Origin of the sequence: Citrobacter sp. U14242, from assembly GCF_046555775.1 — a bacterium.
In the GTDB taxonomy this organism is placed as follows: domain Bacteria; phylum Pseudomonadota; class Gammaproteobacteria; order Enterobacterales; family Enterobacteriaceae; genus Citrobacter.
The window spans coordinates 57,672-161,869 of sequence record NZ_JBKGLW010000012.1 but is presented as its reverse complement, the minus strand read 5'-3'; the positions used below and the strand labels follow the sequence as shown (position 1 = coordinate 161,869).

The window sequence follows — 104,198 nt, the reverse complement described above, 5'->3', positions numbered from 1 at the left end:
CGCTGGCAACAAAGGATAAGGGTTGCGCTCGTTGCGGGACTTAACCCAACATTTCACAACACGAGCTGACGACAGCCATGCAGCACCTGTCTCAGAGTTCCCGAAGGCACCAAAGCATCTCTGCTAAGTTCTCTGGATGTCAAGAGTAGGTAAGGTTCTTCGCGTTGCATCGAATTAAACCACATGCTCCACCGCTTGTGCGGGCCCCCGTCAATTCATTTGAGTTTTAACCTTGCGGCCGTACTCCCCAGGCGGTCGACTTAACGCGTTAGCTCCGGAAGCCACGCCTCAAGGGCACAACCTCCAAGTCGACATCGTTTACGGCGTGGACTACCAGGGTATCTAATCCTGTTTGCTCCCCACGCTTTCGCACCTGAGCGTCAGTCTTTGTCCAGGGGGCCGCCTTCGCCACCGGTATTCCTCCAGATCTCTACGCATTTCACCGCTACACCTGGAATTCTACCCCCCTCTACAAGACTCTAGCCTGCCAGTTTCGGATGCAGTTCCCAGGTTGAGCCCGGGGATTTCACATCCGACTTGACAGACCGCCTGCGTGCGCTTTACGCCCAGTAATTCCGATTAACGCTTGCACCCTCCGTATTACCGCGGCTGCTGGCACGGAGTTAGCCGGTGCTTCTTCTGCGAGTAACGTCAATTGCTGAGGTTATTAACCTCAACACCTTCCTCCTCGCTGAAAGTACTTTACAACCCGAAGGCCTTCTTCATACACGCGGCATGGCTGCATCAGGCTTGCGCCCATTGTGCAATATTCCCCACTGCTGCCTCCCGTAGGAGTCTGGACCGTGTCTCAGTTCCAGTGTGGCTGGTCATCCTCTCAGACCAGCTAGGGATCGTCGCCTAGGTGAGCCGTTACCCCACCTACTAGCTAATCCCATCTGGGCACATCCGATGGCAAGAGGCCCGAAGGTCCCCCTCTTTGGTCTTGCGACGTTATGCGGTATTAGCTACCGTTTCCAGTAGTTATCCCCCTCCATCGGGCAGTTTCCCAGACATTACTCACCCGTCCGCCACTCGTCACCCAAGGAGCAAGCTCCTCTGTGCTACCGTTCGACTTGCATGTGTTAGGCCTGCCGCCAGCGTTCAATCTGAGCCATGATCAAACTCTTCAATTTAAGTTTGATGCTCAATGAATTAAACTTCGTAATGAATTACGTGTTCACTCGTTGAGACTTGGTATTCATTTTTCGTCTTGCGACGTTAAGAATCCGTATCTTCGAGTGCCCACACAGATTGTCTGATAAATTGTTAAAGAGCAGTGCCGCTTCGCTTTTTCTCAGCGGCGCGGGGTGTGCATATTACGCCATCCCGCTACGAAGTCAAGCATTTAATTTCGCTTTTCTTCGTGAGGTTCTCAGTGGAACCCCGCTGACCCGGCGGCATGTAATCCGTTGTTCCGTGTCAGTGGAGGCGCATTATAGGGAGTTATTTCAGGCTGACAAGTTAAATATACGAAAAACCTATCAAGCGATTATTTTTCAGCCGACATAGTCGTTTTCGCCTGGTTTTTAAACAAAAACGAGCCCCACAGGGCCCGTTTATTTTAGGTTTTGTGACTTACTGCACTGCCACAATACGATCGTCATTCACTTCCAGACGAATCGTTTTGCCTGGAATCAGCTCACCAGACAAAATTTGCTGTGCCAGTGGGTTTTCGATCTGCTGCTGGATAGCACGTTTCAATGGACGTGCACCATACACAGGGTCATAGCCATTCACACTCAGCAATTTAAGCGCTTCGTCAGAGATGTGGATTTCATAACCACGCTCTTCCAGACGTTTGTACAGACGCTGCAACTGAATCCTGGCAATAGAGGCAATATGTTTCTCACCCAGCGGGTGGAATACAACAACCTCATCTATACGGTTGATGAATTCCGGGCGGAAGTTCTGACTCACGACGCCCAGCACCATATCTTTCATATGGCTGTAATCCAGCTCACCGAAACGCTCCTGAATCAGATCTGAGCCCAGGTTCGAGGTCATAATGACAACCGTGTTACGGAAATCAACCGTTCTCCCCTGCCCGTCAGTCAAACGACCATCGTCAAGCACCTGCAGCAGAATGTTGAAGACATCCGGATGCGCTTTTTCTACTTCATCCAGCAGAATGACGGAATAAGGACGACGGCGCACCGCTTCCGTCAGGTATCCCCCCTCTTCATAACCGACATATCCCGGAGGCGCACCTACCAGACGAGATACCGAGTGTTTCTCCATAAACTCGGACATATCGATACGGACCATCGCATCGTCACTGTCGAACATAAAGTTCGCCAGTGCTTTGCACAGTTCGGTTTTACCGACACCAGTTGGTCCCAGGAACAAGAATGAGCCAATCGGACGATTCGGATCAGACAATCCTGCCCGGCTACGACGGATGGCGTTAGATACCGCTTCTACCGCTTCGTTCTGGCCGATCACGCGGCTGTGCAGATCCTGTTCCATTCGCAACAATTTTTCCCGCTCGCCTTCCAACATACGAGCCACCGGGATACCGGTCCAGCGCGCCAGCACTTCGGCGATCTCTGCATCCGTCACTTTATTACGCAGCAGACGCATAGTTTTACCTTCAGACTGGGTTGCAGCTTCCAGCTGTTTTTCCAGTTCCGGAATTTTGCCGTACTGCAGTTCAGACATGCGCGCCAGATCACCGACACGACGCGCCTGTTCGATAGCGATTTTTGCCTGTTCCAGCTCAGCCTTGATGGTTTGCGTGCCGGAGAGCGACGCTTTTTCAGCTTTCCACTCTTCTTCTAATTCTGAATACTGGCGCTCTTTGTCGTCCAGTTCTTCATTAAGCATATCAAGGCGTTTTTTACTTGCCTCATCAGACTCTTTCATTAACGCCTGCTGTTCCAGCTTGAGCTGGATAATACGGCGATCGAGTCTGTCGAGTTCTTCCGGCTTAGAGTCAATCTGCATACGGATACTGGACGCAGCTTCATCGATAAGGTCGATAGCTTTATCCGGCAACTGACGGTCAGCAATGTAGCGGTGAGACAACGTGGCAGCCGCAACAATTGCCGGGTCAGTAATCTGTACGTGGTGGTGCAGCTCGTAACGTTCTTTCAGACCACGCAAAATGGCGATGGTGTCTTCTACTGATGGCTCAGCCACAAACACTTTCTGGAAACGACGTTCCAGCGCCGCATCTTTTTCGATGTACTGGCGGTATTCATCAAGCGTGGTGGCCCCTACGCAGTGCAACTCCCCGCGCGCCAGTGCCGGTTTCAGCATGTTACCGGCGTCCATCGCGCCATCGGCTTTACCTGCACCGACCATAGTATGCAACTCATCGATAAACAGAATGACGTTGCCTTCCTGTTTCGAGAGATCGTTCAGCACACCTTTTAAACGTTCTTCAAACTCACCGCGATACTTCGCCCCGGCCACCAGCGCGCCCATATCCAGCGCCAGGACACGACGACCTTTTAACCCTTCAGGTACTTCACCGTTAATGATTCGCTGTGCTAACCCCTCGACGATAGCGGTTTTACCAACACCTGGCTCACCGATCAAAACCGGGTTGTTTTTAGTACGACGTTGCAGCACCTGAATCGTACGGCGAATTTCTTCATCACGACCGATAACCGGATCGAGCTTGCCTTGTTCGGCGCGTTCGGTCAGGTCTACAGTATATTTTTTCAAGGCCTGACGTTGGTCTTCAGCCCCCTGGTCATTCACGCTTTCACCTCCACGCATTTGTTCAATTGCCTGAGTGATATTGGCGGTTGTCGCTCCTGCTGATTTTAATAAATCGGTCAGCGTACCGCGCGACTCAAGCGCCGCCAGAACGAACAGTTCTGACGAAATGAAATTGTCTCCACGTTTTTGCGCCAGCTTGTCGCAAAGATTCAGTGCACGCACCAGATCCTGAGAAGGCTGAACATCACCACCGGTACCTTCTACCTGTGGTAAACGGCTCAATGCCTGATCAATCGCTGTGCGTAACTGGCCAGCATTAATGCCAGCGGACGTTAACAAAGGACGAACCGATCCCCCTTCCTGATTCAGCAAGGCGCTCATTAGATGAAGTGGTTCGATGAATTGGTTGTCGTGCCCCAGTGCGAGTGACTGGGCATCGGCAAGAGCAAGCTGGAATTTATTAGTAAGACGATCCAGACGCATAACTCCTCCCATAACAGGTCAAAATTGCTACTGGAGATTAAATGAGGTCATCCCTCAATTATTCAAGGTGAATGACCTGAATTATGTGAAAAGAAAATTACACGTACCGGATCGTCTTGATTCTTTAGGTTATATCAGCCAAATAAAACTTGCCATACGACCCGTGGTATTGTCGCGACGATAAGAGAAGAACGTCTCACTTTCGCTGAAGGTGCAATGGTCACCACCGTAGACGTTCTCTACCCCCACATTTGCCAGACGTTGACGTGCAAGCTGATAGATATCCGCCAGATATTTTTCACCACGCGGCACAAATGCACTGTCAGCTTGCGGATCTTTTGCCATAAACGCGGTGCGAACTTCTGCACCTACCTCAAATGCGATCGGACCTATCGCCGGCCCTAACCAGGCAATAATGTTTTCCGGTTTGTCGGCAAAGCACGCCACAGTTTCTTCCAGCACACCTTCACATAACCCGCGCCAGCCCGCATGGGCCGCCGCCACTTCTGTTCCAGCACGATTACAAAACAGCACCGGCAGACAGTCCGCCGTCATCACCGCACATACGGTGCCTGGCGTATTACTGTAGGACGCATCTGCACGTTTAGATAAGTATGGCCCGCCGCTTAATTTCAGGACGTCTTTACCGTGTACCTGTTCAAGCCAGACGGGTTTCGAAGGCAGATTGCCCGCAGCAAACAGCCGCTTGCGGTTCTCTTCCACATGCTCCGGGTTATCGCCACAATGGGCACCCAGGTTCAGCGAATCATAAGGCGACATACTGACGCCGCCAATGCGGGTAGAACTACAGGCCGCGACACCCTGAGGTATCGGCCACTGCGGGACAATTAGCTTACTCATAACCAGGCAACATCATCCTTATGCTCTTCGAAATCAGCGCGCATCACTTCGATAAGCTCCACCATATCTTGCGGAATTGGCGCATGCCATTCCATCTCGATACCGGAAATCGGATGATACAAACGCAACATGGTCGCGTGCAGCGCCTGACGGTCAAACTTACGCAGCACGGAGATAAACTCGTCAGAAGCGCCTTTCGGCGGGCGCGGACGACCGCCGTAGACCTGATCGCCCACCAGCGGATGGGTGATATGCGCCATGTGCACGCGGATCTGGTGCGTACGTCCGGTTTCCAGACGCAACCGCAGACGCGTGTGCACACGGAAATGCTCCATAATGCGATAGTGCGTTACCGCAGGTTTCCCCATTGGATGCACTGACATATGCGTACGTTTGGTTGGATGACGGCTGATCGGTTCTTCGACCGTACCGCCCGCTGTCATATGGCCAATCGCCACGGCTTCATACTCACGAGTGATTTCGCGCAGCTGCAATGACTCAACCAGGCGTGTTTGCGCGGGGACTGTTTTTGCCACAACCATAAGCCCGGTTGTGTCTTTATCCAGACGGTGCACAATACCGGCTCGTGGAACATCCGCAATGGGCGGGTAGTAATGCAGCAACGCATTCAAGACCGTACCATCAGGATTGCCCGCACCCGGATGTACCACCAGGTCACGTGGTTTGTTGATGACGAGAATATCGTCATCTTCATAAACGATATCCAGCGGGATATCCTGAGCTTCAAAACGAATCTCTTCATCAATTTCAGCATTGATGGAGACACGCTCTCCACCTAACACCTTTTCTTTTGGCTTATCGCAAAGATTGCCATTTACCAGTACGCGCTGGTCGAGGATCCATTCTTTTATGCGCGATCGCGAATAATCAGGGAACAATTCGGCCAAAGCCTGATCTAAGCGTTGACCAAGCTGATTTTCGGAGACTGTTGCGGTGAGTTCTACTCGTTGTGCCATAAACTGCTTCTTCGTTTAACGTTGGGTTTTACGGCTTTGCCGTTTAATATAGTGTGCTATTGTAGCTGGTCTTAACCGGGAGCAGGAACAGAGAATCTCCCGTATAACATTTTGAGGAAAGTCAAAACGTCATGACGCGCATGAAATATCTGGTGGCAGCAGCCACGTTGAGCCTGTTTTTGGCGGGTTGCTCTGGTTCAAAGGAAGAGGTGCCCGATAATCCGCCAAATGAAATCTACGCGACTGCTCAGCAAAAGCTGCAGGACGGTAACTGGAAACAGGCAATAACGCAATTGGAAGCGTTGGATAACCGTTATCCATTTGGACCGTATTCCCAGCAGGTGCAATTAGATCTCATCTACGCCTACTACAAAAACGCCGATCTGCCACTTGCTCAGGCGGCTATCGATCGTTTTATTCGTCTGAACCCGACTCACCCGAACATTGATTATGTCATGTACATGCGTGGCCTGACCAATATGGCGCTGGACGATAGCGCACTGCAAGGATTCTTTGGCGTCGATCGTAGCGATCGCGATCCACAGCATGCCCGAGCTGCGTTTAATGACTTTTCCAAACTGGTTCGTGGTTATCCGAACAGCCAGTACACAACCGATGCCACTAAGCGTCTGGTGTTCCTGAAAGATCGTCTGGCGAAGTATGAATACTCTGTTGCTGAGTACTATACCGCCCGTGGCGCATGGGTTGCCGTCGTGAACCGTGTGGAAGGTATGCTGCGTGACTATCCGGATACCCAGGCAACACGTGATGCCCTGCCGTTAATGGAAAACGCTTATCGCCAGATGCAGATGAATGCCCAGGCAGAAAAAGTAGCGAAAATCATTGCCGCTAACAGCAGCAACACCTGATTGACCTCATAATGCAAAACGGCAGCCTTTGGGCTGCCGTTTTTTTATCCGTTAAGGCCACAACTGAAGCGGTTTAGCTGCGACGCATCCTATCAAATATGGCCTGCTTTCAGGTATTCCTCAAGTAAAAAATCGCCTGTTCCTGCTGTGCCTCACAAAAAGGTTTTCTTGACAAAAAGCGACAAAATAATGTGATCTAAATCACACATTTTGACATTAGGAACGGTATGCTGGAATCACCAAGACGGGAAAGACAAGAGGTAAAATTTATGACAATGAACATTACCAGTAAACAAATGGAAATTACTCCGGCAATTCGCCAGCATGTCGCAGACCGTCTCTCCAAACTGGATAAATGGCAAACTCATCTGATTAATCCACATATCATTCTGTCTAAGGAGCCACAGGGTTTCATTGCTGATGCCACCATCAATACCCCGAATGGACATCTGGTCGCCAGCGCAAAACACGAGGATATGTACACCGCCATTAACGATTTGATCAACAAGCTGGAACGGCAGCTCAATAAAGTGCAGCACAAAGGCGAAGCCCGTCGTGCAACAACTTCAGTAAAAGACGCCAACTTCGTCGAAGCAGAAGAAGAGTAGTCCCTTACATTGAGTGTATCGCCAACGCGCCTTCGGGCGCGTTTTTTGTTGACAGGGTGAAAACAGTACGGGTACTTTACTGATGTAGCCAAAGGAAAATAACATGAAACTTGTCCCGTTCTTCTTCGCATTCTTTTTTACCTTCCCCTGAATGGGAGGCGTTTCGTCGTGTGATAAAGAATGCGAAGACGAACAATAAGGCCTCCCAAACCGGGGGGCCTTTTTTATTGATAACAAGAAAGGCAACACTATGACATCGGAAAACCCGTTACTGGCGCTGCGAGAAAAGATCAGCTCGCTGGATGAAAAATTACTGGCCCTGCTGGCAGAACGACGTGGTCTGGCGGTAGAAGTCGGCAAAGCAAAGCTGCTTTCTCATCGTCCGGTGCGCGATATTGATCGGGAACGCGACCTGCTGGACCGTTTAATTCAGCTTGGTAAAGCACATCACCTCGATGCCCACTACATCACGCGCTTGTTCCAACTTATTATCGAAGACTCCGTCCTGACCCAGCAGGCACTCCTTCAGCAGCATCTGAATAAGATCAACCCGCATTCTGCTCGTGTTGCCTTCCTGGGACCAAAAGGTTCTTACTCACACCTTGCAGCACGTCAGTACGCCGCACGTCATTTTGAGCAGTTTATTGAAAGCGGCTGCGCGAAATTTGCCGATATTTTTAATCAGGTTGAAACCGGACAGGCAGACTACGCGGTAGTGCCTATTGAAAACACCAGTTCCGGTGCAATTAATGACGTTTACGATCTGCTGCAGCACACCAGCCTCTCTATCGTCGGAGAGATGACGATTACTATCGACCATTGCGTACTGGTGTCGGGAACAACCGATCTGGAGAGCATCGACACGGTATACAGCCACCCGCAACCGTTCCAGCAGTGCAGCAAGTTCCTGAACCGCTACCCGCACTGGAAGATTGAATACACTGAAAGCACTTCAGCTGCGATGGAAAAAGTCGCCCAGGCTAACTCGCCACGCGTGGCAGCCCTGGGGAGCGAAGCCGGTGGTGTACTGCATGGTCTGCAGGTACTTGAGCATATTGAAGCTAATCAGACGCAAAACATTACCCGCTTCGTGGTACTGGCACGCAAAGCAATCAATGTTTCCGATCAGGTTCCAGCGAAAACAACGTTGCTGATGGCGACAGGACAACAGGCAGGTGCGCTGGTTGAAGCGCTGCTGGTACTGCGTAACCATAATCTGATTATGACCAAGCTGGAATCACGCCCGATTCACGGCAACCCGTGGGAAGAGATGTTTTATCTCGATATCCAGGCCAACCTGGAGTCGCCGGAGATACAGAAAGCGCTGAAAGAGTTGGGCGAAATAACCCGTTCGATGAAAGTACTTGGCTGTTATCCCAGTGAGAATGTCGTGCCGGTCGATCCGAGCTAAAATGTGAGGATGCCGGATAGCGCTGCCATCCGGCATTTTACTTACTGGCGACTGTCGTTAGCCTGGCGCAACAGAGTACGGCTTTCACTCTGAAAACGTTTAGCATAATCGCCAAACCAGTGCTCTACCTTACGGAAACTGTCGATAAAAGCCTGCTTATCACCCTGCTCCAGCAAACCAATCGCTTCACCAAAACGTTTATAATAACGTTTGATGAGCGCAAGATTACTCTCTGACGACATAATAATATCGGCATATAGCTGAGGATCCTGGGCAAACAGACGGCCAACCATCGCCAGTTCAAGACGATATATTGGCGAAGAGAGCGCCAGCAACTGCTCAAGCTGGACATTCTCTTCCGCTAAGTGCAACCCGTAAGCAAAGGTTGCGAAGTGGCGCAACGCCTGAATAAACGCCATATTCTGATCGTGTTCGACGGCGCTGATCCGATGCAATCGCGCGCCCCAGACCTGAATCTGTTCCAGGAACCATTGATAGGCTTCCGGCTGGCGTCCATCGCACCAGACAACCACCTGCTTTGCCAGACTTCCACTGTCCGGACCAAACATCGGGTGTAAACCCACAACCGGACCGTCGTGTGCCGCCAGCATCGCCTGCAGAGGACCATTTTTCACCGAGGCCAGATCGACCAGAATACAATCAGACGGCAGACGCGGTAATTTCGCGATTACCTGTTCGGTAACGTGGATCGGCACACTGATGATCACCATGCCGGCATCGGCGACGATCTCAGTAGCGCGATCCCAGTCCTGCTGTTCCAGGATCCGCACCTGATAGCCTGACAGAGTCAGCATCTTCTCAAACAGCCGCCCCATCTGTCCGCCACCACCGACGATCACCACCGGACGCAAAGAAGGGCAAAGCGTCTTAAAGCCTTTGTCATTCTCACTGGAATAAGACTCGCGCATAACCCGACGCAATACATCTTCGATCAGGTCTGGCGGCACCCCCAGTGCTTCAGCTTCTGCGCGGCGGGATGCCAACATCGTGGCTTCGCGCTCTGGTACGTAGATCGGCAGCCCAAAGCGGCTTTTGACTTCACCGACTTCGGCAACCAGCTCCAGACGGCGTGCCAGTAAGTCCAGCAACGCCTTATCAACTTCATCAATTTGATCGCGCAATGCGGTCAATTCAGCAACCATACCAACCTCTTATGCGACACGCGCCGTCAGCTGGCCGTTTAAATCTTGACTAATTTCACGCAGTAGCGCATCCGTCATTTCCCAGCTAATGCAGGCATCAGTTACAGAGACACCGTATTTCATTTCGCTGCGCGGCTGTTCGGAGGACTGGTTGCCTTCGTGAATATTACTTTCAATCATCAAGCCGATGATCGAGCGATTGCCATCTTTGATTTGTGCAATCACAGATTCAGCCACGGCTGGCTGGCGACGGTAATCTTTATTAGAATTACCATGACTGCAATCTACCATCAGAGAAGGTCGTAGTCCTGCCTGCTCCATCTCTTTTTCGCACTGGGCGACATCAGCCGGGCTGTAGTTCGGCGCTTTACCACCGCGCAGGATCACGTGCCCATCTGGGTTACCCTGCGTTTGCAGCAGTGCAACCTGCCCCGCCTGGTTAATACCCACAAAGCGGTGTGATTGTGCTGCGGCGCGCATGGCGTTAATTGCCGTCGCCAGGCTCCCATCGGTACCATTCTTAAAACCAACCGGCATGGAAAGACCAGAAGCCATTTCACGATGCGTCTGTGATTCAGTGGTACGCGCACCGATAGCTGACCAGCTAAACAGATCGCCCAGGTATTGCGGGCTGTTTGGATCTAACGCTTCTGTTGCCAGCGGTAGCCCCATATTCACCAATTCAAGCAGCAATTGACGCGCAATTTTCAGACCTGCTTCAACATCAAAAGAGCCATCCATATGAGGATCGTTAATCAACCCTTTCCAGCCGACGGTAGTACGGGGTTTTTCAAAATAGACGCGCATCACCAGGTAGAGGCTATCGCTGACCTCTGCGGCAAGGGCTTTAAATCGACGAGCGTACTCAATAGCCGCTTCAGGATCGTGAATCGAGCATGGACCACACACCACCAGCAGCCGCGGGTCGCGGCCAGAGATAATGTCTGAAATGGTTTTACGCGACTGAGCGATTTGCGCCTCCTGTACGAGGCTCAGCGGAAATTCCGCTTTAAGCTGCTCTGGGGTCATCAGAACCTGTTCGTCGGTAATGTGTACGTTGTTCAGCGCGTCTTTTTGCATGATGGTGATCCTGTTTAGCTCGTTTGCGATAGTTTTCCTCAGCGAGGAGGTAATCACGATAACACAACAGGTAAAGATTTCAATCCACATTCCGTAAATTTTTATTTACATCCAGCTGTTTTATCGCAAAAATACCGCAATACACCGTACATATAAATTTACACCCATCTATATATGAATCCGCTATGCTTTAAAAAAAGGGGAGAACAGGCAATGAAGCAACTCATCTGTACCTTATTTGTATTATTTCTCAGCGGATGTCAGATAGATCCCTATACTTTTTCCCCCACCTGGACAGGTACCGACTGGTTTGATGCCGGGATACAGGATGCCATTTCAGGCTATGTCGTTAAAGATAACGAGACACTTGCCGACAACTACAATGACCCAGAGGTCGATCGCGCCCAATATCTGAAGGGGTACGCCGAAGGACAAAAGAAAACCTGTCAGCAGAACTTTGTTTACGCGAGAGGATTAACCGGCAAAACCTTCCCTGCCAGTTGCGACACGGTAGACAATGTCAGCCAGTTACATGATGCCTGGCAAAAAGGAGCAAACGAAGGTGCGGCCTCAACAAGGTTAAACTAAACAAGAGCTTAAATTTTATAAATTAATAAGATTTAGCTTAAATACCCAATACACTCATTCCAGGAATAATGACGACCTGGGAAAATAATGTTATTTTGTTGCAAACAATCTTGAATGTATATCGACGCATTACGGCAAACGCTGGTAGGTACCTATTCATGAGCTTTTCTTACCGACTCATACTTCTACTGGCACTGCTTCTGACCGGATTACCTCTGTACGCTCACAGCGTTACGGAAGAGGCAAAATCTGTGCGCTCTATGGTTTCCGGTATCGTCAGTTATACACGCTGGCCCGCACTTTCAGGGCCGCCAAAACTGTGCATATTCTCTTCTTCGCGCTTTTCCAGCGTGCTGGAAGATACCCGTGCAGGAGCACTACCCTATCTTCCTGTCATCATTCATACGGAACAAGAAGTTTTAGTTGCGCAGTGTGATGGCTTTTATTTTGGAAAAGAAAGCCCTACATATCAGGCGGAATTAAAGAATAAATATCCTACTAAGGCATTGTTATTAATTGCCGAACAGAATCCCGAATGCGTTATTGGCAGCGCTTTTTGCCTCATAATTAAAGATGAAGACGTGAGATTTTCCGTAAATATGGATTCCCTGTCACGCAGCGGTGTAAGGGTGAGTCCGGACGTATTGATGCTTGCGCGGAATAAAAAGCATGAATAAGGGTCCTTCTCCCATAAAACGCCCAACGTTTAAGCGGACACTGCGGCGTATCAGCATCGTCAGCGTACTGGTAACCATGACGCTGATTTGGCTGCTGCTTAGCATTTCGTCGGTGCTGGCTTTGAAGCAATATGCACAAAAGAATCTGGATCTAACGGCAGCAACCATGACCCGCACGCTCGAAGCAGCATTAGTCTTTTCGGATAGCGTAGCAGCATCGGAAACGCTGGCTGCACTGGGACAGCAAGGGCAATTTTCAGTTGCAGAGGTCCGCAATCAACAGCAGAAAGTGATCGCCACCTGGCACTATGACGCGCAGGATACCACTGACAAAATCAGCAGCATCATCAGCCACTGGCTGTTCCCGCAACCGGTAACTCAGCCCATTTTACACAATGGCAACGTTATTGGTGAGGTGCGCTTGATTGCCCGCGATAGCGTTATTAGCCATTTCATTTATTTGTCGCTGGCCGTTCTTACCGGATGCATTTTACTGGCATCGGGTATTGCATTAATGCTTACTCGTTATTTACACAATGGCGTCGTGGACGCCCTGCAAAATATTACTGAAGTGGTACATGATGTTCGTACCAATCGGAATTTCTCGCGGCGCGTATCTGAAGAGCGGATTGAAGAATTTCATCTGTTTGCGCAGGACTTTAATAGCCTGCTGGATGAGATGGAAGAGTGGCAACTACGTCTCCAGGCAAAGAATGCGCAACTGTTGCGTACCGCGCTACATGACCCTTTGACCGGTCTTGCAAACCGTGCCGCATTTCGTAGCAGTATTAACGCACTGATGAACGACGACGCGGCCCACAGCAGCTCAGCGTTGTTATTCCTTGATGGCGATAATTTTAAATTTATTAATGATACCTGGGGACACGCTGCAGGCGATCGGGTCCTGATTGAAGTTGCCAAGAGGTTGGCCGAATTTGGTGGTAATCGGCATCACCCATACCGACTTGGCGGCGATGAATTTGCCATGGTGCTTTACAGCGTCCATTCTGAAGACGAAGTTCAACGTATCTGTGCGGCGTTGTCGCAAGAGTTTAATCGACCTTTTGACCTGCATAACGGTCACCTGGCAAGCATGACACTCAGTATTGGTTTTGCACTGACGTGGGAACATGCCTCTGCCGAGAAATTACAAGAACTTGCCGATCACAATATGTATCAGGCTAAAAATTTGCGCGCTGAGCGCATTATTAAAAAATAAGGAATTACACACATGCTAAAACGTTTATTATCCCCGTTTATTCTCATCATGCTAATTCTGGCAGGCTGTCAGGCACCTCAGGGGAAATTTACCCCAGAGCAAATTGCAGCCATGAAATCGTACGGATTCACTGAAGCTTCAGGAGACTGGTCTCTGGGTTTATCTGACACCATCCTGTTTGACAAAAACGACTATAAACTCCGCCCTGAAAGTGAAAAGCAAATCCAGGAAATGGCGTCCAAACTGGCTGCTACCGGGTTAAACCATGCTCGTCTGGATGGTCATACCGATAACTATGGTGAGGATAGCTACAACGAAGCTCTGTCGCTCAAACGAGCCAATGTGGTTGCAGATGCCTGGGCTCAGGGTGCCAACATTCCACGCACAAACCTGACAACCCAAGGGCTCGGGAAGAAATACCCGATTGCCAGTAACCAGACTTCAAAAGGGCGTGCCGAAAACCGCCGCGTTGCGGTAGTTATCAGTACACCTTAGTCATTACCAGGCTGGCTGCGCTAACAGCGAATACGACGTACTGAACTCGCGCAGTCAGTCGATTGCAATAACGAACGAAACACCCGCCTCACACGAACCTCACTGGTAGCATAACAATCGCCTTCCCGTTAAGCCTTAAACGCCCCAAAATCAATTACCGGCTAACCGCTGGCCAGGTGTTCTGTCGATATAAAAAAAGGGGCCAGCCAAATGGCCAGCCCCTTCTGTCAGGATGTCGCCTGAGCGATATCTTAGTTAAGACGCTCTTTGATACGAGCAGACTTACCAGTACGCTCACGCAGGTAGTACAGTTTAGCTTTACGAACAGCACCACGACGTTTAACAGCAATGCTGTCAACTACCGGAGAGTGAGTCTGGAAGACACGCTCAACGCCTTCGCCGTTGGAAATTTTACGAACAGTGAATGCAGAGTGCAGACCGCGGTTACGAATAGCGATAACCACGCCCTCGAATGCCTGCAGACGTTTTTTGGAACCTTCAACAACCCATACTTTCACTTCCACGGTATCACCCGGACGGAAGGAAGGTACGTCCTGCTTCATCTGTTCTTGTTCAAGTTGCTTAATAATGTTGCTCATAATTTAATCTCTTATCCTGGGTAAACTGATATTGGGGGGTCTCAGACCAGCCCATCATGTTTATGTTGCTGTTGTGCGTGTTCCTTTTTGAACTCCGCCAGCAACCTTGCTTGCTCTTCAGTCAGAGCCAGGTTTTCCAGAAGTTCAGGTCTTCTAAGCCAGGTCCGGCCCAGCGACTGCTTCAAACGCCAGCGACGTATTTCAGCGTGGTTTCCCGACAGTAATACCGCCGGTACCTCCATCTGTTCTAACACTTCAGGTCGGGTATAGTGTGGACAGTCCAGCAACCCGTCAGCAAACGAATCTTCGATTGCTGATGCTTCATGACCCAGAACGCCCGGAATAAACCGGGAAACGGAGTCAATCAGCGTCATTGCCGGTAACTCACCACCGCTGAGAACGTAATCGCCGATTGACCATTCTTCATCAATTTCGGTTTGAATCACGCGCTCATCTATTCCTTCATAGCGACCGCACACCAGAATCAACTTTTGATTCGTTGCCAGTTCGCTAACGCCCGCTTGATCAAGCTTGCGTCCCTGAGGTGACAGATAAATCACCTTTGCGCCTTCACCAGCCGCAGCTTTTGCTGCATGAATAGCATCCCGTAAAGGTTGCACCATCATTAACATCCCCGGTCCGCCGCCGTAAGGACGATCGTCCACGGTACGGTGCCGGTCATGCGTAAAGTCACGAGGACTCCAGCTCTGGATGTTCAGCAGGCCATTTTTTACTGCCCGGCCAGTTACCCCGTAATCGGTAATTGCGCGGAACATTTCTGGAAACAGGCTAACGATACCTATAAACACAAGCCAATCCCCATAACGCCGACTTTTACCGTTTATCCGGTGGTTTAAAAACCAGGATCCCAATCTACTTCGATAGTACGAGTAGCGAGATCGACTTTCTTGATAACCTGCCCATCGAGGAACGGTACTAAACGTTCCTTGATACCAAACGCATCTTTCAGGTTTGCCTTAATGACGATCACGTCATTCGATCCGGTTTCCATCATATCGACGACTTTTCCGAGATCGTAGCCTTCAGTGGTCACTACCTGGCAGCCCATAAGGTCTTTCCAGTAGTAGGAACCATCTTCCAGCGCAGGCAACTGCGAGGAATCCACGACAATTTCACAATTAGTCAGTAGATTCGCCGAATCACGATCGTCAACGCCTTTCAGCTTGATGATCAGATCCTGATTGTGGTGCTTCCAGCTTTCCAGCTGTACTTGCTGCCACTGACCCGCCTTCTGGATAAACCAGGGCTGATAGTCAAAAATGCTTTCGGCGTCTTCAGTGGAAGAAAACACTCTGAGCCAACCACGGATACCGTAAGAAGACCCCATTTTCCCCAAAACGATGGGTTCCACGGGTGCCTGTGCGGCGAGTTGCTTGCTCATCATGACCACCGTGACAGATTAAGCTGCTTTGTTTGCTGCTTTGATCAGCGTAGCTACGCGATCAGAAATAGTCGCGCCCTGGCCAACCCAGTGAGCGATGCGATCCAGATCCAGGCGAGTGCCTTCTTCTTTTTCGCTAGCGATCGGGTTAAAGAAGCCAACGCGCTCGATGAAGCGACCGTTGCGTGCATTACGGCTGTCGGTGACAACAACCTGGTAGAACGGACGCTTTTTAGCGCCGTGACGAGCTAAACGAATAGTTACCATAACATCCTCTTGTGTGAATAAAACACCGGGCCCCATCGAGGGAAGGGACCCGGTGTCATATTAAAAGCCCGAAAATTTTACTGATTTCTGAGAAAAAAGCAATCAGCATATGCTTCACATATGCCAAACAAGGGATATAAGGCGTATATCGGTGCAGCCAGTTTAGTTCCGGCGTGCGCGCAAAAAGCGGAGCGTACACGTAGTACGTGAGCATTTTGAGCACACCCCGGGGCTAAAATGGCAAACAAGATAGCCTTATGCCCTTGTTTTTAGCGACCAGGGAATCCAGGAGGCATCATCCCCTTCATATTCCGCATCATCTTCGCCATTCCGCCCTTCTTCATTTTCTTCATCATGCGCTGCATGTCGTCGAACTGTTTCAGAAGACGGTTAACGTCCTGTACCTGCATCCCGCAGCCCAGTGCGATACGGCGTTTGCGGGAACCTTTGATGATTTCCGGCTTAGCACGTTCTTTCATCGTCATCGAGTTGATGATGGCTTCCATACGCACCAGCACTTTATCGTCCATCTGCGATTTCACGTTGTCAGGGATCTGACCCATTCCCGGCAGTTTGCCCATCAGGCTGGCCATGCCGCCCATGTTTTTCATCTGCTTAAGCTGTTCAAGGAAATCGTTCAGATCGAAGCCGTCGCCTTTTTTCAGCTTGCTGGCTAATTTCTCTGCCTGTGCGCGGTCAACTTTGCTTTCGATATCTTCGATCAGCGACAGCACATCACCCATGCCGAGAATACGTGAGGCAATCCTGTCCGGGTGGAACGGCTCCAGCGCTTCCGTTTTCTCACCGACACCGAGGAATTTAATCGGCTTACCGGTGATATGACGAATAGACAGTGCCGCACCGCCACGGGCGTCACCGTCGACTTTAGTCAGTACCACACCGGTCAGCGGCAGTGCTTCGTTAAATGCTTTCGCAGTATTCGCAGCATCCTGACCCGTCATGGCATCGACAACAAACAGCGTTTCTACCGGATTGATAGACGCGTGGACCTGTTTGATTTCGTCCATCATCGCTTCATCAACGTGCAGACGACCAGCGGTATCCACCAGTAGCACGTCGTAGAATTTGAGTTTAGCCTCTTTCAGCGCGGCATTAACGATATCAATCGGCTTCTGACCGACATCAGAAGGGAAGAAGTCCACCCCGACCTGTTCGGCCAACGTTTCCAGCTGTTTGATCGCCGCCGGGCGATAGACGTCCGCGGAGACCACCAGGACTTTCTTCTTGTGCTTCTCGCGCAGGAATTTACCCAGCTTACCCACGCTGGTCGTTTTACCCGCCCCCTGCAGACCCGCCATCAACACTACTGCCGGTGGTTGGGCTGCCAGGTTCAGCGTCTGGTTCTCTTCGCCCATCGCCGCGACGAGTTCGTTACGAACAATCTTGACGAACTCCTGTCCCGGCGTCAGGCTTTTATTCACTTCATGACCAACCGCTTTCTCTTTTACGCGATTGATAAACTCACGCACTACCGGCAGCGCAACGTCAGCCTCCAGCAGCGCCATGCGCACTTCGCGCAGCGTCTCTTTAACGTTGTCTTCAGTAAGGCGCCCACGGCCACTGATATTGCGCAGCGTGCGCGACAAACGATCGGTTAAATTATCAAACATTGTCTCTCGCCTGGGGTGGAAACGGTCGGTCGCAACAGCGACACATCAACAGAAATTTGCCGCAGTATAACATGAAGCCGCCTTTGTTGTTATGCAACGGTTGGAGCAGAGGTCACGTAACGCTATACTGCTTTTCTTTATTCCTGGCCAACTGTCGACACCCATATGCCCGTTTTTGCTCTGTTAGCCCTTGTCGCCTATTCCGTCAGCCTTGCGCTGATCGTTCCCGCCCTGCTGCAAAAAAACAGCGGCTGGCGGCGTATGGCTATTCTTTCTGCGGTTATCGCGCTGGTCTGTCACGCGTTTGCCCTGGAAGCACGTATTCTGCCAGGTGGTGAAAGCGGACAAAACCTGAGCCTGCTGAACGTCGGTTCTCTGGTTAGCCTGATGATCTGTACGGTAATGACCATTGTGGCCTCGCGCAACCGCGGCTGGCTATTGCTACCGATCGTGTATGCATTTGCATTAATCAATCTGGCCTGCGCCACATTTATGCCCAACGAATACATCACCCACCTTGAAGCCACGCCGGGTATGATGGTCCACATCGGGCTATCGCTCTTATCCTATGCCACGCTGATTATTGCCGCACTGTATGCACTGCAGCTGGCGTGGATCGATTATCAGCTCAAAAATAAAAGGCTGGCGTTCAACAATGAAATGCCGCCATTGATGAGCATTGAGCGCAAAATGTTTCATATCACCCAGATAGGCGTGGTGCTGCTGACGCTGACACTGTGTACTGGCCTGTTTTATATGCACAACCTGTTCAGCACAGAAAATATTGATAAAGCCGTTCTGTCTATCGTGGCATGGTTTGTCTATATCGTTCTGTTGTGGGGGCATTACCATGAAGGCTGGCGCGGACGTCGTGTCGTCTGGTTTAACGTCGCAGGTGCAGGCATTCTGACGCTGGCCTATTTCGGCAGCCGCATCTTGCAGCAGTTTGTGAGTTAAGTTTTTTAAGGAACCTACGTGGAACACATCTCCACCACCACGCTTATTGTTACACTTCTCATCATGGTGGTTATTTCCGCCTATTTTTCCGGTTCCGAAACCGGAATGATGACCCTGAACCGCTACCGCCTGCGTCACCGGGCCAAGCAGGGTAATCGCCAGGCGAAGCGCGTTGAAAAATTACTCCGCAAGCCGGACCGCCTGATAAGCCTGGTGCTCATTGGCAATAATCTGGTCAACATCCTGGCCTCCGCGCTCGGCACTATCGTCGGTATGCGCCTGTATGGCGATGCGGGCGTGGCAATCGCCACCGGGGTACTGACCTTTGTGGTGCTGGTTTTTGCTGAAGTGCTGCCAAAAACCATCGCTGCGCTATATCCCGAAAAAGTCGCCTACCCCAGCAGTTTTTTACTGGCGCCATTGCAGATTCTGATGATGCCGCTGGTTTGGTTACTGAATACCATCACACGTCTGCTGATGCGGATGATGGGTATCAAAACAGATATCGTGGTAAGCGGTTCGCTGAGTAAAGATGAACTACGAACGCTGGTGAATGAATCGCGCTCGCAAATCTCTCGCCGTAACCAGGATATGCTACTGTCCGTGCTGGATCTGGAAAAAGTCAGCGTCGATGACATTATGATCCCGCGTAACGAAATCATCGGTATCGATATTAACGATGACTGGAAATCAATCGTCCGCCAACTTTCGCACTCCCCCCACGGGCGTATCGTGTTGTACCGCGACTCACTGGATGATGCCATTAGTATGTTGCGCGTCCGTGAAGCCTGGCGACTCATGGCCGAGAAAAAGGAGTTCACCAAAGAGACCATGCTACGCGCCGCCGACGAGATCTATTTTGTCCCGGAAGGTACCCCACTCAGCACTCAGTTGATCAAATTTCAGCGTAATAAGAAGAAGGTCGGCCTGGTGGTCAACGAATATGGCGATATTCAGGGGTTGGTCACAGTTGAAGATATTCTGGAGGAGATTGTCGGTGACTTCACCACGTCAATGTCCCCGACGCTTGCCGAAGAAGTCACGCCACAGAATGACGGCTCAGTGATTATTGATGGCAGCGCTAACGTTCGTGAAATCAATAAGGCTTTTAACTGGCATTTGCCGGAAGATGACGCGCGAACGGTAAACGGTATTATCCTTGAAGCACTGGAAGAAATCCCCGTTGCCGGCACGCGAGTGCGCATTGGTCAGTACGATATCGATATTCTCGATGTACAGGACAATATGATTAAGCAGGTGCAGGTATTGCCGGTCAAACCACTTCGCGAGAGCGTATCTGACCAGTGAGGATAATCCAGACCGGGTAACGCATCAGCACTACCCGGTCTGAAGCTGATTAGCTTTTTGCTTTCGCCACAGACACCATTGCAGCGCGAATGGTACGTCCGTTAAGGGTATAGCCTTTCTGCATTACCATCAGCACGTTACCGGCAGCAACGTCATCAGACTCGACCATTGCAATAGCCTGGTGTACGTTCGGGTCCATCGGCACATCGATATCCGCAACCACCTGCACGCCAAACTTCGCCACGACATCCAGCATCGACTTGCGGGTCAGTTCAATACCTTCAACCATCGCCGCCATCGCATCATTATCTTTGTTCGCCACTTCCAGCGCACGGTCCAGGCTATCCAGCACCGGCAGCAGTTCGTTGACGAATTTTTCCAGCGCGAACTTATGCGCTTTTTCTACGTCCAGTTCGGTACGACGGCGCAGGTTTTCCATTTCCGCTTTGATACGCAACACGCTGTCACGCTCGCGCGTTTCAGCTTCTGCAAGCTGAGCCTCCAGATTCGCAATCTTTTCATCGCGCGGATCCACCTGCTCAGCAGAAGCGTCTGACTCAACCGCCTCAACTTCTTCGTGCTGATCCATGATAATTTCTTCCGGGGCTTGCCCCTCAGGCGTTTTCTGTTCTTTACTACTCATGAATTTCTCCGCGTTTTTTCGCATTCATCTCGCTAACTTGGCTTATTATGGGGATCAGATTCAGGGATTCAAGGGAAGTACTCACATTGTCACTCATCTTCGTTACAAGGACCTCGAGAAAATGAACAAACATTTCAAGTGTATTGGCATTGTGGGGCATCCACGTCACCCCACTGCACTGACAACACATGAAATGCTCTACCGCTGGTTATGCACGAAAGGTTATGAGGTTATCGTGGAGCAACAAATCGCCCATGAGCTCCAACTGAAAAATGTGCAGACCGGTACGCTGGCAGAGATTGGTCAACAGGCGGACCTCGCGGTGGTTGTCGGTGGTGACGGCAATATGCTTGGGGCCGCACGCACGCTTGCGCGTTACGACATCAAGGTCATCGGGATTAACCGCGGTAACCTCGGTTTTCTGACCGATCTTGACCCGGACAATGCCCAACAGCAATTAGCCGATGTACTGGAAGGTCATTATATCAGCGAAAAACGTTTTTTACTTGAAGCACAGGTCTGCCAGCAGGACTGCCAGAAGCGCATCAGTACCGCAATCAATGAAGTGGTGTTGCATCCAGGCAAAGTTGCACACATGATTGAATTTGAAGTCTATATAGATGAAATTTTTGCCTTCTCTCAGCGTTCAGACGGATTGATTATCTCCACACCAACTGGGTCTACCGCCTACTCGCTGTCTGCCGGAGGTCCCATTCTCACACCTTCCCTGGATGCCATTACGCTGGTACCGATGTTCCCACATACGCTCTCCGCGCGCCCGCTGGTGATTAACAGCAACAGCACGATTCGCCTGCGCTTCTCGCACCGCCGTAATGACCTGGAGATCAGCTGCGACAGCCAGATTGCCTTACCTATACAGGAAGGCGAAGACGTATTGATTCGTCGCTGTGATTATCACCTGAATCTGATTCATCCAAAAGATTACAGCTATTTCAACACATTAAGCACTAAGTTAGGCTGGTCAAAAAAATTATTCTAATTTAACGCCAACCTCTTTACTGTATAAAAAACCAGTTTATACTGTATGTAATTACAGTTATGGTTTTTCATACAGGAAAACAACTATGTTGGCACAACTGACCATCAGCAATTTTGCTATCGTTCGTGAACTGGAGATCGATTTCCAAAGCGGAATGACCGTCATCACTGGTGAGACCGGCGCGGGTAAATCCATTGCCATTGATGCTCTCGGGTTGTGTCTGGGCGGGCGGGCAGATGCCGACATGGTGCGTACAGATGCCACTCGCGCCGATCTGTGTGCGCGTTTCTCTTTAAAAGACACTCCTGCGGCGCTACGCTGGCTGGAAGAAAACCAGCTTGAAGAAGGTCGTGAGTGTTTGTTACGCCGCGTCATCAGCAGCGACGGACGCTCCCGCGGCTTTATCAATGGCACAGCCGTTCCCCTGTCACAGCTTCGCGAACTGGGTCAGTTGCTGATTCAAATCCATGGCCAGCACGCGCATCAGCTCCTGACAAAATCGGAACACCAAAAGTCCCTGCTTGATGGTTACGCTAATGAAGCCTCGCTGATTCAGGAAATGTCCGCACGCTACCAGCTATGGCATCAGAGCTGCCGCGACCTGGCCCATCATCAGCAACAAAGCCAGGAACGCGCTGCCCGGGCAGAACTGTTGCAATATCAGTTAAAAGAGTTGAACGAATTTAACCCGCAGGTGGGCGAGTTTGAGCAAATTGATGAAGAGTACAAGCGTCTGGCTAACAGCGGGCAGTTGCTCACCACCAGCCAGCAAGCGCTGGCTATCATGGCCGATGGCGAAGACATTAACCTGCAAAGCCAGTTACACACAGCCAAACAGCTGGTCAGTGAACTGGTGGGCATGGACGGCAAGCTCTCCGGTATTCTGGACATGCTGGAAGAGGCGACTATTCAGCTCAGCGAAGCCAGCGACGAACTGCGACACTATTGTGATCGCCTGGATTTGGACCCTAATCGTTTGTTTGAGCTTGAACAGCGTATTTCTAAGCAAATCTCTCTGGCGCGTAAGCATCACGTCGCCCCTGAAGCATTGCCACAGTTTTACCAGTCCCTGCTTGATGAACAACAGCAGCTTGACGATCAGGCTGACTCGCTCGAAACCTTAACCCTGGCGGTAAACACGCACCACCAGCAGGCGCTGGAAACGGCAAAAATATTGCACCGCCAACGCCAGCATTACGCTCAGGAATTGGGGAAACTCATCACAGAAAGCATGCATGCTCTCTCAATGCCGCACGGACTCTTTTGCATCGATGTGAGGTTTGATGAACACCATCTGAGCATAGACGGAGCCGATCGCGTTGAATTTAAGGTCACCACGAACCCGGGCCAACCGCTGCAGCCGATTGCGAAAGTCGCTTCTGGTGGAGAACTGTCGCGTATCGCACTGGCCATTCAGGTGATTACTGCGCGTAAAATGGAAACCCCTGCACTGATTTTTGATGAAGTTGACGTTGGTATCAGTGGTCCGACGGCAGCGGTTGTGGGTAAGCTACTGCGCCAGTTGGGTGAATCAACTCAGGTGATGTGTGTCACCCACTTGCCACAGGTTGCGGGTTGCGGTCATCAGCATTTCTATGTCAGCAAAGAAACGGACGGCGCAATGACTGAAACACATATGCAGGCGCTGGATAAACGCGCACGTCTGCAGGAGCTCGCTCGCTTACTTGGCGGTAGCGAAGTCACGCGTAATACCCTCGCGAATGCAAAAGAACTGCTGGCAGCATAAACTTTTTTACCTTGCTAAGGTCTGAGTTCAACATAAAATCGCCGACTGACCTGACAGCAAAAGGTTTTAAAGTGGTGAAAGGTCTATTATCATCGGCATATTACATATGAGCCGCGTACTGCTCGGGCCCGAAAAGGAATCAAATCACTATGCGCTGTAAAACGCTGACTGCTGCTGCAGCAGTACTACTGATGTTGACCGCAGGCTGTTCCACTCTGGAGCGAGTGGTTTACCGCCCTGACATCAACCAGGGAAACTATCTGACACCTACTGATGTTGCTAAAGTACGTACGGGTATGACGCAACAACAGGTTGCTTATGCTCTGGGTACACCAATGATGTCCGATCCTTTTGGCACCAATACCTGGTTTTATGTGTTCCGTCAGCAGCCGGGACATGAAGGTGTGACGCAGCAAACGCTGACGCTGACCTTTAACAGCAGTGGTGTATTGACCAACATTGATAACAAACCTGCCCTGACCGACAACAAGTAGGTTTGAGAGAAAAAAAGGTGCTCAATGAGCACCTTTTTTATTAGCAAACGCGGTCCATACTATGTTGGATAGCAGCGTAAGCGCCTTACCAGACCTAAAAACTGCAATCTTTAAACGTATAGTGCAGTCCCTGCAGTCCTGATAAGCAAAGCGATATCAGGCATTACTTGGTTTGTTTGCCGATTTCTCTGCCCGCTGCCTGCGCAGTTCTTTCGGATCAGCAATCAACGGTCGATAGATTTCCACCCGATCGCCATCATGTACGACATCAGCAAGCTTTACCGGTCGGCTGTAGATGCCCACCTTATTTTTGCTGAGATCGATATCAGTACGTAGTTCCAGCAATCCAGAGGCGCGAATCGCTTCTTCGACGGTGGCGCCCTGCTGCAACGTCACGCGCTGTAGATACTGTTTCTCCGGCAGCGCGTACGCGACTTCAACGACAATCTTAGCCGACACTGACACTGTAAACCTCTTTTGCGCGAACCGTGAAGGCCTGCACCATGTTCGACGCCAGCTCTTTAAAGATACGGCCAAATGCCAGTTCGATCAGTTTATTCGTGAACTCAAAATCAAGATGAAATTCAATGCGACAGGCTTCCTGGCTCAGCGGCGTAAACTTCCAGCCCCCAATGAGTTTTTTGAACGGCCCATCGACCAGATGCATAAGGATGCTCTGGTTACTGGTCAGTTGATTACGCGTGGTGAACGTTTTGCTAATCCCTGCTTTAGAAACATCCACAGCCGCTGTCATCTGCCCCGGAGTCGACTCCAGGACACGGCTTCCGGTGCAACCCGGTAAAAACTGAGGATAGGATTTAACATCATTCACTAACTGATACATCTGTTCCGCACTGTAAGGTACTAAAGCGGTCCGGCTAATCTGAGGCATAACAATTTCCATCAATATCAATCGTGCAAATAATACCATTTATCATCCGCTAAAAAAAACGCTATAGCCCAACTCGTGCTAAGATAGCGCCTTGCGCCCCGCTGGATGAAATGGGGTGTTTTTCAATTCCAGATTACCTATACTGAGCGGCATTATGACGAAGAAAAAAGCACACAAACCTGGCTCAGCCACAATCGCGCTCAACAAGCGCGCACGACACGAATACTTTATCGAAGAAGAGTTCGAGGCTGGACTCGCACTGCAAGGCTGGGAAGTCAAATCCCTGCGCGCAGGAAAGGCCAATATTGGCGATAGCTATGTCATTCTCAAAGACGGCGAAGCGTTCCTGTTTGGCGCCAACTTCACGCCGATGGCCGTTGCCTCAACCCACGTCGTGTGTGACCCTACTCGCACCCGTAAGCTTCTGTTAAACCAACGCGAACTCGACTCCTTATATGGGCGCATGAATCGTGACGGTTACACCGTTGTGGCACTCTCTCTGTACTGGAAGAATGCCTGGTGCAAAGTCAAAATTGGTGTCGCAAAAGGGAAGAAACAGCACGACAAGCGTTCCGATGTAAAAGAACGTGAGTGGCAGCTGGACAAAGCTCGTATTATGAAAAATGCAGGTCGATAAATCCTTTCTCAGCAGCCAGTCTCTCATCACGAGGCTGGCCCTTATTGTTTAGTTATTGAACCCATCCATTATATTCACCAAAATTATAGTTTTTACACCGCTGAATCGTTAAAACCTAAAATAGCCCCCCATTATTTTATCGGGCCCATAGCTTAATAAAATAAAAGTTCAAGAGTGTATTGTTTATATTTTACACCTTATCAATAACACTATTATTACTGGTGTTTATTGACTTTATAAAGAACACCACAGAAGAAAAACAACCATACATACAGTGAGTTGCATTTCAACAGCAACCCAAACATGTACTGGAAAGTATCCTTTTCAATTACCTCAATGTATTTTTAATATAGATAATTTGCGTAATACATCCTTTCTGACTATATCATCTAATACGAAAGAACTATTCAGACTCAAGGGCCCTGACGTATTCGATAAACAAACTGATATCTGCGTGACTTAATCAATGAAATCACACGTGCAAACTCATCCATATGATGAACGGGCATCTGTCAGCTCATTTTCCCAACACGCTATTGTGGATTAATACTCTCGGCCTCTCATCAGGAGTGAATATATGCGTCTACTCGCCGTTGTATCAAAATTGACTGGTGTTTCCACAAATATTGAAGCTTCTGAAGTCACGCTCAATTCACCTTCCATCGTGAAGCTGTCTGTTTCTCGTGAAGAAATCAGTCAGCTTACCCGCATAAATCAGGATCTGATTGTCACACTCCGCTCCGGTGAAACCATCACAATTAAAAACTTTTACGTTGGAAAAGGTGATGAACAAAGCCAGCTCGTACTTGAAGATAGCAACGGTGCGCTATGGTGGGTTCAGGATACGGATGGCGCATTCCACTACCAGCATCTGGACGATCTCACCCCATTGATGGCGAGTGACGCCAGTCATGAAGGCGGCGCAGTTTGGCCCTGGGTTCTTGGCGGGGTCGCCGTGGCTGGGGGAATCGGCCTCGCCGCAGGCGGCGGTGGCGGTGGCGGTGGCGGTGGCGGTGACGGTGACGGTGACGGTGACGGTGACAATAATGCTGGCAATGGCAATAATGCTGGCAACGGCAATAATGCTGGCAACGGCAATAATGCTGGCAACGGCAACGAAGGAAATGGTGATGGCGGCTCCCCCCCCACAACAACACCCACGATACCCACTGTGCCGATGATTACCAGCGTCACTGACAATCAGGCTCCCATTACTGGTCTCGTCAATCAACAGACGTCTACTAATGATAATACGCCAGAACTGCAGGGCACTGGCCCCGCGAACGCAACCTTACATATTTTCGATAACGGTACCGAAATAGGCCAGGTCACTATCGATGCCAACGGAAACTGGACGTTTACGCCATCTTCCCCGCTCGCGGAAGGTACTCACCAGTTTACGGTCAGCGCATCAAACAATGCGGGCAGCAGCGCAATGTCGGACAGTTGGGTCATTACCATCGATATCACCCCACCTGCCGCTGCAATAATTTCTTCAGTGAATCAGGAAGGCACCACGGTAACGGGTAGTGCAGAGCCAGGAAGCACTGTCACTATCATTGGCAGTAACAACCAGGTTCTGGGCTCAGCACTCGTCGGTTCAGGCGGCACCTTCACTATTGGCATATCGCCCTCGCAAACACATGGTGAAACGCTGACAGCAAAGATTCAGGATGAAGCAGGCAATATCGGGCCAGATACCGCATTCAGTGCCTCAAATTCCGGTTATCCAGGCGTACCTGTGATTGTCAGCGTTATGGATGATGTCGCCCCCTCCGTTGGGCCATTGACCAACAATCAGTCCACTAATGATGCGACCCCAACGCTTTCCGGGACAGCTGACGCTAACAGTACGGTTAAAATTTACAATAACGGAGCATATGTCGACAGCGTCGTCGCCGACAGCAACGGTCGTTGGGACTGGACCTCCAGCACAAACTTGCGGGATGGCCCATATGCCTTCACCGTTACGGCAACCAACCACCTGGGTACGGGGGGAATGTCGACGGCATTCAATATCACTATCGATACTCAGCCGCCGTTATCACCAGACGATCTGAACGTGTCCGCCGATGGTGCTTTCGTCACGGGTACGGCTGAACCCGGCAGTACCGTGACGATAACCGACAATAACAATCAGTTAATCGGCAGTGGTGTTACCGGGCCAGATGGCTCGTTTACTATCACCCTAAACCCACCGCAAACCAATGGCGAAACCATAACCGCTATCGCTACCGATCCGGCAGGAAACCCGAGTTTGCCTGAAACGGCGATCGCTCCCGATATCACCGCCCCGCTACCGCCCACAAACCTGACAATCAATAACGCGGGCGATCAGGTTTCCGGCACGGCAGAGCCCAACAGTACCGTACATATTCTCAATCCTGGTGGCACTATCATTGGCACAACCACCGCTGATGCTGACGGAGATTTCACCGCCACACTGGTTCCGCCACAAACTAACGGCGAACATCTTATCGCCAATGCAACGGATGCAGCAGGCAATACCAGTGGTAACACTGCAGTCACAGCACCAGACAGCACCGCACCGGAAGCACCGACAGGGGTGATCGTCGCCGGGGATGGTGGTTCAGTGAGTGGACATGCTGAAATCGGCAGCACCATCACCGTAAAAAACAGCAACGGGAATACGATTGGCGTGGGTCAGGCAGACAGCGGTGGTCACTTTGTTGTGTCAATCACCCCGTCACAAATCAATGGTGAAACGGTAAAAGTGACCGCAACGGACAGTGCTGGCAACGAAAGTCTGCCCACTTCCGCGCTGGCTCCGGATATTACCACGCCAGACCAACCGATTATTATTGCCGTCTTAGACGATGTTCCCGATGTCATCGGAAAAATTGATAACAACACGCTGACAAACGACGATAAACCGGAAATTAAGGGCACTGCCGAAGCGGGCTCGCAGGTAAAAATTTACGATAATGGCACCCTGCTAACCACCATTACCGCCGATATTAATGGTAACTGGGACTACACGCCGACCACTGCGCTGAGCCAGGGCGCACACGTGTTTACGGTTACGGCAACCGATGCCGCCAACAACACCAGTAGCGCCGCCAGTTGGAAAATTATTGTCGATAGCGTCGCGCCGACCGTCCCGGTCATTACTCTGATTAACGATGACGTCGGAACCATCACCGGTAACATCGCGAATAACAACGGGATAACCAACGACAACACGCCGACCCTCTCAGGGACCGGCGAGCCAGGCTCGCTGGTGAACCTGTATGATAACGGTTTGCTGATGACGGTGATGCTCATCGACAAGTCAGGTACCTGGAGCTATACCGTCCCGGACAACAAGCAGCTTGCCGAACGCGACCATCGTTTTACGGTATCCGCAACGGATGCCGCCGGTAACGTCGTCACCTCCCCCGTTGCTGTCACCATTACCGTTGACACCCAGCTTCCAGGGGTACCCGCCATTTCAGCCGCCACCGATAACGTCGGAAATGCACCCGTTGACTTGCCTTCTGGTAGCCGCTCAAACGATAACCTGCCGTCACTGAAGGGGACCGGAGAAGTTGGATCCACCATCACTATCTACGATGGTGCCACCCCTATTGGAACGACCACAGTTGTGGCCGGAGGAACCTGGAGTTTTCCGGTCACCCAACCACTTAGTGAAGGCTCGCACACATTGTCAGCTATCGCGACAGATGCGGCAGGTAACGCCAGTACCGCCGGAAGTTTCATGCTGACTGTCGATACAACGCCACCCGCGGCCCCGATCATCACCTCAGCGGAAGGGCTTATTGGCCTTGAAACTAAAGTACTGAGTAATGGCGGCAGTACGAAAAGCGACAACCCCAAACTGTCCGGAACAGGTGAACCGGGCGCGACAATTACGATTTATGATAATGGCAGCCTCGCTGGCGTCGCTACCGTACAGCCAGACGGCACATGGACATTTACCCCAACCTCACTTGCAGATGGGCCGCATAAATTCACCGCCACGGCGACCGACGCCGCGGGCAACACAGGGATCCCATCGGCGGGCTTTACGCTGACGGTGGATAACCTACCACCAGCGAAACCCGAACCACCAACCATCACTGATGATGCCAATCCGATAACAGGAATTATCACCAACGGCATCACCAACGATACCACGCCAACCTTCAGCGGTACGGGAAGCGCCGGGGATCTGATTACCATTTATCTTAGCGGTACTCCGCCATTGCAAGGTACGGCAACGGTTGGCGCAGACGGTACCTGGAGCTTTACGCCACCCGTCCCTGTAGCCCCAGGCAGTTACCAGATAACCATCACCGCAACCGATCCTGCAGGCAACGTCAGCCTGCCATCAGTAGCGACTAACCTGGAAATCGACACCACACCATCTGCTCCTCCGGTGATTATCGCCGCCAATGATAACGTCGGCGGCTTCCAGGGCGATCTCGCCCCCAACGCGATAACCGATGACACAACCCCGACCATTCGCGGAACTGGCATCAGCGGTGACATCATCACCCTGTACAACGGCAGTACGGTGATCGGCACCACTACGGTGGTTGGCGGCGTCTGGAGTATCACTCCCGGAACTGCGCTGGCAAACGGAAGCTACACGCTGACCGCCACCGCCACCGATGCAGCAGGTAACGCCAGTGGCAGCTCAAACAGCGTCTCGTTTACGGTTAACACAACAACGCTGACCCAGCCGCAGGTAACGGATATTCAGGATAATGTCGGCGTCATTACTGGCTCACTGACCAGCGGTGGTGTGACGGACGATACCACCCCGACGATCAGTGGGACCGGCACGCCGGGCAGTACCGTATTCATTTATGAGGGTAGCAATCCTGTTGCTACTGCCACCGTTGCCGCAAATGGCACCTGGAGTGTGGATGTTCCCCTCACACCCAATACCACCCACACGCTAACTTTCGGTGCCGAAGATGCTGCTGGCAACGTGCTGTCGGCAGGCAATCCGGTGACGTTGAAAATTGATACGCTGCCCCCCGGCGACCCAATCGTGACTAGCATTAACCCTGATGGTACACAGGTAAGCGGTACAGCCGAAATTGGCAGCACCGTCATTATTCGCAACGGAACGACGGTTCTCGGTCAGGGAGTCGCAGACGGTTCAGGAAATTACGCCATCACGATTTCACCGGCGCAAACGGCAGGTCAGGCACTGAATGCCATCGCCCAGGATCCTGCGGGTAACCAGAGCAATCCCACACTGTTTACCGCTGCCACATCCAGCGTGCCACACCCGCCGACACTTGACATCGTGGACGACGTTGCCCCCGGCATAGGCTTAATCGGCAACGGTAACACCACCAACGACACCTTACCGCTGTTGCAAGGAACCGCCACGGCGGGAGCAACGGTCAGCATTTTCCAGAACGGCGCACTCCTCACCACGGTAACTGCCGATGCCGTTTCTGGCGCGTGGAGTTATCAACTGCCTACGGCACTGACAAATGGCACAACTTATAATTTCAGCGTGTCACAAACCGTCAACTCAATATCCAGCGGTCAGTCGCCCAATTATGCCATTACCATCGACACCACCGCGCCACTGGCACCAACCATCACCCACATTGTCGATGATGTTTCACCCGGCACCGGGTCGCTGGATAAAGGGCAAATTACCAATGACTCACGCCCAACCTTAAATGGAACCGGCGAAGCGGGCGCAACCATCACCCTCTACGATAACGGTATCGCTTATGCCACAACCACGGTAAACAACAACGGATTCTGGAGTTTTACTCCGGCAGAAGGATTGGAAGAAGGCACGCATGACTTCACCGTGCGCGCCACCGACGCGGCGGGTAATCAGGGAGTCGCATCCGACGATTTTCGGATCATTGTCGATAGCTTAGTCCCGGACGCGCCGTCCATTGTCACGGTAACGGACAACGTTGGCACGACCCAGACGCTCACCTCCGGGCAGTCAACCAACGACAACACGCCAACGCTTGCTGGCGTCACTGAAGCAGACTCTGTGGTCACTGTTCGCGATAATGGCGCGGTAATTGGCACCACCACCAGCGATGAAAACGGCAACTGGAGCTTTACACCGGCTCCAGCACTTAGTGAAGGCAATCATTCGTTAACCGCAACCGTCACGGATGGTGCTGGTAATATCAGCCCGGCAAGCCCACCTTTCGTTCTGGTCGTCGACACACTCCCGCCCGCCGCACCGATCATCACCTCAGTCATTGACGATCAACCTGGCAATACATCGCTGGCTAACGGGCAACTGACCAACGACGCCCAGCCTACGCTAAACGGCAAAGGGGAAGCCGGTGCGACTATCACGATAAAAGATAAAGGCATCGAAATAGGTACCGCACGGGTAGACGAATCGGGCAACTGGACTTTTACACCGGAAAACGCGCTAAGTCAGGGGCAGCACGTCTTCACCGCAACGGCCACCGATTTAGCCGGTAATACCGGGGGAGCTTCTTCATCCTTTACCCTCGAACTGGATTCTATTGCGCCCGTAGCGCCGGTCATCAGTACGGTGCAAGACAACACGGCCCCCTCCACCGGGCCTATCAGTAACGGTCAAACGACGAACGAAACCCGTCCGGGACTGAGCGGCACTGGCGAAGTGGGGGCGACCATTACCGTTCTGAGCGATGGCCAACCCATTGGCACCACCACCGTGGGCGCAGGCGGTATCTGGAACTTTACCCCAACGGATGCGCTGAGCAACGGACCGCATACATTGACCGTCACCGCCACCGACAGCGCGGGCAATACCAGTTCTGCCTCCACCGGCTTTACGCTCACGATTGATACCGTATCGCCGGGTATCCCCGTCATTTCTCAGGTAGCAGATGATGTCGGCCCGCTGACGGGTAATCTGAATAACGGTCAGGTGACAAACGATGCGCGCCCTACCCTCAGCGGCACGGCGGAGGCCAATTCAACGGTCAAAATTTACGACAACGGTACGCTGATCGGCACTGTTTTGGCAGACGGGGGCGGAGCATGGATTTTCACGCCGGGAACAGCGCTGAGCAACGGTAACCACACGCTGACGGTGACATCTACGGACGCGGCCAGCAACGTCAGTGCTTCGTCTGCCGGGTTTGCCCTGATTGTAGACACTGTCGTCCCGCTGGCACCGACAATCATTCAGGCATTTGATGACGTGCTTCCGGGCACCGGGACACTGTCGAGCGGCGCCTGGACCAACGACACCCGCCCCGTACTGAGCGGTTCGGCGGAGGCCAACGCCCGGATTGCCATTTACGATAACGGCACGCTGCTGGGGACGGTAACAGCCACAATAGATGGAACATGGGAATATCTGCCACCCACACTGAGCAACGGGCAACATACATTCACTGCTATCGCCACAGACGCTGCAGGCAATATCGGTGCCACCTCAAGCGGATTTATTATTAATGTCGATACGAACCCACCGCCGATCCCACAACTGATTTCGGTCATAGATGACATCGCAGGCGGTGTTTTCAATGCAGCGCTGAGCAATGGGCAGCTAACCAACGATGCCCGCCCAACGCTCAACGGTACCGCCGAAGCCGGTAGCACTGTCAGTATCTATGACGGGAACACTCTGCTTGGTACTGCGCTGGTGCAAAGCAATAATAGCTGGACATTTACCCCAACCACGCCGCTCGCGACCGGGTCCCATACCTTCACCGTGACCACTACCGATGCGGCAGGTAATACCAGCGGCGCAACAACAGGTTTTACCGTGGTGGTGGACACCGCAGCTCCTGCGCAGCCTTCAATAAGTAGCATTATTGATGATGTTGGCCCCAACACCGGTGCGATTGGCAGCAACCAGCCCACCAATGACTCACGCCCAACCCTGAACGGCTCCACAGAGGCCAACGCGCGAGTCGATATTTATGATAATGGCAGTTTTGTCATCAGCGTAACGGCTGACAGCACCGGCAACTGGAATTACACGCCGTCCACGGCTCTGGCTCAAGGGGCACATTCTTTTACCATCACAGCGACAGATGCTGCGGGGAATACCAGTGGATTATCGTCTGCGGCAGCCATTGTGGTCGATACCATCGCACCCGGAGTTCCAACCGGGCTGGCGGTCAATGCCAATGGTACGATGTTAACCGGCGTGGCCGAAGCGAACAGTACGGTCATTATCACCTCCAGCAGCGGAACGGTACTCGGCACCACAACAGCGAATGCTTCCGGTAACTTCACCTTTACCCTGAATCCACCGCAAATTAGCGGACAAACGCTGCTGGTTAGCGCTCAGGATACCGCCGGTAACATCGGTACCCCAGGCAACGTACTGGCCCCGTTTACCGGTGTTCCGCCAGCGCCGATTATTTCCAGCGTATTCGATGATGTCGGCACCATCACGGGCCTGGTCACCGCCGGGAAAACAACGAATGATACCCGCCCGACACTGAACGGAACTGCGCAGGCAAACGCCGTTATCAACCTGTATAACAACGGCACGTTGATGGGTAGCACAACCGCAGACGGGAATGGGATCTGGAGTTTTACGCCAGGCAGCGCCCTCAGTGAAGGCAACCACGCGTTTACCGCCAACGCCACAAATGCCAACGGCTCGAGCGTGTTGTCTGGCTCGTTCAGCGTCATTGTGGATACCACGCCACCGCCCCCTCCTACGATGCTGATCAGCGCCGATGGCGGAACGGTGAGCGGTATCGCCGAAGCCGGCAGTACGGTTACGATATCCCTGCCCGGTGGCACCAGCGTGACAGCGGTCGCCAACAACAGTGGGGTCTACAGCGCCACCTTGCCTGTACGCCAGATTGAAGGTCAGTCGTTATCTGCAACGGCAACCGACGCGGCGGGCAACATGTCATCGCCTGCCAGCATCATCGCGCCGGTGCTCCCCCTGCTGGCTGAAGATAATGTCACCCGTTTGCCGCTACAGACTGACGTGACAGTCAGCACTGAGCATCAAAGCGATTACGGTTTCCTGCTGGTGAACGCACTGGGTAGTGTCGCCAATGTGCTGGGTAACGACACGGCAAGTGTTAATTTCAGCATCCAGTCTGGCGGTAGTGGCGCCATCACCATCAACGCCGCGGCGACCGGCATTGTGCTGTCACTATTGAGCTCAATGGAGATAGTTATCCAGCGCTATGACACCTTGCTCAACACCTGGATAACCGTGGTCGATACCTCAAAACCCGATTTTGCCAGTTTGCTGACCATCGGAGCCTCTGGAGTGACGCTCAATTATGATGGGCTGACAGGCGGGGATTATCGCGTGGTCAGCTTCAACACTAACCTGCTGGCGACCGGCGCTTACACCAGCCTGGACGTTGCCGTGGTGAAAACCAGCGGCGGAACAATCACCGGGGGGACCACAAAATCCGGTAACATCATCACCGATACCGATCCAACAAACGGTCAAGATAACGCTCCTTCCGGTACGCTGGTCACCGCCATTACCGATGGTAACGGCAACGTGGTAAACGTCACGGCCGGCGGCGTGGATGTACAGGGTAAATACGGCATCCTGCATATTAACCAGGACGGCAGTTATACCTATACCCTAACCAATACAGCAATATCGGTGTATGGCCGCTCCGAAAGCTTCACCTATACGTTGACGCATGGCACAGACCATTCCTCAGCCAAACTGGTTGTCACGCTGGGCCAGGCCCCAACCACCAGCACGGTAACAGCAGCTGACGATATGGCGTCACTGACGTACGGAACCCAGGTGATCGCGGTCGACCACGGGACATCAAAACAAACGGGCTTCACGCTGGCAAATGTCGGGCTGGGTGATGTCCTCGACGTCAGCCTGGTCAACGGGTTGACCAACCCGATCAAATTCAACGTTGATGACGGAGCCACCCGTACGCTAACCGTCCAGGCTAATGTCCTCGGCGTGACGCTTGGCGGTTTTGATCTCTATGTCTACCGCTTCAATGAGGCTATTCAGCAGTATGAACAATATCGGGTGCAGCCAAACTGGGTTACGGCACTACTGGGCGGCAACTCTTCGGCGTATACCATTACGCTGCCGGGTGGTGACTACCTTTTCCTGCTTAACGCCTCCGGCGGTCTGACGTTACTGACCAGCTACACCCTGAATATTCAGGCGGATCATACCTACGCGGTGGACAGTCTCAGCGCGGTAACCAACGGTAATATTCTGGTCAATGACTCAGCCCCGATAAACAGCGTCATCACCGAAGTGAATGGTGTGGCGATTAACGGGACGGGCACCACCAGTATTAACGGACAATACGGCACCCTGTCTATCGACGCGAAGGGGAACTATACCTATACCCTGAAAAGTGGGCTGGGTGCCGATAGCATCAGCACACCGGACAGTTTCGTCTATACGGTCAAAGCCCCCAATGGCGATACAGGAAGCGCCTCGCTGAACATTACGGCGACCCCGCAGGCGCTGGACGCAGTCAATGACGTCAGCAGCATGATGGCGGTGAGTACCGTTCAGGACTCTGCGGCATACGGAAGCGGCGCGCTGGGCACAGCGACAATTCCGACGCTGGGGAGCAAAGCAACCGGTTCAGGTTCGTTTGACATCGCAACAAATGACGTGCTGAAAGGCGCCACACTCAACTTCAGCATCGGCACACTTATCACCGTCGGTACACTGGGCATAACCTGGACCATAACCGGTCCTGACGGATTCTCGCTTTCAGGCTCTGTACCCGCCAGTTCCATCAGCCTGTTAGGCAGTTCAATTTCCGTCTCGCTGGGTAATGCCGAGCTAGCCGCGGGTCATTACAGCATCAGCTTCACAGGGACGATGGGAGGGCTGGCCGTTGGCAACGTCAGCATTACGCCGAACGTCACGGGCACGACATGGCACCTCAATACCTGGGACGTTAACACCACGACGGTGAATGGCAATATTTTTGATGGCAGTGATGCCGCTGGCGCGCACGATCAGCTCTCAACCGTCCATACCCAGCTCACTATCACCGGCTTTAACGGCAGTACCGCCACACTCAATCCGACCAGCAGCATCAGTAGCACAACAATTCAGGGTCATTATGGCTCACTGACCATGAATCTGGATGGTTCATACATCTATACGCTGAAGCCGGGTACAACCGTGGCGTCGATGACCAGCAAGGAGACCTTTACCTATACGCTTAACGACCAAAACGGGCATACGGACACCGCGACGCTGACCATCAATATGAATCCACAGATGGCAAGCACCGCGCAGCATGACGTGATCATCGGCTCGGCCTACGGCGATACGCTGATTTATCACCTGCTTAATGCCAGCAATGCAACGGGCGGTAACGGAACGGCAGACACCTGGACCAACTTCTCACTGGCTCAGGGCGACAAAATAGACATCGGCGACCTGTTGGTAGGCTGGAATGGGCAGAACGCCACGCTCGGCAACTATCTCACTGTTTCCACCAATGGTAACAACACCGTGGTGTCTATCGACCGGGATGGTACGGGCACCACTTATCAATCAACTAATCTCGTGACATTGGAGAACGTGCACACCACGCTCGATGAGCTGATCCAACAAAATCATATTGTGACCTGACGTTAGCACCAAAACGCTAAAACTCTATAACTACAGCCCCGGATGCCATGACGTCCGGGGCAATAACAGTCGTCACTGCCCTATTTTACAAGGGATAAACCATGAGAAATGTCGCCCCTGTCGCTGTACTGCTGGCATTAACGCTCTGTTCCGTTCGTGCGAATGCCGAAGATGAACCGCAAATTATTACGCCGGAAGGGCTGGCAACCCGTCAGATGCTTCCCTCTCTGGATGGCTCTGTGGCCGATCTACCGCTAAGCGTTGCCGCTCCCGGAAGTCTGACACTTAACAACGCGGTGAGCCGCGCCGTGAGCTGGCATCCTTCTATTCGTGAATCCATTGGCAAACTGCTCTCGCAAAATGAGCAGATAGACGTGGCGAAAGCGAAATATTATCCGCAAGTTACAGCCGGAATGAACAACGGCTACAGCAATACCTACACCGACCATGGCTTCAGCCCTGCACTGGTCATTTCGGTGTCACAAATGCTGTATGACTTCGGCAAAGTCGCAAGCCAGGTGCGCGCCGAAACCGCCGGTTCGGCACAACAACAGGCAAACGTGTTACTCAGCATTGATACTGTCGCCCACGCCACCGCCAATGCTCTCGTCCAGGTTCAGACATGGCAACAGATGGTGGATGCCGCCGAAGAGCAACTGATCGCGCTAAACGGTATTGGTCGGCTGACCAGAGAACGTAATGATGAAGGGGCGACCTCGCTGTCTGACGTGGTACAAACCGATGCGCGTATTGAGTCTGCTCGTTCACAGCTGGCGCAATATCAGGCCAATCTCGACAGTAGCAAAGCGACATTGATGAGCTATCTCGGCTGGCGCTCACTTAACGGCATCAGCAATGAGTTTCCGGTAAAACTGGACAGCAGTTGCGATGTCGTAAAACCGGAGGATAAGTTAGTTCCTGCAGTGCTGGCGGCCTGGGCGCAGGCGAACGTCGCACAGGCCAATCTGGATTACGCCAACGCACAGATGACGCCAACCATTTCCCTGGAGCCATCTGTTCAACACTATCTCAACGACAAATACCCCAGCCATGAGGTGCTCGACAAAACGCAGTACTCCGCGTGGGTCAAAGTCGAAATGCCGCTGTATCAGGGCGGCGGTCTCACCGCCCGGCGCAACGCCGCCAGCCACGCGGTAGAGTCCGCACAGTACTCTATTCAGCGCACCCGACTTGAAGTACGGCAGAAATTACTGGAATCCCGCAGCCAGGCAATGAGTCTCGCTACTGCATTGCAGATCCTGCGCCGCCAGCAGCGGCTGAGCGAACGCACTCGTGAACTGTATCAACAGCAGTATCTGGATCTCGGCTCACGCCCATTACTTGATGTTCTTAACGCCGAACAGGAAGTGTACCAGGCCCGTTTTGCCGAACTCCAGACCCAAAGCCAGCTTCGCCAGCTACAACTGAACTGCCTCTACAACACCGGATCGTTGCGCCAGGCGTTCGCCTTAAATAACCGCAGCATTCAATCGGTGGAGATCCAGCTATGAGCGACGTCGAAACGGTTGTTGAAGATGCGATTGGCGAACCCGCCCTGAGCCAGTGGGCGCAGGCCGTTACCCACATTGCCAGACACTATCGCCTTACTTGCTCGCCTGGCGCTATCCAGGCCAACGCCCCATGGTTCGAGGGGAAAAGCAAAACCCTTGCTTTGACGCAATTAGCGCGCCAGGCGGGACTGTCCTTTCATGTACTGGACACCGCAAAGCAGGTACTTAACCAATGGCGTTTGCCAGTGGTGGCAGAACTGCACGACGGCCAAATCATGGTGATAGAACATTTCAACGGTGAAGACACACTGGATGTCTTTATCATTGCCGGCGAGGGACAACGCAACCGGCTGGCGGTGGCAGAGCTTCTGCCAGAAATCCATGCTATCACCGCACTGCGCCCGTTATCGGCGTTAAAAGACAGTCGGGTTGATCGCTATATTTCGCGCTTTAAACCCGACTGGATACGCGAGCTGGTTTTGCAGGATATCCGCCCTTACCTGCCCGTTATGATTGCTGCGTTTCTGATTAACGTCCTGTCGCTCTCCGGAATAATTTTTTCAATGCAGGTTTACGACCGGGTGATCCCCGCCCAGTCGTATCCGACTCTCTATGTTCTCTCGACCGGCGTCCTGGTCGCGGTATTGTTTGGCTTTTTGCTTCGCGAAGCACGTACCCACATTATGGATCGACTCGGTAAACGCGCAGACATGCGTATTTCCGATCGCGTGTTCAGCCACGCCCTGCGGTTGCGTAACAGCGCCGTCCCCCGCTCCACCGGAAGCTTTATATCCCAGCTCCGCGAGCTGGAGCAGATCCGGGAGATGATCACCTCCTCAACCCTGTCGACCATCGTCGACCTGCCGTTTTTCCTGCTGTTTATTGTTGTCCTGGCGTGTATTGCTCCGCCGCTGGCGTGGATAGCCCCAGTCGCTGCCATTCTGATGATTCTGCCGGGGCTGTTATTACAGAAAAAACTGGCGGTGCTTGCTAACCAGGCCGCACATGAATCCACTCTGCGCAACGCGGTGCTGGTCGAAAGCGTTCAGGGGCTGGAAGATATCAAGCTAATGCAGGCGGAGAACCGCTTTTTACAGCAATGGAACAGCTATATCCGCATTACTGGCGAGTCCGGACTACGCACACGCAAGCTTACCCAGGGGCTGATCGGCTGGGGGATGTCGGTACAAAGCCTGGTTTACGCCGCCATCATTATGTTCGGTGCGCCCATGGTGATTGAAGGCACGATGACCACCGGGGCAGTGGTGGCCGCCTCGATGCTCGGATCAAGGATGATCGCCCCGATGGCTAACCTGTGTGGTGTGCTGGCACGCTGGCAGCAGGTCAAAGCCGCCAAAATGGGGCTGGACAGCATTATGCAACTTCCCACCGAGACGCAGCACGATGAAGACCGGGTACACCAGGAAATCTTCCGTGGCCACTATCTGTTTGAAAATGCGCACTTTCGCTATCACAGTGACGACCAGCGCGTACCGTTACGCATCTCGCGTCTGGAAGTGATGCCCGGGGAGCGGATTGCTATTCTCGGGCGTAACGGCGCGGGTAAATCAACCCTGTTACAGGCTATGGCGGGCGGCGTAGAGATTATTCAGGGTGATGTCCGACTCGATAACCTAAGCCTGGCACAAATTGATATGGCTGATTTACGCCGTAATATCGGCTTTCTCAGCCAGAACGCTCGGCTTTTTTTCGGTACATTACGCGAGAATCTGACACTCGGCGCACCCCATGCCAGCGACACGCAGATATTCGAAGCGCTGGAAGTCAGTGGCGCGTCTGCATTCGTCAAACAGCTCGCCAAAGGGCTGGCGCATCCCATTATGGAGGGCGGTAATGGGCTTTCCGGCGGGCAGCGCCAGTCGATTCTGCTCGCAAGAATGTTACTGCGTTCGCCCAATATCGTCCTGCTCGACGAACCCAGTGCCTCGCTGGATGAACACACCGAACGGGAATTTATACAACGGTTAAACCAGTGGCTGGGCAACCGCACACTGATTGTCGCCACACATCGCGTTCCGGTTCTGGAGCTGGTCGAGCGCGTGGTGGTGCTCAAAGAAGGTCAGCTGGTCATGGATGCCCCAAAAGCGCAGGCGCTAAATGCAAATCGGGCACCTGCACAGACTCACGCTCGGGAGTGGAAAAATGAAAACCAATCCGCATGACGCCGCCATGGACGATCTCGATATCCGCCAGGAATACCGTTTTTCCGGCGCCAGTCGCATTATTCTGCTCAGCACACTGCTTTTTGTCATCCTGGGGGGATGGGCGTATTTCGGTAAGCTGGATGAAGTCTCTACTGGCAGTGGGAAAGTCATCCCCAGCTCTCGCGAACAGGTATTGCAGTCACTTGACGGTGGGATCCTCGCCGAACTCAGCGTGCACGAAGGTGATAAAGTTCAGGCCAACCAGATTGTCGCCCGCCTCGACCCAACGCGTTCTGAATCCAACGTGGGTGAAAGTGCCGCCCGATACCGTGCATCTTTAGCATCAAGCGCCAGACTGAATGCCGAAGTCAACGATTTGCAGCTAACGTTCCCCAGCTTGCTGCAGGCCTGGCCGGAACTTATCGCCTCTGAAACCCGGTTATATAAAAGTCGCCGGGCACAGCTTGCCGATTCGATGGTGGAACTACAGGATGCGCTGGTATCCGTGAACAAAGAACTGGCGATCACCCAACGGCTGGAGAAAAGCGGTGCCGCCAGCCATGTGGAAGTGCTGCGCCTGCAACGACAAAAAAGCGATCTTGGACTCAAAATAACCGACCTGCGCTCGCAATATTACGTGCAGGCGCGAGAAGCGCTGTCGAAGGCCAACGCCGAAGTAGATATGCTGGCGGCCATCTTAAAAGGTCGAGAAGATTCCGTCACCCGCCTGACCGTTCGCGCCCCGATGCGCGGTATCGTAAAAAATATTCAGGTCACCACGATTGGCGGCGTTATCCCCCCTAACGGCGAAATGATGGAGATTGTCCCGGTAGACGATCATTTGCTGATTGAAACCCGCCTGTCACCGCGCGATATCGCGTTTATCCACCCTGGACAGCGGGCACTGGTAAAGATTACTGCCTATGACTACGCCATTTACGGAGGGCTGGAGGGCGTGGTCGAAACCATCTCCCCAGATACCATTCAGGACAAAGTGAAGCCGGAGATCTTCTACTACCGTGTTTTTATACGTACCCATCAGGACTTTTTGCAGAACAAGCTGGGACGCCATTTTTCTATCGTACCGGGCATGATTGCCACTGTGGATATAAAAACAGGTGAAAAAACCATCGTCGACTATTTAATCAAACCATTTAATCGTGCAAAAGAAGCACTGCGCGAGCGGTAAATCCTTGCGGTTAAAGGGTTGTGGGGGCTGGTCACGTGTGTCACAAGTCTGATATACTTACTACAACACATTGGGGCTGATTCTGGATTCGACGGGATTCGCGAAACCCAAGGTGCATGCCGAGGGGCGGTTGGCCTCGTAAAAAGCCGCAAAAAAATAGTCGCAAACGACGAAAACTACGCTTTAGCAGCTTAATAACCTGCTCTGAGCCCTCTCTCCCTAGCTTCCGCTCTTAAGACGGGGATCAAAGAGAGGTCAAACCCAAAAGAGATCGCGTGGATGCCCTGCCTGGGGTTGAAGCGTTAAAACTAATCAGGCTAGTCTGGTAGTGGCGTGTCTGTCCGCAGGTGCCAGGCGAATGTAAAGACTGACTAAGCATGTAGTACCGAGGATGTAGGAATTTCGGACGCGGGTTCAACTCCCGCCAGCTCCACCAATCATGATTGGACAGTGCCAGGACAGCACTAGCAAAAACAGGAAGTTAGCAGTCTCAGCAGGACACCGACCAGACGGTGATGGGACAAAAAAGGATACGCAAAGGAGCCGCGGCTCTTTAGTGACATGAAAGCCCGCTTATGCGGGCTTTTTTATGTAAAGGATATAAGGAGAAGGCAATGTCATTAAGTTATGCTTGGGAAAAATTCCATACCGCAGTTTTAACTTTGGCTGGCGATGGCAACATTAAGGAGCGATTGTCCAACGCTTTTATCTTTAGTATCGATCACATTAAAGCTTCTGAAGATATCCCCGAGGATCTTCGTGAACAATTCGAAAGCCTTTGTGATAATTTGACCCGAATCGATCCAGTTGGAAACGAAGGAAAAGTCCAGGCTACAGTATCCCAAATTGATTCCTTTGAACTTTCCAAAACCGCAGAAGATATAGTCAGCTTTTACGACACCATCTGCCGCCGTTTAGCTCTAGAGGATGGCTATCTCTAACATGGGGTGTCGGGGGTCGGAGGTTAAAATCCTCTCGTGCCGACCAAAAACTCCTTTAAGAACCAGCCTTTACGGCTGGTTTTTTTATGCCTATTTTCTGAACGGGGAAGCAACGGGGAATTACGGGGGAATAATCCCGTCAAATGTTGCCTCGGATCGCTACCACACAATGATTAAGTAACCTTTTCACTTTCGGAATTCATCAATTCACAAAACCATCATTCCGATTTACCTTACAAGCTCCTTTTAAATCTTTAACGGTGCGCACCACTTTTTCTTACTGCCCTATACTTTCAGTCTGACATATGGCTGGAGGTTTCTATGTGTGGACGCTTTGCACAGTCAATGACGCGTGAAGATTATCTTATCCTGCTCGCTAATGAATTAGAACGCGACATTCCATACGATCCAGAACCCATCGGAAGATTCAACGTAGCGCCAGGAACAAAAGTTCTGCTTCTGAGCGAACGTGATGAGCAGTTGCATCTTGATCCAGTTATCTGGGGATACGCCCCCGGTTGGTGGGATAAACCGCCGCTCATTAACGCACGGTATGAAACTGCGGCCACCAGCAGAATGTTTAAACCACTCTGGCAGCATGGCCGCGCAATTTGCTTTGCTGATGGATGGTTTGAGTGGAAAAAGGAAGGCTATCAGAAACAACCCTACTTTATTCACCGGGCAGACGGTCAGCCGATTTTTATGGCGGCGATCGGCAGCACACCATTCGAACGTGGAGATGAAGCTGAAGGATTCCTGATAGTAACAGCTGCTGCCGATAAAGGACTGGTAGATATTCACGACAGGCGGCCTCTGGTACTGTCACCAGAAGCTGCTCGCGAATGGATGAGACAGGACATTGGAGGGAAAGAAGCGGCGGAAATTGCAGCCGACGGTTCCGTGCCAGCTGATAAATTTATATGGCATGCCGTAACGCGTGCCGTAGGGAATGTGAATAATCAGGGAGCAGATTTAATTAAGCCTGTTACTTAACCTGAATCAGATCCTCATAGCGAGTCGTATATCGTGGTGACAACAACTCTCTCTTCATCGCCCACTGTTGCTGGATCCCTTGTCCGGCGAAATAAAGCGCCCCCCTTCCTTCCTTTGCATTCAGATGATCCAGAACTTCCATCAACTTCTCACTACCCCGGCGAGGCGCATTATCATCGAACAGATTCAACTGGGCGATGCCCTGACTGAAGAAGTCCCCCAGCATTACCCCGGCTTTCTGATATCTGTGCCCGTCTTTCCATATCGCATCCAAGCTTCGCGTCGCTGCTGTAATGATGTCCCGGCTGTCCTGTGTTGGCGTGAGCAGTTTCACTGATGCGCTGTTACTGTAGTACGGTTCGTTCAGCGCAAAGGGTGACGTTTTGACAAAAGTAGATATGAAGCGGCAATACTGATGCTCTCCACGTAACTTTTCTGCGGCGCGCGACGCATAGCTACAGATGGCCTGCCGCATAGCGTCATAATCCGTAATACGTTCCCCGAATGATCTGGAACAGACAATTTCCTGCTTTACAGGTGCAAATTCCTCCAGTTCAAGACAGGGTTCGCCGCGCAGTTCGCGTACCGTTCTCTCAAGGACAACATTGAAGTGCTTCCGGATAAAACGAATATCAGTATCAGCCAGATCCAGAACCGTCTTAATCCCCATTGCCTCCAGCTTTTTGCTGATGCGGCGTCCTACTCCCCATACTTCATCAACCGGAAGTGCAGCCATCAGTCTGCGCTGGCGATCCAGGTTAGATAAATCCACCACCCCACCCGTCTTTTTCTGCCATTTTTTTGCGGCGTGATTTGCCAGCTTGGCCAGCGTTTTTGTCTGAGCAATGCCAACACCAACCGCCAGGCCAGTATTTTGATAAACCGCATCTTTTAACTCACGCCCAAAATCCTCCAGAATGCGGCAATTCCTTACGCCGGAAAGATCACAGAAAGCCTCGTCTATCGAATAAATTTCGCATCGTGGTGACAATGCCTCCAGTGTGGCCATTACCCTACTGGACATATCCGCATACAGTTCATAATTGCTGCTGAAGCAAACAACACCACATCGGCGGAATAAGTCCTTTTGCCTGAAATATGGGTCTCCCATTTTCACACCAATCGTTTTGGCCTCAGCGTTACGGGCAATAACACAGCCATCGTTGTTTGAGAGAACCACAACCGGCCGTCCCTTCAGGTCTGGCCGAAATGCAGTCTCACAACTGGCATAAAACGAGTTCACATCAACCAGAGCAAACATGTTTAGCTTGCCGCTTTCACGATAAACGTCACAACGCCAAAGATATCCAGCGTATCTTCGCTGTTTATCCTGATGGGAGCATAAGCACTGTTTTCAGGAATAAGCATAACTACCGGCTTTAACTGCAGACGTTTAACAGTAAACTCGCCATCAATGGCAGCAATCACAATATCTCCATGCACAGGCTTTCTTGATCGATCGACGACCAGCAAATCGCCATTACCGATACCCGCACCGATCATGGAATCGCCAGATGATTTTACGAAATAGGTCGCGCTAGGGTGTTGCACTAACAACTCATTGAGATCAATGCGTTTCTCAACATAATCCTGCGCTGGAGAAGGAAATCCGCATGGAACCAAATCGCCGAATAAAGGAAGCGCAACTATCTGACGTAACTCGACTGGTGAATAAAACTTCATAATAAACTCACTCGCATTGATACTGTTCATACATACAGTATATACTGTCATTATATACAGTAAAGAGGAGCTAAAGCATGTTTGTGGAACTCGTTTATGACAAAAGGAATTTTGATGGGCTGCCTGGTGCAAAAGACATCATTCTGGGCGAATTGACTAAGAGGGTTCACCGGATTTTCCCGGATGCTGATGTCCGGGTAAAACCGATGATGACACTGCCGGCGATCAACACTGACGCCAGCAAGCATGAGAAAGAACAGATAAGCCGTACTGTTCAGGAAATGTTTGAGGAAGCTGAGTTCTGGTTAGTGAGTGAATGAAGTTCTTAAATATCCGATACAACTTTGTTTTGATTAAGTTGCAGCGGATGAATTCTCAATCAAGCCCCTGTTGATCTGGTTTGTCCGGCCAGACAATTTCCAGGGGCTTACTGGTATTAATCCTGCTCAGAAGTACGGAATATCTTTCCCATTCAGTGAGCAGTGATGTCTCCTGAGCGGTTGACATCCCCAGTTTTACGGATCGGGAAAGCGGTGCAATAGCGGCTTCTGCTTCGGCATTAAGTGTTTTTTTCTTTTCTTCTGCCTGCCGTTTTAGTTCTTCATCAGTGTACTTCCGGGGAATAACTTTTCCCCCGTCAAATACCCATCCGCCGAAAATGTCACAACCATCAGGAATGCTGTCAACATCAACAACCGTCAAACCGCCGGGATAAAGCCGGGATGCATCTTCGCTAATGCTGCGAATAACGCCCGTATCATTTTCGATAGCCAGGCTGTATTTCTTTGTGAATTTTGGCAGTGATTTATACCAGTCCTTTCCCGTGGAATCGATAAAATACTGAATATCATCACCCAAAAAAAATTCGTCAGGAATATAGCGTTGTAAATTAATTAATTTCATTTTTAATCACCAATCGTTACCCAGCCACCATTTCGCCAAACTTGCAGAGGACGATATAAAGCGATACCGACCTGATTGCTCTCGTTTCCATTCCCGCCAGTCAGGACGCAGCCGGAAGGTGCTTCCACCAGTCCGCCATCCATAACCATACTGCTCTGCGCACCACGTTTCACACCAGTAACAAAGTTTTGGTTAACCCAGTTTTTTGCATCATTAATGCGATTAGTTATCCAAATATTTATCCAGCCAGGATTACCGTTCTCTCCCCATGCGGTTCCGTAAATATTTGCATCGGCCTGGATTGTACCTGAACCAAATTTTATATTAGCCTGTGGAATACTTAACTCGCCAGATTCCAGATTGAACATAAATTGCTTAACAGGACCACCACCCCACGGAACACCAAAAATACGGAACCTTCTGTCAATAAGATCCATACTCACAGATGCCCCCGTTGTGGTGTTAATAATTGTGTACTGCGGGCTGTCTGAACTTGATGTTTTAAGGACGATATCGCTTTCGACCAGCGTCAAGCCTCCGGTCATCGTGTCGCCGTTTTTATCAACGGCATTAGCTGCTTTATCAACCGTGGGCTTTAAACCGATATTCTGGACAAATAAAGCCGGATTAGGGATATCAGCGCCGTTCCTGTCTTTTTCCAGTCGCGCATTCGCATTATCCATCGCGATTTTGACAGCCAGCGGAGTCGCCGACTGTGTTTCACTGGTGCTGTTCACCGCACTGTTAAGCTGGAGCAGTCCCTTTTGTTGTGTAGAACCATCAACGACACCAATTGACTCCCGCGATGTTTTTTGTGCTTCCGCGCCACGCGCTTTTATCTCTTTCAGGTTCTGGTCTATACGCAGAAATAACCCATCTCCTGTGGAAACATTCAGCGTGATGCTTGAGGTATCTGATACAGCCAGGCGAAACTGCATATTTACGCTGACACCACCAACAGGTTTATCGATCGATGGGCAGTTTGCCACCGCGTAAAGTTCTCCGGTATCCGTCATTAAACCAACTTCACGAACGGTAAATCCACCAATCCCGGTCGGCAGAACGATTTTCGCCATTAACTGCGTGGACTGTTCCGGTGACACAACCAGATCAGCGATATATCCCCGGTAAGTTTCATTAATCAACCGGACTTGCGCCGGATCGGGCTTGACCTGTTTGCCATTACTGTCACCCACCACAAAGTGAGTCAGTGCAATCAGACGACCACTGGTAAGCGCCTCTGCCTCCAGTTCTTTACCCCGGTTAGTGATAATTGAGTAGTAATCAGCCATGAGATTCCCCGGCAAAAATGTCCACATCGATATGCGCTGTTGTCGCACCCGAAATATAAAAAACCCCGTCCATACCCACATTCGCCATCACATCAATTTTGCTCAGATAGCTGCGCAGGTTCTTGGCACGGTCAGTAAGCTGGCGGATCTGATGATAGAGAGCGTCACTGACCCCTTCACTGCTCTGTACTTCAATCCGGAAGGTGTAAGGTGCAGCGCGTGGGGTGTCTTCCCACCACTCAACCACGGTCGTGGGCAGGTTCACTGACCCGAGAGAACGGCGGACCGCCCCGGCCGTTCCCCTGTGCTGATGAACATAAGCGGCATCTTTTATCACCTGCCGCTTTTGCGCCTCTGTCCAGCTGTCATCCCAGAAATCAACAGCATGCTCCCAGGCCAGCCAGGGGAGAAGATGCGCCGGGCAGGTATCAGGGTTTTTGGACTTGCGCACCATATTGGTATCGAGAGTGGCGATTTGCTCCGCGCTGGCCTGCTCCTGCGCCCGCTCTTCATGAAATGCGCCAGGAGGCAGCAGGGATCGAAACTTAGCCGTCATTGCTGCTTACCTCCCTGCGGGTAACATTAATGGCGGTACACCACGGCGCTTTACCCGCTTCCGCTTCCAGATCTGCCACCGGAGAAATCAGCCTTACCCTGACCACACCGGATTGCTGCAGAGATGCATAAATGGCGGACAACGGGACGACGGTTTTAATCCGATGGGAAAGCGTGGTGTATGACCGCAAAACATCAATGGCATTATTCAGCACCGTACTGGCGTCCGGTCCTTCCGGAATTTCCAGTTCCGCCGTAACAGCATAGTTTGCAATCGTGGCACTTTTTACTGTCACATAGTCCGTTAACGGGCGGATTTCATCCGCATTCATCGTGCTGTTAACCTTATCGAGTAGGCGCTGCTCCGCCGTCCCATCCCCGGTACGGGACAGGACATAGACATCAACATATCCGGGCCGGTTATGGGTTTCCGGCCCATAGGCATCGGCATCCAGCACATCCGTGTCGGCAGACTTTGCATGAAAGCGGTAAGCGTTACGTGCGCCTGCTGTATTCAGCTGTGCCCATGAAAGCTGGATACGTTCGCGAAATGCTGCATCACCTTCCAGTTCAGGCTCCACAGGCGGAACGGCAAACGGATCGCCGGGCTTAATCACCTGCCGTTTAACGTTGAATGCGGCACCTATCTGGTCAAGGTCAGCCTCTTTTGCACTCGCGAGAAATACTGCCCGCACGGCATCATTAACCCGCTGAAAAGCCAGCGTCAGCTGATAGGCATTCACCTCCCCCTGCTTAAACGTCGGATCGGATTCCACCAGCGCATCAAACTGCTCATCAAGTTCCCGCAGGCGCGCCAGCCACCGGGTGAAGATTTCAGTCGCATCCGGTACCACAATGGCATCCGGTACGTCCAGTTCGGACAGGTTGATCACGTCATAGCTGCTTGCCATAAATCGTTATGTCTCCCGTTCTGACAGGTAAATTGGTTTCCTTGTTGATCCCCTCGATATCCAGTACACAGCCGGGCTCCCCTTCGGGAAAGGAGACAAGCACACGGGTTACCTTCAGCCGCGTCTCCCACCGGGCCAGAGCGGTCGCAGACGCGGCGATTATTTGTAGACGGGTCAAATCATCCCGTGGGTTATCCACCAGCGAAAACAGATCACTGCCATAGTCACGGACAAGAACCCGGCTCCCGATGGGCGTGGTCAGTATGTCGCTGACGGACTGGCGCAAATGGGAGACGCCGGACAGGCGCTTTCCGGTCCGGTTGTTTACACCGTTCATGATTAAATTCCTTTGCCGAGTCGCCGGATGGCGGCGGGTTAACCGAAGTAGGACGGGCCTGTTTTGTCCTGCTTTTCTGATTTTTTCGAAGCCGCTGCGGGTTTACGAATGTCCACGACAAGGTTGTAGGTGTAGCTGAATCCTGCTGACGTCAGAGAAAAGACCAGAGACTCAACCACCCAGGCCCGATCCTCACGGGAGCCAAAACCGGAAGTCGTCACACCTGCCTCTGCTGTCAGCGGAACATGTTTGGGGCGACATGGCCCCGTGAGCGTCATTTTCTGCTCGTTACGTTTTGCCTGAGTTTTCCTGGAGTTTGCCTGTTGCTCGGCAGTGGTTTTCTCCGACTGGGTATAGGGATTGATCATCGCCGGGCCATCATGTTCAACCGAGGAGGTTTTTGTCGTACCATCCTCCTCGTCGTAATAACGCACGCCGATTTTCTCTTTGGCTTTTCCTCCGCTCCCCGTGGCTTTCCCCGTCGAACTCCCCCGCTCACCTTCATTGTAGGACCAGTTTGATACTTCATCCGGTGTGATGGTTATCCCGCCAGTCTGTTTCCCTGAAGCCGTGACCGTGGCTCCCTGCTGCAAAAAAAGCCAGTAACCGCCTGATGGTTTGCTCACTGCGTTGTAGTCACGCGCAAGCCTTGCAAGAAGGTTGGCATCAGATTCAGCCACCTGATCGATGTGGCTGATATGAATATCTTTCAGCGCGTCGGCCACGCGGGGAATAAGCCCGTTATCGGTGGCCACTGTTTTGACAACATCGGCAAGGCGAAGGTTATCCCAGCTCCGGGTCTTCTGGCTGGTCACGTCTCCGGGGTGTTTCTGGGCATTCATCGGTGCGGCGGTCGCATACAGCTCGATACGCCTTGGCGGACCGCCGCTCGAGACGCCACTGACAACAAACCAGCCTTTATCGATCAGTTGATCATTGAATCCCAGAGCGACCCGAAGCCGGGCACCTTTGGTGGGAAGCGCCAGCGTTTCAGAGATGAGACTGATTTTCAGTTCATCTGCTTTTGCTGTTGCCCCACCATAATCCGTCAGGGTCAGTTCACTCAGGCACTCTTGCAGCACCCGGGTTATATCTTTCCCTTCGGCCTGTATGCTGAATGCCGGCGCATATTCCGGCCTTGCTGTCTGATCTGCCATATTAATCCCATAAACTGAATGGCGATTCCGCAACAGGTGTCACCAGATCCGGCAGTGTGATGTACAAGCCGGAAGGATACACTGCCCCCTGCTCCGCCAGCCCCTGATTGGCCTCAAGAACCTGAGTCACTGAGTCTGAAATGTTTTCAGTACCGTAATGCACGGCGCAAATCGCATCCAGTACGTCCCCGTCACGGGTTTGATAGATCGTCGGCATAGTGTTTTAGCGTCATCGTCCAGTTTTTATTTCGGTGACCACCACCCGGTAAAAACTTATTCGTCGTGTCTGAAAAGTCGGTCACCACCCACCACCCCAGCACATCACCTTCTCCGCTGACAAGCTGCTGAGGTTTAGCCTGATCGGCAAGATCAAACAACTCATTCACCGCTCCCACCCCTTTACGGAAAAAGGCGTGAGACTGCCCTTCAAGCCTGACAGTACGCCCGGGCTTTCCGGTATACTGAAGAAGGTCCTGTTTGCCGATGCGTTCCTGTTCGCTCCAGCGCCAGCTGGCCTCACGGGAGAGCTGATGATAAGCCGTTGTATCAATCGAAAAGGCAAAATTCCCCAGCATCATCATGACGCGGGCTTCCTGCCCACCCCGTAATGCGCCTGTACTGCGCTGACCGGAATCTTCAAATATCGGGATAATTTCACTCACCAGAGAAGCCCCCCATCCAGAAGGCTGTTATCACCATTAAAGGCAGAATTGTTTTTCGTCACCGTTGTGACTTCATCGGCAATGGCTTTCTCATCCTGTCCCGGCGCGGCATTAATTTCGAATCGGTATTCGAATTTTCGGTTGTCTGTAACCTGCCTGGATGGCGGCTGTTTATCCAGGTTGTCCATACGCTGAAGCAAGTTATCCCAGTACCCGACATCTCCACCCGACGAATCTGAAGGTGGTTGCACTGAGCGCCCGTTGTTCCTTTGCAACGCTGCATTCCAGTTTAAAAGCGTGTCGCCGCCTTCCGGTGACAGGTATTTATCAAGCGATTTATTAAATGCCTCTTCATCATCACTAAAAAAACCCCGCGTTGAGGTGTAAGACTTTTTAACATCGTCAGCGAGGTCTGGATTGTCCTTCAGTTGCTGCTCGAACCATTCTCCCTGCCCTTTGCGCCCCGCAGTCATTCTGGCGATATCCACCGACCCAGTCATAGCCAGTGACTTCAGCACATCCTTTTGATCGTTCCTGTCATCTGGCAACAGCCAGGACAGTTTTTTAGCCAGGGCATAAATAATTTTGCCGACAAAAACCACCCCCTGTCCGAAAGACAGAACGCCGGGATACAGGTCGTTTCGCAGGAAAGTCACAATTCGCCTGACCCCACCACCTTTGAACCAGTCGGCAAGATCATCCGTCAGGCGCCTGATATCAGGCGCCAGTTCATTTCCCAGTTGGCCGGAAATTTCTGCGACCGCAGAAGAGAAAACCGTGCGGAGATTATTGATAGCCTGATTACCCGCAACCGCACCATCAGCCCCCTCTTTGGTCACGAGGTTGTAGCGCCGCTGTTCATCCATCAGGTCGCGGTAGCTCCGGCCAGACTGCTTGATAAGCATCAGAAGTTTGCTCGCTTCCCCGCCAAAAAGAGAATCCAGGGCGAAGGAGGCTTTTGACTCGTCCTGAAGGCTGAGCGCCCGTTCAACAATTTTGTCGAACTGCGCCATATCGCTGAGCCCTGCAAAATCACCCGCTTTGAACCCGAGCGTTTCAAACGCATCCTGCAGCGAGCTCTGCTTACCGTTCTGTTTGTACTCCCCGGATTTGTGCAGATACTCTTCAAAGAGATCGCCAATGTTTTCCGCATTCATGTCGTACTGCTTCGCCAGAGAATCCCAGGCATTAAACGTGGCCACATCCACGCCGTAGCTTTTTGCCACATTAGTACGGGTTGCCGTTTCAGCATTGGTGGCGGCTGGCGCTATCAGTGTGCCAAGTGCTGAAGCCACCACACCGCCACCGCCAATAGCCAGCCCGGATCCAAACATCCCGCCCACCTGCCCGGCGATCCCCAGACCGCGCCGGAACAGGCCTTTACCGGCACCTTTGAACGCCTGAATGCGCTGTGCTTTTTGCATCTGTACATTCAGTTTCTGCTGCTCCGCCTCCGTTTTGCGAATTTCCCTGGAAACATCGGTATAGCGGCGCTTCAAATCCACCAGGCTTTCACCGGCCAGTTTGGCGCGTTTGATTTCTGCTGCCAGTCTGGTCTGGTCTTTTGTCAGTCGCTCAGACTGCTTTCCGACTTCTTTCAGGCTTTTTTGCAAGCCATCTGCAGATCGTTTCCATGAATTATCCAGGTTTCCGCCAAAGGTAATGACGGCTTTAAGGTTCTGACTTATTGCGCCCACGGTTCATCGTCTCCAGTTCGTCGGTCAAAAAAACAGAGAAAGTGCTGAACGGCATATCAAGGTATTCCGCCATCGGGAAATGCAGCCGCCGCCCCAGAAACCTTATTGCCCGGAGGAGCCCACCTTCGGTCGCTTCGCGGGCGGGAGCATAAAAACGTTAAAGGCATCCGTGAGCTGTGAATAATCTGCTGCCGTCATCAGCCAGAGATCCTGTTCACTGAGATTGCACAGCAACGCAATCATGCGGGCTTCTTTCTCTTCTTCGTTGCCGCGGTCTTTGGCATGAGTGATGCGATCACGAACCAGCGGTTCACGCATAGTGACTTCATCGATCACGACCCCGTTATCAAGTGATACGGGGGTGTACAGTTTTATAACGCGGTTTTCACCAGGAAAGCTCATAGGGTGCTCCATAAAAAACGGCGCGCAGGCCGTTACAGTGGTGGGATAACAGTAAAATCAGAGACGCACTTTGGCAGCAAGGCCTGAAAGCACATCAACGCCATTCACCCGGCGGGCGAAACGCTCTGTATCAATGGCAAACAGTTCGCGCCCGTCCAGTGACTGACGGTAGTAGCTGACAGCAATATCAACCGTCACGGCATTTTCGGAAAGCGTGTCCTTACCTCGCGCATCCGGCGTGACGGTCTGTACAAAGCCCTCAATTTCCTCAACCGTACCGCGCGCAGTGCCGTTACCGAGATAGCCCTGATAAGCCGTAAAGCGTGAACGGCTGCCACTGACAAAACCGAAGCTGGCCAGCATGTCCGTATCTATCCCATAAAATTTAACCTGACAGGTCAGTGCTTCCATGCCGTCATCAACCGGGGTGGGTGCATCCTGTGCGCCGGTACGCAAATCCGTTTTAACAATTGCCAGTGACGGTGGCGTAAATTCATGCGCCCCCTGAATACGGATCCCCTGCCGGAAGAAGGTCCAGACGCGTAGTGTGTTTTTATCGCTCATGCTGCAAGCATCTCCTCAAGCGCATAGTTATTGTTCACCCGGACGCGCAGGCTGATAAGTTCAGTCGGCGATTTCGGACCAAAGTCATAGTTGATGTACAGGACACCCGACGCCATGGTTTCCGCTGTGTTCAGTTCTTCATCCAGCCAGGCCCGCCCACCGAATATGGCGCCAAGCCCGACCAGTTGCCGCATATAGGCATTGATGGTGCCGATAATGTCATCCGCATTTTCCCGGTCCAGTGGGCGGTCAACATACTCCAGCATGGTTTCCTGAATGCTGTCCTCAATAACATCAGCAGTACGGCGGACAGATTCAAAACGCCACTGAGGATTGGTTGCACACAGGCGGTTCCCCCAGTGTTTAAAACCCGCCCGGCGGATAATGGTGGACACGTTCTGCATGTTGAGCAGGTTTGCATCGCAGTTCTCATCCCCGAGGATAAATTCATCGATCTGCTCAACACCGAGGATGTTGTTGATGTCCTGGTTCGACTTGCTCCACCACCAGCCTTTTTCAAAGTCGATGCGGGCGCGTAACCCGGCAGCAAACGCAGAGTAAGGGCGATAAACCAGCTGGCCATCAGCATCACTCGCCTGGACCCGCGGGCGCAACAGTTCAGTTCGTGCGCCATAGGACTGGCGGCGCTGTACCACTTCCTGCAGCGTCGCACCGGAGGCGCAGTCAACATATGCGACGGCGCGCAATTTCCCGGCCACGGTTTCCAGCCCCTTACCAACTGCATCGTCCTCACTGAAACCCGGTGCAATCACAATACGCGGCTGGTACGTGGTTACAGATTTCGCGGATGACAGGGTGCCGATCCCCTTCAGTACCGCCGCGCGTTGTTTTGCCACATCGTTTTCATCTGCAACACGCACCACCACCGTCAGCGCATTACGCTGATCGTTAATGTCTGTCAGTGCCTGTTTCAGCGTACCTTTTTCACCCAGGCGGGATAACAGCGTGGTGCCGACGACCGCCACCGGCGTATTGAGTGGAAAGGGTTCATCTTCACCCCCAGCTAATTGCAGGCCGAAGGGCTGGACAATCCCATCACCGCGCCCGCTCGCACTGACTTTTGCGCCATCAACACCACCGACAGCCTCAGCAACATCCCCGGGTTTAGCCGTGATAACACCGTGCTCATCACAACCCAGCGTGATTTTCAGTGTCAGCGATTCAGGATCCCAGCTTGCTGACGTCACAACCGCAGCAGGATTTTCGGCTGCCGGCTGTCCGGCCAGCGCAGCGACATTGATGACATTGCCTTCCCGCCCCTTAATGGTTGCCGTGAAGTCGATAACGTTATCGAGAATGGGTGTACCGGATGATCCCGATGCGGCTGTTCCCCCCGACGCATCAGGTGCAGTTCCCACCAGGCCGATAATGGCGGTCTGAATCGTGGTAACCGCCACCGTACCCGAGGTGAGTTCAATAGTTTCAACGCCATGTAACTGAGACATGTTTTTTCTCCAGGCATAAAAAAACCTGCCGCAGCAGGTCACATTTTCTGATTAGGTTTATCGGTGAGCCCGCCGCTGTCGCCGCGGTGATCGTGGTTGTTAAATACTTCACGTATCTTGCTCATGCTGCCGGATTTATCCGTTATCTCCTTAGACGCCCCGATATTCCCTGCAACCGACGTGTCAGCATTAATCTGAGTTTTGCCCTGAACTGTCAGGGTATCCGTAATTTCAACCGGACCATCCAGCGTGCCTTTACCGACAATTTTGTAAGTTCCACCATCAGCCAGCGTAATCGTCAGGGCATGCGCGTTCCTGTCATAACGGATCTCGGTCCCGTCGCTGTAACGCGTAATGTGCTCGCTGTCACTTCCTTCCGGCACCGGCAGCTTTCCCGTGTTCCAGCCGGGAAACACCCGTCCATTGTTGAGTTCTCCGGCTTCGGACAGGACCGTAACCGCATCCCCCACGGCATAAGGATTTGAATCAGCACGGTTAGTTCCTGAAAACCCCTGGCACAACGGCAGCCAGGTCGTGATGATATCCCCCAAATCCACCCGGCATTTTGGGATGCGATCGTGCCTGACGGAGTGGATAACACCGCGCCGGACAAGGTTCGCCAGTCTGCGCTGCAGGTCGCCTGCGATATCACTCATCGGGCTGAGCCTCCCAGATAAGCTGATAGTCATCCACGTGATTACGGCCCGTATCAGGTGCAACACCCAGCCAGGCCTGCTGCAGAGGCATGCCATTGTTTGCAAAGGGGTCAGTACCAAATGCAGCCGCCTGGGTGAATGAAATACGCCAGACCAGATAATCATCCATTCGCGGATCAAACTCATCACGTTCAGCCGTGGTGAATACCGCAGGCTCAATATGGCCCAGACCAAACTGCTGCCCGTCAATCCACTGGGTAATATCAGCCGCAGCGGTTCTGACAAAAATCTCAGGCTGACTCACACCCGATCCAGCGGCATCCACCACCACGAAGAGATCACAGGTTAAATTAACGCTCAGTTGCCCCTCATTTCCTCCGCCCTGTTCCCAGCTGTTAATCGAGAAATACACCGCGGGCGTGGTCAGGCCCGAAAAGCGGGGAACATTTCTTTCCGGATACGCACCGGCATCACGCACCCATCCGATTTTTTTTAATGCGTCAGTCACAGCATCGTGATACCGCCCCAGCAACAGTGGCTCGGCCATCGTTCGTTACCTCAGACAGAAATACGGGCTTTTACGCGCCCGCGAATGTCGGTTTCAAAGTGATGCATAAAAATCTCCATCGCTTCCGCAAATGCGTTGTCCTCGATGTAGTTCAGCATCGGTTCGTAGATATCCATTTCTGCTTCGCGTGTCCGGCGGGTCAGGGGATCACGAATAACCACCGTCCTGCGATTATCCCGTTTTGAACGGGACACCTCCCCGTTTTCAAACGACCGTTCGCTCAGCAGATTACCTTTCGGGGAAAATCCGGCGTTTTCTGCCTGGCGGCGCGCTTTAGTAAAACGCCCCGTGTTGCGGTCACGCCGGGTATGGTGCGGTCGCAGCCGCCCGTTGATTCGTCCTTTAAGGTCTTTCACCTTAATGGCATTCAGCCCGAACCAGAGCCGGAAGTTATCCAGTTGCGATCCCCTGTCCAGACGAAAAGACAGCAGACGGCGCCGGACCAGATCCATACTGCGTGGGGCCAGCCCGTCTTTCAGATCCGCCATCGCTTTCTTTCGCAGCGTGGCGGCAGTACGCCTGAGTGCGCGCGAGTATGCTGCACGGAACTGTTTTTGCGTCGCACCGATACTGTCCGCAATTCGCCAGATTACATCCACATCAATATCGACGGGTAAATCCCGTCGCAGTCGAGACTCCCGCGCCATATCAGCTCCACTTATCGATCTGAGGCTGTGTTTTGCCGGGTTCCCCATATACCAGCGTGACGCGGGTCCGCCCTTCTTCATCCGCGCCGATATGTGTCACCCGGTAAGGGATGGTGTTGATCACCACACCGTCATGTTTTTCGAGACCGGAAATATCCGCAGTCATTGCACTGAACGCCGGGGAATGGTTCTGAATTTCCCCGCCGCCCGGTACACCCGACAGCGCATCCGGTGATTCAAAAATCACGGTCACCAGACGCGGGCCTTCACCCGTTTGCAGGCATGCAGGGACTTCTTCGGCAAACGCCCGGTTAATCCGGGCATCTGCTTTAGCCAAACGCTCCCGGAACCGGCTCATCAGAACCCCAGGCGGACGGCAACATCAGCAGCATCCGCCTCAGCTGCTCCCCAGGCGGAACCAACAACCGGGTTTGGCGTTGCATCATCGCCTTTTGCCACCGTCAGCTTGCCGCCAGCCAGATACAGCTTCTGGCCTGCCGCAATTTCTTCTGCCGCTTTAGGCAGCACAAAAACACCGGCCATATGCAGTGTTCCCCACTCGCCTGCTGGAATATCGCTGTGTGCCACCCCGGCAATTCCGCCGACCGCCACCAGCGCACCGGATGAAACGGCATCAACACCCGCATTGTGATAATCCAGTGTGGTACCGTCCTGCTGATAGTTATTCGCCATGTTTTTTCTCCATAAAAGGAAAAGGCGACCAGCGCCGCCTTCAGGGATAAAAAAAACCGCCAGGCGGCGGTCGTTATTTTTTGGTGACTTTAACCAGCCCGCGCCAGTCAAGCGGGGCCACACCCGCATCAATGCGCACCTTGAAAGCGGCACCGTCAACAGTGAAGCCCTGCTGCTGTTCCAGATATGGCGTGTCGATACCGTCCAGATAGGCCACTTCAATGGTGTCGCGCCCCTGCGCAGCAGTCAGGTAATAATCCGTCGGGCTGCTGTCATCCAGGCGGGCCTCAGAAGCCACTGTCACAAAGTTCTGGATCGGGTTAACGATCCCGCTGTTCACGTCTGCGCCCGGTACGCTGGCGGATTTAATCAGCTGGTTTGCCCGTGACTCAATTGCGACTGGCGTCAGCATGTAGGCCGGACGAATATTCAGACGACGATCGCCGGATTTTTGCAGCAGCATTGCCTTACGTGCAATATCCAGCCCTTCAATACTTAGATCGGCTGCAACAAGGTTGCCATGATCGGCGTGGAACAACGGCTTACCGTCCGACATTTTCGGATTGCTGGTCAGTACAGCCCAGACCAGATCGCCGACGGTGGCTCGCGCAGCAAGCCCCATTGCCTGCGGGATACGCGTCAGCATATCCAGGTCGTCGTTGATGATAGTCTGGCGGTCAATGCTGAAAAGCTCACCATAGGTGGCCAGTGCAATCGGCTCACCGCGATCTTTAATGGTGACATATTTATATTCCGCCCCGGCGCGAACCTTACGCAGCGATGCCAGTGATTCCAGGCCAACGCGGTGCGCGGTTTTGAAATCGGTCAGTGTGCCTTTACGGGTCCACTGTTCGAATGTTTCGCTGGCCTCATCCCAGCCAAGCAATGCCGCCTTATGCGCCACATCCATCAGGATATTGCCGAAATCGCTGCTGCTGTGGGTGAACGCCAGCCCAACCATCGCCTGTGCGGTACCGACACCAGAAATACCGATACCACGATCCACCAGCGAGGCGCGGGCCAGTTCGCGCAGGGTATACCCGTTGTAGGCGTTATCTTTTTCTGCCTGCGCATAGCCCGCACGGTTCATCACCGCCGCACGAATGGAATCACCAACAATATTCCCGTTACCCGCATGGATGTGAACTGCACCCGGTCCGGCACTCGGGGTCGTCCCTGCCGCCAGCGCATTGAGCAATTTGGTGCGGGCCTGTTCCGCTGAGCAGGAAATATCCGTGATGCATTCTGCTTTCAGCGAGCCGAAAGCAGGAAACGCATCAAACACAGCGGAAACTGCGCTGACTCGTTCAGTATTCGCCGCCTGCATCTGCTGCTGGAGCTGGGCGGCCAGCGCGGTAATGTCGATATTTCCCGCCAGCGGTTGCTGGGCTGGCTGCGGTGTTGTTGGGTTATTTGCGACCTGCGGAGCCGGATTTTGTGCGGGTTGCGGCTGACTGACAGGAGCTTCGGCGCGCGGCCCAAAAAGGTTGTTAATCTGTTCTGGCATATTCTGGTAATCCTTCAGTTTATTTTGATTCACACAGGCCGCGGCCTGCAGTTCTGGTTCAAGCGTGTCAGCAAAACCTTTTTCCACCGCCTCCGCGCCATTAAGCCAGGTTTCAGCTTTCAGCATCGCCTCCAGTTCTTCCTGCCCCAGCCCGGTCTTGTTCATGTAGGCACTGAGCATCAGCGCTTCATTACGATCAAGCCAGGCAGCGTAGTCACGCATATCATCGGAATCCCCGGCGATCCCACCCCACGGCTTGTGTACCATCAGCCAGGCATTTTCCGGCATATGCACCGTGGCACCGGGCAGGCAGACAATCATTGAAGCCATACTGGCAGCCACGCCGTCCACCCAGATATCCAGCTTCGCCTTCAGACGGGACAAGGTGTTAAAGATGGCAAATCCCTGCATCACATCGCCGCCCGGGCTGTGGATATGCAGATCGACGGCGCTGGCCTCAAACACCCCGGCTTCCTTACAGTCGGAGACGAACTGCTGAGCGGTAATCCCCCAGCCGCCGATCACGTCATAGAGAAATATTTCCACACGCCCTGCAGCCAGGGCGCGTATCTCATACCAGCACTGACCGTTTGCGGCATCGATACCAGCCACACTGGCGCGGGGATTAATCATCGTCCCGCGACGGGGCGGGCTTATCATTTGCTGCATCAGGGAGCACTCCTTTATCGTTGGCGGCGTCTGAGTCGAACACCAGCCCGTTTTCTCGGTTGAATTCGGTTTCACGCATACGCTGTCGCTTCACCTCCTGGGGGGATTGCCCACGGGCGCGGATCCACTCCGCTTCAGTTCCCGCACCACCGCGCACAATTCCCCGCCAGGCCATTGCCTCTTTTACAGGGTCAATCCACGGCATAACCGGGCCAAGATAGGTCGCATTAAAGAGGGTTGTTCGATCCACATCCGGTGGGATATCTGTCGTTAACAGCGCCATCGCCAGCCAGGCGCGGTATACCGGGCGACTGTGTTGGCCAACAAACCATTGCTGCAGTACGTTATAGCCTTCGTAGCTTTCCACCAGTTCCTGGCGCTGGGCGCTGTATGTGCCATTGTAGTCACGGGCAATACTGGAATAGCTTCCCCGGCTTCCGGCGGCAACAGCACGTAATTGCCCGTTGCGAAACTCATGAAGATGGACATTCGGACGATTGGACTCGACCATGCCCAGATCTTCGCCCGGTGCCAGATCGTCAAAAATCATCCCGGGCGCGATATCAAAATAGCGGTATTTATTTTCTGACGGCTTCCAGTCATCTTCTTGCGGGAAAGTAGCGGCATCACCTCTCTTGATATAAAAGCCCAGCGCGGCAGCGATTCTTGCGGCCACGCGTTCACTCTCTTCGTAATCCTTAATGTCGCCAAGGCGGCGGATCACGCCGTGTAACAGACTCACCCCGCGTAACTGATGGAGACGTTTTCGCTGCGCGAGATGCAGCATATTCTCAGCAGCAACAGTTTTCAGTTCTGCGCTAAAACGCGTCATGTTGGCCGGATGGAATTTATAAACACGGTAGCCTGTCGGACGGCCCCAGTTATTCACAATAATACCCTGACGGATCTGCTGCCCCGAGGTGCTGTTCAGGTTCATCGGCACAAAGTCGGCCTCGAGCAACTCCAGAGAAAACGGCACACTGGTCGAGTGAGTCAGACCAGCAACTGGCCCTCTCACAAGCTGGGTAAAAATTTCACCATCACGCAGTGCGGAACGCAGCGCCAGCCGTTCCGCTTCCGGGCGGGTAAACATCCCGGTCACTTCCGGGCGAACTGACCATTCGGACCAGAGCGCGGAAATCTTTGCCGCAAATTCTTCATGCAGTTTGCCGTCCAGCCCCAGTGGCTGCGGTTCAACCTGAATCCCCTGGGCGCCAATCACCCGCTCCTCGAGCTTATCCAGCAGACCAATTACAATGTCATGGTCTTCATCCAGCGCCCGCGCCTGCTCGCGCAGTGATATCCCTGCAACACCAACAGCAGTGTCAGCCGCGCGGCTCTCGCGCTTCGTTTTATTAAGCCGGGAAGGCTGTGCCGCATCGTATGCCTGCAACAGCATTTTGTTTCTGGCGCGTGCGACTGCCCACCCTGGCGCAATTGCACCAAGTGCTCTGTCGAAAATACCCATGGAAGACCTTAATTAAATCTGGCGAGTTTGAAAGATCCACCGCGACGGTTCACGGCAACCCAGCGTTTTTCCCAGTATTCCAGCTCTCTGCGAAGCGCCACGGGATCATGGTTAGTTATGGCGCGACCATTTACGCCCGTAAAAGACACACTTTTCCCGTCCAGGGAATCACGGTATGCCTGGCGTACTGTTACCAGCATCTGCTGAATTTCTGATTTCGTCACAGCCAGCCTCCGTTGTCACTGACACCCAGCCAGCCACCAGAAAGCGGGCTGGGCTGTTCAGTTACAGAAACAGGAGACGAACGTACAGGTACCGCTTTTTTCACAGCAATCTCCCTGGGGCGCTCCCCGTCAATGATGTTTGAATTACTCTCCTGAGCGGCAGCCCATGCCGGGGGCTGTTCCCAGTCCCGGATTTTTTCATAACCACGCAGGACAGCGACGGCGTGGGCATAACAGAAAAGGTCAAAGGCTTCGTTATTGCCTTTTCCGGGCTTGCGCCATTTTCCGTCCGTGCCGCGTTCTTCGTAGGTCAGTTCCTCGTAGAACCACTCCCCCAGCCAGTCAGGAAAATGGATATACCCGGCACCTGGGGTTTCACGTTCAAGGTTGTTACTGAGCTGATCTTTTAACAGGTCCGTCTGCAACAGATATACCGGAACCTCACCACGCGCATCCGCCCGGCGGTCGCTTCGGCCTGTGTTGTCAGGGTGGGTTTTGGTAATGATTTTCTGGCGTCGGGTGCTGTCACCTTTTATCAGGTAAACCCGTTTACCCAGTCCGTCACGACGACACTGGCGCCAGAATTTATAGGCGTTATCCGTTACCCCATCTTCCCCGCCGCTGTCGACAGCCATTGCAAGAATGGGCATCCGTCGCGAAGGGTCTGACTGCAACGCATAAGTTTTTTCGAGAACATCTGTGATAAGCAGTTGCCAGTCTTCCGGATAGGATCCGGGATGCACCTGCTGCGCCTCACCATTTTCATCACAACGCAGGGACTGGCGGATGTTATAGCGGTCCACCAGCCAGCGTTCGCCGTTTTCACCGTACCCGATTATCTGAACGACAAAACGGCGCTTCTTCCCGCCCTGCACATCCACCGACGCCAGAAGAAAACGGACTTTCGGCGGCACAAGTCGTTTGCCATAGTCTTCTGCCCGCAGCATCAGCACGTCAGCACGTCGCTGCTCACTGGCTGAACGGGGAAGATAAGGCAGCCCCCAGTCAGTATTAATTACCGTTTTGAGCGTTTCTTCGCTGCCGGTGGCTTCATAGTCCTGTTCCGCCGTCAGTAATTTGTAAACCAGTTGCGCCCATGTCTGGTATGCCGCCGCAGGTCCCTCCATCCAGAACGAGGCAATGCGCGAGCGTCGGGCTTCTCCGGTTATGTTGCCCTCACGGTCGATAGTCTGTCCCTCACGCAACCAGACACCCTTTCCGTTCAGTTCCCGCTTTCTGTCGGCGGTAATCATGCCGCTACAATGCGGGCAATCAATATGCGCCGCTTCACTGGCTTTTACCGGGTCAGACGTTTCCCGGTAACCTGTCATCGCCTCCATGGCCGGTTGAAAGTATTCCCCGCAATGTGGACATGGCCAGTACCAGCGACGACGATCGCCGCGGTTATATAAAGACAGGATCCCGGTCGTGGGAGGAGCTTCGTGAGGTGACTTTCTCCGCCACTTCGTATTGGTGATTTCCCTGCCCGGTGAACTCTCGACCAGCGTCATCCCCGCCGACATAAAGGTGGTGGTACGTTTTGAAGCAAGCGAAAATCCGTCCCCTTCCCCGTCGATATCTTCCGGGAAGCGATCGTAATCCGTCAGCGCCACACACTTAAAATCTGAGGACGACATGATGTTGATAGACGGCCAGCCTATCTTCAGGTAGTTCCCGGCAAGGAAAGTCCGGTCATGCACGTTGTTGTCATTGCGTGAAGGACTCAGCCGGCACGCCACCTCCGGGCTGACACGAAATGTTCGGGCCAGACGTTTTTTTGAGTGTTCGCGCGCTTTCTCTTCCGTCATCTGAATGATGAGCATGTCAGACGGATCGCAGACAACGTTGTACACCACCCAGCCATCAATCAGACCAATGGTTTTACCCGTTCGAGCAGGGCCAACAAAAATGACAGCATCATATTCGCGTGATGCCAGGCAATTCATCGGCTCCACAACATAAGGGGCAAGATTAGGATCCCACTCAACGGAGTTACCCACGCCGACCGGAACACGCATATATTTATGTACGGCTTCCGCTACAGGCATTCGGCGCGGTGCTCTGATGATCCCGGCAGTGTTTTTTCTTAGCTCCGCCGCCGTGGCCTGTCGCATGGCTTACTCCTCTTCTGGCGAACTGTCCTCCTGTTCCGGCGTATCTGCCTGCTCAACCTTCAGGGCTATCTGATCCCGCAGGTCATCGATGACTTTTTGAACCCGAACGACAGCTGCAGGCGTCATCGCGCAATCACGTTCAAGAATATCTGGCAGCGTTTCCAGCACCTGAACGACGGCTTTTGCCATTGATGAAAATTCTCGGGTCACTGTCGATGCCGGGATTAACTCACCTGTTTCCTGCTGGAATTTAAGCCTCTCGCGTTCAGACTGAAACCACGCCTTACGATCCGGCGGTAACATCTTATCGATATCCACCAGCTCGGGTGCCGTGGTCCGGCCCAGCAGTTCCCGGAGAATATCCACGACAGAATAAAGCTTGAGACGAGAATTACTGCCCGGAGCAGGCTCAACGTTATTCAGCTTGCTGGAGATCGTCTGACGATGAAGGTCGGTCACCGCTGCAAGTTGATTGATGTTGAGGCGAAGGTTTTTCAGTTCGTTATCCATGATGATGAACAATATTTAACCATTTCGACATCGTGAATAATTTCACGACTGAAATATCAACAAGTTAAGGGAATGATGATGATGCCGATAAAATGCAAAAAACCAGCCGTTTTCCGCGTGTCCTCGCCCCCTCGGTGTTCAGAATCGCCAAGAGGACCCGCGCAAATGATAGGAATTATCAACAAAAAACCCCGCATTAGCGGGGTGTGTAATTGCGATACTATATATTTGGAATTAGAGCGGAGTATATTTTTCCTTAAGCTCTTTGCCCCAATGTCTAAGAGTTCGTGACCTTCTGGCTATAGTGTCTTTACTTAATGAATTGCACTGTTCAAGTAAAAATTTCTCAGCTGTATCTGGATCTATTTGAGATAAATTCTCAACTTCTGACCAGTTAATCCAAGCCCAACCAATATGGCTCACCTCAAAGCATCTCGCAGCAATTTTATATTGGTTCTCTTGTCCAGACTGAATTAACTTTTGCCCCATCGCAGTTACATTGCCATTAGCATTCAGCAACCCTAAAACTTTTGCAGCATGTAGGTAATAATACACGTGTCTTTCTTGCAAACCTGTATTCTCTACAGTACAAGGCTCACCACTCCATTTGACTTCAACTACTTTAAAAACTTTTTCTAAAGTATCTGCCTGCGGAATTTGATGACCACTAACTGCAAGTGCAGACATCCTACTGATTACCCTAAGATAGAACTCAGCTCCTGCTTTAGTCAGAAGAAATATAACCTCACCTGTCTGATTGCTTTTTAATTCCATATTTGTTCCAGTCGATACAATAGACTGAAGCAAATCAGAAAAGGCTTGGATATCTATCCCATTGTTTTGTATGAAATCGACTATATCAGCACGACGCTCAATAAGAGTGCTTAAATCACGTAAAATCTCTTCATAGGCGTTCAGCTTTTCAGCTTGGAATGAAAGGATGAACGAACCTGGACGAGCATCAACTGGACGTAGCTTGTCTTTGAGACCGCTAAACTCCAGTAAACTGTCATATAACGCACTAAAGCTATCACACACATTCGAAACGTGACTTAGCACCAAATTTCCAGCACTTTTCTTTGAGCTTTTTTCTAAATGAATCTCATGTGTTGAATACTTAATTGCTTCACCGATTCGACCATTTTCTAAAACAGGAACCACAGAGCTAATAAACAGTCCCTGAGCTGGCAAAGCCTTTTCATAGACGGCATCTACGCCTTTAACACTCCATGTAGGCGCAACCTCCCGATCATAAGGGGCACGTACTTCATAGAAAAATGATTGTTCCTGATCAATTAAAACTGAACGCAAATCAATTCTTTTTCTTTCAATTAACTCCAACCGTGTCGGAGATACAGGGATTACATACCAGCTATCGGCGTCCTCGTCCTCACCAATCCAATAAACAACAAATAATGAATTAACTTCATTTTCTGCTGAAAAGAATCGAGGTTCTTCGAAAAACTCATACACCCTTTTATAGCGCAGGGTCCCCATCATTGTATTAGGCAGAAAAACGTTACTCATGCGCCTTCTCCTAAACAAGCAAAATGCTCATGGATAGAACTATTTACCGTAAGCCATATTGTATAGTGAGCAGGATCCGCAAAAGTCTTTTTCATGACCCCCATGAATGGCATTACGTTACCTTTAGCGACGGTACGATCACCTAACGCCGCTGGAAACTTAGCCTTTGCATCTGTAGCACCTCTTTCTTCAGAAAAAAACGATGTGCCATATACGCACTGAAGAGCTTCTCCGCGACATTTTTTATGTCTATTCGGATACTCTTCATGGGTAGAAAGGAAACAATTTGGAGTCGGGGGGTTAGCTCTAACCAAACGATAAAACTCACCCTCGGCATCTACAGCCGTTTTTGGAGGAACACCTTTTGGATAAAATTCAGGCCAAGTCTGCTCGGCTAGCTCCGCTGCAACTTCTGACATAACATCATTCCGTGTAGTCATAAAAAAACTGCCAACACGATAACAATTTATTTTAATAGGGAAACGGCTGTTGGCATCAGTTGCAATATAGCAAAAGTTTACAAAATGTGAATCTTAAAGTGTTAAAACCGCACGTTAGGTCTCACGTCTTTGCTTAGCTCTAATTCTCTGCTCCGTTCAAGATCCCTTATACTTATCAACTGATTATTCGCCTTTTCAATGGCCGACAGTAAAGGGTTAATCCACAGAACGGCTTGGCAGTACGTCAGCGCGTGGGAGGCAACGGGACTATCACCGGCTGTGTCAGCGTCCCCGGAATCGGAGTGCATTGCGCTGGCACGTAAACGGTTCGCGTAGTTGAGCAGCCCACCAGCAACATCAGCAGGAACAGGAAGATCACAGGTTTTTTCACGATGGAGTATCTCCCGGTATTCGATGACGGTCTTTTCGGTACCCGCATCAATCAGCGAATTTAAGCGACTGGCGCTTTCTGCAACTTGGTTAAACCGGTTGAAGTTGAATGCCTGAGTGGTTATTAACGTCGCTTGCAGCGCGTTATCACTGCGCAAAAGCCGGTTATCACTCTGAGTCCTTGCCAGTGTCGCGCTGCTACGCGCCAGTAATACACAGAGAACCGCGATAATAGTTACAACTGCAATCCCTACAAAGACTAGGGCTCTATTCACTGGTCTATCCCCCAGCACGTCAAAGCGCTTTCCTGGTCCCGTCTTTCTACCTGTCCATAGCAGCCATTTTTCTGGCCTTTGGTCAGACGACAGTCGCGGCCAGCGTCTTTAATCCACCAGCGGATCGCTTCACAGGCTCCTTTACGGTCGCCCGCATTGATCCGCTTATAGAACGTAGATGGGAAACATTTTCCGGGGCCGATGTTATATGGGCAGAAAGACGCGATCCCGGCTTTCTGTGGTTCGGTCAGTGGTACCTTGATATTTCGCTCAACCCACGCCAGCGCTTTGTCGCGTTCTATGGCGTTTACCTGGGCGCATTTCTCAGAAGACAGCTTCATGCCCTGAACTACTGGCTTACCATCAACCATCGTGGCGCCACGGCAAATGGTCCAGAGTCCACCACCGTCGCGGTATGCCGTAAGGCTATTACCCTCTTTCTCATTAAGAAACTGATCGAGAATAACGGGCGCGGAAGCCCCGGCAAGAATCAAACCAACGACCGCTGCGCTCAGTTTATTCTTCAGCTTTGGTGACATTGCCATTAAGCCGGTCCTCCCTTTCCTTTTTTCGGTAATACCAGTTCACTGCACAGGTGATTACCGTGCATGCGATACCGACAATAATTGCCCAGTCGCTCAGGCTTAACCCTGCAATTCTGTCGGCCAACATCCAGGACACCTCTTTTGCTGTTTTAGCTGTTTCGGCGTATGCCTTCGCTGATACACCGCAGCCGGTAAGCGTGGTTCCTGTTCCATATGAAAGTCTGCTGTAAATGGTGCTCATTCTGGTCATAGCCTCACCTCCGATAGTTCGGATGGCGCTGTGTGTGATTGAAGGGGATCAGGCAACCGGGCTCTTATGTTCAAGTAAAAATTAAGGATGATTCCCGGTGCCTGAAGATGGTGATCACCACAGCAACGGGGAAGCGTGGTGATCGTTATGATTTTTTCAGTTTTTCCACCTCTTCGGTGGTCTGTATAAACCTGTCTTCCTCCAGTTCTACGCCGATCGCCCGACGGCCAAGTTCTATTGCTGCTTTCACAGTTGAACCAGAGCCCATAAAGAAATCGGCAACAATATCCCCCGGCCTGCTGCTGGCGCTAATGAGCTGTTTCAGCATATCGGCAGGTTTTTCGCATGGATGTTTGCCTGGATAAAACTGAACAGGCTTATGCGTCCATACGTCGGTATACGGAACAAGAGCGGAAACAGAGAAGCAGCGCCGGAGGGTTTTGTATTCCTCCAGCAATTCTGAATACTTGCGGTTTAATGACTGATAGGTAGCTACCAGCTGGTGGTGAGGATGTTCAAGCTTCTGCTGAATGTGCTTATCGATAGCGATCCGCGTGAACAGTTCCTGCAATTTTCTATAGTCCACTTCATTTGGTAGTTGCCATTGGCTTGCACCAAACCAGTGTGACGCCATGTTTTTCTTTCCGGTTGCCTCAGCTATTTCTTTCGAGCTGACACCCAGTGATTCACGGGCATTACGGAAGTAATCAATCAGCGGCGTCATAATGTGCTGCTTTAGCTCTGTGCTTTTCCTTTCGTAAACATCCTCTTTACCTGTGTACGGCCCAAGATAGTGCTCAGCAAACAAAATCCGTTCCGTAGATGGAAAGTACGCACGCAGGCTTTCTTTATTACATCCATTCCAACGGCCCGATGGTTTTGCCCAAATGATGTGATTCAAAACGTTGAACCGGGCACGCATCATAATCTCTATATCTGAGGCCAGTCGGTGACCGCAAAACAGGTAAATGCTGCCAGCAGGTTTAAGAACGCGAGCATACTCAGCCAGACAGCTATCAAGCCAGCGTAAGTAGTCCTCGTCCCCCTTCCATTGGTTGTCCCAGCCGTTGGGCTTCACTTTGAAGTACGGCGGATCCGTAACTATCAGATCAATAGAGTTATCCGGGAGGGTAGCGACGTAATGCAGGCTATCAGCGTTGATTAACTCAACACTGTTTATTTTTACAGTATTTTTCATAGATCAGTAAGCGTAACTCTGATAGGCTCACGTTGCTTTTGCGCTAAAGCAGTGGGCCTTGGTTAGCTTGTGACCTGAAAGCATGAGCTGATGGCTGGCCGGGTGCGCTAACACCCACCAGCCGCCCATTTCCACAGCAGAAAGCCCCCATTACTGGAGGCGCTTATAACATCCGAACTGGTAATCAGATAACCCCGCCATCACCAGCTGCGTAAGTATGAGCTGGCAACGTTCGCGGCTGAGGTGGGTATTCTGTGCAATCTCCCCAGCCGTTGCTGGTTTATCGCTTAATTCATTGAAAACAGCCTTTGCCGTTTCTGTCATATCTTCCTGATTTAGCATGTCTTTTACCTAAAATTAGTTGCGTGACATACAGATAACTCTGGTTGGTGATACCAGCAAGAGAAGAATTCCATTCTGCGACCGCCAGCGTATTTATGCGCCGTGCATGGCTGATTTGCCATAAAAAAACCCGCTCATCGGCGGGTTTATAAAACTTTGGCAACATATCAAACATGCTTTAAATATGGCTTATTTTGTTGCATTTTGCAAGCGTGTTTGAAGGAGATAGTGAAATTTACTTCACATTTCTGCCACTTTGAGGGCTTCTTCTTCCTCATAGTATTCAAGAGCCATGGCCAATGCAGATTCATCAAGCTGCGTAAAAGCGGTCTTTAACCCAGCCCAGTGCCCTGAATAGACACGCAACCATGTCGAACGGTCAACGCTAACCATGCGGGCCAGTGCTGCACCAGCATAGTCTTTATAGGTTTCATTATTTCTGGTTGCGGCAATTTCCTGCCCTGCCAGCCATACCAGGCCTATCAGTTTCTTAACTACGCGCTCCTGAAGCGAGTTTTCACCCAGGCATTTCTGATAAGTTTTCCAGACGTATTCACACATCATCACCTGGTGCTTATAGCTAAGGTCAAAACCGTAGCAGTACCGCAACCAGGCCTGCTGGTATCCACTAAGCGCGGACACTGCCCTACGCCACGGCGCTGACTCAAATTCCGCATCTTTTATCGGCGGCATTGGCCTGCGGCGGCTGCGTGTTTCCAGCACATACAGTGGCGCGGAAAGCGAGTTAACAAAGCGTGGCCCCTTCTCTCCTTCGAGTTCGACGAGATGAATTCCACGGCGCGGGGTGGCATTTTTGTCTGCTGGTGGGTGTTCACTGAAAGCCTCAAGCTGCCCTTTTGTTCCCCCAGAGAGGTCAGGTAGCGCGCGGCGCAATTCTATTCTTACAAAATTCAGGTCTTGTTGATTCATGCTTCTTTGCGCTCCATACACTTAAGCTTTCGCAATTACGCCAATCGCCAGCGCCCGATCAATAAAACGCAGTAGCAGCTCAAGCTGCGTACCATGCTTCTGCTCGAATGCCGGTACATCGGCGTGTAACTCGTCGTGGCACTCTCTGCACAGAGGGATCACGAAGAGGTCATGGGCTTTTGTTGCTGTACCACCCATACCGTGCCCTACGATATGGTGCGGATCATCTGCTGGCCGTCGGCAACACTCACAGGGTTGTGTTTTAACCCAGCGGGTGTACGTCTCATTTATCCAGCGGCGACGTTTTGGCCTGAGCATAAAAGACTCTGGCGACTCAGGATCAACAGAGAGCGTGAGGATCTTCTTCGCCTTCTCCTGCACGAGTCTGGTTGCTGACGAGGAAGGCACTATGTCGCTTTCCCTCATGACAGAGCGGATCTTCTCATCCGGAAGGCGCAGCCCTTTGTGCGCAACGCTTTCCGGAATAACATCAGCCAGGTCGTTTCTGACCATCCACCAGCACAGTTCCGGAAGCGTCAGGATATGAGACTCGGGAAAACCAGAATCACGCCGAATGACTTCCAGAATCCAGGATACCAGGTTTCCGGCCGCTATACCTGCAAGCTGTTCGGTATGCTGCCCCGACAAAGTGTGATCGCAATGCCAGCACAGGCGAATACTTCCTGGTGGGTGCCGCATTGTTGTGAAGTTCTTGTCGTGCCACGATGAATGGGGCCACTGGCATTCAAACCGAGAACTCAGCCACTGCTCAAGGGAAGGAAGCCCGCCGGCACGCTGAATAACCCGTTCATTCTCGAATACCTGCCGCATTACAGGATTATCAGCCAGCGGCTGAATGGCTGCCGGAACAGCCCCGGTACTGAATGACGCCATTTCTTCTGGTTCAGGCTCGAGCAGAACGCGACCGCGCATGAAGAGATGCATCAGTTCCGCACCGGGCCGAAACAACACAATCCCCATACGATGGGCTACTTCAGGAGTTAACAAAGCCCTCACGCCGCCTGCCCCCCCGCAATATGTTCAGCCCACAAACCACCAATCCAGCGTACGCCCTTGGCAGTGAAACGCGTCTGGCTGAATGCGTGATTGGATGTGCTCGATGTTCCGGTCTTAACTTCAAATCTTCCCGCGGAAATGTGCTGCGCCATGGGGGTAAGTGTGCCGCCGAGGCGATACAGGATATTGCGTTCGATAAGGAACAGACGAAACTCAGTTTCTTTTGCGTTAAGCAATTTGGCTACCTGCCGGAATGACATGGAGCCTTTTGCAGAGCAATAACGATCAACAAACTCCACTTTTGGCGCCGCGGCTGCCAGCTGGATGGTCAGTTGCTCTTTCTGCTCGGCTAAATCAGCAGCCAGGCGAAGCGCTTCCGGCAATGAGCGGGGAACACTGACACTCAGCCCTTCTTCCAGTTCCTGCCAGCGATCGACGACCGCGGCGGTAAATTCAGGTGACAATCTGGCAACAATCACCAGAGAGTCGCGTTTGTTAAAACGATACTCCTGGTAAACATTGCCGTTGTGCTCAAAATCGAACTGCGCCAACGGCGCGGTTAAAATTCCCGCTGCAACAAGACGCTCAGCCGAGCGTTTCACGTCACTGTGTTTACTCTGAACCAGATCCGCAATATCACGGCTGGACATTGTTACTACACCATTCACGATTAACTGGCTCATACTTTTCTCCATATCAGGCGGCTGCACCCGCCGGTTCATATCTGCTGATCGTTATCTCTACCCGACCTTTCGGCACAACGGGTCCCCATTCCACCAGCATGCGCTTAATCTGGCTGTCGTCTTCCCAGACACCCGCATGCGTCAGCGCGTCAAACAGGGCTTTGTTGTAATTATCGATATCCCGGCGGCGCGCATCCGGCGGGTACAGGGTGATTTCTACCGCTGCAAGTTCAGTCGATGGCTTTGGAAGGCGTCGTAATTGCTCAATGATCGCCACGCAGGCAGCGCTCTGGTATTTACGGCCATCAGCGCTAATGAGGTGACGACCGGCCAGCGGCCCCTTGTTAGGGGCGCGCCAGTAAGTGTTCACGCTCGGAGGAAAAGGCAGGATCAGTTTCACGCGGCCTCTCCCCTCATACTGCGAACAAGTTCAGAAGCTGCAGTAATGATTTCGCTGGTGGCCGTTCGTTCCAGCCATAGTTGATTGATATTGGCTTTCAGTTTGTTCTGCTGTGATTCATTCAGCATGTCAGCGCCATCAACCTGGTCGAATACAATTCCAACCTCCAACGGCCAGATACGGGACTCGGGAAGCGGATCCGCCACTGGTTTAGCTTTCTCACGGATGTGCATGCGGATGTGGCGAATATTGGACCAACTGGAAACATCCAGGCTTCCCATAGCTGCAATGAAATCAGCACTGTTCATGCCATATTCACCGGATGCTTCAAGGGCAACAGTGCGAATACGTTCCGACATATCCAGGCGCGCAGCAGCGTCATCGAATTCAATCGACAACAGCCACTCATCCACACCGAACAAAATGCTCTCACTAATAAGCAGCTTCGCTTTGTCGATCGTTAATGGTGATACCTGAGTGAATTCAGGTGATTCGACAGAATCCGCCGCCCAGGTATGCCCAAACTTCGATTCACTGAATGTGTATTCTTCTTTATCGCCGAACGCAGCTCTAACACATGCCCACGCTTCGACACCGCTGATATCAAAAATATCTTTCTGGGTGAGTGGCAACTCTGTTTCTGGCTTACCAGCTACTGTTGGTGTGGCCGTTGCTGGTTGAGGTTTGCTGGTGGCAAATTGTGCCAAAGCCATAAACGCACGCCCTTTTGCCTCCAGTTCTGTACGGTTGATATAGCTGAAACGCTCGCCACGCCATGACTTATCGAATACAGCTATGGCACCGGCAAAAAACGCGCTGGTGGGTTTTTGTTTTTCGTCAGCAGGTACAAACCACACTGGCAGATCGAACCCAATGCGCCCGCGGATGAATACAATGTGATCGGCATCTTCCGGCCACCACGTTTCGCTCGGCGCAGCTTTTATCAGGAATACATAGCGACCGCCCTTTTCGCGCTGGGCTGCTGCGTAGTTCATGATGTGCGTCATGCCGGTGATCGCCTGTTTCTCGTGGTACTGCGAACGGCTATACGGTGGGTTGCCATAACCTGCACCGCCCAGTTCTGCCAGACGTTCAGACCAGTCCTGTGTCAGTGCATTATCTTCGGCGGTGTACCATGCCGGGCACTTCGCGTTGTCGTCGTCAGCAAACAAGTCCAGAACTAATGGACCAAATAGCGCGTTGATACCCCAAAAAAGCAGATCCGGTGTCCGCCACTGATCGCCAACCTCTTTCAGTTCGTGGGCTGGTTTGTTGCGCAGTGCCGCCAGAGCCTGGCAATATTTGTTTAACGTCATCCTCTGAACCCCTCTGGAATCGTTGTTTCAACCGGACCAAAAGCCATCACATCGCGCTTTTTCGCGCCCCAGTCAGCGCGTTTAGGCCGTCCCTTCTGCTCCCAGCGGGTAGCGCTTTGCAGATAGCTCTCGAATTTCTTCGGGCCGAACAGCGTTTCCGGGCGCATGTACTGGTACTGCTCGTCGTTCTCGTGCCAGTGCTCATGCTTCAGGTCGATAACAAGTTGCAGGTCTGCAACGCTGTATCCCTCACGCAGTCGGGCACGGATGTTCTCCAGGGATGTTTTTGATTTCTGATACCGGGATCCGCTGATCTGGTTCAAATGGGTCAAAACCAAAATTGCCTGGTCAGTAATCACGACTTCAGGGTCTGGTTGCGCCGCAACCGGACAAGAGGGTTTTGAAGTTACTTGTGGATCTTGTTTTGATTTTACTGACGGATCCCCGCCAGATTCTGACGGGTCAAAACCGCCATTTTTGCCAGATTTCGACGGGTCAGCTTTTGAGGCGTCAAAATTTGATGCGTCAGATTTTGACGTGTCAGAATCTGACAGTTGAGAAAATGCGGCAGCCTGAAGTTTCGCCACATTCAGGCGGTAAACGTTCGAAGCATTACGGTTACCATTACGGCGCTGTGTACGCGTGAGCCAGCCATCTTTTTCAAGCTTTGCGATTGCCGTTCTGATCGTGCTCGGCCCTGCGCCAAGCTGGCGAGCAATAGTTTCAATGGACGGCCAGCACACTCCCTCATCGCTGCTGAAATCAGCAAGGCGAGCCATGATCGCGACACTAGACAACTTCATGCCCGACGCCGCGCAACCATCCCATACGTAGCCGGTTAATTTAGTGCTCATGATCGTCCGTTATCTCCCTGAACTTTTGCCTGAAATGCTCAAGTGGGCTGAAGCATTCGTGTGGGTAGCCATCACGCAGATAGATAACGCGCTGTGTTTCTGGCTCCCAGCGGATAACACGGACTTGCACTCCGCGGTGGTCTTTGAACCTTCGGTTAAGTTCGCGCACAGGCGTTTTGCCCTCCGGTTGTAGACCCCCACAATTGAAACCGCCCTACTGTGGTTACACGGAACCCAGCGGTTTGATAATCTGCGTTCATACCGAAACAACGGAGTACCCGAAACCGGGATCATCCTGAGTTGCGGTAGACGGTTAAAAGCCGTTAAACTGCTCATGCGGATTATTTCTCCATACTCGAAGAGTTGTTCGCCAAGGCGCCCGGAGCTGCACACTCGCGGGCGTCACTCTTTTCTGGCGCGCAGAAAACACGGAATAGCAGCGTCAAATGCTCCTGCCACTTAGCCATTACCTGATAACTGTTCTCTTCAATCTGCTCACGTTCTGCCGGATCAATAACCCCGTCGGCGGTTGCCTTACGCAGGTACTGCGAGTGTTTGCCAATCCATTCGATTGACTCCATCAGACGCTGGTTGATATCGCCGTTATCAAGATCATCTACTTCCACCAGCGGAACGAATACACCACCACTACGGCGGGCTATCGCATCGGTGACATACTTAGTACCGCTCGCATCCTGAAGCACCATCGCCCACTCAAGCGGGAAAATTTGATCACCTTCGTTACGTAGTCGGTTATAGAGTGCATCCGTTGAGAGTTTTCCAGCGCGGTACAGACCAAGCCATTCAGCTGCTTCGGCATACCCACCCGACATTTCGGCGATCGTTCTTTTGATTGCAGCCACCAGCCAAGCTGGTTGTCGCTCTACTTTCCAGTGTTGTTTATCCACGGTTGTCCCCTAATTTCTGTGGTTTTAATCACGCAGCCGAATGACTACGCTTTTCATAAAGGGATTGGTTAACTTTCAAATCACCTTTCGTCAGCGCCTGGATCTCAAATGCCCTCCCCTTTGGGATAACTTCATCCCAGCCCGATACAGATGCGTGGGAGATATTCAGCGCCTTGGCGGTTTTCCCTACGCCACCGAAGTAAGAGATAACGTCATTCTTTTTCATTTTTCCCTCTGGAGTTAGGTCATGCAGTGCATAGATAGTAGGATATCTTACATAAAATGGTCAAGCACTCCTACATTAGAAAATGGTAGGATTGCCTACATGAAAATGAATGATCGAATCCGAAGCAGACGAAAAGAGCTGAAGATGACGCAATCTGTCCTGGCAAAGCTTGTCGGGGTAAACCGCGTCACGATCACCGGCTGGGAATCTGGTGACTATAAACCTGGCGGTGAGAACCTTCAGGCGCTTGCTGCTGCTCTTGAAAAGACACCGCAGTGGTTGCTGGAGGGTAAGGATGACGGGAAACAACAACCGCCAACAATGAACCCAGAGCAGAGATTCGGAATTAGATCAGTTCCCGTTTTAACGTGGGTGCAAGCCGGGGAATGGACTGCCAATAGTGGTGCGATAACGGAACGAGACATTCAAGACTGGGTTTACACTTCAGCAGCTGTTTCAGAGAGCGCTTTTGCACTAATAGTCCGCGGTGACTCAATGACTAACCCAAATGGCGCACCAAGCATCCCGGAGGGCTCTCTCGTCGTCGTAGAACCTGACTTTGGAGATGCCAGCCAAGCAAATGGTAAAATTGTCATTGCTCAGCTAATGGGAAGTGACGAAGCCACTATAAAAAAATTCGTCATTGATGGTCCGCTTAAATACCTTGTACCTCTCAATCCCAACTACAGGATGCTCGAGGTAAACGGCAACTGCCGTTTGGTCGGATTAGTAAGACAAGTGATAATGGATTTATAAGGAAACCGGGTTATCCCGGTTTTTTTTCACCCTTCAATGTAAGTTATCCAACATTTCCTCTTGACCTTTCTTTGTAAGTTATCCTACATTAAATAAACAAACAGCGAACAGGCAGGACGCCCACGAAGTAGCCGCCGGTGGCATATGAATAACCGGATGATTCGCTGACAGGTGTCTTCGGGAGGGGTAACAGAGGCGCGGCCTGATTAACCGCAACTCGTAGTCAAATTCCTATAGCTGGTGGCGATACCCAAGCCAGGAATACCAAAACCAACAGGAGTGTTAAGGGCAAGGGCTAATCACCCCCTTAGCACCCCGCCCGAAGATACCTACCACCGCGCCTGATGTGGTTAAAAGCAGGCCAAAGCAATAACAAGTAACTCCCTGTTCTGGCGGCCCGGTGTTTTCCCGTTTGTCCGGTAACCGCCAGCCTTTTTCAGGGCACTACAGAAAAGGGCATCACCGGGCGACGGGCTCATAACCCAATCCACCCGGGCAAAAGAAAGCGGTCTCTGCAAGCCGCCGACCAATGCAGGTGCCTTTCTCTGTTGTGTATGGAGAAAGTTCGGCGGTTGCAGCCGCCTTCACGAGGGTAAAAGCATGAGTAATGACCGCATGACCGTAGTGCCAGATTTTCTTGGCGAACTGGATGCCGGCGTGTTCATGAACAAAATCGCGGCAGCACTTAACACCACCGCGCTTGGCGTTCTGAACAACGGCAACAAAGGCAAAGTAGTCCTCACATTTGATTTTGAGCGCATGGGTAATTCCGTTGAAGAGAAGCGCGTCAAGATCAAGCACAAGCTGAACTACAGCACCCCTACACCGCGTGGTAAAGCCTCCGAAGAGGACACAACCGAAACCCCGATGTGGGTCAACAAAGGCGGGAAGCTCACCATCCTGCAGGAAGATCAGGGTCAGCTGTTCGGGATCACTGGCGCGGTGGATGGAAAGCTTAAAGCGGCTCAGTGATCCGCAACAACAAACTCACTGATACCACTTTGATCATCAGTTAATAAGGAATTTTTATGTCTCAGTTAGACAGCGGTACCTTCAAGCAGGTCAAAGACCTGGTTCTTTCCGGTTATCACCTGAATGATATTCATGGCCTGGCTTGCCCGACCGCATTACTGCCAGAGGGTACTGGCGTTGAAAGCCTCGAGCGCTTTTCTCTGGAGCGTTTCCGCTTTCGTGGCGCAATGACCACAACCAGTATTGACGACTTCGCACGTTATTCTAAAGGTTACGCCAGCGACAGTGAGCCAGCTCGTTGCTTCATTGACGCTGACAACATGACCGCCCGTTCAGTGTTCAACATCGGCACCCTGGATAAACCCGGTCACGCCGATAACGTGGCTTCAATCACCCTGAAGAAAACCGCCCCGTTCCGTGCCCTACTGCAGATCGACGGTCAACGTCTGAAGCAAAAGCAAATCGCTGAATGGCTGGAAGACTGGAGCGATTACCTTCTGGCGTTTGATGCCGACGGTAATACGATGCAGATTTCCCAGGCGGCTCAGGCTGTACGTCGTATCACTATTCAACAAGCAACCCAGCAGGACCATGAAACTGGTGATTTCGCTGGTAAAAAATCGCTGATGCAAAGCGTTGAAGCAAGCAGCAAAGACGTAATGCCTGTGGCGTTCGAGTTCAAATGTGTGCCGTATGAAGGTCTGGGCGAACGCCGCTTTAACTTGCGTAACAGCCTACTGACCAGCGATGAACCCTGCTTTGTTCTGCGCATCGTCCAACTTGAAGCCCAGGAAGAAGAGATCGCCAACGAATTCCGCGATTTGCTGATCAGCAAGTTCGAAGGTGAATCAGTGGAAACTTTCATCGGTAACTTCAAAGCCTAATTGCTCTGCATTAAATCCCCGGCGCCGCGGGGATTTATTGAAGCGTAATTCCATTAATTATCGCCACCCGGCGAGGGATTCGTGCAACCAAAATCTGCGCGGTGCAGCGCGCCAATATGGAGAAAATAATGAGCTACATTCAGACATTATCCGGTAAAAAATTTAACTACCTGACCGCCACAATCGACGATATCGATGTTGAGGATATCGCGACTGCTCTTTCCAACATCTGTCGATTCGCTGGGCATCTCCCAGAGTTCTACAGCGTGGCCCAACACTCTGTGCTTGTAAGCCAAATTGTGCCGCCAGAGTTCGCCTTTGAAGCGCTGATGCACGACGCTGCGGAGGCATATTGTCAGGATATTCCAGCCCCGCTCAAAGCCTTGCTGCCTGACTACCAGCGCATGGAAACTTATATTGATGGTCTTATCCGCTTTAAATTCGGTATCTCTCTTGAACAAGCTGTTGTCGTGAAATATGCCGATCTAACCATGTTAGCCACCGAGCGCCGTGATCTGGAAATCGATGACGGTTCGAAGTGGGAAATTCTCGAAGGTATTCCCTGCTCTGATCTCGTTCAGGTTATCCCGCTCCGTCCTGGTCAAGCCTATGGCCTGTTCATGAATCGCTTTAACGAACTGGTGGAGCTGCGCCAATGCGCCGCATGAAGGTAAAAGAACTCGTTGCGGAGGCTTTTGCCTCCGTTGCTGAATTACCACCAAAGCATGCACTGCTTATGCGCGAAGTCGCCACCAGACTGGAAGCTACGTTCGCAGCATTAAAAGAATCTCTGGTGCAACTGGAACAGGAACGTAAAGGTAAAACGCCATGACCGTATTTGAATATCTCCAGGATCATCCGAATACCACCAGCGGTGAAATCGCCAAAGGTATGAACAAAAAGACACCCGCGGTCGCTGGCGCATTATCGCAACTCTATACCACTGGCCGGATCGTGAAGTCTGGTATTCGCAATGGTATTCCTACATACCGTATTAACGATATGCCGTTTGGGTGCAGTAACAGCTTAACCATGATGTTTAACCAGCTATTGAACACAGCCAGACAGGGAGCTGCACAATGAGTAAATCTCTGAACGCACGTTGCATCCGTCGCTGGACCGTCAGATTCAAAGGCCTCTGCGACTCGAAACACAGTCCGTACTGGCGTAAGTACCACCTTCGCAGTTACATCCGGGAATGTGCCCTGACTACCGCTGATTGCATGGTAGACCGTATGGCAGAGGATAATGCGATGGTAGATTTTCAGGGGGCTAATCGAGAGTGGTCGCCGGAGTTCTCTGCCTGGTACCACGAACGCCGTGAACAGTATCTCAAAGAGGCGCGCGACTATCTGAACGAGGACGCCACAAATGACGAGGTCGACGATGAAATCCAGAACGAGCTGGAGGCATGGAATGACTAAAAGCATAAACCACCCGGCTCACGGTCCTGTATCAATCGAGCGCCTGCACCAGATACGCGAACACCTGCAGCATGATACCCAGTACTCAAACGGCGGGAACAGAGCTTACATTCTCGGTGATATGTTGAATGTGATTGATGAGGTGCTAGCATCGAGGAACGCAGAGCCAGTATTTTTCATCGAGGTTGACGGAGACGACTGGATTCAGGCTGGCAGGATTCCGGGCAGTACGTTTGATTTTAATAATCTGCCGGATGGCGTCAATAAGCTCTGGGCCGCCCCGCAGTCAGCGCCAGTAGTGCCGGATGAAAAACCGATGCCAGAGGCGTCGAAAATGCATGCCATAGACGCTGTAGCTGCAATCGCTGAAGTCAGGGGATGGAACGCCTGCCGCGCCGCAATGCTTAAAGCAGCACCAAAACAGGAGAATATTTAACGTGAACAATTTAATGATCGACCTTGAGTCTATGGGCAAAAGACCGAATGCCCCTATCGTCTCCATTGGTGCCGTATTCTTCGATCCGCAAAGCGGTGAATTGGGTCAGGAGTTTTACACCGCCGTTAACCTTGAAAGCGCTATGGAGCAGGGAGCGGTGCCGGATGGTGACACTATTCTGTGGTGGTTAAGACAAAGCTCAGAAGCGCGATCAGCAATCTGTGTTGATGATGCGATGCCGATATCGTCTGCCCTATCTGAACTGAGCCATTTCATTAATCGGCATTCTGATAACCCAAAATATTTAAAAGTTTGGGGCAATGGAGCTACTTTCGACAACGTTATATTGCGCGGCGCATATGAGCGCGCCGGCCAGGTTTGTCCGTGGCAATTTTGGAACGATCACGACGTCAGAACCATCGTCACATTAGGCAGAGTTGTAGGTTTCGATCCAAAACGAGATATGCCATTCGATGGGGTAGCACATAACGCACTGGCTGATGCCCGCCACCAGGCGAAATATGTTTCAGCGATTTGGCAGAAACTAATCCCAACCACCAGCAACAGCTAAAATTTTCCCCGGGTGCAGCCGGGGTAATGGAGAAATATATGCTGAGCCTCGATTGTGTTCCCATCTCAACTTATTGCAAAGAGACAGGCGAAACCCCGGATGCCATCAACAAACGAGTGCAACGTGGAGTATGGCGTGAAGGGGTTCAGGTGCTAAAGGTCGACGGCGTTAAGGAAAGATGGATTGATCTTAGTGAGGTTGCAAAATGGGCACGACAGAATCGCCTAAGCTCCCGCGCGGCGTAACCATCAGGAAACACCGCAACGGCGAAACCATCAATATTACTTTCACTTATAAAGGGGTTAAATGCCGTGAGCCCCTTTCTAATCTGGACGTAACCCCTAAAAACATCAAATACGCCGAGCGCACACTCGGCGAAATCCACAACAAGATCGAAAGGGGAACATTTGTTTATGCAGAATACTTTCCCCGTTCTACCCGGTTAAAAATTTTCGGCAACGCTGCCACAGGCAAAACGGTGAAGATGTACCTGGACGAGTATCTGGTGATATGCGAAACGAGGAAACTATCCCCTTCAACAATTGGCGGATATAAGAAGTGCCGAAGCGCGCTGTCATCACTTCATATTTTTCCCGCAAGTGAGTTGACGCCGGCCGCATTGAAGACATGGATCCAGAGCCAGAAAACAACATTGAAGACTATTCGAAACCAACTTTCCTTCCTACGCTCAGCTTTGGATGAAGCGGTGACGGATGGTGTGCTTCAGATTAACCCTGTATCACTGGTAACAGCCTCACGATACCAAAGTGATAAATCTGAAGCAGAAAGTAGTTATGTGGTTGATCCGCTATCACCAGCAGAAGTTGATGCTTTGCTCTCTGCTGCTGGCAATAAGCAGTGGGAGAATCTTTTCCGGTTCGCGATACAAACAGGGCTGCGTAGTTCCGAATTGTGTGCTCTTCGTTGGCGTGATATCGACTTTGTAGGGAAGACAGCCCACGTTCAGAACGCCAGCGTAGTTGGCGTCATCAAAGGAACAAAAACAAAGGCCGGTACACGGAAAGTAGAACTGACTGAAGAGGCATTGGTAGCTTTAGCCAGCCAGAAACTGTTCACTTTTATGAAGGATGAAACGATATTCGAAGATCCAAAGAGTAACAAACCATGGGCTAGTGCTGACGCAATTAGAAAAAAAGCATGGGTTCCGACATTGCGAAAGGCAGGTATTCGATACAGAAACCCATATCAGACTAGGCATACATTCGCCACAAGCCATATCAGCCGCGGGGCCAATCTATTCTGGCTAGCCAGCCAGATGGGTCACAAAGGCCCTGAGATGTTATTTAGGCATTATGGTATGTATCTTTCTGATTATGAAGGAAATTCTTCTTGCAAATCTAAAATGAAAAACCATTGACATACTTACATTATCTTTTAGAACGAGTATTTTCACAGTATGCGGTCTTCGCATACTGTGAGGGTCGACTATCCTTTGAGTATTCATAAATGTTAAAATGACATCAAAATCAGAATGAAGAGATTCTTATGGATATTGAAGTTAAAAATTTTGGAACAATCCAGGATGCACATGTCCACATAGGTGGACTTACGGTCATCACCGGCGAAAACGATACAGGTAAAAGTACCGTTGGTAAAATACTTTTCTCAATTGTTAAAGCAATTGCACGTTATGAATACGATTTAGAAGAAGATAAGGATGCAAGGTTACTTGCAATCGCCGAAAACCTTTATTTTTCTTTTATTCGTAGAACAATAAATCTCACTACAAACACTGAGATTAGAGATTTATTTCATCCAAAAAAATTCATCTCACAAGCCAAATTAGATGTTAATCAAGCATTAGAAGAAAGATATAGCATTCTAAATGAAATGCTAAAAAACAATAGTATTCCTCAACTCATGTTTGCAGGAGCTAGCACTGAACTTGAAAAAATCAGAAGTATTATTGAAGAATCCGACGATAAATACTCTGCAATGACTAGAGCCATTAGCAAGGCTTTTTTCTCAGAATTCAGAGCCGAAATTGTACCAAAAGGTCAACCCGAACATTTAAAACCTACAGTCACTGTAAATGATGGAGCAACACCATTAATCAAAATAAATTGGATCAATGATGCAAAGTTCCATTTTGAATTCAATGATGAATTAGGTTATAGCGATTCTACTTACGTAGAATCTCCAGCTATATTGCAGTTCCATAATCTAGCGCAAATGTCGAAAACTTTATTTGAGTTGAAAAATGCTTCTACAGGAAGAGCAACTGTTCCATTACACATAAAAGATCTGAGTAATAAGCTTAGTGATTCGATTTATAACTTATATACTCTTCATGAATTGTTTGGCGTAACAGAAGATAATGCTCATACTAACGTTTCATCAAGAATCAATGAAGCATTTAAAGGTGACATTTCATATGATAGCGAAAAATACGATTTTGTGCTGAATCGAGATGGTTACTTTGTATCCTCATCTAACATTGCTTCTGGGGTTAAATCCTTAGGCATACTTGATATGCTTGTGAAAGGAGGGCACGCAAAGGTTAACAATTTATTAATTCTAGATGAGCCTGAGGTGAACTTACATCCCAAGTGGCAAGTTTTATATTGTGAATTAGTTTGTGAATTAGTTAAAGCTGGCGTTGATATTATTATAACGACCCACAGCCCTTATGTTATTGATGCTCTTAAGCATTACTCGGATAAACTTAGAATTGAGAATAACTTTTATTTGGCTGTAAAACATCCAAATGATTCACTGAGTAATTTTGTAAATATCACTAGCGATGTATCTTACGCTATCGATTTACTTGCTGAACCTTTACATCATCTTAATGAGGATGATTTCGATGATTTCTAATGCACAAAAAATATACAACAAACTACAGGAAATCTATCCCGAAGCAATGCTGTCTATTTCAGACTTAAGCTACAATTCAGATGGTGCCAAAAGATTTATTTTATCCGATGAGGAAGGATTTAATTTTGATCTGGTTTATAATCTAGCCGTATGTCATCCTGACGGAAGAAAGGAAAAATCCCCTGACGCTCTATTTATCGCTAATGATTGTTTATATTTTGTCGAGTTTAAAGAAGGGGCGGCAAAAAAAGATGATATTAGGATGAAAATACATGAAGGCATAACAACGCTGTATTGTTTTGTATTAAAACATCTACCAGAAATTAAGCGTGAGGATTTCTTGCAACTAGATATCAGATATTCAGTTATTATGCGAGGTTTCCGGGCCAGAGGACGTCAAGGGTTAATTGATCGATTGGAAACATCATCCAATAAATTTAACCTTAGAAACCTTGAGGGTTTTTTAGTAAAGAAAACTTCTATCCGCGATGATCCTATGAGGATACTAAATTTATTAAACAAGGTTTCTTTGGGTAGAATACATACAATTGGGATTACTCAACCTGATGAAACGATACTGCATCATTCTTTATAATTGTCTGTATTACTACTCCTCGAATAGTGCCTGAAAAATGGACTACAAAAGGACTGGAGAAGATACGCAAAAGCGCCGCAAAACTCACGGCAAAATACAAATATAATTAAAACAATTAGTTAACTATTTTCGGACACGGGTTCAACTCCCGCCAGCTCCACCAAAATTCTCCATCGGTGATTACCAGAGTCATCCGATGAAGTCCTAAGAGCCCGCACGGCGCAAGCCCTGCGGGCTTTTTTGTACCCTCATTTTATCCCGCGAAGTCTGATGCCAACTAATTAAATCCGAACCTTTTAGGCCCATTAATAGGCCCAACAAAACTATCTATTGTCTTTGTTGGGCCCAAAAGCGTGGAAGCTAATAATGGCAAGAAAAACCAAGCCTCTAACCGATACTGAAATCAAAGCAGCTAAACTCAAAGATGCCGATTACCAGCTGTATGGACTGACCCCATGAACCGATCAGTTATCCAGATTTGATTACGTTTGCGAAGTTTTTGTTTCATTGGCTACTGTTCTGATTCGACTCACTTATAAATCAATGATCTCACTGTAATCCGACACAATGCGTTGTTCAAGAATATCAGCTCCTCACTCACAGCAGACTTTAAACTCATCCAGTACCTCCGTTCTGTGCCAGCAGAGGACTTTTCTATTGCCGCTGATGTATTGATCAATGGAGAGCAGGCCATATTTATAATATAAATTGACGGGTACACTGAATTTTACAGGAACATCGCCGATGAATATTGCCGCCTCAATTGCCCTTTTGAGCGCTTGCCCATTTGTGAGTCTGGCGGCAGTACCGGTAACCTTTTCCGAAACTGTCCTGGATGCCGCAGGGCCAAAAGGCCCTTTGAAAGGCACGTTACTCACCCCGAATTCAAAACCAACAGCCGTTGTTCTTATCGTTCCTGGCTCCGGGCCAACCGATCGGGATGGAAATAACCCGCTTGGTGTGGATGCATCCCCTTACCGACTTCTTGCTGAAGGCCTGGCTGCCAAAGGTTTTGCGACGCTTCGTATCGACAAACGTGGAATGTTCGCTAGCGCAATGGCCGTAGAGGATGCCAATGCGGTGACGATTGCTGACTATGTTGACGACGTTCGATCCTGGGTAGACGTGCTTAGACATCATATGCACACTCCCTGTGTTTGGGTTTTAGGGCACAGCGAAGGGGGCGTAGTCGCACTTGCCTCGGCTCAAGAAGAGGATGTGTGCGGCGTGGTTCTTATCGCAACGCCCGGGAGGCCGATGGGCGAGGTGTTGAGGGGGCAACTTAACGCGAATCCGGAAAATGAAATTCTATTAAAGCAGGCTCTGCCGATAATTGATGCTCTGGAGCATCGGCGGCGAGTCGATATTACGAATATTCACCCAGCACTGCAAAGTATCTTTAATCCTGCTGTTCAGGGGTTTTTGATCAATGCGTTTTCATATAATCCGGGTCATCTCATTTCGAGTATTTCCAAACCCGTGTTAGTGCTACAAGGGCAACGCGATCTCCAGGTGGAGGAAACGGATGCAAGACTGCTTAAGGCCGCGAATCCTCAAGCGTCCCTGGTTATACTGCCCAATATGAACCATGTTATGAAAGAGGTGACTTCGGACGATCGCAAAGCGAATATCGCGTCATACGCTGAACCTGCGCTCCCCTTAGCTCCCGGTTTAATCGACTCGATTGAGCATTTCCTGATCCGCAACTCACCTTTTCCCGAAAAGTAACAGCTGCTCTGCTCTCGCCCACCCAAAAAACGCTTTACTTTTAAAGAGTTAAGTATGCTTTAAAGCATTCGTCTGCGCCACGCTCACAGCAGACATGGTCAGATGTCAGTCCAACGTCACATGCCAGAAGCAGACTCCCCCTTCCCCTCTGATATCCACCTCATAACATTTTTATAAATAACAACGCATTAAGAAGTTCAACGTAATACAATCATATTTACAATTGTAATGATAACCATTCTCATATTACTATGATCGCGTGATAATTAACTTTTGATACATTCCGCATGTCTGACCACGCCACTACCACTGCTTCCTTTACGCTCGAGTCGCTTTATGGCGCACATCACGGCTGGCTGAAAAGCTGGCTGACGCGCAAACTCCAGTCCGCCTTTGATGCAGATGACATTGCCCAGGACACTTTTCTACGGGTAATGGGCAGCGACTCGCTCTCGACGATCCGCGATCCGCGCTCCTTTCTGTGCACTCTCGCCAAACGGGTGATGGTCGACCTGTTTCGCCGAAACGCGCTGGAAAAAGCCTATCTGGAGATGCTGGCGCTTATGCCGGAGGCGCTCGCACCTTCCCCCGAGGAACGCGAGAGCCAGCTCGAAACCCTGCAACTCATCGACAGCATGCTTGACGGACTGAACGGAAAAACACGAGAAGCGTTTCTGCTTTCGCAACTGGATGGTCTGACATACAGCGAGATCGCGCTGAAGCTCGGTATCTCCGTCAGCTCGGTGAAAAAGTATATGGCAAAGGCTATCGAACATTGTCTGCTGTTTCGTCTGGAGCACGGCCTGTGAACGCTTCTATCACCGATTCTCGCCGCCAGGCATTGCGCTCGGCATCACACTGGTATGCTGTATTGAGCGGCGAGCGTGTCAGCCCACAGCAAGAAGCGCGCTGGCAACAATGGTACGAAGAGGACAAAGATCATCAGTGGGCCTGGCAACAGGTTGAAAACCTGCGCAGCCAGCTCAGCCGCGTACCGGGTGATGTCGCCAGCCGGGCGCTGCACGATACGCGCCTTACCCGTCGTCATGTCATGAAAGGGCTACTTCTGCTGGTCGGCGTGGGCGGCGGCTGGCAGCTCTGGCAATCTGAAGCCGGTGAAGGTCTGCGCGCGGATTACCGCACCGCCAAAGGCGCGGTCAGCCATCAGCGGCTGGAAGATGGCTCGCTGCTGACACTCAACACACAAAGCGCCGTGGACGTTCGTTTTGATACGCGTCAACGAGTTGTCCATCTCTGGTACGGCGAAATTGCTATTACCACCGAAAAAGACGCGCAGCAAAGACCTTTCCGCGTTGTGACCCGCCAGGGCCAGCTCACCGCATTAGGCACAGAATTTACCGTCTACCAGCAGGACAACGTCACACGCGTTGTCGTTCAACAACACGCTGTTGAAGTTTTACTGGCAAATCGTCCGCAGGAAAAACGCATCGTCAGCGCTGGCGAGAGCCTGCAGTTTAGCGCATCTGAATTTGGTGCAATAGCCTCAGCGGATGATGAAAGCGCTGCCTGGACGCAGGGCATTCTGAGCTTCAGCGATAAACCTTTGGGTGAAGTGATTGCCACGCTGAGCCGTTATCGCAACGGCGTGCTGCGCTGCGATCCGGCTGTGGCCGGGTTACGCCTGAGTGGCACTTTCCCGCTGAAAAATACTGATGCAATACTGGATGTTATTGCCATGACTCTTCCAGTGAAAATTCAGTCAGTTACGCGATACTGGATAAATATCTCTGCATTGTAAGAAAAATAATTCTCATTTCGATTGTCCTTTTTCCCCTTCTCATTCGACTCATAACTGAACACAACAAAAATGATGATGGAGAAGGTATGACGCCTTTACGCGTTTTTCGCAAAACAACACCTTTGGTTAACGCCGTTCGCCTGAGCCTGCTGCCGCTGGCCGGGCTGTCGTTATCCGCCTTCGCAGCGCAGGTTGATATTGCACCGGGTTCGCTCGACAAAGCCCTTAATCAGTATGCCGCGCTCAGCGGAATTACCCTGTCGGTTGACGCCAACCTGACGCGCGGCAAACAGAGTAACGGTCTTCACGGTGACTACGACGTCGAAACCGGCCTGCAACACCTGCTGAACGGTAGTGGCCTGCAGGTGAAACCGCTGGGTAATGACAGCTGGACGCTGGAGCCCGCACCAACACCGCAAGAAGATGCCCTGACCGTGGTGGGCGACTGGCTGGGGGATGCGCGCGAAAACGACGTATTCGAGCATGCCGGCGCACGTGACGTTATCCGCCGCGAGGATTTCGCCAAAACCGGCGCAACATCCATGCGCGAGGTACTGAACCGCATTCCTGGCGTTACCGCCCCTGAAAACAACGGCACCGGTAGCCACGATCTGGCGATGAACTTTGGTATTCGCGGCCTGAACCCGCGCCTGGCCAGCCGTTCAACGGTACTGATGGACGGTATTCCCGTGCCGTTTGCCCCTTACGGCCAGCCGCAGCTTTCACTGGCGCCCGTCTCACTCGGAAATATGGACGCCATCGACGTGGTTCGCGGCGGTGGCGCGGTGCGTTACGGGCCACAGAGCGTGGGCGGTGTGGTGAACTTTGTTACCCGCGCTATTCCGAAAGACTTCGGCATCAAAGCCGGCGTGGAAGGCCAGCTCAGCCCAACATCTTCACAAAATAACCCAAAAGAAACGCACAACCTGATGGTGGGCGGCACGGCGGATAACGGTTTTGGTACCGCCCTGCTTTACTCCGGTACACGTGGAAGCGACTGGCGCGAACACAGCGCGACCCGCATCGACGACCTGATGCTGAAAAGCAAATATGCACCAAACGAAGTGCATACCTTCAACAGTCTGTTGCAATACTACGACGGTGAAGCCGACATGCCCGGCGGCCTGTCTCGCGCGGATTACGACGCCAACAGCTGGCAATCCACGCGCCCTTATGATCGCTTCTGGGGGCGCCGCAAGCTGGCAAGCCTCGGCTATCAGTTCCAGCCGGACAGCCAGCATAAATTCAATATTCAGGGCTTCTACACTGAAACCCTGCGCAGCGGCTACCTGGAACAGGGCAAACGCCTCACCCTTTCACCGCGTAACTACTGGGTACGCGGCATTGAACCACGCTACAGTCAGAGCTTTATGGTGGGGCCTTCCGCGCACGAAGTGGGCCTGGGATACCGCTATGTGAGCGAGTCGACGCATGAAATGCGTTATTACACTGCCACCAGCAGTGGACAACTGCCGTCCAGTGCCAGCCCTTACGATCGCGACACTCGTTCCGGCACCGAAGCGCACGCCTGGTATCTGGATGACAAAATCGACATTGGCAACTGGACTATCACACCGGGTATGCGCTTTGAACATATCGAGTCATACCAGAACAACGCCATCAAAGGCACACATGAGGAAGTAAGCTACAACGCCCCACTTCCGGCGCTAAACGTACTTTATCACCTGACTGATAGCTGGAATCTTTATGCAAACACTGAAGGCTCATTCGGCACCGTACAGTACAGCCAAATTGGCAAGGCTGTGCAAAGCGGCAATGTGGAACCGGAAAAAGCGCGAACCTGGGAGCTCGGAACCCGATACGACGATGGCGCGCTGACGGCGGAAATGGGGCTGTTCTTGATTAACTTTAATAATCAGTACGATTCCAACCAAACCAACGACACCGTTACCGCACGCGGTAAAACGCGCCATACCGGACTGGAAACTCAGGCTCGCTATGATCTCGGCACATTGACGCCAACGCTCGACAACGTTTCAGTCTACGCAAGCTATGCGTATGTGAACGCTGAGATTCGCGAGAAAGGCGACACCTACGGCAACCAGGTGCCGTTCTCACCGAAACACAAAGGTACGTTGGGCGTGGACTATAAGCCGGGCAACTGGACCTTCAACCTGAATAGCGATTTCCAGTCCAGCCAGTTTGCAGATAACGCCAACACCGTTAAAGAGAGCGCTGACGGCAGTACCGGTCGCATCCCTGGCTTTATGCTCTGGGGCGCACGCGTAGCCTATGACTTTGGCCCGCAGATGGCAGACCTGAACCTGGCGTTCGGCGTGAAAAATATCTTCGACCAAGAGTATTTCACCCGCTCTTACGACGACAACAACAAAGGCATCTACGCAGGCCAGCCGCGCACGCTGTATATGCAGGGTTCGTTGAAGTTCTAAACCCCGTTTACCCGGCCTGCATGCTGATTTGTAGGTCGGGCAAACGAAACGCCACCCGACGCAGGCAATTTACATGTTCACACCATTACGCACGCTATTCGCCGCTCTGCTGCTCACCGGCCATGCTTTTGCCGCCACGGTTCATGACGAACATGGCACCTTTACGCTTGATAAAACGCCACAACGGATAGTGGTGCTGGAACTGTCGTTCGCGGACGCACTGGCCGCTGTCGATGTCAGTCCGGTCGGCATTGCCGACGATAACAATGCCATGCGCATTCTTCCAGAGGTTCGTGCCCATCTGAAACCCTGGCAATCTGTCGGCACGCGTGCGCAGCCGAGTTTAGAAGCCATCAGCGCGCTGAAACCGGATCTGATCATTGCCGACAGCAGCCGCCATGCAGGTATTTACAGCGCCTTACAGCAAATCGCACCGGTGCTGCTGCTCAAGTCCCGCAATGAAACCTACGCTGAAAATCTTCAGTCTGCGGTCATTATCGGTGAAATCGTGGGTAAAAAGGCACAGATGCAGTCACGCCTGGCGCAACACCAACAACAGATGTCAGCGTGGGCCAGCCAACTGCCAAAAGGCACGTTGGTGGTGTTTGGTACGTCCCGGGAGCAGCAGTTCAACCTGCACACGCAGGAGACCTGGACCGGGGGCGTCCTGACCTCTCTGGGGCTGACGGTGCCTGCGGCGATGGCGGGTTCGTCTATGCCGTCCATCGGTCTGGAACAGCTGCTAGCTCTCAATCCTGCATGGCTGCTGGTCGCGCACTATCGCGAAGAGAGCATCGTGAAACGCTGGCAACAAGACCCACTGTGGCAGATGTTAACTGCGGCGCAAAAACAGCAGACTGCATCGGTCGACAGTAACGCCTGGGCGCGGATGCGCGGCATTTTCGCAGCCGAGCGCATTGCCAGCGACACGGTAAAAATCTTTCACCACCAGCCTTTATCCGATGTGAAATGACAGTTTTCAAACATCCAGCGCTACAGTGGGGGCTTCCCCTTGTCGCGCTTATCGCTATCTTCTGGCTGAGTCTGTTTTGCTACTCGGCCATTCCTGTTTCCGGCGTTGACGCCATTCACGCCCTGCTACCGGGCCATACGCCGACGCTTCCACAAGCGCTGGTGCAAAACCTTCGTTTGCCGAGAAGCCTGGTCGCCATGTTGATCGGCGCAAGCCTGGCTCTGGCGGGAGCGCTGCTGCAAACCCTGACGCATAATGCAATGGCCTCCCCTTCACTACTCGGTATTAACAGCGGCGCAGCGCTGGCGATGGCGCTTACCAGCGCTATCAGCCCTGCGCCCGTTACGGGTTACTCCATCGCCTTTATCGCCGCCTGCGGTGGCGGCGTAAGCTGGCTGATGGTGATGACCGCAGGTGGTGGATTTCGCCACACCCAGGACAGAAACAAACTGATCCTCGCGGGCATCGCGTTCTCGGCTTTCTGTATGGCCCTTACCCGCATCACCCTGCTGCTGACGGAAGATCACGCCTACGGCATTTTTTACTGGCTTGCGGGAGGCGTATCCCACGCACGTTGGCAGGAGTTCTGGCAGCTTTTCCCAATGGTGGTGGTTGCTGTACCGGTGGTATTGCTGCTGGCTAATCAACTGAACCTGCTTAACGTCAGTGACAGCACTGCCCGCACGCTGGGGGTGAATCTGCCGAAGCTCCGTTTTATTATCAATATTCTGGTGTTGCTTCTGGTCGGTACCTGCGTCAGCGTGGCAGGTCCTGTGGCGTTTATCGGTCTGCTGATGCCGCATCTGGCTCGCTTCTGGGTGGGATTCGATCAGCGCAAGGTCCTGCCGATGAGCATGCTTATGGGCGCCACGCTGCTGCTGCTGGCTGATGTTCTGGCCCGAGCGCTGGCCTTCCCTGGCGAATTGCCCGCGGGGGCAGTAGTGGCGCTGATTGGTGCACCCTGTTTTGTCTGGCTGGTCAGGAGGCGTGGATGAAAATTGCGTTCGTCGTTTTCATCGCCCTCGCGCTGGCAGGATTTTCGGTTCTATCGCTGCAAATGGGGGTGATCGCCGTTCCCTGGCGTGCCCTGCTGACCGACTGGCAGACCGGGCGCGAATATCATTACGTATTAACGGCGTACCGCCTGCCGCGACTGCTGCTGGCGCTGCTTGTCGGTGCCGCCCTCGCGGTGGCAGGCGTGCTGGTGCAGGGGATTGTACGTAACCCTCTGGCTTCACCGGATATTCTCGGCGTAAACCATGCCGCCAGCCTTGCCTCTGTAGGCGCACTGCTTCTCTTACCATCACTACCGGTGATTATTCTGCCGCTGCTGGCCTTTGCCGGTGGCATGGCAGGCCTGATCCTGCTGAGAATGCTGGCGAACACCAGCCAGCCTATGAAGCTGGCGCTCACGGGTGTTGCGCTTTCTGCCTGCTGGGCCAGTCTGACGGATTATCTGATGCTTTCGCGTCCGCAGGATGTGAACAGCGCCCTGCTGTGGCTGACCGGCAGCTTATGGGGGCGTGACTGGAGCTTTGTGAAGATTGCCGTCCCGCTGCTGATTTTGTTTCTGCCGCTGAGTCTGCGTTTTTGCCGCGATCTCGACCTCCTGGCATTGGGCGATGCGCGCGCCACCACGCTCGGTGTGTCGGTGTCGCGTATTCGGCTCCAGGCTTTGCTACTGGCCATCGCCATGACATCGACCGGCGTGGCCGTCTGCGGCCCAATTAGCTTTATTGGTCTTGTGGTGCCGCATATGGTGCGCAGCATTACCGGTGGACGTCACCGCTGGCTGCTGCCCGTTTCAGCCATGACAGGTGCGTTGCTGCTGGTGGTTGCCGACCTGCTGGCGCGAATTATTCATCCTCCTCTGGAACTTCCGGCTGGCGTGCTGACCGCCATTATCGGTGCACCATGGTTTGTCTGGCTGCTTGTGAGAATGCGATAAATGACATTACGAACTGAAAATCTGACGGTCTGTTACGGTACAAACAAGGTGCTTGATGACGTTTCACTAACCCTACCAGCGGGGAAGACAACCGCCCTGCTCGGCCCTAACGGCTGCGGGAAATCAACGTTATTAAACTGTTTTTCGCGACTGTTAACGCCGCAGTCTGGTGGCATATTTCTCGGCGATATTGCTATCAACACGCTCTCATCACGCCAGCTAGCCCGCAGGCTGGCGCTGCTGTCCCAGCACCATTCAACTCCCGAGGGGATAACCGTTCAGGAACTTGTTTCGTACGGTCGCAACCCGTGGTTGTCACTCTGGGGGCGTCTCTGCGTTGAAGACAATGCGCGGGTCCATGATGCTATGAGCCAGACCCGGATCCAACATCTTGCCGACCGACGGCTAACCGATCTTTCAGGCGGTCAGCGACAGCGCGCATTTCTGGCGATGGTCCTGGCGCAGGATACGCCCGTTGTGCTACTCGATGAGCCAACCACCTATCTCGATATCAATCACCAGGTGGAACTGATGCGGCTGATGGGCGAACTCCGGGCTCAGGGGAAAACGGTGGTCGCAGTACTGCACGACCTTAATCAGGCCAGCCGGTACTGCGACCATCTGGTGGTAATGGCGAACGGACATGTTATGTCGCAAGGCACACCAGAAGAGGTGATGACCCCTGGATTGCTGAGAACAGTATTCAGCGTGGATACGGAGATACACCCCGAACCAGTATCTGGCAGACCGATGTGTGTAGTGAGGTAGATGATACAGTCTGTAATGGTACCATGGTCTCAACAGGTCGCCAGTCATATCACTCGCGCTGCGATGACTTCACTCTGCCCAGGTAACATTTCAACTGTTCTGAGCTGAATTATATTGCAGCGTTCTGTCATCAATCATCATGCGTTCAGGACCAGTCAAAACCATGTTAACCATCGGTTCATAAACCGCAGACAGGCGGTGTTCAGAGATTACTCTCTGCACCATCGCAACCCGTGAAATGCAGGTTTCGGTACGCTGATTACCCGTGGCAGACGCAAGTTCTCGTAACTTCGGTAATTTTTTCATTTACAGCATCCGGACAACATATCATCTGCTTATATTCATTCAATTGACGAATAAAATAAAATTAATACATCCTATTCAAATATATATCTACAAAAAATGAAAAACGGATGGCACAATAAAGAATAACCATAACATCTAAAAATAATGGTAAGCTTTTAGAGAATATAAGAAAAAATAAAAAACCACACACCATGAAAATTTAGCTTTAGTCAAGAAATAACAATAAGTTAGACCATCATTGATTGCATTAATAGAATGTTTCAGGGACAATAAAAAGCTGTTCTCCATTTTAAATTCATGCAGGAGGCATGATGGAGCAGCTTGATAAACAGGTCATCCCCATTCGTCAATTACTTTCTGTTAAGCAATTAGCGATTCCGAGTTACCAGCGCCCTTATCGCTGGAATAGCAAAAATATAGCCGACCTTTTCGCCGATCTGGGATCACACCGCGATAAAACGGCCTATCGACTAGGCTCCGTTGTTTTCCATAAGCACTCGGAAGAAGAAAAAACGTGGCTGGATATTGTTGATGGTCAACAACGAACCCTGACCTTAATGCTGGCAGTCAAAGCATTGACAGAAACTCGCCTGCACAACCTCAAACGCAAAGACCTGGTCGAGCAACTTACCAAACTCAAACCTGATGTCGATGCTTTTATGGCACGTCAACGTTTTGCCAGTCTGGATTCACAAGCCAATCTTCGACGTAATTACCTGGAGTTGCTCAGGCTTGTTGAACGCACCGAGTTCAGCGAAGAACTTATCGACTTTATGCTGAACCGCTGCGAAGTTGTCACTTTCGTGTTGAATGACGTTTCAGAAGCATTTCAGTTCTTCGATTCACAAAATGCACGCGGTAAAGATCTGGCTCCCCACGATCTACTTAAAGCCTTCCACTTACGTGAGTTTTCCTCTGATGAAGCTGGGCTAAAAGCCGAAGCCGTCGCTCACTGGGAGAGGTTGCCTAGCGAAAGGCTGGCGACGCTCTTTGCCAATTACCTGTTCCGGGTTCGTCAGTGGGCAGAGGGTAAATCAGCCCGCTTCTTTGGCAAAGGTGAAGTTGACCTGTTTAAAGGGATCAATATTTCTCAGATCGCGCATTACCCGTATGTGGGTTCATTGCGGATCGCCCACCACTATGTCGATGATTACAACAGTCAATACCAACGCAAAATTGACGGTCAGAACCTAAGTTTCCCCTTCAGTCTGGATCAGATGATCATCAATGGCCGCCGTTTCTTTGAAATGGCCGAACATTATCAAAAGCAGGTCGCCGTTATTATCAACAGAAAACAAGATGCTGATGAGAATAAGCCAATTACTCTATTGAATGAGGTGCTGGAACCCTGCGCAAGCAATATTCTATACACCCTGAACAGCTATGTCAGGCGCACCCGCACTGGCGATCGCTATGTCCGGGCGATGTTCGATTGCGCTCTGATTTTTTATATTGATAAATTCGGGACTCAGGAACTGTCTCTGGCGATAGAAAAATGCTTTATCTGGGCATATACCTGCCGTATCGGTCAGCAGGTGGTTCAATTAGCTACCGTCGATAACTATGTGCTACATAACAACCTACTACGTACTATCCGCGATGCACGCCACCCCAAAGATCTCCATGCTTTCCCCCTGCGCACGCTCGGCATCCAGGATAATAAAAATAATCGCAATGGAACTGAAGATGAACTAATCATGCTATTCAGGAAGATGAGATATTATGAGTAATTCCCACGTACAGCCTTTTTTTATAAACGATTTACTTAGCGACCGCGCAAAATATTTGATTCCAATGTACCAGCGTAATTACGCCTGGGGCCAGGGCGAAATTACCCAGCTTTTACAGGATGTGCTGGATTATCAGAAAAAATCCGCTTCCGCCAGGCACCCGCAGACTTATTACATTGGTACATTAGTGGTGTTTTCCCGGGGTGATGACTGCTATGAAGTTATTGACGGGCAACAACGCTTTACAACACTCTCCCTACTTGCTAACTGGCTCAAATGCCACGCAGATAAATCTGTTGATATGCAGTGGTATCAAAAACTCAATCTCACTTTCGAAAGTCGCCCTGTCTCTTCCCTCACCTTCGAAAAGTTATGGCAAGGCGTAGATGTGCAACATATGCGCGGTGACGATTATAACGAAGGTTTGATCAGAGGTTACGAGATGATCGGCAAAGCGCTGACTGAGCTTCAGCTTAAAGGCCGCGCGTTGAAGGTGTTTTGCAAGTATCTGTTCAATCACGTGCAGATTTCCCGTATCGAAGTGCCAGCCGATACCGATCTTAATCATTTTTTTGAGGCGATGAACAATCGCGGCGAACAACTCGAAAAACACGAAATCGTCAAAGCGCGTCTGATGAATGTCCTGAATGGGATCAGGAATACCAAAGAGCGACACAAAAGTCTTGATACTCTGGCCAGGGTATGGGACGCGTGTTCGAATATGGAACGTTACATTCAATACGGTTTTACGCCAAAAGAACGTCAACAACTGTTTGGCAAAAAGCATATACATCAATTTAATCCGACCAGTTTCTCCAATTTGGTTGAATTGCTGGATCAAGCTGGCTCATTTCCAGATACCGACGCGACAGAAGCACAACATCAACGCCAGGGGCAAACTCTGGAAGAAATATTGTGTGACACTCGTCTGGACAGTACTCTCCAGCAAGAAGAAGACAGCGCAGGCTCGGAGCGTTTTAACAGCGTGATAAATTTTTCAAATTTCCTTCTTCATGTACTCCGTCTTGTCAGCAGAGACCCGGGAACAACTGAGGGAGTGCCACTTGATGACAAGCAACTCGTTGAGCAATTTGAGTCACGCCTGCTGAAGCAGGAAAAGCCAATCGCTGCGGCAAAAACTTTCATTTATAGTTTACTGAAATGCAAATATCTTTTTGATCGTTATATTATTAAGCGAGAATTCACTCAGGGCACTGACGGATGGAGCCTGAAACGCTTATATCAATACTCACCCCAAAGTGTAGGTTATGTTAATACCTTTGATAATAACGAGGGAGAGTTTGAGGATATAAACCGCCAGGTCCTGATGTTACTATCAGCGTTCCATGTCTCAACGCCAACGCTGGTTTATAAACACTGGCTCAATGGTGCGCTGACATATTTGTTTGATGAACACAGCCCGGAAGATGAAATTGATGCCGGAGACTACCTGGCATATCTTGAGAACATGGCTCGCCGCTTTGTCTTTATGCGATTTTTAGCCCCGGGTGAAGCTGCATCATATTACAATATGATTTTTGGTGATGATGATTTTCTTCCAGAGATCATCTGCGACAAACGTTGGTCGCAGGCTATCAACGCTAAATTACGATTCGGGACTATCGAAAATAACTTTGTTTTTAACTATCTTGACTATTTACTTTGGAAAAAACAAAACACGAGTAACGATATTGCCCGCCGTTTTGAGTTTACCTTCAGAAGCTCGGTGGAACATTTTTATCCTCAGCACCCTATAGATGGCCATCCCAAAATGGATGAAGAGCAGTTACATGCTTTTGGGAATCTCTGCCTGATTAGCCACAGTAAAAACTCGCGGCTAAGTAATTTCCAACCCCAGCAAAAGAGAGAGCATTTTGAAGCCAGCCTGGCTCGTAAAGAGATCGACAGTCTGAAACTTCTGGCGATGCTCACGCTGATGAAGCGCAATAAGCAGTGGAGCGAAAAAGAGATTATCAGTCATGGTAAAGAGATGGTAGCGCTGCTGGCCGAGGAAGTAGAAGAGATGTATTAATGCAGAAAACCGCTCCCGGCAAGGTGTCGCGAGCGGATATAACGTTGTCGGCGTGTTATGGCGGAACGGGCACCTATGGCGTCATGCTTTCACTATTTATCAATGTTGCCAGGCGCTTAATCTGTTGTCCTTCGCTATCAAAATTACGCTCATCAAGCCAAAGAGTGAACGCTTCGCGCAGCGTCGGATATTCACTATCAATGATCGAATACCACGCGGTGTCCCGATTACGCTGGTGTACGACAACAGCCTGACGGAATATGCCTTCAAAGGTAAAACCAAAGCGCGTTGCTGCCGCACGAGAAGGCGCATTAAGTGCATCACATTTCCATTCAACGCGACGATACCCCAGCACCTCAAAAACATAGTCTAACAGCAGCGACATGACCTCCGTTGAAACTCGTGAACGTTTCATGCGTGATGAATAGGTCACCCAACCCACTTCTATTACGCCATTCGATGCATCAATGCGCATAAGTGCCAGCGTGCCGACAGCCTGCATGCTGGCCAAATCGATTACGGCAAAATGCATGGGGTCGGTCTGCGCCGCAATCGTCGTTAAATAGCTTAAGAAAGAGTCAAAGGTCGCGAATGGCCCTGACGCGAGATAGGTCCAGTCACGAGAGTCAGACGTATCGCAATAGGCGTCATAAAGCGCCTTTGCGTGGCGTTCGACGTTAATACGCTCAAGTTTGCAATAACGACCGGTGATGTGCTGAGCCGTGGGAAATTGCGCACCTTGCCAGTCAGGTAACCCTAAACCAACGGGTTGCTGGAATTCATTAAACGTGGATGACATGCTATTTACCTCTCATAATAGAGTGTCAAATGATTGCAGAGTAAGAGACATCTGACGGGGTAAAAAGAACCACAATGGATGTTTTTAACAGATCCACATGACAATGCTATACCGAACACCCGCACCGTATGGCTTATCCGCAATTAAAAAATGCCGGTCATGCAACGGTTATGGAAATAAGAAATACTGCCATTAATGACATTATTACGCGCATCGCTATCAGCATTAAAGCGACGCTACATGGCATGGGCAAGACGACGAATACCCTCAACAATAACCTCTGGCGGGTGATTCGCAAAACCGATCAAAATCCCCTGCCGGGAGATATCCCCATGATAATAATGGCTCAATGATTGAATCCCCATCCCCAGCGTTCTGGCTTTCTGTTCGACCTCATCGCCAGTCAACCCGTCATGCAACCAGCAGACAATATGCACCCCAGAATCAGAAGGCTGGACGGTCATTTTATCGGCAAGATAGCATTGAATAGCATCGACCAACGCCGTTCGCCTCTCGTAGCATGCCTTACGAACCCGTCGCACATGGCTGGCGTAATATCCTTCTTCAATAAAACTCGCCAGTACCGCCTGCTCAAGATAACTGGAGCCAATATCGGAAAAATATTTTGTCACGATAAACTGTTCTTTTAATCCTGGCGGGACAACTAAAAAACCTAAACGAAATTCTGGGTACATCATTTTTGAAAATGTCCCCGAATATATTACCCGCTGATGCTGATCTAATCCCTGCAAGGCTTGCAAAGAACGTGCGGCATAACGAAATTCACTATTGTAATCATCTTCAAATATCCATGCCCGGTTAACCCGAGCCCATTCCAGTAGCTCAAATCGTCGGGATAAACTGAGTGCCCCGCTAAGTGGGTACTGATCGGAAGGAACAACATAGGCCAGTTTCGCATGAGGGAAATGATCGATGCCGTATTGAACATGCATTCCTTCGCTATCCACCGGCACGGGTCTCACAATTGCCCCTGTTGACATAAATACCCCGCGCGCACCTTTATAACCGGGGTCGTCCAGCCAAACATCATTTCCTTTTGTCAGCAACGCCCGGGCAGTAATATTTAACGCCTGCTGAATACCATTTACGATAATGATCTGATCTTCACTACAGTTAACCCCTCGCGTCGTTTTCACGTAGTGACAAATTGCTTTCCGTAAGGGATAAAAACCGCAGGGGCTGGTATGAGAGCCGAGTTGATGCCGGGATTGTCTCCAGACTCGTCCCAGTAACTTGCCCCATAATGAATGAGGAAAGAGATCGGTACAGCCAACACCGACGGCGAACAGACGGCTCATTTCACGCCCTTCAACATCGCCAGACCATAAACCACGAACGGATACGATATCCGCATTTAGCTGCCCGTCAGCGGGCAGTTCATCGCCTTGCGGCACTTCAGGATAGAGACCGCTGATGCTTCGGTCAGGAAGACTTGACGTGACAAAGGTTCCAGCGCCTTTTCGCGTCTGAATATACCCTTCGTCTAACAGACGGTCATAACCCGCAATTACCGAGTTCCGTGAAATTGACATCATCTCGGACAATCCCCGGGTTGAGGGGATCTTTGTACCGGGCGGCAGACGGCCTTCTACGATTGCGTTGCGTAGCGCATGGTACACCTGTTCCTTAATAACGCCTTGCTCTAAAAAAAGCTCCTGAAATAAAGGTGCACTATTTTTTTTCATTGCGCTCACTCTTACGTTAAAAGTGGATCCTGGAAATATATGCAAAGTGTCTCTTTGCGGTGGCTTGAGCAATATTTAGGATAATCGCCATAGAAAACCACTCTTAGTAAAATTATCAGGAGACCTATGAGTAACCAAAACACAACCGCGCCGATTACCATCGAACCCGTCACCCAGCAAGACTACGCGGGCTGGCTACCGCTTTGGATAAATTACCAGATTTTTTATCGTACTGAAATTTCAGACAAGGTCACACAATTAACCTGGGGGCGTTTTCTCAATCCTGTGGAGCCTGTTTTCTGTGCTGTCGCAAAATCCGACGGTAAAATTGTCGGTCTGGTGCATTATCTCTTTCATCGCTCAACATGGGCGGAGTCTGATTATTGCTATCTGGAAGACTTATTTGTTAGTGAAGAAACCCGGGGCAAACACATCGGCAAGCAGCTTATCGAGTATGTTCAAAAACACGCCCGCAAGCGCCATGCTTCAAGATTATACTGGCACACACATGAAACAAACCTCCGCGGTCAGCGCCTTTATGACTGGGTTGCCAGCAAGAGTGGGATGATCGAGTATCGTATGTAAAACTGATGAACCCATTATATCGGGTAGTTCTATGTAAACATCCCCGCACTGTACCTTAATTTTTCAACACATCGTCTGCGGCTCTGTTTCGCAAAGCCGCAGAATCCGAAATTGTCAGATTTCTGAGGCCAGATACCCGCTACGCTGAAAAGTGACATATTTATATATATTCTACATTTCCCATCAATAAACAAACATTACTTTTCAATAAGTTGCTCATGTCTTATTGCTCATGAGTTTTATGTCTACATAAAATTACCCTACACTTATTTCTATATCTCTATATTATCAGCGCGATCGCTAAACAAGCCACCGGATGCATCGGTGCGGCATGAGTTAATATATCAGTAAATATACTTTCTCATACTTTCGGGTGATAACAATTTGGCTCACTGGCAATCAGGAGATGTTTAAGGAACTGGGTAGTAAAATAATAGCGCAACCAGGCGGGATGATTGTTCTAAATGTAGTTCATTCACCAAAGAGGTATATAAACAGCAAGGTATCTTATTTTTGCAGCTTAAAAAAAACGCTATTGTTTTCCTTAGAGAGAACGATTAAAGGGTTAATTTAACAGTATCACCAGAGATCCTGTGGCTCTGGAACAGCAGAGCCACAGGCGTTTGACGCTAATCAGGCTTTACTGGGTATTGCACCTACAGCATGCGAACCTTTTACAGTCAGCGTCACCACAGCGGAACATAACAGTGCAGCGATCATAAAGATAAATGCACTGTTGTAACTTCCGCCGCTGCTTTGGATCAGCCAGCCAATAATCGGCGCAGAAACGACTCCCGCCATCTGACCACCAAAGTTAACGATACCGGAAGCCCGCCCCATGATATTGCTGGGGATGGTATCCATTAAAATGCCCCAAAATGTCGCCATGGCAAAGAACATAAACAGCGCAGAGATACACTGATAAACCACCGCCATATCCGCGCTGCTCACGCTGAAGGTCAGGTACAAGAAGCCCGCCGCAATAACCGACGTCACGACATACAACGTTTTGCGCATTGGTTTGAATTTATCTGAGCAATATCCGCCGATTAATGTCCCACCCGCACCAAACAGGAACGGAATTGCCGCCATCACCCCCGTCTTCGCCAGTGAGAATTCACGCACGGTGATCAGATAGCTTGGCAACCAGGTTGAAAACCCCCAGAAGGTGATATCAAACAAGAACCAGATACTGGCCATCTGCCAGAGCACCGGCATCTTGAGCACGTCTTTAAACGCGATAGCGCTCGTGTTTTGCAGGCCCCCCTGATCGTCAGCAGCTAAATCGGCCAGATCCTGTTGCGTAATTGCAGGGTGATCTTTTGGGTTGTCACGAGTAAATAAGTAGATACCTGCAGCAATAAACAGGCCCGGGATCCCCAGCACAATAAAGACCATGTGCCAGCCAAACGCCCCGATAATACTTGCAGCGACCACCACCGCCAGTGCGGGGCCTAAGGTATTGACCGTTGACTGAATTGCTGTAGCCCGACCGCGCTCTTTCGAAGGGAAATAGGTGGAAATCATTTTCCAGGAAGCTGACGGGAAGCACCCTTCGCCAATACCGAAGAAGAAGCGAACAGCCAGCATCAACGGCAGCGTTAATACCGCACCGGTTAAGCTGGTGAAGACAGACCACCAGGCAATACCAATGGCCATAATTTTACGTGAGCCAAACTTATCCGCCAGTAAACCACCGGGGATTTGGAACGCAGCGTAACCAATGAAAAAGGCGCTAATAATTAAACCTTGTTGGGTGGTATCAAGATTTAAATCTTTGCCGATATAAGGCAACGAAACGCTCATGACCATTCTGTCGAGGAACGAGAGTAGCCACGCCAGCCAGATTAATGTCAGGACGGTATATCTTGCTTTCCAGGTCTTAGGTTTACCTGAAGGTAAAGATGTTTGTAGGTTCATTGTGATGTCCTTGGGGTGTAGTGATCTACCGCGGCCATAAAGGGTCGCGATAGATCAATGCGTGTTTAGCGTTATTTATTAATATTGTTTTCTGATAACAGTACCGCTACAGGCATAACTTTCCGTGCCATTAATTAAGGCAATGCGTCCATTAACCATCACGATTTCAATCCCTTCCGGATACTGATTAGGTTCAACAAATGTCCCCTTATCCGCAATAGTATTGGGATCGAACATCACAATATCCGCCGCATACCCTACCTTCAGTAACCCGCGATCCTGCAGACCCAACACCTCAGCGGGTTTGCCTGTCATCTTGCGGATTGCCGCTTCCCAGCTCAGGCATCCTTCTTCACGCACGTATTTACCCAGCACACGCGGGAAGGCGCCAAACACACGTGGATGTGGTTTACCCGCACCCATCAGTCCGTCAGTGCACACGTTCTGTTCTGGCCGGCAGAGAAACTTAATGACGTGCTCTTCAGTGCCGTAAAAATCGACCATGCCAACGGCGTTTTCTTCTTCAAACAACAGATCGAAGGTGGCGTTGTACGGATCTTTACCGCGCAATTCCCCCAGTTGAACAAGGTTCAGACCAACTGCATCCTGATTTTTCTCTGTCTTGACGCTGGTGACAAAAATCTGATCCAGACCGGCAAAATCGATGAAGTTATCCCAACCAGGAATGCCCTGCTGGATATCCTCTATCATTTTGGCGCGCAATTCAGGCGAGGCCAGACGCTCAAGTAATTTGTCCGTCCCGCCGGAGTGGACCCACGGTGGCAGGATCACGCCGAGCATGGTGCTTCCCGCCACGTACGGATACTGGTCGTAAGAGATACGGATCCCCTCTTCCTGGGCCTGCTCCAGCATGCCCAACATCTGGTCAATCAGCCCCCAGTTTTTCTTCCCACAGACTTTCATATGTGAAATATGCAGCCAGACGCCGGTGGCTTTAGCGATATCGATCAGTTCCTGTGTTGAACTGATGATATCGTCAGCCTCACTGCGCTGGTGTACCACAAAGATCCCGTCATATTTCGCCGTGACCTTGCACAACTCAATCATTTCAGCGGTATCACC

At 51.3% G+C, this 104,198-nt stretch carries 104 protein-coding genes, 1 rRNA gene, 1 other RNA gene, 1 pseudogene and 1 other annotated feature (1 of these 108 only partly in view); of the genes and pseudogenes, 47 read left to right on the top strand and 60 right to left on the bottom strand.

Annotated features, from left to right (window positions below):
* From ACLJXE_RS19900 to rluD, 4 genes are all read right to left on the bottom strand, one after another.
* A 16S ribosomal RNA gene (locus tag ACLJXE_RS19900) occupies positions 1–1,133 on the bottom strand; the annotation flags it as partial.
* Positions 1,134–1,575: 442 nt separating this feature from the next.
* Positions 1,576–4,149 carry an ATP-dependent chaperone ClpB gene (clpB, locus tag ACLJXE_RS19895; RefSeq protein ID WP_410751795.1) on the bottom strand — a complete coding sequence of 858 codons (2,574 nt, stop codon included), beginning with the start codon at positions 4,147–4,149 and terminating at the stop codon, positions 1,576–1,578.
* Positions 4,150–4,278: 129 nt separating this feature from the next.
* Complete coding sequence (yfiH, locus tag ACLJXE_RS19890; RefSeq protein WP_410751794.1) at positions 4,279–5,010, bottom strand: purine nucleoside phosphorylase YfiH; 732 nt, start codon at positions 5,008–5,010, stop codon at positions 4,279–4,281.
* Positions 5,007–5,987 (bottom strand): 23S rRNA pseudouridine(1911/1915/1917) synthase RluD, encoded by a 981-nt coding sequence (gene rluD, locus ACLJXE_RS19885; RefSeq protein ID WP_271442429.1) that lies wholly within the window; start codon positions 5,985–5,987, stop codon positions 5,007–5,009. The genes yfiH and rluD overlap by 4 nt, the downstream gene beginning before the upstream one ends.
* A gap of 131 nt (positions 5,988–6,118) precedes the next feature.
* Between rluD and bamD the strand changes: the two genes are divergently transcribed.
* From bamD to pheA, 4 genes are all read left to right on the top strand, one after another.
* Complete coding sequence (gene bamD, locus ACLJXE_RS19880; protein ID WP_005130417.1) at positions 6,119–6,856, top strand: outer membrane protein assembly factor BamD; 738 nt, start codon at positions 6,119–6,121, stop codon at positions 6,854–6,856.
* Between the two features lie 269 nt (positions 6,857–7,125).
* The gene (raiA, locus tag ACLJXE_RS19875) at positions 7,126–7,464 is read left to right on the top strand and encodes a ribosome-associated translation inhibitor RaiA (protein WP_271442428.1); all 339 of its coding nucleotides are present in this window, start codon (positions 7,126–7,128) and stop codon (positions 7,462–7,464) included.
* A gap of 102 nt (positions 7,465–7,566) precedes the next feature.
* Positions 7,567–7,692 (top strand) — a sequence feature (Phe leader region).
* Positions 7,568–7,615, top strand: a complete 48-nt coding sequence (gene pheL / locus ACLJXE_RS19870; RefSeq protein WP_100250063.1) for a pheA operon leader peptide PheL — start codon at positions 7,568–7,570, stop codon at positions 7,613–7,615. It overlaps the preceding feature by 48 nt.
* Before the next feature lie 22 nt (positions 7,693–7,714).
* Positions 7,715–8,875, top strand: a complete 1,161-nt coding sequence (gene pheA, locus ACLJXE_RS19865) for a bifunctional chorismate mutase/prephenate dehydratase (RefSeq protein ID WP_410751793.1) — start codon at positions 7,715–7,717, stop codon at positions 8,873–8,875.
* Between the two features lie 41 nt (positions 8,876–8,916).
* On the opposite strand, the gene tyrA is transcribed toward pheA, so the two are convergent.
* Together tyrA and aroF are read right to left on the bottom strand one after the other, a co-directional pair.
* Entirely contained in the window at positions 8,917–10,038 is a 1,122-nt protein-coding gene (gene tyrA, locus ACLJXE_RS19860; RefSeq protein WP_410751792.1) for a bifunctional chorismate mutase/prephenate dehydrogenase, read from the bottom strand.
* A 9-nt stretch (positions 10,039–10,047) separates the two neighbouring features.
* Positions 10,048–11,118 (bottom strand): 3-deoxy-7-phosphoheptulonate synthase AroF, encoded by a 1,071-nt coding sequence (gene aroF, locus ACLJXE_RS19855; RefSeq protein WP_286630521.1) that lies wholly within the window; start codon positions 11,116–11,118, stop codon positions 10,048–10,050.
* Between the two features lie 213 nt (positions 11,119–11,331).
* Between aroF and ACLJXE_RS19850 the strand changes: the two genes are divergently transcribed.
* The 4 genes from ACLJXE_RS19850 to ACLJXE_RS19835 all read left to right on the top strand — a co-directional run bounded on the left by ACLJXE_RS19850 (position 11,332) and on the right by ACLJXE_RS19835 (position 14,097).
* Positions 11,332–11,706 (top strand): DUF2799 domain-containing protein, encoded by a 375-nt coding sequence (locus ACLJXE_RS19850; protein ID WP_410751791.1) that lies wholly within the window; start codon positions 11,332–11,334, stop codon positions 11,704–11,706.
* Positions 11,707–11,864: 158 nt separating this feature from the next.
* Positions 11,865–12,383: a YfiR family protein gene (locus tag ACLJXE_RS19845; RefSeq protein ID WP_040234078.1), complete on the top strand. Its 519-nt coding sequence runs from the start codon at positions 11,865–11,867 to the stop codon at positions 12,381–12,383.
* Entirely contained in the window at positions 12,376–13,602 is a 1,227-nt protein-coding gene (gene dgcN / locus ACLJXE_RS19840) for a diguanylate cyclase DgcN (RefSeq protein WP_410751790.1), read from the top strand. The genes ACLJXE_RS19845 and dgcN overlap by 8 nt, the downstream gene beginning before the upstream one ends.
* Before the next feature lie 12 nt (positions 13,603–13,614).
* Positions 13,615–14,097, top strand: a complete 483-nt coding sequence (locus ACLJXE_RS19835; protein ID WP_045446366.1) for an OmpA family protein — start codon at positions 13,615–13,617, stop codon at positions 14,095–14,097.
* A gap of 251 nt (positions 14,098–14,348) precedes the next feature.
* On the opposite strand, the gene rplS is transcribed toward ACLJXE_RS19835, so the two are convergent.
* From rplS to ffh, 5 genes are all read right to left on the bottom strand, one after another.
* Positions 14,349–14,696: a 50S ribosomal protein L19 gene (rplS, locus tag ACLJXE_RS19830; protein WP_002914145.1), complete on the bottom strand. Its 348-nt coding sequence runs from the start codon at positions 14,694–14,696 to the stop codon at positions 14,349–14,351.
* A gap of 41 nt (positions 14,697–14,737) precedes the next feature.
* Positions 14,738–15,505: a tRNA (guanosine(37)-N1)-methyltransferase TrmD gene (gene trmD / locus ACLJXE_RS19825; protein ID WP_005130430.1), complete on the bottom strand. Its 768-nt coding sequence runs from the start codon at positions 15,503–15,505 to the stop codon at positions 14,738–14,740.
* 44 nt (positions 15,506–15,549) lie between these two features.
* On the bottom strand, positions 15,550–16,098 hold the full coding sequence (gene rimM, locus ACLJXE_RS19820; protein ID WP_003031230.1) for a ribosome maturation factor RimM: 549 nt from the start codon (positions 16,096–16,098) through the stop codon (positions 15,550–15,552).
* Between the two features lie 18 nt (positions 16,099–16,116).
* Positions 16,117–16,365: a 30S ribosomal protein S16 gene (rpsP, locus tag ACLJXE_RS19815; protein WP_003031228.1), complete on the bottom strand. Its 249-nt coding sequence runs from the start codon at positions 16,363–16,365 to the stop codon at positions 16,117–16,119.
* Between the two features lie 269 nt (positions 16,366–16,634).
* Entirely contained in the window at positions 16,635–17,996 is a 1,362-nt protein-coding gene (gene ffh / locus ACLJXE_RS19810; RefSeq protein WP_271442422.1) for a signal recognition particle protein, read from the bottom strand.
* A 165-nt stretch (positions 17,997–18,161) separates the two neighbouring features.
* On the opposite strand from ffh, the gene ACLJXE_RS19805 reads away from it, so the two are divergent.
* Positions 18,162–18,953 (top strand): inner membrane protein YpjD, encoded by a 792-nt coding sequence (locus ACLJXE_RS19805; protein ID WP_410751789.1) that lies wholly within the window; start codon positions 18,162–18,164, stop codon positions 18,951–18,953.
* A gap of 18 nt (positions 18,954–18,971) precedes the next feature.
* On the top strand, positions 18,972–20,261 hold the full coding sequence (locus ACLJXE_RS19800; RefSeq protein WP_286630517.1) for an HlyC/CorC family transporter: 1,290 nt from the start codon (positions 18,972–18,974) through the stop codon (positions 20,259–20,261).
* Between the two features lie 49 nt (positions 20,262–20,310).
* Here the strand turns inward: ACLJXE_RS19800 and grpE are convergent, their stop codons facing one another.
* Entirely contained in the window at positions 20,311–20,904 is a 594-nt protein-coding gene (gene grpE, locus ACLJXE_RS19795; RefSeq protein ID WP_410751788.1) for a nucleotide exchange factor GrpE, read from the bottom strand.
* 121 nt (positions 20,905–21,025) lie between these two features.
* On the opposite strand from grpE, the gene nadK reads away from it, so the two are divergent.
* The 3 genes from nadK to bamE all read left to right on the top strand — a co-directional run bounded on the left by nadK (position 21,026) and on the right by bamE (position 24,145).
* On the top strand, positions 21,026–21,904 hold the full coding sequence (gene nadK / locus ACLJXE_RS19790) for an NAD(+) kinase (protein ID WP_137383492.1): 879 nt from the start codon (positions 21,026–21,028) through the stop codon (positions 21,902–21,904).
* Positions 21,905–21,989: 85 nt separating this feature from the next.
* A complete protein-coding gene (recN, locus tag ACLJXE_RS19785) occupies positions 21,990–23,651 on the top strand; it encodes a DNA repair protein RecN (RefSeq protein ID WP_410751787.1) in 1,662 nt (553 codons plus the stop codon).
* A 149-nt stretch (positions 23,652–23,800) separates the two neighbouring features.
* The gene (bamE, locus tag ACLJXE_RS19780; protein WP_003826401.1) at positions 23,801–24,145 is read left to right on the top strand and encodes an outer membrane protein assembly factor BamE; all 345 of its coding nucleotides are present in this window, start codon (positions 23,801–23,803) and stop codon (positions 24,143–24,145) included.
* Between the two features lie 156 nt (positions 24,146–24,301).
* Here bamE and ACLJXE_RS19775 read toward each other — a convergent pair whose 3' ends face one another.
* Positions 24,302–24,604, bottom strand: a complete 303-nt coding sequence (locus tag ACLJXE_RS19775; RefSeq protein WP_410751786.1) for an RnfH family protein — start codon at positions 24,602–24,604, stop codon at positions 24,302–24,304.
* Complete coding sequence (gene ratA, locus ACLJXE_RS19770) at positions 24,594–25,037, bottom strand: type II toxin-antitoxin system toxin RatA (protein WP_040234063.1); 444 nt, start codon at positions 25,035–25,037, stop codon at positions 24,594–24,596. Before ratA ends, ACLJXE_RS19775 begins: the two co-directional genes overlap by 11 nt.
* 154 nt (positions 25,038–25,191) lie before the next feature.
* Here ratA and smpB point away from each other — a divergent pair, with 154 nt between their 5' ends.
* From smpB to ACLJXE_RS19730, 8 genes are all read left to right on the top strand, one after another.
* On the top strand, positions 25,192–25,674 hold the full coding sequence (gene smpB, locus ACLJXE_RS19765; RefSeq protein ID WP_003031211.1) for an SsrA-binding protein SmpB: 483 nt from the start codon (positions 25,192–25,194) through the stop codon (positions 25,672–25,674).
* Positions 25,675–26,251: 577 nt separating this feature from the next.
* Positions 26,252–37,189 (top strand): BapA/Bap/LapF family large adhesin, encoded by a 10,938-nt coding sequence (locus ACLJXE_RS19760; protein WP_410751785.1) that lies wholly within the window; start codon positions 26,252–26,254, stop codon positions 37,187–37,189.
* Positions 37,190–37,290: 101 nt separating this feature from the next.
* The gene (locus tag ACLJXE_RS19755) at positions 37,291–38,700 is read left to right on the top strand and encodes a TolC family outer membrane protein (protein WP_410751784.1); all 1,410 of its coding nucleotides are present in this window, start codon (positions 37,291–37,293) and stop codon (positions 38,698–38,700) included.
* A complete protein-coding gene (locus tag ACLJXE_RS19750) occupies positions 38,697–40,883 on the top strand; it encodes a type I secretion system permease/ATPase (protein ID WP_410751783.1) in 2,187 nt (728 codons plus the stop codon). Before ACLJXE_RS19755 ends, ACLJXE_RS19750 begins: the two co-directional genes overlap by 4 nt.
* 7 nt (positions 40,884–40,890) lie before the next feature.
* Positions 40,891–42,054: an HlyD family efflux transporter periplasmic adaptor subunit gene (locus tag ACLJXE_RS19745; RefSeq protein ID WP_410751799.1), complete on the top strand. Its 1,164-nt coding sequence runs from the start codon at positions 40,891–40,893 to the stop codon at positions 42,052–42,054.
* Between the two features lie 72 nt (positions 42,055–42,126).
* Positions 42,127–42,490: a transfer-messenger RNA gene (gene ssrA, locus ACLJXE_RS19740) on the top strand.
* Positions 42,491–42,668: 178 nt separating this feature from the next.
* Positions 42,669–42,995, top strand: a complete 327-nt coding sequence (locus ACLJXE_RS19735; protein WP_410751782.1) for a hypothetical protein — start codon at positions 42,669–42,671, stop codon at positions 42,993–42,995.
* Positions 42,996–43,316: 321 nt separating this feature from the next.
* Positions 43,317–43,988, top strand: a complete 672-nt coding sequence (locus tag ACLJXE_RS19730) for an SOS response-associated peptidase (protein WP_410751781.1) — start codon at positions 43,317–43,319, stop codon at positions 43,986–43,988.
* Here the strand turns inward: ACLJXE_RS19730 and ACLJXE_RS19725 are convergent.
* Both ACLJXE_RS19725 and ACLJXE_RS19720 read right to left on the bottom strand, forming a co-directional pair.
* On the bottom strand, positions 43,981–45,249 hold the full coding sequence (locus ACLJXE_RS19725; protein ID WP_410751780.1) for a Y-family DNA polymerase: 1,269 nt from the start codon (positions 45,247–45,249) through the stop codon (positions 43,981–43,983). The two genes, ACLJXE_RS19730 and ACLJXE_RS19725, sit on opposite strands and share 8 nt — an antisense overlap.
* A gap of 2 nt (positions 45,250–45,251) precedes the next feature.
* Positions 45,252–45,671, bottom strand: a complete 420-nt coding sequence (locus tag ACLJXE_RS19720; protein WP_286575043.1) for a translesion error-prone DNA polymerase V autoproteolytic subunit — start codon at positions 45,669–45,671, stop codon at positions 45,252–45,254.
* Between the two features lie 77 nt (positions 45,672–45,748).
* On the opposite strand from ACLJXE_RS19720, the gene ACLJXE_RS19715 reads away from it, so the two are divergent.
* Positions 45,749–45,991, top strand: coding sequence for a DinI-like family protein (locus ACLJXE_RS19715; RefSeq protein WP_000497431.1), 243 nt, complete (start codon positions 45,749–45,751; stop codon positions 45,989–45,991).
* A 55-nt stretch (positions 45,992–46,046) separates the two neighbouring features.
* Here ACLJXE_RS19715 and ACLJXE_RS19710 read toward each other — a convergent pair whose 3' ends face one another.
* The 39 genes from ACLJXE_RS19710 to ACLJXE_RS19520 form a co-directional block, all read right to left on the bottom strand.
* On the bottom strand, positions 46,047–46,574 hold the full coding sequence (locus tag ACLJXE_RS19710) for a tail fiber assembly protein (protein WP_410751779.1): 528 nt from the start codon (positions 46,572–46,574) through the stop codon (positions 46,047–46,049).
* A 2-nt stretch (positions 46,575–46,576) separates the two neighbouring features.
* Positions 46,577–47,866, bottom strand: a complete 1,290-nt coding sequence (locus ACLJXE_RS19705) for a phage tail protein (protein ID WP_410751778.1) — start codon at positions 47,864–47,866, stop codon at positions 46,577–46,579.
* Positions 47,859–48,422: a phage tail protein I gene (locus ACLJXE_RS19700; protein ID WP_410751777.1), complete on the bottom strand. Its 564-nt coding sequence runs from the start codon at positions 48,420–48,422 to the stop codon at positions 47,859–47,861. Before ACLJXE_RS19700 ends, ACLJXE_RS19705 begins: the two co-directional genes overlap by 8 nt.
* Positions 48,412–49,332: a baseplate J/gp47 family protein gene (locus ACLJXE_RS19695; protein ID WP_410751776.1), complete on the bottom strand. Its 921-nt coding sequence runs from the start codon at positions 49,330–49,332 to the stop codon at positions 48,412–48,414. Before ACLJXE_RS19695 ends, ACLJXE_RS19700 begins: the two co-directional genes overlap by 11 nt.
* Positions 49,316–49,669 (bottom strand): GPW/gp25 family protein, encoded by a 354-nt coding sequence (locus ACLJXE_RS19690; protein ID WP_410751775.1) that lies wholly within the window; start codon positions 49,667–49,669, stop codon positions 49,316–49,318. Before ACLJXE_RS19690 ends, ACLJXE_RS19695 begins: the two co-directional genes overlap by 17 nt.
* A gap of 38 nt (positions 49,670–49,707) precedes the next feature.
* On the bottom strand, positions 49,708–50,826 hold the full coding sequence (locus ACLJXE_RS19685) for a late control protein D (protein ID WP_410751774.1): 1,119 nt from the start codon (positions 50,824–50,826) through the stop codon (positions 49,708–49,710).
* Between the two features lies 1 nt (position 50,827).
* Positions 50,828–51,043, bottom strand: coding sequence for a tail protein X (locus ACLJXE_RS19680; RefSeq protein WP_040230745.1), 216 nt, complete (start codon positions 51,041–51,043; stop codon positions 50,828–50,830).
* Entirely contained in the window at positions 51,018–51,479 is a 462-nt protein-coding gene (locus ACLJXE_RS19675) for a phage tail protein (RefSeq protein ID WP_410751798.1), read from the bottom strand. Before ACLJXE_RS19675 ends, ACLJXE_RS19680 begins: the two co-directional genes overlap by 26 nt.
* A 5-nt stretch (positions 51,480–51,484) precedes the next feature.
* Positions 51,485–53,185: a hypothetical protein gene (locus ACLJXE_RS19670; RefSeq protein WP_410751773.1), complete on the bottom strand. Its 1,701-nt coding sequence runs from the start codon at positions 53,183–53,185 to the stop codon at positions 51,485–51,487.
* 102 nt (positions 53,186–53,287) lie between these two features.
* A complete protein-coding gene (locus ACLJXE_RS19665; RefSeq protein ID WP_410751772.1) occupies positions 53,288–53,587 on the bottom strand; it encodes a phage tail assembly protein in 300 nt (99 codons plus the stop codon).
* Between the two features lie 57 nt (positions 53,588–53,644).
* The gene (locus ACLJXE_RS19660) at positions 53,645–54,151 is read right to left on the bottom strand and encodes a phage major tail tube protein (RefSeq protein WP_079816641.1); all 507 of its coding nucleotides are present in this window, start codon (positions 54,149–54,151) and stop codon (positions 53,645–53,647) included.
* Complete coding sequence (locus ACLJXE_RS19655) at positions 54,148–55,617, bottom strand: phage tail sheath family protein (protein WP_410751771.1); 1,470 nt, start codon at positions 55,615–55,617, stop codon at positions 54,148–54,150. The genes ACLJXE_RS19660 and ACLJXE_RS19655 overlap by 4 nt, the downstream gene beginning before the upstream one ends.
* A gap of 38 nt (positions 55,618–55,655) precedes the next feature.
* Positions 55,656–56,273, bottom strand: coding sequence for a phage baseplate assembly protein V (locus tag ACLJXE_RS19650; RefSeq protein WP_047357975.1), 618 nt, complete (start codon positions 56,271–56,273; stop codon positions 55,656–55,658).
* Positions 56,266–56,820 carry a hypothetical protein gene (locus ACLJXE_RS19645; protein WP_033816606.1) on the bottom strand — a complete coding sequence of 185 codons (555 nt, stop codon included), beginning with the start codon at positions 56,818–56,820 and terminating at the stop codon, positions 56,266–56,268. Before ACLJXE_RS19645 ends, ACLJXE_RS19650 begins: the two co-directional genes overlap by 8 nt.
* Positions 56,821–56,831: 11 nt before the next feature.
* Positions 56,832–57,488, bottom strand: a complete 657-nt coding sequence (locus ACLJXE_RS19640) for a hypothetical protein (protein WP_033816607.1) — start codon at positions 57,486–57,488, stop codon at positions 56,832–56,834.
* Position 57,489: 1 nt separating this feature from the next.
* Positions 57,490–57,846: a head-tail joining protein gene (locus tag ACLJXE_RS19635; RefSeq protein ID WP_016150419.1), complete on the bottom strand. Its 357-nt coding sequence runs from the start codon at positions 57,844–57,846 to the stop codon at positions 57,490–57,492.
* Entirely contained in the window at positions 57,846–58,181 is a 336-nt protein-coding gene (locus ACLJXE_RS19630; RefSeq protein ID WP_033816609.1) for a capsid cement protein, read from the bottom strand. The genes ACLJXE_RS19635 and ACLJXE_RS19630 overlap by 1 nt, the downstream gene beginning before the upstream one ends.
* 73 nt (positions 58,182–58,254) lie before the next feature.
* Entirely contained in the window at positions 58,255–60,357 is a 2,103-nt protein-coding gene (locus tag ACLJXE_RS19625; RefSeq protein ID WP_410751770.1) for a ClpP-like prohead protease/major capsid protein fusion protein, read from the bottom strand.
* A complete protein-coding gene (locus ACLJXE_RS19620; protein WP_033816611.1) occupies positions 60,314–61,825 on the bottom strand; it encodes a phage portal protein in 1,512 nt (503 codons plus the stop codon). The genes ACLJXE_RS19625 and ACLJXE_RS19620 overlap by 44 nt, the downstream gene beginning before the upstream one ends.
* A gap of 8 nt (positions 61,826–61,833) precedes the next feature.
* On the bottom strand, positions 61,834–62,049 hold the full coding sequence (locus ACLJXE_RS19615; protein ID WP_016150423.1) for a hypothetical protein: 216 nt from the start codon (positions 62,047–62,049) through the stop codon (positions 61,834–61,836).
* Complete coding sequence (locus ACLJXE_RS19610) at positions 62,046–64,163, bottom strand: phage terminase large subunit family protein (RefSeq protein WP_033816612.1); 2,118 nt, start codon at positions 64,161–64,163, stop codon at positions 62,046–62,048. The genes ACLJXE_RS19615 and ACLJXE_RS19610 overlap by 4 nt, the downstream gene beginning before the upstream one ends.
* A 3-nt stretch (positions 64,164–64,166) precedes the next feature.
* Complete coding sequence (locus tag ACLJXE_RS19605; protein ID WP_033816636.1) at positions 64,167–64,673, bottom strand: DUF1441 family protein; 507 nt, start codon at positions 64,671–64,673, stop codon at positions 64,167–64,169.
* Positions 64,674–64,907: 234 nt separating this feature from the next.
* Complete coding sequence (locus tag ACLJXE_RS19600) at positions 64,908–66,200, bottom strand: DUF6575 domain-containing protein (RefSeq protein ID WP_131351208.1); 1,293 nt, start codon at positions 66,198–66,200, stop codon at positions 64,908–64,910.
* A complete protein-coding gene (locus ACLJXE_RS19595; RefSeq protein WP_131351211.1) occupies positions 66,197–66,619 on the bottom strand; it encodes a hypothetical protein in 423 nt (140 codons plus the stop codon). Before ACLJXE_RS19595 ends, ACLJXE_RS19600 begins: the two co-directional genes overlap by 4 nt.
* 122 nt (positions 66,620–66,741) lie before the next feature.
* Positions 66,742–67,305 carry a hypothetical protein gene (locus tag ACLJXE_RS19590; protein WP_252325254.1) on the bottom strand — a complete coding sequence of 188 codons (564 nt, stop codon included), beginning with the start codon at positions 67,303–67,305 and terminating at the stop codon, positions 66,742–66,744.
* Positions 67,302–67,850, bottom strand: a complete 549-nt coding sequence (locus ACLJXE_RS19585) for a lysozyme (RefSeq protein WP_131351217.1) — start codon at positions 67,848–67,850, stop codon at positions 67,302–67,304. Before ACLJXE_RS19585 ends, ACLJXE_RS19590 begins: the two co-directional genes overlap by 4 nt.
* Positions 67,822–68,100: a phage holin gene (locus ACLJXE_RS19580; RefSeq protein WP_003832349.1), complete on the bottom strand. Its 279-nt coding sequence runs from the start codon at positions 68,098–68,100 to the stop codon at positions 67,822–67,824. Before ACLJXE_RS19580 ends, ACLJXE_RS19585 begins: the two co-directional genes overlap by 29 nt.
* Positions 68,101–68,245: 145 nt before the next feature.
* A complete protein-coding gene (locus ACLJXE_RS19575; protein WP_252325256.1) occupies positions 68,246–69,298 on the bottom strand; it encodes a DNA-methyltransferase in 1,053 nt (350 codons plus the stop codon).
* A gap of 150 nt (positions 69,299–69,448) precedes the next feature.
* Positions 69,449–69,640, bottom strand: coding sequence for a hypothetical protein (locus ACLJXE_RS19570; RefSeq protein ID WP_003034749.1), 192 nt, complete (start codon positions 69,638–69,640; stop codon positions 69,449–69,451).
* On the bottom strand, positions 69,591–69,815 hold the full coding sequence (locus ACLJXE_RS19565; protein WP_410751800.1) for a hypothetical protein: 225 nt from the start codon (positions 69,813–69,815) through the stop codon (positions 69,591–69,593). The genes ACLJXE_RS19570 and ACLJXE_RS19565 overlap by 50 nt, the downstream gene beginning before the upstream one ends.
* Before the next feature lie 65 nt (positions 69,816–69,880).
* A complete protein-coding gene (locus ACLJXE_RS19560; RefSeq protein WP_174331051.1) occupies positions 69,881–70,570 on the bottom strand; it encodes a bacteriophage antitermination protein Q in 690 nt (229 codons plus the stop codon).
* 21 nt (positions 70,571–70,591) lie between these two features.
* Positions 70,592–71,587 carry a DUF968 domain-containing protein gene (locus tag ACLJXE_RS19555; protein WP_410751769.1) on the bottom strand — a complete coding sequence of 332 codons (996 nt, stop codon included), beginning with the start codon at positions 71,585–71,587 and terminating at the stop codon, positions 70,592–70,594.
* Positions 71,584–72,270, bottom strand: a complete 687-nt coding sequence (locus ACLJXE_RS19550; protein ID WP_222186571.1) for a phage antirepressor KilAC domain-containing protein — start codon at positions 72,268–72,270, stop codon at positions 71,584–71,586. Before ACLJXE_RS19550 ends, ACLJXE_RS19555 begins: the two co-directional genes overlap by 4 nt.
* 13 nt (positions 72,271–72,283) lie before the next feature.
* Positions 72,284–72,670, bottom strand: a complete 387-nt coding sequence (locus ACLJXE_RS19545) for a RusA family crossover junction endodeoxyribonuclease (protein ID WP_000767088.1) — start codon at positions 72,668–72,670, stop codon at positions 72,284–72,286.
* Complete coding sequence (locus ACLJXE_RS19540) at positions 72,667–73,986, bottom strand: phage N-6-adenine-methyltransferase (protein WP_410688642.1); 1,320 nt, start codon at positions 73,984–73,986, stop codon at positions 72,667–72,669. The genes ACLJXE_RS19545 and ACLJXE_RS19540 overlap by 4 nt, the downstream gene beginning before the upstream one ends.
* Positions 73,983–74,840: a conserved phage C-terminal domain-containing protein gene (locus ACLJXE_RS19535; RefSeq protein ID WP_065554922.1), complete on the bottom strand. Its 858-nt coding sequence runs from the start codon at positions 74,838–74,840 to the stop codon at positions 73,983–73,985. Before ACLJXE_RS19535 ends, ACLJXE_RS19540 begins: the two co-directional genes overlap by 4 nt.
* On the bottom strand, positions 74,830–75,009 hold the full coding sequence (locus tag ACLJXE_RS19530; protein WP_024135506.1) for a DUF4222 domain-containing protein: 180 nt from the start codon (positions 75,007–75,009) through the stop codon (positions 74,830–74,832). The genes ACLJXE_RS19535 and ACLJXE_RS19530 overlap by 11 nt, the downstream gene beginning before the upstream one ends.
* Before the next feature lie 172 nt (positions 75,010–75,181).
* Positions 75,182–75,748 (bottom strand): YmfL family putative regulatory protein, encoded by a 567-nt coding sequence (locus ACLJXE_RS19525; protein ID WP_101701439.1) that lies wholly within the window; start codon positions 75,746–75,748, stop codon positions 75,182–75,184.
* Positions 75,749–75,776: 28 nt separating this feature from the next.
* Positions 75,777–75,974: a Cro/CI family transcriptional regulator gene (locus ACLJXE_RS19520; protein WP_057101686.1), complete on the bottom strand. Its 198-nt coding sequence runs from the start codon at positions 75,972–75,974 to the stop codon at positions 75,777–75,779.
* Positions 75,975–76,073: 99 nt separating this feature from the next.
* Between ACLJXE_RS19520 and ACLJXE_RS19515 the strand changes: the two genes are divergently transcribed.
* From ACLJXE_RS19515 to fecE, 22 genes and pseudogenes are all read left to right on the top strand, one after another.
* Positions 76,074–76,730: a LexA family protein gene (locus ACLJXE_RS19515; protein WP_101701440.1), complete on the top strand. Its 657-nt coding sequence runs from the start codon at positions 76,074–76,076 to the stop codon at positions 76,728–76,730.
* Between the two features lie 600 nt (positions 76,731–77,330).
* Positions 77,331–77,702 carry a hypothetical protein gene (locus ACLJXE_RS19510; RefSeq protein ID WP_001515608.1) on the top strand — a complete coding sequence of 124 codons (372 nt, stop codon included), beginning with the start codon at positions 77,331–77,333 and terminating at the stop codon, positions 77,700–77,702.
* Between the two features lie 56 nt (positions 77,703–77,758).
* Positions 77,759–78,586: a YfdQ family protein gene (locus tag ACLJXE_RS19505; RefSeq protein WP_410751768.1), complete on the top strand. Its 828-nt coding sequence runs from the start codon at positions 77,759–77,761 to the stop codon at positions 78,584–78,586.
* A gap of 128 nt (positions 78,587–78,714) precedes the next feature.
* On the top strand, positions 78,715–79,254 hold the full coding sequence (locus tag ACLJXE_RS19500) for an HD family hydrolase (RefSeq protein WP_149608268.1): 540 nt from the start codon (positions 78,715–78,717) through the stop codon (positions 79,252–79,254).
* Positions 79,242–79,418: a hypothetical protein gene (locus ACLJXE_RS19495; RefSeq protein WP_172751031.1), complete on the top strand. Its 177-nt coding sequence runs from the start codon at positions 79,242–79,244 to the stop codon at positions 79,416–79,418. The genes ACLJXE_RS19500 and ACLJXE_RS19495 overlap by 13 nt, the downstream gene beginning before the upstream one ends.
* Positions 79,415–79,669 carry a hypothetical protein gene (locus ACLJXE_RS19490; RefSeq protein WP_410751767.1) on the top strand — a complete coding sequence of 85 codons (255 nt, stop codon included), beginning with the start codon at positions 79,415–79,417 and terminating at the stop codon, positions 79,667–79,669. The genes ACLJXE_RS19495 and ACLJXE_RS19490 overlap by 4 nt, the downstream gene beginning before the upstream one ends.
* Positions 79,666–80,010 (top strand): hypothetical protein, encoded by a 345-nt coding sequence (locus tag ACLJXE_RS19485; protein ID WP_234662067.1) that lies wholly within the window; start codon positions 79,666–79,668, stop codon positions 80,008–80,010. Before ACLJXE_RS19490 ends, ACLJXE_RS19485 begins: the two co-directional genes overlap by 4 nt.
* Positions 80,003–80,446: a hypothetical protein gene (locus ACLJXE_RS19480; RefSeq protein WP_079813836.1), complete on the top strand. Its 444-nt coding sequence runs from the start codon at positions 80,003–80,005 to the stop codon at positions 80,444–80,446. The genes ACLJXE_RS19485 and ACLJXE_RS19480 overlap by 8 nt, the downstream gene beginning before the upstream one ends.
* A gap of 1 nt (position 80,447) precedes the next feature.
* Positions 80,448–81,017, top strand: coding sequence for a 3'-5' exonuclease (locus tag ACLJXE_RS19475; RefSeq protein WP_181637655.1), 570 nt, complete (start codon positions 80,448–80,450; stop codon positions 81,015–81,017).
* Between the two features lie 38 nt (positions 81,018–81,055).
* Positions 81,056–81,262: a hypothetical protein gene (locus ACLJXE_RS19470; RefSeq protein ID WP_024135505.1), complete on the top strand. Its 207-nt coding sequence runs from the start codon at positions 81,056–81,058 to the stop codon at positions 81,260–81,262.
* Complete coding sequence (locus tag ACLJXE_RS19465; RefSeq protein ID WP_234662068.1) at positions 81,223–82,395, top strand: site-specific integrase; 1,173 nt, start codon at positions 81,223–81,225, stop codon at positions 82,393–82,395. The genes ACLJXE_RS19470 and ACLJXE_RS19465 overlap by 40 nt, the downstream gene beginning before the upstream one ends.
* 128 nt (positions 82,396–82,523) lie before the next feature.
* Positions 82,524–83,855, top strand: coding sequence for an AAA family ATPase (locus tag ACLJXE_RS19460; RefSeq protein ID WP_234662069.1), 1,332 nt, complete (start codon positions 82,524–82,526; stop codon positions 83,853–83,855).
* A complete protein-coding gene (locus tag ACLJXE_RS19455) occupies positions 83,845–84,450 on the top strand; it encodes a hypothetical protein (RefSeq protein WP_234662070.1) in 606 nt (201 codons plus the stop codon). Before ACLJXE_RS19460 ends, ACLJXE_RS19455 begins: the two co-directional genes overlap by 11 nt.
* A gap of 366 nt (positions 84,451–84,816) precedes the next feature.
* Positions 84,817–84,903, top strand: a pseudogene (locus tag ACLJXE_RS19450) (hypothetical protein); the annotation flags it as partial.
* A 291-nt stretch (positions 84,904–85,194) separates the two neighbouring features.
* A complete protein-coding gene (locus ACLJXE_RS19445) occupies positions 85,195–86,178 on the top strand; it encodes an alpha/beta hydrolase (protein WP_410751766.1) in 984 nt (327 codons plus the stop codon).
* A 287-nt stretch (positions 86,179–86,465) separates the two neighbouring features.
* A complete protein-coding gene (gene fecI, locus ACLJXE_RS19440; RefSeq protein WP_008784388.1) occupies positions 86,466–86,987 on the top strand; it encodes a ferric citrate uptake sigma factor FecI in 522 nt (173 codons plus the stop codon).
* On the top strand, positions 86,984–87,937 hold the full coding sequence (fecR, locus tag ACLJXE_RS19435) for a ferric citrate uptake sigma factor regulator FecR (protein WP_410751765.1): 954 nt from the start codon (positions 86,984–86,986) through the stop codon (positions 87,935–87,937). Before fecI ends, fecR begins: the two co-directional genes overlap by 4 nt.
* An 86-nt stretch (positions 87,938–88,023) precedes the next feature.
* Positions 88,024–90,348, top strand: coding sequence for a TonB-dependent Fe(3+) dicitrate receptor FecA (fecA, locus tag ACLJXE_RS19430; protein WP_410751764.1), 2,325 nt, complete (start codon positions 88,024–88,026; stop codon positions 90,346–90,348).
* Positions 90,349–90,421: 73 nt separating this feature from the next.
* Positions 90,422–91,321 carry a Fe(3+) dicitrate ABC transporter substrate-binding protein FecB gene (locus ACLJXE_RS19425; RefSeq protein WP_410751763.1) on the top strand — a complete coding sequence of 300 codons (900 nt, stop codon included), beginning with the start codon at positions 90,422–90,424 and terminating at the stop codon, positions 91,319–91,321.
* Positions 91,318–92,316 (top strand): iron-dicitrate ABC transporter permease FecC, encoded by a 999-nt coding sequence (gene fecC, locus ACLJXE_RS19420; protein ID WP_410751762.1) that lies wholly within the window; start codon positions 91,318–91,320, stop codon positions 92,314–92,316. Before ACLJXE_RS19425 ends, fecC begins: the two co-directional genes overlap by 4 nt.
* Positions 92,313–93,269, top strand: coding sequence for a Fe(3+) dicitrate ABC transporter permease subunit FecD (gene fecD, locus ACLJXE_RS19415; protein ID WP_410751761.1), 957 nt, complete (start codon positions 92,313–92,315; stop codon positions 93,267–93,269). Before fecC ends, fecD begins: the two co-directional genes overlap by 4 nt.
* Positions 93,270–94,037, top strand: coding sequence for a Fe(3+) dicitrate ABC transporter ATP-binding protein FecE (gene fecE / locus ACLJXE_RS19410; RefSeq protein WP_410751760.1), 768 nt, complete (start codon positions 93,270–93,272; stop codon positions 94,035–94,037).
* Between the two features lie 90 nt (positions 94,038–94,127).
* Here fecE and ACLJXE_RS19405 read toward each other — a convergent pair whose 3' ends face one another.
* Positions 94,128–94,343 carry an AraC family transcriptional regulator gene (locus ACLJXE_RS19405; protein ID WP_410751759.1) on the bottom strand — a complete coding sequence of 72 codons (216 nt, stop codon included), beginning with the start codon at positions 94,341–94,343 and terminating at the stop codon, positions 94,128–94,130.
* 308 nt (positions 94,344–94,651) lie between these two features.
* Here ACLJXE_RS19405 and ACLJXE_RS19400 point away from each other — a divergent pair, with 308 nt between their 5' ends.
* Entirely contained in the window at positions 94,652–96,073 is a 1,422-nt protein-coding gene (locus tag ACLJXE_RS19400; protein ID WP_410751758.1) for a DUF262 domain-containing protein, read from the top strand.
* Positions 96,066–98,105, top strand: a complete 2,040-nt coding sequence (locus ACLJXE_RS19395) for a DUF262 domain-containing protein (protein WP_410751757.1) — start codon at positions 96,066–96,068, stop codon at positions 98,103–98,105. Before ACLJXE_RS19400 ends, ACLJXE_RS19395 begins: the two co-directional genes overlap by 8 nt.
* Before the next feature lie 73 nt (positions 98,106–98,178).
* On the opposite strand, the gene ACLJXE_RS19390 is transcribed toward ACLJXE_RS19395, so the two are convergent.
* Both ACLJXE_RS19390 and ACLJXE_RS19385 read right to left on the bottom strand, forming a co-directional pair.
* Positions 98,179–98,904 carry a GNAT family N-acetyltransferase gene (locus ACLJXE_RS19390; RefSeq protein ID WP_410751756.1) on the bottom strand — a complete coding sequence of 242 codons (726 nt, stop codon included), beginning with the start codon at positions 98,902–98,904 and terminating at the stop codon, positions 98,179–98,181.
* A 236-nt stretch (positions 98,905–99,140) separates the two neighbouring features.
* On the bottom strand, positions 99,141–100,610 hold the full coding sequence (locus ACLJXE_RS19385; RefSeq protein ID WP_410751797.1) for a PLP-dependent aminotransferase family protein: 1,470 nt from the start codon (positions 100,608–100,610) through the stop codon (positions 99,141–99,143).
* 126 nt (positions 100,611–100,736) lie between these two features.
* On the opposite strand from ACLJXE_RS19385, the gene ACLJXE_RS19380 reads away from it, so the two are divergent.
* Positions 100,737–101,195 (top strand): GNAT family N-acetyltransferase, encoded by a 459-nt coding sequence (locus ACLJXE_RS19380; RefSeq protein WP_271457218.1) that lies wholly within the window; start codon positions 100,737–100,739, stop codon positions 101,193–101,195.
* 633 nt (positions 101,196–101,828) lie between these two features.
* Here ACLJXE_RS19380 and ACLJXE_RS19375 read toward each other — a convergent pair.
* Positions 101,829–103,115 (bottom strand): MFS transporter, encoded by a 1,287-nt coding sequence (locus tag ACLJXE_RS19375; protein ID WP_048212961.1) that lies wholly within the window; start codon positions 103,113–103,115, stop codon positions 101,829–101,831.
* A 78-nt stretch (positions 103,116–103,193) separates the two neighbouring features.
* Positions 103,194–104,198 carry the 3' portion of an N-acyl-D-amino-acid deacylase family protein gene (locus ACLJXE_RS19370; RefSeq protein WP_410751755.1) on the bottom strand. The gene runs 588 nt beyond the window's last position, so the window shows 1,005 of its 1,593 coding nt (coding positions 589–1,593); the start codon falls outside the window, past its right edge — the gene reads right to left on this strand; its stop codon occupies positions 103,194–103,196.

What these genes read in the sequence shown, in the direction of transcription:
- ACLJXE_RS19505 (WP_410751768.1), top strand. Translation starts at nt 77,759, where the DNA reads ATGTCTCAGTTAGACAGCGGTACCTTCAAGCAGGTCAAAGACCTGGTT.
- ACLJXE_RS19510 (WP_001515608.1), top strand. Translation starts at nt 77,331, where the DNA reads ATGAGTAATGACCGCATGACCGTAGTGCCAGATTTTCTTGGCGAACTG.
- recN (WP_410751787.1), top strand. Translation starts at nt 21,990, where the DNA reads ATGTTGGCACAACTGACCATCAGCAATTTTGCTATCGTTCGTGAACTG.
- ACLJXE_RS19535 (WP_065554922.1), bottom strand. Translation starts at nt 74,840, where the DNA reads ATGAGCACTAAATTAACCGGCTACGTATGGGATGGTTGCGCGGCGTCG.
- ACLJXE_RS19425 (WP_410751763.1), top strand. Translation starts at nt 90,422, where the DNA reads ATGTTCACACCATTACGCACGCTATTCGCCGCTCTGCTGCTCACCGGC.
- ACLJXE_RS19520 (WP_057101686.1), bottom strand. Translation starts at nt 75,974, where the DNA reads ATGAAAAAGAATGACGTTATCTCTTACTTCGGTGGCGTAGGGAAAACC.
- ACLJXE_RS19395 (WP_410751757.1), top strand. Translation starts at nt 96,066, where the DNA reads ATGAGTAATTCCCACGTACAGCCTTTTTTTATAAACGATTTACTTAGC.
- ACLJXE_RS19730 (WP_410751781.1), top strand. Translation starts at nt 43,317, where the DNA reads ATGTGTGGACGCTTTGCACAGTCAATGACGCGTGAAGATTATCTTATC.
- ACLJXE_RS19480 (WP_079813836.1), top strand. Translation starts at nt 80,003, where the DNA reads ATGACTAAAAGCATAAACCACCCGGCTCACGGTCCTGTATCAATCGAG.
- ACLJXE_RS19600 (WP_131351208.1), bottom strand. Translation starts at nt 66,200, where the DNA reads ATGAGTAACGTTTTTCTGCCTAATACAATGATGGGGACCCTGCGCTAT.
- nadK (WP_137383492.1), top strand. Translation starts at nt 21,026, where the DNA reads ATGAACAAACATTTCAAGTGTATTGGCATTGTGGGGCATCCACGTCAC.
- fecA (WP_410751764.1), top strand. Translation starts at nt 88,024, where the DNA reads ATGACGCCTTTACGCGTTTTTCGCAAAACAACACCTTTGGTTAACGCC.
- dgcN (WP_410751790.1), top strand. Translation starts at nt 12,376, where the DNA reads ATGAATAAGGGTCCTTCTCCCATAAAACGCCCAACGTTTAAGCGGACA.
- ACLJXE_RS19495 (WP_172751031.1), top strand. Translation starts at nt 79,242, where the DNA reads ATGCGCCGCATGAAGGTAAAAGAACTCGTTGCGGAGGCTTTTGCCTCC.
- ACLJXE_RS19445 (WP_410751766.1), top strand. Translation starts at nt 85,195, where the DNA reads ATGAATATTGCCGCCTCAATTGCCCTTTTGAGCGCTTGCCCATTTGTG.
- ACLJXE_RS19635 (WP_016150419.1), bottom strand. Translation starts at nt 57,846, where the DNA reads ATGAGCCGGTTCCGGGAGCGTTTGGCTAAAGCAGATGCCCGGATTAAC.
- yfiH (WP_410751794.1), bottom strand. Translation starts at nt 5,010, where the DNA reads ATGAGTAAGCTAATTGTCCCGCAGTGGCCGATACCTCAGGGTGTCGCG.
- grpE (WP_410751788.1), bottom strand. Translation starts at nt 20,904, where the DNA reads ATGAGTAGTAAAGAACAGAAAACGCCTGAGGGGCAAGCCCCGGAAGAA.
- fecI (WP_008784388.1), top strand. Translation starts at nt 86,466, where the DNA reads ATGTCTGACCACGCCACTACCACTGCTTCCTTTACGCTCGAGTCGCTT.
- ACLJXE_RS19850 (WP_410751791.1), top strand. Translation starts at nt 11,332, where the DNA reads ATGAAGCAACTCATCTGTACCTTATTTGTATTATTTCTCAGCGGATGT.
- ACLJXE_RS19605 (WP_033816636.1), bottom strand. Translation starts at nt 64,673, where the DNA reads ATGGATAACGAACTGAAAAACCTTCGCCTCAACATCAATCAACTTGCA.
- ACLJXE_RS19385 (WP_410751797.1), bottom strand. Translation starts at nt 100,610, where the DNA reads ATGAAAAAAAATAGTGCACCTTTATTTCAGGAGCTTTTTTTAGAGCAA.
- ACLJXE_RS19455 (WP_234662070.1), top strand. Translation starts at nt 83,845, where the DNA reads ATGATTTCTAATGCACAAAAAATATACAACAAACTACAGGAAATCTAT.
- pheA (WP_410751793.1), top strand. Translation starts at nt 7,715, where the DNA reads ATGACATCGGAAAACCCGTTACTGGCGCTGCGAGAAAAGATCAGCTCG.
- ACLJXE_RS19835 (WP_045446366.1), top strand. Translation starts at nt 13,615, where the DNA reads ATGCTAAAACGTTTATTATCCCCGTTTATTCTCATCATGCTAATTCTG.
- ACLJXE_RS19655 (WP_410751771.1), bottom strand. Translation starts at nt 55,617, where the DNA reads ATGTCTCAGTTACATGGCGTTGAAACTATTGAACTCACCTCGGGTACG.
- ACLJXE_RS19645 (WP_033816606.1), bottom strand. Translation starts at nt 56,820, where the DNA reads ATGGCCGAGCCACTGTTGCTGGGGCGGTATCACGATGCTGTGACTGAC.
- raiA (WP_271442428.1), top strand. Translation starts at nt 7,126, where the DNA reads ATGACAATGAACATTACCAGTAAACAAATGGAAATTACTCCGGCAATT.
- ACLJXE_RS19610 (WP_033816612.1), bottom strand. Translation starts at nt 64,163, where the DNA reads ATGCGACAGGCCACGGCGGCGGAGCTAAGAAAAAACACTGCCGGGATC.
- ACLJXE_RS19680 (WP_040230745.1), bottom strand. Translation starts at nt 51,043, where the DNA reads ATGCCGACGATCTATCAAACCCGTGACGGGGACGTACTGGATGCGATT.
- ACLJXE_RS19570 (WP_003034749.1), bottom strand. Translation starts at nt 69,640, where the DNA reads ATGCTAAATCAGGAAGATATGACAGAAACGGCAAAGGCTGTTTTCAAT.
- ACLJXE_RS19685 (WP_410751774.1), bottom strand. Translation starts at nt 50,826, where the DNA reads ATGGCAGATCAGACAGCAAGGCCGGAATATGCGCCGGCATTCAGCATA.
- ACLJXE_RS19630 (WP_033816609.1), bottom strand. Translation starts at nt 58,181, where the DNA reads ATGGCGAATAACTATCAGCAGGACGGTACCACACTGGATTATCACAAT.
- ACLJXE_RS19700 (WP_410751777.1), bottom strand. Translation starts at nt 48,422, where the DNA reads ATGACGGCTAAGTTTCGATCCCTGCTGCCTCCTGGCGCATTTCATGAA.
- ACLJXE_RS19755 (WP_410751784.1), top strand. Translation starts at nt 37,291, where the DNA reads ATGAGAAATGTCGCCCCTGTCGCTGTACTGCTGGCATTAACGCTCTGT.
- ACLJXE_RS19405 (WP_410751759.1), bottom strand. Translation starts at nt 94,343, where the DNA reads ATGAAAAAATTACCGAAGTTACGAGAACTTGCGTCTGCCACGGGTAAT.
- bamE (WP_003826401.1), top strand. Translation starts at nt 23,801, where the DNA reads ATGCGCTGTAAAACGCTGACTGCTGCTGCAGCAGTACTACTGATGTTG.
- rluD (WP_271442429.1), bottom strand. Translation starts at nt 5,987, where the DNA reads ATGGCACAACGAGTAGAACTCACCGCAACAGTCTCCGAAAATCAGCTT.
- ACLJXE_RS19540 (WP_410688642.1), bottom strand. Translation starts at nt 73,986, where the DNA reads ATGACGTTAAACAAATATTGCCAGGCTCTGGCGGCACTGCGCAACAAA.
- ACLJXE_RS19490 (WP_410751767.1), top strand. Translation starts at nt 79,415, where the DNA reads ATGACCGTATTTGAATATCTCCAGGATCATCCGAATACCACCAGCGGT.
- ACLJXE_RS19625 (WP_410751770.1), bottom strand. Translation starts at nt 60,357, where the DNA reads ATGCAGCAAATGATAAGCCCGCCCCGTCGCGGGACGATGATTAATCCC.
- ACLJXE_RS19725 (WP_410751780.1), bottom strand. Translation starts at nt 45,249, where the DNA reads ATGTTTGCTCTGGTTGATGTGAACTCGTTTTATGCCAGTTGTGAGACT.
- ACLJXE_RS19750 (WP_410751783.1), top strand. Translation starts at nt 38,697, where the DNA reads ATGAGCGACGTCGAAACGGTTGTTGAAGATGCGATTGGCGAACCCGCC.
- fecE (WP_410751760.1), top strand. Translation starts at nt 93,270, where the DNA reads ATGACATTACGAACTGAAAATCTGACGGTCTGTTACGGTACAAACAAG.
- smpB (WP_003031211.1), top strand. Translation starts at nt 25,192, where the DNA reads ATGACGAAGAAAAAAGCACACAAACCTGGCTCAGCCACAATCGCGCTC.
- ACLJXE_RS19565 (WP_410751800.1), bottom strand. Translation starts at nt 69,815, where the DNA reads ATGTTTGATATGTTGCCAAAGTTTTATAAACCCGCCGATGAGCGGGTT.
- ACLJXE_RS19690 (WP_410751775.1), bottom strand. Translation starts at nt 49,669, where the DNA reads ATGAACGGTGTAAACAACCGGACCGGAAAGCGCCTGTCCGGCGTCTCC.
- ACLJXE_RS19390 (WP_410751756.1), bottom strand. Translation starts at nt 98,904, where the DNA reads ATGTCATCCACGTTTAATGAATTCCAGCAACCCGTTGGTTTAGGGTTA.
- ACLJXE_RS19500 (WP_149608268.1), top strand. Translation starts at nt 78,715, where the DNA reads ATGAGCTACATTCAGACATTATCCGGTAAAAAATTTAACTACCTGACC.
- ACLJXE_RS19845 (WP_040234078.1), top strand. Translation starts at nt 11,865, where the DNA reads ATGAGCTTTTCTTACCGACTCATACTTCTACTGGCACTGCTTCTGACC.
- ACLJXE_RS19720 (WP_286575043.1), bottom strand. Translation starts at nt 45,671, where the DNA reads ATGAAGTTTTATTCACCAGTCGAGTTACGTCAGATAGTTGCGCTTCCT.
- ACLJXE_RS19595 (WP_131351211.1), bottom strand. Translation starts at nt 66,619, where the DNA reads ATGTCAGAAGTTGCAGCGGAGCTAGCCGAGCAGACTTGGCCTGAATTT.
- ACLJXE_RS19695 (WP_410751776.1), bottom strand. Translation starts at nt 49,332, where the DNA reads ATGGCAAGCAGCTATGACGTGATCAACCTGTCCGAACTGGACGTACCG.
- ACLJXE_RS19620 (WP_033816611.1), bottom strand. Translation starts at nt 61,825, where the DNA reads ATGGGTATTTTCGACAGAGCACTTGGTGCAATTGCGCCAGGGTGGGCA.
- ACLJXE_RS19735 (WP_410751782.1), top strand. Translation starts at nt 42,669, where the DNA reads ATGTCATTAAGTTATGCTTGGGAAAAATTCCATACCGCAGTTTTAACT.
- rplS (WP_002914145.1), bottom strand. Translation starts at nt 14,696, where the DNA reads ATGAGCAACATTATTAAGCAACTTGAACAAGAACAGATGAAGCAGGAC.
- ACLJXE_RS19745 (WP_410751799.1), top strand. Translation starts at nt 40,891, where the DNA reads ATGGACGATCTCGATATCCGCCAGGAATACCGTTTTTCCGGCGCCAGT.
- ratA (WP_040234063.1), bottom strand. Translation starts at nt 25,037, where the DNA reads ATGCCTCAGATTAGCCGGACCGCTTTAGTACCTTACAGTGCGGAACAG.
- ACLJXE_RS19650 (WP_047357975.1), bottom strand. Translation starts at nt 56,273, where the DNA reads ATGAGTGATATCGCAGGCGACCTGCAGCGCAGACTGGCGAACCTTGTC.
- tyrA (WP_410751792.1), bottom strand. Translation starts at nt 10,038, where the DNA reads ATGGTTGCTGAATTGACCGCATTGCGCGATCAAATTGATGAAGTTGAT.
- rimM (WP_003031230.1), bottom strand. Translation starts at nt 16,098, where the DNA reads ATGAGCAAGCAACTCGCCGCACAGGCACCCGTGGAACCCATCGTTTTG.
- rpsP (WP_003031228.1), bottom strand. Translation starts at nt 16,365, where the DNA reads ATGGTAACTATTCGTTTAGCTCGTCACGGCGCTAAAAAGCGTCCGTTC.
- aroF (WP_286630521.1), bottom strand. Translation starts at nt 11,118, where the DNA reads ATGCAAAAAGACGCGCTGAACAACGTACACATTACCGACGAACAGGTT.
- ACLJXE_RS19460 (WP_234662069.1), top strand. Translation starts at nt 82,524, where the DNA reads ATGGATATTGAAGTTAAAAATTTTGGAACAATCCAGGATGCACATGTC.
- fecC (WP_410751762.1), top strand. Translation starts at nt 91,318, where the DNA reads ATGACAGTTTTCAAACATCCAGCGCTACAGTGGGGGCTTCCCCTTGTC.
- ACLJXE_RS19560 (WP_174331051.1), bottom strand. Translation starts at nt 70,570, where the DNA reads ATGAATCAACAAGACCTGAATTTTGTAAGAATAGAATTGCGCCGCGCG.
- bamD (WP_005130417.1), top strand. Translation starts at nt 6,119, where the DNA reads ATGACGCGCATGAAATATCTGGTGGCAGCAGCCACGTTGAGCCTGTTT.
- ACLJXE_RS19465 (WP_234662068.1), top strand. Translation starts at nt 81,223, where the DNA reads ATGGGCACGACAGAATCGCCTAAGCTCCCGCGCGGCGTAACCATCAGG.
- ACLJXE_RS19485 (WP_234662067.1), top strand. Translation starts at nt 79,666, where the DNA reads ATGAGTAAATCTCTGAACGCACGTTGCATCCGTCGCTGGACCGTCAGA.
- ACLJXE_RS19585 (WP_131351217.1), bottom strand. Translation starts at nt 67,850, where the DNA reads ATGGCAATGTCACCAAAGCTGAAGAATAAACTGAGCGCAGCGGTCGTT.
- ACLJXE_RS19805 (WP_410751789.1), top strand. Translation starts at nt 18,162, where the DNA reads ATGCCCGTTTTTGCTCTGTTAGCCCTTGTCGCCTATTCCGTCAGCCTT.
- ACLJXE_RS19575 (WP_252325256.1), bottom strand. Translation starts at nt 69,298, where the DNA reads ATGAAAAATACTGTAAAAATAAACAGTGTTGAGTTAATCAACGCTGAT.
- ACLJXE_RS19380 (WP_271457218.1), top strand. Translation starts at nt 100,737, where the DNA reads ATGAGTAACCAAAACACAACCGCGCCGATTACCATCGAACCCGTCACC.
- ACLJXE_RS19715 (WP_000497431.1), top strand. Translation starts at nt 45,749, where the DNA reads ATGTTTGTGGAACTCGTTTATGACAAAAGGAATTTTGATGGGCTGCCT.
- ACLJXE_RS19710 (WP_410751779.1), bottom strand. Translation starts at nt 46,574, where the DNA reads ATGAAATTAATTAATTTACAACGCTATATTCCTGACGAATTTTTTTTG.
- ACLJXE_RS19665 (WP_410751772.1), bottom strand. Translation starts at nt 53,587, where the DNA reads ATGAGCTTTCCTGGTGAAAACCGCGTTATAAAACTGTACACCCCCGTA.
- ffh (WP_271442422.1), bottom strand. Translation starts at nt 17,996, where the DNA reads ATGTTTGATAATTTAACCGATCGTTTGTCGCGCACGCTGCGCAATATC.
- clpB (WP_410751795.1), bottom strand. Translation starts at nt 4,149, where the DNA reads ATGCGTCTGGATCGTCTTACTAATAAATTCCAGCTTGCTCTTGCCGAT.
- ACLJXE_RS19400 (WP_410751758.1), top strand. Translation starts at nt 94,652, where the DNA reads ATGATGGAGCAGCTTGATAAACAGGTCATCCCCATTCGTCAATTACTT.
- ACLJXE_RS19550 (WP_222186571.1), bottom strand. Translation starts at nt 72,270, where the DNA reads ATGAGCCAGTTAATCGTGAATGGTGTAGTAACAATGTCCAGCCGTGAT.
- ACLJXE_RS19470 (WP_024135505.1), top strand. Translation starts at nt 81,056, where the DNA reads ATGCTGAGCCTCGATTGTGTTCCCATCTCAACTTATTGCAAAGAGACA.
- ACLJXE_RS19705 (WP_410751778.1), bottom strand. Translation starts at nt 47,866, where the DNA reads ATGGCTGATTACTACTCAATTATCACTAACCGGGGTAAAGAACTGGAG.
- ACLJXE_RS19375 (WP_048212961.1), bottom strand. Translation starts at nt 103,115, where the DNA reads ATGAACCTACAAACATCTTTACCTTCAGGTAAACCTAAGACCTGGAAA.
- ACLJXE_RS19760 (WP_410751785.1), top strand. Translation starts at nt 26,252, where the DNA reads ATGCGTCTACTCGCCGTTGTATCAAAATTGACTGGTGTTTCCACAAAT.
- fecD (WP_410751761.1), top strand. Translation starts at nt 92,313, where the DNA reads ATGAAAATTGCGTTCGTCGTTTTCATCGCCCTCGCGCTGGCAGGATTT.
- ACLJXE_RS19515 (WP_101701440.1), top strand. Translation starts at nt 76,074, where the DNA reads ATGAAAATGAATGATCGAATCCGAAGCAGACGAAAAGAGCTGAAGATG.
- ACLJXE_RS19660 (WP_079816641.1), bottom strand. Translation starts at nt 54,151, where the DNA reads ATGAGCGATAAAAACACACTACGCGTCTGGACCTTCTTCCGGCAGGGG.
- ACLJXE_RS19640 (WP_033816607.1), bottom strand. Translation starts at nt 57,488, where the DNA reads ATGGCGCGGGAGTCTCGACTGCGACGGGATTTACCCGTCGATATTGAT.
- ACLJXE_RS19580 (WP_003832349.1), bottom strand. Translation starts at nt 68,100, where the DNA reads ATGACCAGAATGAGCACCATTTACAGCAGACTTTCATATGGAACAGGA.